Source organism: Micromonospora sp. DT43 (assembly GCF_049841645.1).
Classification (GTDB): Bacteria; Actinomycetota; Actinomycetes; order Mycobacteriales; family Micromonosporaceae; genus Micromonospora.
The window spans coordinates 450677-565137 of the sequence record NZ_JBNCKR010000002.1 but is presented as its reverse complement, the minus strand read 5'-3'; the positions used below and the strand labels follow the sequence as shown (position 1 = coordinate 565137).

96 protein-coding genes and 2 pseudogenes (2 of these 98 running past the window's edge) are annotated in these 114461 nt (G+C 71.8%); 56 read left to right on the top strand and 42 right to left on the bottom strand.

The features are described 5' to 3' along the window. Positions 1 to 120, bottom strand: partial view of an RNA ligase RtcB family protein gene (locus ACLQ26_RS06620; RefSeq protein ID WP_425743576.1) — the 5' portion only. It extends 1068 nt beyond the left edge of the window; 120 of the gene's 1188 nt are visible here — the first part of the coding sequence; its start codon is at positions 118 to 120; its stop codon lies off the left edge, out of view. Positions 121 to 388: 268 nt separating this feature from the next. On the opposite strand from ACLQ26_RS06620, the gene ACLQ26_RS06615 reads away from it, so the two are divergent. Further along, positions 389 to 2989: a LuxR C-terminal-related transcriptional regulator gene (locus ACLQ26_RS06615; protein WP_425743575.1), complete on the top strand. Its 2601-nt coding sequence runs from the start codon at positions 389 to 391 to the stop codon at positions 2987 to 2989. A 56-nt stretch (positions 2990 to 3045) separates the two neighbouring features. Here ACLQ26_RS06615 and ACLQ26_RS06610 read toward each other — a convergent pair whose 3' ends face one another. From ACLQ26_RS06610 to ACLQ26_RS06600, 3 genes are read right to left on the bottom strand one after another with little or no spacing between them, the layout of a single operon-like run. Continuing rightward, the gene (locus ACLQ26_RS06610) at positions 3046 to 3651 is read right to left on the bottom strand and encodes a hypothetical protein (protein ID WP_425743574.1); all 606 of its coding nucleotides are present in this window, start codon (positions 3649 to 3651) and stop codon (positions 3046 to 3048) included. A 4-nt stretch (positions 3652 to 3655) separates the two neighbouring features. Continuing rightward, entirely contained in the window at positions 3656 to 4264 is a 609-nt protein-coding gene (locus ACLQ26_RS06605; RefSeq protein ID WP_425743573.1) for a hypothetical protein, read from the bottom strand. Further along, positions 4261 to 5613, bottom strand: a complete 1353-nt coding sequence (locus tag ACLQ26_RS06600) for a hypothetical protein (protein ID WP_425743572.1) — start codon at positions 5611 to 5613, stop codon at positions 4261 to 4263. Before ACLQ26_RS06600 ends, ACLQ26_RS06605 begins: the two co-directional genes overlap by 4 nt. Before the next feature lie 101 nt (positions 5614 to 5714). Between ACLQ26_RS06600 and ACLQ26_RS06595 the strand changes: the two genes are divergently transcribed. The 3 genes from ACLQ26_RS06595 to ACLQ26_RS06585 all read left to right on the top strand — a co-directional run bounded on the left by ACLQ26_RS06595 (position 5715) and on the right by ACLQ26_RS06585 (position 7046). Further along, positions 5715 to 6245 carry an adenylate kinase gene (locus tag ACLQ26_RS06595; protein ID WP_425743571.1) on the top strand — a complete coding sequence of 177 codons (531 nt, stop codon included), beginning with the start codon at positions 5715 to 5717 and terminating at the stop codon, positions 6243 to 6245. Then, complete coding sequence (locus tag ACLQ26_RS06590) at positions 6242 to 6364, top strand: hypothetical protein (RefSeq protein WP_425743570.1); 123 nt, start codon at positions 6242 to 6244, stop codon at positions 6362 to 6364. The genes ACLQ26_RS06595 and ACLQ26_RS06590 overlap by 4 nt, the downstream gene beginning before the upstream one ends. A gap of 313 nt (positions 6365 to 6677) precedes the next feature. Then, positions 6678 to 7046 carry a hypothetical protein gene (locus ACLQ26_RS06585; protein ID WP_425743797.1) on the top strand — a complete coding sequence of 123 codons (369 nt, stop codon included), beginning with the start codon at positions 6678 to 6680 and terminating at the stop codon, positions 7044 to 7046. Positions 7047 to 7101: 55 nt separating this feature from the next. Here the strand turns inward: ACLQ26_RS06585 and ACLQ26_RS06580 are convergent. From ACLQ26_RS06580 to ACLQ26_RS06565, 4 genes and pseudogenes are all read right to left on the bottom strand, one after another. Further along, positions 7102 to 7629, bottom strand: a pseudogene (locus tag ACLQ26_RS06580) (ice-binding family protein); the annotation flags it as partial. 318 nt (positions 7630 to 7947) lie between these two features. Beyond that, entirely contained in the window at positions 7948 to 8598 is a 651-nt protein-coding gene (locus tag ACLQ26_RS06575) for a class I SAM-dependent methyltransferase (RefSeq protein ID WP_425743569.1), read from the bottom strand. A 291-nt stretch (positions 8599 to 8889) separates the two neighbouring features. After that, positions 8890 to 11085: a hypothetical protein gene (locus tag ACLQ26_RS06570; protein ID WP_425743568.1), complete on the bottom strand. Its 2196-nt coding sequence runs from the start codon at positions 11083 to 11085 to the stop codon at positions 8890 to 8892. Between the two features lie 178 nt (positions 11086 to 11263). Continuing rightward, positions 11264 to 12190 (bottom strand): AraC family transcriptional regulator, encoded by a 927-nt coding sequence (locus ACLQ26_RS06565; RefSeq protein ID WP_425743567.1) that lies wholly within the window; start codon positions 12188 to 12190, stop codon positions 11264 to 11266. Between the two features lie 82 nt (positions 12191 to 12272). Between ACLQ26_RS06565 and ACLQ26_RS06560 the strand changes: the two genes are divergently transcribed. From ACLQ26_RS06560 to mmsB (ACLQ26_RS06475), 18 genes are all read left to right on the top strand, one after another. Further along, on the top strand, positions 12273 to 13241 hold the full coding sequence (locus ACLQ26_RS06560) for an SDR family NAD(P)-dependent oxidoreductase (RefSeq protein WP_425743566.1): 969 nt from the start codon (positions 12273 to 12275) through the stop codon (positions 13239 to 13241). A gap of 94 nt (positions 13242 to 13335) precedes the next feature. Further along, positions 13336 to 14529: an FUSC family protein gene (locus ACLQ26_RS06555; RefSeq protein ID WP_425743565.1), complete on the top strand. Its 1194-nt coding sequence runs from the start codon at positions 13336 to 13338 to the stop codon at positions 14527 to 14529. 66 nt (positions 14530 to 14595) lie between these two features. Then, entirely contained in the window at positions 14596 to 15123 is a 528-nt protein-coding gene (locus tag ACLQ26_RS06550) for a hypothetical protein (protein ID WP_425743564.1), read from the top strand. 59 nt (positions 15124 to 15182) lie between these two features. Further along, positions 15183 to 16025: a DUF4097 family beta strand repeat-containing protein gene (locus tag ACLQ26_RS06545; protein ID WP_425743563.1), complete on the top strand. Its 843-nt coding sequence runs from the start codon at positions 15183 to 15185 to the stop codon at positions 16023 to 16025. A 34-nt stretch (positions 16026 to 16059) separates the two neighbouring features. Beyond that, positions 16060 to 17049, top strand: coding sequence for an ATP-binding cassette domain-containing protein (locus tag ACLQ26_RS06540; RefSeq protein WP_425743562.1), 990 nt, complete (start codon positions 16060 to 16062; stop codon positions 17047 to 17049). Next, the gene (locus ACLQ26_RS06535; protein ID WP_425743561.1) at positions 17046 to 17834 is read left to right on the top strand and encodes an ABC transporter permease; all 789 of its coding nucleotides are present in this window, start codon (positions 17046 to 17048) and stop codon (positions 17832 to 17834) included. The genes ACLQ26_RS06540 and ACLQ26_RS06535 overlap by 4 nt, the downstream gene beginning before the upstream one ends. A 611-nt stretch (positions 17835 to 18445) precedes the next feature. Further along, positions 18446 to 20128 (top strand): ribulokinase, encoded by a 1683-nt coding sequence (gene araB, locus ACLQ26_RS06530; RefSeq protein WP_425743560.1) that lies wholly within the window; start codon positions 18446 to 18448, stop codon positions 20126 to 20128. Further along, a complete protein-coding gene (locus ACLQ26_RS06525) occupies positions 20125 to 20817 on the top strand; it encodes an L-ribulose-5-phosphate 4-epimerase (RefSeq protein WP_363682875.1) in 693 nt (230 codons plus the stop codon). The genes araB and ACLQ26_RS06525 overlap by 4 nt, the downstream gene beginning before the upstream one ends. Positions 20818 to 20947: 130 nt before the next feature. Beyond that, positions 20948 to 21943, top strand: coding sequence for an ABC transporter substrate-binding protein (locus ACLQ26_RS06520; RefSeq protein WP_425743559.1), 996 nt, complete (start codon positions 20948 to 20950; stop codon positions 21941 to 21943). Between the two features lie 190 nt (positions 21944 to 22133). Next, positions 22134 to 23675 carry a sugar ABC transporter ATP-binding protein gene (locus tag ACLQ26_RS06515; protein WP_425743558.1) on the top strand — a complete coding sequence of 514 codons (1542 nt, stop codon included), beginning with the start codon at positions 22134 to 22136 and terminating at the stop codon, positions 23673 to 23675. Further along, positions 23672 to 24742, top strand: a complete 1071-nt coding sequence (locus tag ACLQ26_RS06510) for an ABC transporter permease (RefSeq protein ID WP_425743557.1) — start codon at positions 23672 to 23674, stop codon at positions 24740 to 24742. The genes ACLQ26_RS06515 and ACLQ26_RS06510 overlap by 4 nt, the downstream gene beginning before the upstream one ends. Further along, positions 24739 to 25731 (top strand): galactofuranose ABC transporter, permease protein YjfF, encoded by a 993-nt coding sequence (yjfF, locus tag ACLQ26_RS06505; RefSeq protein ID WP_393295612.1) that lies wholly within the window; start codon positions 24739 to 24741, stop codon positions 25729 to 25731. Before ACLQ26_RS06510 ends, yjfF begins: the two co-directional genes overlap by 4 nt. Before the next feature lie 26 nt (positions 25732 to 25757). Continuing rightward, positions 25758 to 27260 carry an L-arabinose isomerase gene (gene araA / locus ACLQ26_RS06500; RefSeq protein WP_425743556.1) on the top strand — a complete coding sequence of 501 codons (1503 nt, stop codon included), beginning with the start codon at positions 25758 to 25760 and terminating at the stop codon, positions 27258 to 27260. Between the two features lie 335 nt (positions 27261 to 27595). Continuing rightward, entirely contained in the window at positions 27596 to 29716 is a 2121-nt protein-coding gene (locus ACLQ26_RS06495) for a family 43 glycosylhydrolase (protein ID WP_425743555.1), read from the top strand. A gap of 413 nt (positions 29717 to 30129) precedes the next feature. Continuing rightward, a complete protein-coding gene (locus ACLQ26_RS06490) occupies positions 30130 to 31119 on the top strand; it encodes a LacI family DNA-binding transcriptional regulator (RefSeq protein ID WP_425743554.1) in 990 nt (329 codons plus the stop codon). A 327-nt stretch (positions 31120 to 31446) separates the two neighbouring features. Further along, on the top strand, positions 31447 to 32589 hold the full coding sequence (chvE, locus tag ACLQ26_RS06485) for a multiple monosaccharide ABC transporter substrate-binding protein (protein WP_425743553.1): 1143 nt from the start codon (positions 31447 to 31449) through the stop codon (positions 32587 to 32589). Between the two features lie 83 nt (positions 32590 to 32672). Continuing rightward, complete coding sequence (gene mmsA / locus ACLQ26_RS06480) at positions 32673 to 34211, top strand: multiple monosaccharide ABC transporter ATP-binding protein (protein WP_425743552.1); 1539 nt, start codon at positions 32673 to 32675, stop codon at positions 34209 to 34211. Further along, a complete protein-coding gene (mmsB, locus tag ACLQ26_RS06475) occupies positions 34208 to 35458 on the top strand; it encodes a multiple monosaccharide ABC transporter permease (protein ID WP_425743551.1) in 1251 nt (416 codons plus the stop codon). The genes mmsA (ACLQ26_RS06480) and mmsB (ACLQ26_RS06475) overlap by 4 nt, the downstream gene beginning before the upstream one ends. Positions 35459 to 35895: 437 nt before the next feature. Here the strand turns inward: mmsB (ACLQ26_RS06475) and ACLQ26_RS06470 are convergent, their stop codons facing one another. Further along, positions 35896 to 37272 carry a DUF7594 domain-containing protein gene (locus tag ACLQ26_RS06470; protein WP_425743550.1) on the bottom strand — a complete coding sequence of 459 codons (1377 nt, stop codon included), beginning with the start codon at positions 37270 to 37272 and terminating at the stop codon, positions 35896 to 35898. A gap of 216 nt (positions 37273 to 37488) precedes the next feature. Between ACLQ26_RS06470 and ACLQ26_RS06465 the strand changes: the two genes are divergently transcribed. The 4 genes from ACLQ26_RS06465 (at position 37489) to ACLQ26_RS06450 (ending at position 42797) form a co-directional block, all read left to right on the top strand. Then, positions 37489 to 38835, top strand: a complete 1347-nt coding sequence (locus ACLQ26_RS06465; protein WP_425743549.1) for an MFS transporter — start codon at positions 37489 to 37491, stop codon at positions 38833 to 38835. Further along, positions 38832 to 39818 carry a TolB family protein gene (locus ACLQ26_RS06460; protein WP_425743548.1) on the top strand — a complete coding sequence of 329 codons (987 nt, stop codon included), beginning with the start codon at positions 38832 to 38834 and terminating at the stop codon, positions 39816 to 39818. Before ACLQ26_RS06465 ends, ACLQ26_RS06460 begins: the two co-directional genes overlap by 4 nt. A gap of 119 nt (positions 39819 to 39937) precedes the next feature. Further along, a complete protein-coding gene (locus ACLQ26_RS06455) occupies positions 39938 to 41464 on the top strand; it encodes an alkaline phosphatase D family protein (RefSeq protein ID WP_425743547.1) in 1527 nt (508 codons plus the stop codon). A 13-nt stretch (positions 41465 to 41477) separates the two neighbouring features. After that, positions 41478 to 42797: a hypothetical protein gene (locus ACLQ26_RS06450; protein ID WP_425743546.1), complete on the top strand. Its 1320-nt coding sequence runs from the start codon at positions 41478 to 41480 to the stop codon at positions 42795 to 42797. 60 nt (positions 42798 to 42857) lie between these two features. Here ACLQ26_RS06450 and ACLQ26_RS06445 read toward each other — a convergent pair whose 3' ends face one another. From ACLQ26_RS06445 to ACLQ26_RS06415, 7 genes are all read right to left on the bottom strand, one after another. Further along, positions 42858 to 43787 carry an ABC transporter ATP-binding protein gene (locus ACLQ26_RS06445; protein WP_425743545.1) on the bottom strand — a complete coding sequence of 310 codons (930 nt, stop codon included), beginning with the start codon at positions 43785 to 43787 and terminating at the stop codon, positions 42858 to 42860. Continuing rightward, on the bottom strand, positions 43784 to 46849 hold the full coding sequence (locus tag ACLQ26_RS06440; RefSeq protein WP_425743544.1) for an FtsX-like permease family protein: 3066 nt from the start codon (positions 46847 to 46849) through the stop codon (positions 43784 to 43786). The genes ACLQ26_RS06445 and ACLQ26_RS06440 overlap by 4 nt, the downstream gene beginning before the upstream one ends. A 79-nt stretch (positions 46850 to 46928) precedes the next feature. Next, positions 46929 to 47582 carry an ABC transporter ATP-binding protein gene (locus tag ACLQ26_RS06435; RefSeq protein ID WP_425743543.1) on the bottom strand — a complete coding sequence of 218 codons (654 nt, stop codon included), beginning with the start codon at positions 47580 to 47582 and terminating at the stop codon, positions 46929 to 46931. A gap of 78 nt (positions 47583 to 47660) precedes the next feature. Continuing rightward, entirely contained in the window at positions 47661 to 48164 is a 504-nt protein-coding gene (locus ACLQ26_RS06430) for a low temperature requirement protein A (RefSeq protein WP_425743542.1), read from the bottom strand. A gap of 11 nt (positions 48165 to 48175) precedes the next feature. Continuing rightward, entirely contained in the window at positions 48176 to 48508 is a 333-nt protein-coding gene (locus ACLQ26_RS06425) for a low temperature requirement protein A (RefSeq protein ID WP_425743541.1), read from the bottom strand. 61 nt (positions 48509 to 48569) lie between these two features. Next, positions 48570 to 49136, bottom strand: a complete 567-nt coding sequence (locus tag ACLQ26_RS06420) for a TetR/AcrR family transcriptional regulator (protein ID WP_425743540.1) — start codon at positions 49134 to 49136, stop codon at positions 48570 to 48572. A gap of 13 nt (positions 49137 to 49149) precedes the next feature. Further along, positions 49150 to 49854, bottom strand: coding sequence for a PH domain-containing protein (locus ACLQ26_RS06415; protein WP_425743539.1), 705 nt, complete (start codon positions 49852 to 49854; stop codon positions 49150 to 49152). A 123-nt stretch (positions 49855 to 49977) separates the two neighbouring features. Here ACLQ26_RS06415 and ACLQ26_RS06410 point away from each other — a divergent pair, with 123 nt between their 5' ends. Both ACLQ26_RS06410 and ACLQ26_RS06405 read left to right on the top strand, forming a co-directional pair. Then, a complete protein-coding gene (locus ACLQ26_RS06410) occupies positions 49978 to 50637 on the top strand; it encodes a M23 family metallopeptidase (RefSeq protein WP_425743784.1) in 660 nt (219 codons plus the stop codon). A 73-nt stretch (positions 50638 to 50710) separates the two neighbouring features. After that, complete coding sequence (locus tag ACLQ26_RS06405) at positions 50711 to 50941, top strand: DUF2188 domain-containing protein (protein WP_007457642.1); 231 nt, start codon at positions 50711 to 50713, stop codon at positions 50939 to 50941. Between the two features lie 65 nt (positions 50942 to 51006). Here the strand turns inward: ACLQ26_RS06405 and ACLQ26_RS06400 are convergent, their stop codons facing one another. After that, positions 51007 to 52029 (bottom strand): DUF4331 family protein, encoded by a 1023-nt coding sequence (locus ACLQ26_RS06400; protein ID WP_425743538.1) that lies wholly within the window; start codon positions 52027 to 52029, stop codon positions 51007 to 51009. A 168-nt stretch (positions 52030 to 52197) separates the two neighbouring features. Then, entirely contained in the window at positions 52198 to 53454 is a 1257-nt protein-coding gene (locus ACLQ26_RS06395; protein ID WP_425743537.1) for a family 16 glycosylhydrolase, read from the bottom strand. A 277-nt stretch (positions 53455 to 53731) separates the two neighbouring features. On the opposite strand from ACLQ26_RS06395, the gene ACLQ26_RS06390 reads away from it, so the two are divergent. After that, entirely contained in the window at positions 53732 to 54130 is a 399-nt protein-coding gene (locus ACLQ26_RS06390; RefSeq protein WP_425743536.1) for a hypothetical protein, read from the top strand. A 46-nt stretch (positions 54131 to 54176) separates the two neighbouring features. Here the strand turns inward: ACLQ26_RS06390 and ACLQ26_RS06385 are convergent, their stop codons facing one another. Together ACLQ26_RS06385 and ACLQ26_RS06380 are read right to left on the bottom strand one after the other, a co-directional pair. Continuing rightward, complete coding sequence (locus tag ACLQ26_RS06385) at positions 54177 to 55625, bottom strand: aminotransferase class V-fold PLP-dependent enzyme (RefSeq protein WP_425743535.1); 1449 nt, start codon at positions 55623 to 55625, stop codon at positions 54177 to 54179. Further along, on the bottom strand, positions 55615 to 57390 hold the full coding sequence (locus ACLQ26_RS06380) for an ATP-binding cassette domain-containing protein (protein ID WP_425743534.1): 1776 nt from the start codon (positions 57388 to 57390) through the stop codon (positions 55615 to 55617). Before ACLQ26_RS06380 ends, ACLQ26_RS06385 begins: the two co-directional genes overlap by 11 nt. 255 nt (positions 57391 to 57645) lie before the next feature. Here ACLQ26_RS06380 and ACLQ26_RS06375 point away from each other — a divergent pair, with 255 nt between their 5' ends. The 7 genes from ACLQ26_RS06375 to ACLQ26_RS06345 all read left to right on the top strand — a co-directional run bounded on the left by ACLQ26_RS06375 (position 57646) and on the right by ACLQ26_RS06345 (position 66739). Continuing rightward, positions 57646 to 58824: a glutathione-independent formaldehyde dehydrogenase gene (locus ACLQ26_RS06375; protein WP_425743533.1), complete on the top strand. Its 1179-nt coding sequence runs from the start codon at positions 57646 to 57648 to the stop codon at positions 58822 to 58824. A gap of 534 nt (positions 58825 to 59358) precedes the next feature. Then, positions 59359 to 60906 (top strand): multiple monosaccharide ABC transporter ATP-binding protein, encoded by a 1548-nt coding sequence (gene mmsA / locus ACLQ26_RS06370; protein ID WP_425743532.1) that lies wholly within the window; start codon positions 59359 to 59361, stop codon positions 60904 to 60906. Continuing rightward, a complete protein-coding gene (mmsB, locus tag ACLQ26_RS06365) occupies positions 60903 to 62201 on the top strand; it encodes a multiple monosaccharide ABC transporter permease (RefSeq protein WP_425743531.1) in 1299 nt (432 codons plus the stop codon). The genes mmsA (ACLQ26_RS06370) and mmsB (ACLQ26_RS06365) overlap by 4 nt, the downstream gene beginning before the upstream one ends. Before the next feature lie 52 nt (positions 62202 to 62253). Next, entirely contained in the window at positions 62254 to 63357 is a 1104-nt protein-coding gene (locus ACLQ26_RS06360; protein WP_425743530.1) for a substrate-binding domain-containing protein, read from the top strand. Positions 63358 to 63469: 112 nt separating this feature from the next. Further along, positions 63470 to 64732 (top strand): ROK family transcriptional regulator, encoded by a 1263-nt coding sequence (locus ACLQ26_RS06355; protein ID WP_425743529.1) that lies wholly within the window; start codon positions 63470 to 63472, stop codon positions 64730 to 64732. A gap of 208 nt (positions 64733 to 64940) precedes the next feature. After that, positions 64941 to 65909 (top strand): ATP-binding cassette domain-containing protein, encoded by a 969-nt coding sequence (locus ACLQ26_RS06350; protein WP_425743528.1) that lies wholly within the window; start codon positions 64941 to 64943, stop codon positions 65907 to 65909. Next, complete coding sequence (locus tag ACLQ26_RS06345; RefSeq protein WP_425743527.1) at positions 65906 to 66739, top strand: ABC transporter permease; 834 nt, start codon at positions 65906 to 65908, stop codon at positions 66737 to 66739. Before ACLQ26_RS06350 ends, ACLQ26_RS06345 begins: the two co-directional genes overlap by 4 nt. Positions 66740 to 66809: 70 nt before the next feature. Here the strand turns inward: ACLQ26_RS06345 and ACLQ26_RS06340 are convergent, their stop codons facing one another. From ACLQ26_RS06340 to ACLQ26_RS06330, 3 genes are read right to left on the bottom strand one after another with little or no spacing between them, the layout of a single operon-like run. After that, on the bottom strand, positions 66810 to 67790 hold the full coding sequence (locus tag ACLQ26_RS06340; RefSeq protein ID WP_425743526.1) for an ABC transporter permease: 981 nt from the start codon (positions 67788 to 67790) through the stop codon (positions 66810 to 66812). Further along, on the bottom strand, positions 67787 to 68677 hold the full coding sequence (locus ACLQ26_RS06335; RefSeq protein ID WP_425743525.1) for an ABC transporter ATP-binding protein: 891 nt from the start codon (positions 68675 to 68677) through the stop codon (positions 67787 to 67789). Before ACLQ26_RS06335 ends, ACLQ26_RS06340 begins: the two co-directional genes overlap by 4 nt. A 44-nt stretch (positions 68678 to 68721) precedes the next feature. Beyond that, a complete protein-coding gene (locus ACLQ26_RS06330) occupies positions 68722 to 69129 on the bottom strand; it encodes a GntR family transcriptional regulator (protein ID WP_007457663.1) in 408 nt (135 codons plus the stop codon). Between the two features lie 178 nt (positions 69130 to 69307). Between ACLQ26_RS06330 and ACLQ26_RS06325 the strand changes: the two genes are divergently transcribed. Then, positions 69308 to 70576: an Nramp family divalent metal transporter gene (locus ACLQ26_RS06325; protein ID WP_425743524.1), complete on the top strand. Its 1269-nt coding sequence runs from the start codon at positions 69308 to 69310 to the stop codon at positions 70574 to 70576. 141 nt (positions 70577 to 70717) lie between these two features. Here the strand turns inward: ACLQ26_RS06325 and ACLQ26_RS06320 are convergent, their stop codons facing one another. From ACLQ26_RS06320 to ACLQ26_RS06295, 6 genes and pseudogenes are all read right to left on the bottom strand, one after another. Beyond that, a complete protein-coding gene (locus tag ACLQ26_RS06320; RefSeq protein ID WP_425743523.1) occupies positions 70718 to 70990 on the bottom strand; it encodes a hypothetical protein in 273 nt (90 codons plus the stop codon). 264 nt (positions 70991 to 71254) lie between these two features. Further along, positions 71255 to 73999: pseudogene (locus ACLQ26_RS06315) on the bottom strand (DUF5682 family protein); the annotation flags it as partial. Continuing rightward, a complete protein-coding gene (locus tag ACLQ26_RS06310; RefSeq protein WP_425743522.1) occupies positions 73996 to 75108 on the bottom strand; it encodes an ATP-binding protein in 1113 nt (370 codons plus the stop codon). The pseudogene ACLQ26_RS06315 and the gene ACLQ26_RS06310, both read right to left, overlap by 4 nt. Before the next feature lie 14 nt (positions 75109 to 75122). Then, positions 75123 to 76520: a VWA domain-containing protein gene (locus tag ACLQ26_RS06305; protein ID WP_425743521.1), complete on the bottom strand. Its 1398-nt coding sequence runs from the start codon at positions 76518 to 76520 to the stop codon at positions 75123 to 75125. Next, a complete protein-coding gene (locus ACLQ26_RS06300) occupies positions 76517 to 77908 on the bottom strand; it encodes a hypothetical protein (protein ID WP_425743520.1) in 1392 nt (463 codons plus the stop codon). The genes ACLQ26_RS06305 and ACLQ26_RS06300 overlap by 4 nt, the downstream gene beginning before the upstream one ends. Further along, complete coding sequence (locus tag ACLQ26_RS06295; RefSeq protein ID WP_425743783.1) at positions 77908 to 78375, bottom strand: hypothetical protein; 468 nt, start codon at positions 78373 to 78375, stop codon at positions 77908 to 77910. The genes ACLQ26_RS06300 and ACLQ26_RS06295 overlap by 1 nt, the downstream gene beginning before the upstream one ends. A gap of 251 nt (positions 78376 to 78626) precedes the next feature. On the opposite strand from ACLQ26_RS06295, the gene ACLQ26_RS06290 reads away from it, so the two are divergent. The 4 genes from ACLQ26_RS06290 (at position 78627) to ACLQ26_RS06275 (ending at position 82656) form a co-directional block, all read left to right on the top strand. Beyond that, positions 78627 to 79751, top strand: coding sequence for a hypothetical protein (locus ACLQ26_RS06290; RefSeq protein ID WP_425743519.1), 1125 nt, complete (start codon positions 78627 to 78629; stop codon positions 79749 to 79751). A 46-nt stretch (positions 79752 to 79797) separates the two neighbouring features. Continuing rightward, positions 79798 to 80847 (top strand): nitronate monooxygenase, encoded by a 1050-nt coding sequence (locus ACLQ26_RS06285; RefSeq protein WP_425743518.1) that lies wholly within the window; start codon positions 79798 to 79800, stop codon positions 80845 to 80847. A gap of 67 nt (positions 80848 to 80914) precedes the next feature. Beyond that, positions 80915 to 82009: a cellulose binding domain-containing protein gene (locus ACLQ26_RS06280; RefSeq protein WP_425743517.1), complete on the top strand. Its 1095-nt coding sequence runs from the start codon at positions 80915 to 80917 to the stop codon at positions 82007 to 82009. Between the two features lie 14 nt (positions 82010 to 82023). Continuing rightward, positions 82024 to 82656 carry a CG0192-related protein gene (locus ACLQ26_RS06275; protein WP_425743516.1) on the top strand — a complete coding sequence of 211 codons (633 nt, stop codon included), beginning with the start codon at positions 82024 to 82026 and terminating at the stop codon, positions 82654 to 82656. Between the two features lie 40 nt (positions 82657 to 82696). Here ACLQ26_RS06275 and ACLQ26_RS06270 read toward each other — a convergent pair whose 3' ends face one another. After that, the gene (locus tag ACLQ26_RS06270; RefSeq protein ID WP_425743515.1) at positions 82697 to 84733 is read right to left on the bottom strand and encodes a glycosyl hydrolase family 28-related protein; all 2037 of its coding nucleotides are present in this window, start codon (positions 84731 to 84733) and stop codon (positions 82697 to 82699) included. A gap of 219 nt (positions 84734 to 84952) precedes the next feature. Between ACLQ26_RS06270 and ACLQ26_RS06265 the strand changes: the two genes are divergently transcribed. Both ACLQ26_RS06265 and ACLQ26_RS06260 read left to right on the top strand, forming a co-directional pair. After that, positions 84953 to 86056, top strand: coding sequence for an NYN domain-containing protein (locus tag ACLQ26_RS06265; RefSeq protein ID WP_425743514.1), 1104 nt, complete (start codon positions 84953 to 84955; stop codon positions 86054 to 86056). A 111-nt stretch (positions 86057 to 86167) separates the two neighbouring features. After that, on the top strand, positions 86168 to 88834 hold the full coding sequence (locus ACLQ26_RS06260) for an AAA family ATPase (protein ID WP_425743513.1): 2667 nt from the start codon (positions 86168 to 86170) through the stop codon (positions 88832 to 88834). Positions 88835 to 88899: 65 nt separating this feature from the next. Here the strand turns inward: ACLQ26_RS06260 and ACLQ26_RS06255 are convergent, their stop codons facing one another. Then, positions 88900 to 89763: a hypothetical protein gene (locus ACLQ26_RS06255; RefSeq protein ID WP_425743512.1), complete on the bottom strand. Its 864-nt coding sequence runs from the start codon at positions 89761 to 89763 to the stop codon at positions 88900 to 88902. 58 nt (positions 89764 to 89821) lie between these two features. On the opposite strand from ACLQ26_RS06255, the gene ACLQ26_RS06250 reads away from it, so the two are divergent. After that, entirely contained in the window at positions 89822 to 90910 is a 1089-nt protein-coding gene (locus tag ACLQ26_RS06250) for a hypothetical protein (RefSeq protein ID WP_425743511.1), read from the top strand. Positions 90911 to 91068: 158 nt separating this feature from the next. Then, a complete protein-coding gene (locus ACLQ26_RS06245) occupies positions 91069 to 91290 on the top strand; it encodes a hypothetical protein (RefSeq protein ID WP_030335934.1) in 222 nt (73 codons plus the stop codon). A gap of 123 nt (positions 91291 to 91413) precedes the next feature. On the opposite strand, the gene ACLQ26_RS06240 is transcribed toward ACLQ26_RS06245, so the two are convergent. Continuing rightward, entirely contained in the window at positions 91414 to 91620 is a 207-nt protein-coding gene (locus tag ACLQ26_RS06240) for a hypothetical protein (protein WP_425743510.1), read from the bottom strand. A 221-nt stretch (positions 91621 to 91841) separates the two neighbouring features. Between ACLQ26_RS06240 and ACLQ26_RS06235 the strand changes: the two genes are divergently transcribed. The 3 genes from ACLQ26_RS06235 (at position 91842) to ACLQ26_RS06225 (ending at position 92673) form a co-directional block, all read left to right on the top strand. Further along, on the top strand, positions 91842 to 92075 hold the full coding sequence (locus ACLQ26_RS06235; RefSeq protein WP_425743509.1) for a winged helix-turn-helix domain-containing protein: 234 nt from the start codon (positions 91842 to 91844) through the stop codon (positions 92073 to 92075). Positions 92076 to 92214: 139 nt separating this feature from the next. Further along, entirely contained in the window at positions 92215 to 92373 is a 159-nt protein-coding gene (locus ACLQ26_RS06230) for a hypothetical protein (protein WP_425743508.1), read from the top strand. Positions 92374 to 92430: 57 nt separating this feature from the next. After that, on the top strand, positions 92431 to 92673 hold the full coding sequence (locus ACLQ26_RS06225; protein ID WP_425743507.1) for a hypothetical protein: 243 nt from the start codon (positions 92431 to 92433) through the stop codon (positions 92671 to 92673). Between the two features lie 117 nt (positions 92674 to 92790). Here the strand turns inward: ACLQ26_RS06225 and ACLQ26_RS06220 are convergent, their stop codons facing one another. The 6 genes from ACLQ26_RS06220 to ACLQ26_RS06195 form a co-directional block, all read right to left on the bottom strand. Next, the gene (locus ACLQ26_RS06220) at positions 92791 to 93300 is read right to left on the bottom strand and encodes a pyridoxamine 5'-phosphate oxidase family protein (protein WP_425743506.1); all 510 of its coding nucleotides are present in this window, start codon (positions 93298 to 93300) and stop codon (positions 92791 to 92793) included. A gap of 123 nt (positions 93301 to 93423) precedes the next feature. Then, positions 93424 to 93912 carry a DUF1062 domain-containing protein gene (locus tag ACLQ26_RS06215; protein ID WP_425743505.1) on the bottom strand — a complete coding sequence of 163 codons (489 nt, stop codon included), beginning with the start codon at positions 93910 to 93912 and terminating at the stop codon, positions 93424 to 93426. A gap of 314 nt (positions 93913 to 94226) precedes the next feature. Next, positions 94227 to 94745 carry a hypothetical protein gene (locus tag ACLQ26_RS06210; RefSeq protein ID WP_425743504.1) on the bottom strand — a complete coding sequence of 173 codons (519 nt, stop codon included), beginning with the start codon at positions 94743 to 94745 and terminating at the stop codon, positions 94227 to 94229. Between the two features lie 176 nt (positions 94746 to 94921). Continuing rightward, on the bottom strand, positions 94922 to 95983 hold the full coding sequence (locus tag ACLQ26_RS06205) for a Gfo/Idh/MocA family oxidoreductase (RefSeq protein WP_425743503.1): 1062 nt from the start codon (positions 95981 to 95983) through the stop codon (positions 94922 to 94924). 100 nt (positions 95984 to 96083) lie between these two features. After that, positions 96084 to 96749 (bottom strand): response regulator transcription factor, encoded by a 666-nt coding sequence (locus ACLQ26_RS06200; RefSeq protein ID WP_425743502.1) that lies wholly within the window; start codon positions 96747 to 96749, stop codon positions 96084 to 96086. Continuing rightward, positions 96737 to 98026: a sensor domain-containing protein gene (locus ACLQ26_RS06195; protein ID WP_425743501.1), complete on the bottom strand. Its 1290-nt coding sequence runs from the start codon at positions 98024 to 98026 to the stop codon at positions 96737 to 96739. Before ACLQ26_RS06195 ends, ACLQ26_RS06200 begins: the two co-directional genes overlap by 13 nt. A 164-nt stretch (positions 98027 to 98190) precedes the next feature. Between ACLQ26_RS06195 and ACLQ26_RS06190 the strand changes: the two genes are divergently transcribed. From ACLQ26_RS06190 to ACLQ26_RS06180, 3 genes are read left to right on the top strand one after another with little or no spacing between them, the layout of a single operon-like run. After that, entirely contained in the window at positions 98191 to 98886 is a 696-nt protein-coding gene (locus ACLQ26_RS06190) for an SDR family NAD(P)-dependent oxidoreductase (protein WP_425743500.1), read from the top strand. Next, positions 98880 to 100514 (top strand): MFS transporter, encoded by a 1635-nt coding sequence (locus ACLQ26_RS06185; RefSeq protein ID WP_425743499.1) that lies wholly within the window; start codon positions 98880 to 98882, stop codon positions 100512 to 100514. Before ACLQ26_RS06190 ends, ACLQ26_RS06185 begins: the two co-directional genes overlap by 7 nt. 59 nt (positions 100515 to 100573) lie before the next feature. Next, positions 100574 to 101341 carry a TetR/AcrR family transcriptional regulator gene (locus ACLQ26_RS06180; protein WP_425743498.1) on the top strand — a complete coding sequence of 256 codons (768 nt, stop codon included), beginning with the start codon at positions 100574 to 100576 and terminating at the stop codon, positions 101339 to 101341. 14 nt (positions 101342 to 101355) lie between these two features. Here the strand turns inward: ACLQ26_RS06180 and ACLQ26_RS06175 are convergent, their stop codons facing one another. Continuing rightward, positions 101356 to 102195, bottom strand: a complete 840-nt coding sequence (locus ACLQ26_RS06175; RefSeq protein WP_425743497.1) for a helix-turn-helix domain-containing protein — start codon at positions 102193 to 102195, stop codon at positions 101356 to 101358. 133 nt (positions 102196 to 102328) lie between these two features. Between ACLQ26_RS06175 and ACLQ26_RS06170 the strand changes: the two genes are divergently transcribed. Further along, the gene (locus tag ACLQ26_RS06170; protein WP_425743496.1) at positions 102329 to 103246 is read left to right on the top strand and encodes an SDR family NAD(P)-dependent oxidoreductase; all 918 of its coding nucleotides are present in this window, start codon (positions 102329 to 102331) and stop codon (positions 103244 to 103246) included. 8 nt (positions 103247 to 103254) lie between these two features. Further along, positions 103255 to 105414 (top strand): hypothetical protein, encoded by a 2160-nt coding sequence (locus ACLQ26_RS06165; RefSeq protein ID WP_425743495.1) that lies wholly within the window; start codon positions 103255 to 103257, stop codon positions 105412 to 105414. A gap of 17 nt (positions 105415 to 105431) precedes the next feature. Here the strand turns inward: ACLQ26_RS06165 and ACLQ26_RS06160 are convergent, their stop codons facing one another. The 3 genes from ACLQ26_RS06160 to ACLQ26_RS06150 all read right to left on the bottom strand — a co-directional run bounded on the left by ACLQ26_RS06160 (position 105432) and on the right by ACLQ26_RS06150 (position 107377). Next, the gene (locus ACLQ26_RS06160) at positions 105432 to 105827 is read right to left on the bottom strand and encodes a hypothetical protein (protein WP_425743494.1); all 396 of its coding nucleotides are present in this window, start codon (positions 105825 to 105827) and stop codon (positions 105432 to 105434) included. Further along, positions 105824 to 106273, bottom strand: a complete 450-nt coding sequence (locus ACLQ26_RS06155; protein ID WP_425743493.1) for a hypothetical protein — start codon at positions 106271 to 106273, stop codon at positions 105824 to 105826. The genes ACLQ26_RS06160 and ACLQ26_RS06155 overlap by 4 nt, the downstream gene beginning before the upstream one ends. A 225-nt stretch (positions 106274 to 106498) precedes the next feature. Then, positions 106499 to 107377, bottom strand: a complete 879-nt coding sequence (locus tag ACLQ26_RS06150) for an alpha/beta fold hydrolase (RefSeq protein WP_425743492.1) — start codon at positions 107375 to 107377, stop codon at positions 106499 to 106501. A 137-nt stretch (positions 107378 to 107514) separates the two neighbouring features. Between ACLQ26_RS06150 and ACLQ26_RS06145 the strand changes: the two genes are divergently transcribed. From ACLQ26_RS06145 to ACLQ26_RS06135, 3 genes are all read left to right on the top strand, one after another. Further along, a complete protein-coding gene (locus ACLQ26_RS06145; RefSeq protein ID WP_425743491.1) occupies positions 107515 to 110949 on the top strand; it encodes a BTAD domain-containing putative transcriptional regulator in 3435 nt (1144 codons plus the stop codon). A 521-nt stretch (positions 110950 to 111470) separates the two neighbouring features. Continuing rightward, complete coding sequence (locus tag ACLQ26_RS06140) at positions 111471 to 113093, top strand: Na+/H+ antiporter (RefSeq protein WP_425743490.1); 1623 nt, start codon at positions 111471 to 111473, stop codon at positions 113091 to 113093. A 145-nt stretch (positions 113094 to 113238) separates the two neighbouring features. Next, positions 113239 to 114461 carry the 5' portion of a hypothetical protein gene (locus tag ACLQ26_RS06135; protein WP_425743489.1) on the top strand. It continues 76 nt past the right edge of the window, so only the first 1223 of its 1299 coding nucleotides appear in the window; the start codon lies at positions 113239 to 113241; its stop codon lies off the right edge, out of view.

Sequence of the window (114461 nt, the reverse complement as noted above, 5' to 3'; positions counted from 1 at the left end):
GACCTGCCGACACTGGTCCACAGCGGCGGACTCGATCCAACTCGCGGGGGACGCGAACACGGCGACGGTGGCCGGGGCAGACGGGGACAGGAACTCCCGAGGGGAGTGGTGCTCAGACAACGACGCTCACTTCTCGCTCAAGCGAAAGGGACGGACGGCGGTACGGCGCCGGTCGCCGCGAAGCGGCCTCGGCGCGGTGCTCGGGTGGTGTCCGTCAGTACGTCATGGGCACCACTCTGGCGACGTCCCTCGTGCGCGGCAAGCGATTATCGACGAGGCCCAGGCGAGCCCGCCCGGTGTGGGAGCACCTGGCCAGGAAGATTGCCGCTGGGTGACAGGTGTCGGATGGATGATGGCCACGGGCGAGGGGGCGGGTCATCATCCGGGAATGCTGACGGGGCGTGACGGCCTGATCACGGAGGCCCGCGCCGGGCTGGTGCGGGCCGATGGCGCCGTCCTCATCGGTCCGGCGGGGGTCGGGCGCACCGCCCTCGCCCGGGCGGTCGTCGCCGACCTGGCGCCCCGGCTCTTCGCCGGTGTGTGGATCACCGCCACCGAGGCGAGCAAGGAGGTGCCCTTCGGCGCGCTCGGCCAACTCCTCGCCGGCGGTCACCCCGCTCTGCACCCGGCCCTCGTGCACAGCACCGTGCGGGCCAGCCTGGTCGAGCGGTGCGGGGCCACTCGTACCCCGGTCCTGGTCATCGACGACGCCCACCTGCTCGACGGGCCGTCCGCAGGCGTGCTGCTCGGTCTCGTCCAGGCTCGCGCGGTTCGTGCCCTGGTCACCGTCCGGTCCGGGGTTCCGACCCCGGACGCGGTCGTCGCGTTGTGGAAGGACGTGGGGTTGTCTCGGCTGGTGGTGCCCGCCCTGGCCGAGGCCGAGGTCGGCGCGCTTGCCGAGGAGCTGTTGACCGGCCCGGTCAGTCGGTCCACCACCCAGCTCCTGTGGCAGTGGACGGGCGGGCTGCCGCATCTCGCGGTGGCGTTGATCGACCACGGGCGGGAGGTCGGTTCGCTGGTGCGCGACACCGACCAGTGGCGTTGGCGTGCCGGCCTGGCGGTGCCGGCGCAGGTCACCGATCTGCTCGACCGGGAACTGGACCGCATCGGCCGCCCCGGCGAGGAGGCGCTGGCCGCGCTGGCGCTGGGCGGGCCGCTGCCGCTGTCCGTCGTGGAGGCCGCCGCGTCGCCGGAACTGCTCGCCGACCTCGAACAGCTCGGCGTGGTCCGCAGCGAGGAGCGCGGTCCGCAGGTCCTGGTGCGGCTGCGTGATCCGATGCTCGGCGCCGCGGTGCGTCGGCGGATGTCGCCCGCGCGACGTCGGCGCGTGTCCGCCGCGCTGCTGGCCAGCACGCGGCAGACGGCTCTGCACGGCCCACACGAGATGGCCAGCGCGCTCTGGGCGGCGCACGCCGGGCAACCGATCGGCCCGCCGGAGCTGGTCAGGTCGGCCAAACTCTGCCTGTACGCCGACCCGGCCGCCTCGGAACAACTGGCCCGGCGTGCCTGGCAGGAGGGCGGCGGGGCCTCGGCGGCGGTCGCGCTCGGTGCCGCTCTTGTCGAGCAGGGTCGCGCCGTCGAGGCGTACGAGACGCTGCGGACCGCCGAGCGGGACGCCGAGACGGTCGGGGACCGGACCGCCCGGGTGACTGTGGGAATGGCCCTGGCCGGGCACCGCACCTGGGTCGGTCGCGAGCCACGGCAGGCGTACGACGATCTGCGTCGACTGCGCGCGGACGCCGAGGCGGCCGGTGACCTGGCCGGCCGGGCGGAGTTGGCCGCGGTCGGCGTGGTCGTCCAGTTGTTCAGCGGCGAGGCGGGGCGGGCGCTGCACCGCGCACGTGAGCTGTTGGGGGCGTCGCTTCCGCGCGGCGCGCGCCTGCGGGTCACCCTGGCGTCGGTCGCCGCGCTGGTGCTGACCGGCCGCACCGACGAGGCGGTACGGGTGGGCCGTGCGGCGGTCACCGCGGTCGAGCGGTCCGGCTCGTCGGCACTGCCGCAGGTCCGGGGCATGGCCGGGGCGGCGCTGGCGCTGGCCGAGCTGTGGCGGCAACCCATCCCGACCGGCCCGGTCACGGACCCGGCCGCCGGCCGCTGGCCGCTGCCCCCGGACCCGCTCGTCTCCGGTCTGTCGCACACCGCCTGGCCCCTCTTCGACGGATACGCCCAGCGGGTCAGTGGCGATCGGGCGGGTGCCATCAGCCGGCTCCGGGACGCCGTCGCGCAGCAGACCGGCGGCACCGGGATGTTCCGTTCCGAGGCCACCGGCTGGCTCGCCGTCACCCTGGCCGAGGACGGCCGTCCGGACGAGGCGGAGGTGGTGCTGCGGGAGCATCCCGTCGACGCGGTCGCGCTCGTGCCGGGACTGCGGCCGTGGGCGCTGGCCGCGATCGCCGCGGCGTCCGGCCGTCGGGTACGGGCGGGACAGCTCATGGACGAGGCGATAGTCGTCGCCCACGCGTCCGGCTGCTGGCTGGTGGAGCTGGGCTATCTCATCTACGCCGCACACCTGGACCCGGTCGCCGGTCCCGCCCGCTACGCGGATCGTATCGCCGAGGCCATCGGGTACGTGGACGCCGAACGGCTGGTCGCCGCCGGGCGGGCGGTGATCGCGCTGGCGGGGCGCAACCCGACAGTGATGCTGGAACACGCCCACCGCCTCGTGGACCTGAACCTGACCGGCGAGGCGTTGAAGGTCGCCGACGAACTCGGCCGGCAGGCTGCCACCACCGACAGCGTCCGGCTCGCCGTCGACCTGCGTGCCCGCCTGGGCGCGACGGTGCGCGGGAACCCGGCGACGGTGGCGGGGCTGACCGCCCGCGAGACGCAGATCGCCGGGTTCGCCGCCCGCGGCCTGTCCGACCGGGAGATCGCCGACCAGTTGGTGCTGTCGGTGCGTACCGTCCAGACGCATCTGGGTCGGGCGTACCGCAAGCTGGCGGTGACCTCGCGACGGGACCTGTCCGACGCGTTGCGGCCGGCGGGTTGATCACGCGGCGGCCGTGGCGCGACGTGCGCCACGGCCGCCGGCCGTCGGTGGGGACGCTAGGAGTTCTTCGTGTAGCAGGTGACCCGGCCGTTGGAGTCCTCGTGGCACTCCGCCCCCTTGGCGCCGAGGACGTTCACCGTGCCCACCAGGGCGGTGATGCCCAGCACGGTCAGGATCCCCGTGCCCACCTTCTTGGCCAGCTCGGCGAAATTGGCGGTGACGTCGAGTCGGAAGCTGACCGGCGCGTACCGGATCTGCTCCCACAGCTCGGCGATGCGCGGGTCGTGGCCAGTGATGCTGAAGTCGTCGCTGCTGTGGTCGTCGGTGACCCGGCCACTCGCGACGGCCACGAACACGTTCTTGTTCTGGTCCACCACGTTCGGTCCGGCCGCGAAACTCCAGCTGTGGCTGAGGAGACCGTTCTCGTGCACGTGCCCCTGGAACCAGTAGTGGCCGTCGCTGGCCATCCGCAGCCAGGCCGTGCCCTTGACGCTGGACGGCAGCAGGCTTCCGGAGAACGTGTGGCTCCACTCCTGCTCCAGCCGGTCCATCGCCGTCCGGGTCGACCCGGACGGATGCCCGACCTGCGCCCCCACCTGGCGCAGGGTCAGCGGCGCCCGGATGTCGAGGTACCGCGTCGCGGCCGTACGGACGCTCGTCATGGCGTCACTCCCTCGACTTCCACATGTGCACGGTGCCGTTCTCGTCCTTGTAGGCGTGGACCTTGCCCGGCTGACCGAAGAACGCGACCCAGCCGGCGACCGCCGCACCGAGGATGACAAGCGGAATCCACTTCAGGATGTTGCCGATCAGCTGCCCGACGTTCATCGTCACGCTGAGCCGGAAGTTCACTGTGGCGTTGTTGAGCTGATCCCAGTACTGCGCGATCCGCGGGTCGTGCCCGTGCTCGGCGAAGTCGTCACTGCTCTCGTTGTCGGACACCTTGCCGCTGGCGGAGAAGACGAATGCGTTGCCGTCGGCGTCCACGAAGCCCGGCGTGGCCACCATCGCCCAACTGTGCGCGACGGCCCCGTTCTCGTGCACGTGCCCCTCGAACATGTAGAAACCGTCGCTGAACAGCCGCAGCCACGCGCTGCCCTTCACGCTGGAGGGCAGCAGGCTGCCGGAGAACCACTCGCTCGACGTCTGGTCCAGTTGCACCAGCAGCCGTTTGCTGGACCCGGTGGGGTGGCCGAGTTCGCCGCCGACCTCCCGCATGGTCATCGGCGCCTCGAACCGCAGGTACTTCCCGGCCGCCTGACGCAGGCTGGTCATGACGTGGTCACCAGGATCGGCACCAGCGCCCGGCCGGTCGGCAGCGGCCCCAGCGCCTTGCCCAGGATCGCACCGACCGCCTTGAGCGGGTCGGCCACCCGCATGGCGTGCCCCCGGGTGGGGGAGGTGGTCAGCAGGTCACCGGGACGCACCGCGCCGTGTGCCGCGTCGACCAGGCAGTAGACCTTGCCGGCCAGGGCCAGCGGCCGACGCTCGTCGCTGTCCGGACGCCGGTCCAGCACCATCGCCGGGGCGAAGCTGCCGGCTCCGGAGACCACGCCGGCCACCGCGCTGTCGTACGGCTTGTCGGCCAGCTCCAAGGCGCCGGTCTCGCCGATGACAAGCACCGCGCCCGGGATCGCCGAGTGCAGGTGGTCGGCCGCGACGTCGAACTCCTCGGCCAGGTCGGCGTTGCTGAGCGAGATGTCGCCGTGCACACCGTCGATGACAACTGTGTACGCCCGGGTGTCCGGATTGGCGAAGGACATCGAGCTCTGGTCGCCACTGATCCCGACGGTGTACGTGCGGGTCTTGCTGTGGCAGAACTTGATGTGGTTGTTCGTACCGTCAAGGTCGACCTGGTTCGCCGCGACGATCTTGGAGCTGACCGCGTTCGTCGCGGACATGTTCGTCGCCGTGACGCTGGGGCTGTTCAGGTTGTTGGCTGCCCACAGGTCACCAGTCGTTCCGTTGAGCAGCAGCTTGTACTGCCGCGTGTCCGGGTGGGCGAAGGACATCGAGCTGTGCTCGCCGTCGATGCCGACGGTGTAGGTGCGGGTCTTGCTGTGGCAGAACTTGATGTGGTTGTTCGGGCCGTCCAGGTCGACCTGGTTGGCGCTGAGGCTACGGCTGTTGACGTTGTTGGCCGCCCACAGGTTGCCGTTCTGCCCGTCCAGGATGGTCGTGTACGCGCGCTTGTCGTTCGCCAGGCTGATGGTGCTGGTGCCGCCGTTCATCCCGATCGTGTACGCGCGGGTGGTGAAATTGGTGAGCACCAGGCCGTTCTCCGCGCCGTCGAGCACGACGGCCCGGGCGGCGACGGTGTCGGCGGTGATGGTCGTCGGCGTCGGCGTCGGCGTCGGCGTCGCTGTCGGGGTGGCAGGTGCCGACTGGGCGTCGCCTCTGGTGACCGGGGCCGCCGTGGCGGGCGACCCCTCGGCGCGCTGCGCCTGCTCCGCCTGGCGGGCCTGCTCGGGTGCCCGCAGCGGGGGCGGCGCCGGCGCGGCGATGTCCGCCCGGGCCGGCGCGTCGTCGGTCCGCTGCGGCGGCGTGATCGGTGTCGTGGTGGGCCGGGCGATCGCCTCGGCGCTGTCCGGGCTGGTGGCCTTCGCGGCCTCGTTGCTTGTCATGAGTCCATTGCAGCGGCCGGCCGGCCATGGATCGTCCGCAGCCACTACGTAGCTTGGTCCGCCCGACTACGCAGTGGCCGGCGGCGGCGTACGCTGCCGCGATGACCGCAGCGCGTCGCATCCTGGTCTACGGGGTGTACGGCGCCGGCAAGTCCACTCTCGCCGCGCGGTTGTCACAGCGCCTCGACTTGCCGTGGTATCCGGTGGACGACCTGCTGTGGCTGCCGGGGTGGGTCGAGGTGCCGGTCGCCGAGCAGCGCCGTCGGATCGAGGAGATCTGCCGCCGGGACACCTGGATCCTCGACGGCGCGTACCACGGCTGGCGGGACGTGCCGTTGGCGCGCGCCGAGCTGGTGGTCGCCCTGGACTACCCGCGGTGGCGCTCGTTCTGGCGGCTGCTGCGCCGTACGCTGCGCCGCCTGGGCACCGGCGAGGTGATCTGCAACGGGAATCGCGAGTCAGTGGGCAGTGTGCTGTCGGGGGACTCGATTCTGCTCTGGCACGTCGCCGCGTTCGGCCGGGCGCGGCGGCGGATGCGGGCCTGGCAGGCCGACCCGACCGGGCCACCGGTGCTGCTGTTCGCGAGGCCGGAAGCCCTGGACGACTGGCTGGCGGGCCTGCCGACCCGATGACGGACCCTACCGCCGTCGCCCAGCTGGCCTGTGGCGGCACCCCGGACGCCGACGCCGCGACCCGCGCCCTCGATCGGTGGCAGCTGAGCAACTCGACACGCCGCGCACCGCCCTGCTGAGCTGCCACCGATCGCCGCCCCGGCTCCCGTCCGACGAGTCGGCGCCGTCTGTGAACGAGGGCAGTGCCGACCCGGTGGCCGACGCGACGCAGCCTGCGTACGCCTGGACGACCGCCCGCAGACCGATGTCGATCGGGGCCCGGCCGGCAGGACACACCGGCCGGGCCCGTCGATCAGGAGATCTGCGACCGTCGGCGCCGGGCGAGGAAGAGCACGAGTCCGCCCAGGGCGACCAGGACGCTTCCGACACCCGTCATCGCAGGTACCGCACCGCTGCCGGTGACCGGCAGGACAGGTTGGTCCGATCCACCGGGTGCGCCCCGTTCACCGCGTGCACCGGGGCTACCGGGTGCTCCCGGACTTCCGGGTGCCCCAGGGCTACCGGGCGCTCCGGGCGCTCCGCGTGCCCCAGGGCTACCGGGCGCTCCGGGGCTGCCGGGTGCTCCCGGACTTCCCGGCGCTCCGGGGCTGCCGGGCGCTCCGGGCGCTCCCGGACTTCCGGGTGCTCCGGGCGCTCCCGGACTTCCGGGTGCTCCGGGGCTGCCGGGCGCTCCGGGGCTGCCGGGTGCTCCGGGTGCTCCGGGGCTGCCGGGTGGGCCGGAGGGTCCGGCCGGTCCGGTGGGTCCCGCTGGTCCGGTCGGTCCGGGAGGACCGGTCGGCCCGGCGCACACCGGCGCGGTGATGGTGTTGGTGTCGAGGGTGACGGCCTCGGTTCGCGCCAGCGCGCGGCCCTGCAGGGTCGCGCCCGTGGCCATCGTGATCGCGGCCTGGGCCATGATGGTGCCGATGAAGGTGGTGCTCGTGCCGATCGTCGCCGAGCTGCCGATCTGCCAGAACACGTTGCAGGCCGATGCTCCGTTGATCAGGACGACGCTGCTGCTCGACGCCGTCGTCAGCGACGAGTCGATCTGGAAGATGAACACGGCCGCGGGGTTGGCCTGGCCGTTGAGTGTCAGTGCCCCGGTGAGCTGCGCGGCCCCGATCCGGTAGACGCCCGCGTTGAGTGTGTTACCTCCGAGTTCCGCGGGCAGGTTGGTGAACGGGGTCCGGCCGGCGGCATCGTTGTAGGCGGTGGTCAGGTCGCTCTGGGCCTGGAGCGCCACCGCGTCGCCGAGGTGGATCTCACCACCGATGGTCGCCGTTTCGAAGCCCGACGAGGTGCTGCCGGGAAATCTGCCGAGGCTCTGGGCGAGGAAGCTCGGGCCGGTGTTGGTCGGTTCGGCTCCGGCCAGGACGGAGAAGTTGCCGGCCGTCCCCAACCCCACCGGGGCATCGGCCGCGTTGGCGGCGGTCGAGCTGAAGAGAAGCAGGCTTGCGGCCGTGGCGACGGCCGCGGAGGCCCCGAGGGCCGGCAGGATCGCCCGCCTGAGATGACGAATGGGTTGTGCTGTCACAGATCAACCTCCGTGCTGAAACTCGCAGGAGGCGTGGCGCGTCCTGCTCAGAACGGCCTGGTGACACGGGCCGGGTGCGTTGACCACGACATCACGGGATCGGTGCATTTGTCATAAAAACGGGACAATAAGGAGTAAATGCGAGGTAGGGCGAGGTTCGCATTCGCGTCATCCACACAGGCCGGACGCTCAGTGCGGCCGCTGCTCCACGTGGGTCGCCCGGCCGAGCACGCACGGCGAGGAGGGGCTGGAACTGGTGGCGGGGAACCGGAAGCGGCGCACCTCGTCGATGGCGAACCCGGCGGCTCCGATGGCGGCCACGGTGTCGCGGCCGGTGTGGCAGCCGGCGAACAGTTTCGGCCAGACCGTGGCGTCGAGCAGCCGCTGGACCCGGCGCAGAGGGCCGGGCTCCTCGGCGGCGACGTGCTCGAAGAAGCGCAGCTGCCCGCCCGGGCGCAGCACACGATGGATCTCGGCGAGCGCGGCCGTCTGGTCGGGCACGGTGCACAGCACCAACGCGATCACTGCGGCGTCGAACTCGCCGTCCCCGGCGGGTAACGCCTCGGCCAGGCCGTCGACGACCGTGACCGGCACCGGTGCGGTCCTGGCGGCCCGGACGGCGGCGGCACGCAGCCGTGGCTCCGGCTCCACCGCGACAACCTCGGTCACCGCCCGGGGGTAGTGGGCGAACATGCGTCCGTTGCCGGCGCCTACCTCGATCACCCGGCCGGTCAGGCCGGCGGCCACGTCACGGCGGAACGCGGCGGTGCCGGCGCGGTCCATGGCGACGGAGAGCCGCTCGTAGACCCGGGCGAACAGCGGGTGGGAAACCGCGGCCACGTCGACCTCCAGAGGTGAGCGGAGCTGCTCCGAGGGCAAGCCGCCCCCCGACGAGCACGCTAGCCAGGCCACCGGACGACCACAATCATGAGCGGCAATGTCCCGGCACCGCGTTTCACGCTCCGTAGGCTGATCTCCTCCTTGCGGGTCCGCGACGCTGGGCGAGCGCTCACTCGTCCCTGCCGACGGCGCTCGCATTCCCCAGGACCCGCCTGGACGACCGGCGCGCCCGGACGGCGCGATGGGTGCGGGCCAGGAGAACCTGCCCTGCCGGCGCGGTGATCACTCGCGTCACTCGGGCGGCGCGTGCCGCAGGCGCTGCGCCAACTCCCGTACCGCCTCGACGAATCGCTCGTCGGATTCGGACCGCCAGTGCCCCTGGATCGGTGGGGGAACACTGTCGCCCGGCGGCGTCACCACGTCGCTGGGATCGCGCTCCCGGCGGTCCACCGCCGCGGCCGGGTCACCCTCGGGCATCGCTGACTCCCGGTCTGGAAAGACGCGCCCACCGATCGGGTCGGTGTCGCGCCACAGGTTCACCCACCGCCAGCCGACCCGACGGCCGATCTCGTGCAGCACCGCGTCGTCGATGTACGCGGGAAACAGTCGCGCGTAGAGCCGGCGCAGCGGTGAGCCGTGCGTGAGCAGCGCGATCCGGCTGCCGATCCGGGGCGGTAACTGGAGTACGGCCGCAGCGAGCAGGACCGAGCCGTGGCTGTGTCCGGAGAGCAGCACGGCGTTGCCGCGCTCGACCAGGTAGGTGATGCGTCGCGTCAGCTCCGGCACGGCCCGCTCGGCGTAGCAGGGCGGGGCGAACGGGTGGGCCGCCCGGGGCCAGAAGGTCCCGAGGTCCCAGATGACGCCGACGTGCCGCCGGAACCCCTCGGTGCGGTAGGCGAAGACTCCGCCGAGTACCAGGCCGAGGATGGCCGCTGCTTTCGCCCAGCTGGCGAACGCGATGGCGAAGGTGATCGCGTCGGACGGCAACCGGGCGTACCGCTCGACGACGTCGCCCGGAAACAGCCCCAGCAGATCGAGGGTGGTGGTGGCGGAGCCGATCCCGGCGAGACAGCCGAAGACCACGGCCAGCAGCACCAGGCGTTCGGTGAATCTGGCTCGGGCCAGTGCGTCACGGACCTGGCGCAGTCGCGCTGTGGCCTCCGCCGGCGCGTTCGGGTAGTCGCGCGCGATGATCGCCGCCGCCGCGCGGCGGCGGCCGGGGCGGGAGACGATGACGACCAGGCCGGCGACGAGCGCCGTGACCACCGCGGTGCGGAGAAAACCGAAGGTCGCCCAGGTGTACGCCCGGGGCGGGCCGGTCGCGATGCCCTCCCCGGTCGGCAGGTCGCGGTCGAGGTAGTCCGCCACCCGGTAGACGAGTTCGGCGGAGTACGCCACCGCCGTGCTGATCCCCGTGGCAGCGATGACCAACGCTCCCAGTCCGAACAGTGGGCTGCCTCCGCGCCGCCAGAGCAGGACGACACCGAGAGCAGCCAGCAGGGTCGTCTGGGCGGAGAACAGCCAGATCAGGGTGGCGTCGTAGCCGGGCAGGGCATCCACCTCGCGCCAGGTGGCGGTGCTGGTCAGCACATGGGCCACGACCACGACGGTCAGGATGATCGCTGTCGTCCGGAGGGCGGTGGTGATCGCGTCGAGCCGCCGGTCGGTGGGGGATCGATCGATCAACGGTGGCGTGCAGAGCAGCACCACGCAGGCCGCCAGGAGCACGCCGGTGGCCACCGCCAACACGACCGTGGCGGTCGACGCGCCTTTCGCGGCGCGGGCGGCGAGCAGGACGAGGCTGAGCGTCCCGAACGCGGCCGCGACGTGTATGGACCGCAGGCGTCCGACGAGCGGTTCGGAGTCCCACGTGCCGACAGTGCTGAGTCGATGTCCGGAGACCTCCTCGTCGGGCGCGCGGAACGCCTCGAACGACCGCCCGGGGCGGTTGCTGAGCCGCCAGATCAGGCCGATCGCGACGGCCGGTACCAGCGCGAACACCGCCAGCCGTCGCCCGAGGGGCTGCCCGCTGAACCAGGACAGCCAACTGCGACCGGCCAGGCAGCGGGGCGAGTTCAGGCAGTGCCACGCGACGAGGTCGAGGGCGACACCGGCGATGGCGAGCACGTAGAGCGCGGTGAGCGTCAGCGCCAGCACCCGGCACAGGGACTTGACTACGGCCTCCGAGCGGGGGTTCGCCGGACGCATCCAGATCGCCACGTTGACCAGCAGGTACGGCAACAGGAGCACCAGCGCCAGGGTCCGGCCCACGGTCCCGGAGGGGAGGTCGCCCCAGCGGTACGCCTCCAGCGTCACGCCGCGCGCCTCGGGGGTGGACCAGTGAGGGCGGACGCGGACGAAGCCGCCCACGCGGTCGCCGGCGACCTGCACCGTCCGCTCCAGGCCGAGCACCTGCTCGGTGCTCGCGCCGGAGACGCCGTGCACCCGCAACTCCACGATGTCGCCGAAGGTGTCGGGCTCGCTCACCCGCGCTGATCCATCAGCCATCGCCCCCCGAGGCGTCCGGCCGTCCGGTGCCGGCGTCCCGCCGCGGTTGGCCCCACCACCCGCGTGGCAGACCGGGGTCTACCCCGTCCGGACACGCCCAATCGCGCAGGCGGCGCCCGCGGTGTCCGGGCCGCTCGCGGCGGTGCCGCCGGGTCGCCTACCCGGCCCGGATGCCTCCGGCCACCTGTCTGCGGTAGGCGCGGGGCGAGACGCCTGTGACGCGTTTGAAGGCGACGCTGAGCGCGCTCTCCGAGCCGTACCCGACGGCCAGGGCGATGGTGGCGACGGTGTCCGAGCCGCGGCGGATACGGTCGGCCGCCAGTTCGATCCGCCAGCGCGTGAGGTACTCCAGCGGGCCCACGCCGACGACCTGCCGGAAGCGGGCGGCGAGCGTCGACCGGGAGACCGCGGCGGCGCGGGCGATCTCGTCCACCGTCCAGGACTGCGCGGGTCGTCCGTGCATCGCCCGCAGTGCGGGGGCCACCACCGGATCGGCGAGCCCGGCCAGCCAGCCGGACGTGTGCTGGGGATCGCGGGCCAGGTGCAGCCGCAGGACCTGGATCAGCAGGACGAGCGCCAGGTGTTCGGCGACGAGCCGCGACCCGAGCTGAGGCTGTCGCAGCTCGGTGTCGATCTCGTCGAGCGCCCATCGGATGGTGGCGGCCGCGGGCGTGTCGGCGGGCACGTGGATGATCGGCGGAAGGCTGTCCAGCAGGAGGCTGCGTCCCCGGTCGCCCAGGGAGAACGCGCCGCCGATGAGGAACATGTCGTCGCCGTCGCCCGCGTGCGCCACGCCGTCGGCGGCGGCGGCGAAGATCGGGTACGCCGGCTGGACCGGGGCGTCGGGGTCACTGAAGAGCGTGTACGCCACCGGCCGGGTCAGCAGGTAGCAGTCACCCTCGGCGAGGTCGATCGGCTCGGGCTCGCCGTCGACGCGCAGGAGGCACCGGCCGCGTCGGATGGCGTTGAACTTGGCCCCGGCCGGTGGGTCGAACCGGAGCGCCCAGCGACCACCGGCGACGAGGCCGGCGGAGACGTGACTCGTCGCGCCGAGCAACGCCAGTACGTCCTCGAGGGGATCCATCCGCACCGTCCTGGACTCTCGCGAAAGTAATGCGGACTCTAGACTATAGGCAGTCCAGCTTCGGGTTCATAGCCTGGGTGACATGACAACGAACCCACGCCTCACCACGTCGTTCACCGCCCGCACCACCGCCGCCGAGATCCTCGACGGCGTGGACCTCGGCGGGCGCCGGATGATCGTCACCGGCGGCGCCTCCGGCCTCGGTGTCGAGACCGTCCGCGCCCTGGCCGGTGCCGGCGCCGAGGTCACCGTCGCCGTCCGTGATCCGGAGCGGGCGGCCGCGCTCGTCGAGGAGTTCGCCACCGGCGCCACCCGCGGCGCCGTGCGCTCGGCCGCGCTCGACCTCGCCGATCTGGCGTCGGTCGACGCCTTCGTCGCGGCCTGGCGGGGCCCGCTCGACGCGCTTGTCGCCAACGCCGGCATCATGGCGCTTCCCACCCGGCAGCTCTCCGCGCAGGGCTGGGAACTCCAGCTCGCGACCAACTACCTGGGTCACTTCGCGCTCGCCGTCGGTCTGCACGACAACCTGCGCGCCGCCGGGGCGGCCCGGGTCGTGGTGGTCAGCTCGGGGGCGCACCTGGGCGCTCCGTTCGACGTCGAGGACCCCCAGTTCGAGCGGCGCCCGTACGACCCGTGGACGGCGTACGGGCAGTCGAAGACGGCGGACGTCCTGCTCGCGGTCGGCATCACCCGGCAGTGGGCGACGGACGGGATCACCGCCAACGCCCTCAACCCCGGGTACATCCACACCAACCTGCAGCGGCACCTCGACGACGACATGATGCGCGCGCTCGGCGCGATGGACGAGGCGGGCAACCTCGTCGTACCGGACTACTTCAAGACGCCCGCCCAGGGAGCGGCCACCACCGTCCTGCTCGCCGCGTCACCACTGCTCGACGGCATCGGCGGCCGGTACTTCGTCGACAACCAGGAGGCGGAGGTGGTGCCCGCGGGCTCGGACGCGAGCGGCGGGGTGGCGGCACACGCGGTCGACCCGGTTGCCGCGGAGCAGCTCTGGGCGTACGCCGAGAAGGTGCTTGCCGCGCGCTGAGCGCGACCGCCGTCGGACGCCGGGCGCGGCGCGGCAGCGCGTGGCCGCGCCCGGCGGCCAGGATTGATCGGGGTGCGGCCGGGTAGCCGCCGCCATGGTCGCTGCCGGTCGGCCCGGTACGGACGCGGGTGCCCCGGCGCGCGCCGCTCCGGCGACGACTGTCGCCCGACTCCGCGCCCGACTGTGGGGGACGCTGCGGGACCGGGCACGGCGGGTACGGGGCATCGGCGGCCTCGCTCTGCAGGCCGGTCTGGCCGCGGCGCTGTCCTGGCTGGTGGTGCGCCAGGTGCTGCACGTCTCGCAGCCGGTGTTCGCGCCGATCTCCGCGGTCTCGACCCTCGCCGCGTCGGTAGGCCAACGGCTGCGCCGCACCGTCGAGCTGATCATCGGCGTCACCGTGGGGGTGCTGGTCGGCGACCTGCTGCTCACGGTGACCGGCACCGGCTGGTGGCAGCTCGCCCTGATCGTCGTGCTGGCCATCCTCGTCGCGCTGTTCCTGGCCGGCAGCGCGGCGGTGGTGATCCAGGCCGGGGCGACGGCGGTGCTCATCGCCACGTTGAGTCCGTCCGTGCGGGACCTGGAGATTCCCCGTTTCGTGGACGCTCTCGTCGGGGGAGCGGTGGCGCTGCTGGTCACCGCCGTCCTCCTGCCGCTGAGCCCGCTGCGGGTGCTCAACCGGGCCGCGCGGCCGGTGTTGGACCTGCTCAGCACCACCCTCGAAGCCACCGCCGGCGCCTTGGCCGACGGCGACATCGACAGTGCGCTGACCGCCCGCACGAAGCTGCGGGAGAACAAGGACGAACTGCGGGCGCTCGTCGAGGCGACCCAGGGCGCCCGGGAGGCCAGCACGCTCTCGCCTGTGCACTGGCACGAGCGGCACGGGCCGGTAGGCCGGTACGCGCAGGCGGCGGCGCCGATCGACCGGGCGATGCGCAACGCCGGAACGTTGATCCGCCGCGCGGTGACGGTGATCGAGGACGGCGAGCCGGTCCCGAAGGCGCTGCCGGGGGCGGTCGCCGACCTCGCCGCCGCGGTACGACTGCTCAAGCGGCAGTTCGCCGCCGGTCACGAACCCACCGAGGCGCGGGCGCGGGCCCTGCGGGCGGTCTGCGCCGCCGGTGACGCCTATCGGGATGGGGTCGGCTTCTCCGGTGCCGTCGTGGTGGCGCAGGTCCGGACGACGACAAGCGATCTGCTGGTGGCCACCGGGCTGACGCAGGAGGTCGCGAACCGGCTGGTCCGCCGCGCGTTCGGGGGGCCGCAGCGCCCGGCCGGCGACCGTCGATGAACGGCATGGCAGCACGCTGAGCCATTGCTGTTGCATCCTGAGCCAAAGTGATGCCATGATGGTGCCATGGACTTGAGGCCGTACGTCGAGAACCTGCGCAACGAGTTCGCCGTGGCCGCCGAGGGCGTCGACCCCGAGGGGCGGGTGCTGGCCGAGCGACTCTTCACCCAGCTGGAGGCGGCGACCCACCTGACGCTGCTCGAGGCGCTGTCCGACGCGGCCGACGAGATCACCCGCGATCTCGCCCCCGGGTCGGTGCACGTCCGGCTGCGCGGGCGTGAGCCCAATTTCGTGGTGACGCCCGCGAACCTGCCGGCGGACGGCACGGGTGCGGCAAGCGAACCGCCTCCGGCGCCGGCGCCGCTGCTCCCGCCCGAGAACGACGAGGGCGGCACGTCCCGGATCAACCTCCGCCTTCCCGACCATCTCAAGGCCAGCGTCGACGGGGCCGCCAGCCGGGCCGGGTTGTCCGTCAACGCCTGGCTGGTGCGGGCCGTCGCCGCCGCCGTCGCGACCGGCGGCACGGACCGCCAGCCACCGCGCCGGCCCGAGCCGCCGCGGCCGGGTCAGCACGTCACCGGCTGGGCGCGCTGACCGCCGCGCCCTTCCCCCACCTCCGCTCCGCCATCGCTGACACCTTCCGGGAGACCACCATGCCTGTTTTCGACACACCAGAACCGATTTCCGTCCAGGTCGAGCTGCCCGTCGGGGACGCCTGGATCGCCGCTACCGACCGCACCGACACGGTGGTGCAGGTGCGACCCCGCGACCCGTCGAGCAAGGCCGACGTGAGCGCCGCGGAGCAGACCACAATCGAGTACGCAGCCGGCCTCCTGCGGATCCGGGTGCCGAAGAGCTGGCGCCGCTACGGCTTCGGCTCGGGGCCGTCGGTCGACGTCCTCATCGAGGTGCCGAGCGGCACGCGACTGCACGCCGAGGCGGCGTGGGCGGCGTTCCGCGGCGAGGGGCGGCTCGGCGAGTGCCGCATCAAGACCGGCAGCGGGATCCGGCTCGAGGAGACCGGGCCGCTGGAGATCGACAGCAGCCACGGCGAGGTCGCGGTGGAGCGCGTCACCGGTTCCGCCCGGGTGAAGGCATCCTCCGGCAAGGTGCGCCTCGGCACCGTCGACGGCACCACGGAGATCAAGAACTCCTCCGGTGACTGCTGGATCGGCCGCGGGGGCGGTGACGTCCGGGTCAACACCGCGTACGGCGACATCACCGTCGACGCGTCGATGGCCTCGGTGGCGGCACGCACCGCGTACGGCAACGTCCGGCTGGGCGAGGTCGTGCGCGGGTCGGTCGAGTCGCACACCTCGTACGGCGCGATCGAGGTCGGTGTCCGGCGGGGCACCGCCGCCTGGCTCGACGTCAGCTCGCGGCATGGGCGCGTGCACAACGCGCTCGAGTCGACCGACAGCCCGGCCGAGACCGACGAGACGGTCGAGATCCGCGCGAACACCTCCTTCGGCGACATCACGATCCGCCGTGCCTGACCGACCACGACCCCCCACCACGAATGAGGAGACCATGACCAGCAGCAGGAAACCCGCGATCGTCACCACGGAGCTGCGGAAGTCCTACGGCGACAAGGTCGTGCTCGACGGCATCGACCTGATGATCACCGAGGGAACGATCTTCGCGCTGCTCGGCCCCAACGGCGCCGGCAAGACCACCACCGTGCAGATCCTCTCCACCCTGCTCCGGGCGGACGCCGGCCACGCCCGCGTCCTCGGCCACGACGTGACACGCGAGCCCGACGCGGTACGCGACCTGATCGGCGTCACCGGCCAGTTCTCCGCCGTGGACAACCTGCTCACCGGTCGGGAGAACCTGAGCCTGATGGCGGACCTGTGTCACCTGGACAGGGCGATGGGCCGGCGACGAATCGCCGACCTGATCGAGCAGTTCGACCTCGCGGAGGCGGCGGACAAACCGGCCGCGACGTACTCCGGCGGCACACGCCGTCGGCTGGACCTCGCGATGACCCTGGTCGGCGACCCCCGCGTCATCTTCCTCGACGAGCCGACGACCGGCCTGGACCCGCGCAGCCGCCGCGCCATGTGGCACATCATCCGGGCCCTCGCCGCGGAGGGCGTCACCATCCTGCTGACGACGCAGTACCTGGAGGAGGCCGACCAGCTCGCCGACCGTGTCGCTTTCCTCGACCACGGCCGGCTGATCGCCGAGGGCACCCCGCACGAGCTCAAGCGGCTCATCCCGGGCGGTCACGTCGTGTTGCGGTTCGCCGACCAGGAGGGACTCGACGCGGCGACCCGTACGTTCTCGGCGGCCACCCGGGACGACGCCGCGCTGACCCTCCAGGTGCCCAGCGACGGCGGGGTGGGTTCGTTACGGGCCGTTCTCGACCACCTCGACCGCGACGCGATCACGGTGGCCGGCCTCGCCGTGCACACCCCCGACCTCGACGACGTCTTCCTCGCCCTCACCGGCCAACCAGACAGTCAATCCGACACCCGGGCCGGTCGGTCCGGCCAGGAAAGGGCTTCCGCGCGATGAGCACCCTCACCCTCGCCCTGCGTGACTCGAACACCATGCTGCGGCGCAACCTCCTGCACATGCGGCGCTATCCCTCGCTGACCCTCATGCTCATCGGCATACCTGTCATCCTTCTGCTGCTCTTCGTCTACGTCTTCGGCGGCACGCTCGGCGCCGGCCTCGGACCCTCCGGCGACCGCGCCGACTACGCCAACTACGTCACCCCCGGCATCCTGCTCATCACGGTGGCCAGCGCGGCGCAGGGCACCGCGATCTCGGTCGCCATGGACATGGCCGAGGGCATCATCGCCCGCTTCCGTACGATGGCGATCTTTCGACCGTCGGTGCTCACCGGTCACGTCGTGGGCAGTGTGCTCCAGACGATGCTCAGCCTCGCGGCGGTCACCGGCGTGGCGCTGCTCGTCGGGTTCCGTCCGACCGCCAACGCCGTCGAGTGGCTCGCCGCGGTCGGCGTCCTCGTCATGATCACCTTCGCGGTCACCTGGCTGTCGGTGGCTCTCGGCCTCGTCTCGAAGAGCGTGGAGACGGCCAGCAACCTGCCCATGCCGCTGGTGCTCCTGCCGTTCCTCGGCAGCGGGTTCGTCCCCACCGACTCCATGCCGACGCCGATACGTCTGTTCGCCGACTACCAACCCTTCACCCCGGTGATGGAGACCCTCCGGGGTCTCCTGTTCGGCACCGGCATCGGCGTCAACGGGCTCCTCGCGGTCGCCTGGTGTGCAGTCATCACCGTGGTCTGCTTCCTCTGGGCCAGGGCGCGCTACAACCGGGGCCGCGCCGCCTGACCCGGCCGGCCCCCGGCCCGGCCCACTGAGGCCGGGCCGGGCGCGCGATCGATTCGATGTCGCTGATGTGGCGGTGTCCCGACGACGGGACACCGCCACGTCGCCGATCTGGAGTCGACCACGAAACGTCGAATGTTATCGATAACACGCCGCGCGGGTCGGGTGCGTGAGGTGCATGTCGGCGGCCGGAGTAAGCGCTCATGGGCTCGGCGGCGGCCGTGGCGTACGCCATAGGTCTGATCCTGGGTGGGCGGCGGCCGCGGCGATGTTATCGCTGACATCGTCGCCGACCAGCGGACCGTCACCTTCGGACTGACGCGCCGCAGCGAGCGGGTGCGGTGCTGCCGTCGCCCGGATGGTCGAGCAGTGCGGGGCCGACGGCCGGCCGAGGAGGCGTCTGTCGTCGCCGACCCGATGCCAGCCTTCGGCGCGGCACCGGCAGGGCGGAGTCGAAATAGCGGACTTTGCACCAGTCCGCTGCGGAAGCGCCCGGCTCGGCCCGCCCGAACCGGCGCGCCCCCCGCGTTCCGTTACGGAGCTGTTGCAGGTAGATGTCTTGACGAGGCTGGATGTGAGCGTTAACACTATCCCCGTTAACGGTGGAGGTGAACATGGAGCGTATGGACGGAGCTGCAGAAAGCTACGTCGTGGGTGTCGATTTCGGCACTCTCTCCGGGCGGGCCCTCGTGGTCCGGGTTTCTGACGGTGCCGAGCTGGGGACCGCAGTGCACGAGTACGGCGACGCGGTCATCAGCGCGACGCTGCCCGGAGGTCGGCCGCTGCCCCCGGACTGGGCGCTGCAAAATCCGGAGGACTACCGCGACGTGCTGCGCAACGCCGTCCCGGCGGCGGTGTCCGCCGCGGGGGTGGACCCCGCGGCTGTGGTGGGCATCGGCATCGACTTCACCGCCTGCACCGTGCTGCCGACCGACGCCGACGGCACCCCGCTGTGCGAGGCTCCCGACCTGCGCGACCGGCCGCACTCGTGGGTCAAGCTGTGGAAGCACCACGCCGCGCAGCCGCACGCCGACCGGATCAACGCGCTGGCCCACGAGCGGGCCGAGCCGTGGATCGGCCGGTACGGCGGCAAGATCTCCGCCGAGTGGCAGTACGCCAAGGGTCTGCAGATGCTGGAGGAGGACCCGGAGGTCTACCACCGGGCCGAGCGGTTCATCGAGGCCGCCGACTGGATCGTCTGGCAGCTCAGCGGCGTCGAGACCCGTAACGTCTGCACCGCCGGATACAAGGGCATCCTGCAGGACGGGCAGTACCCGTCCGAGAGCTTCCTGACCGCGCTCAATCCCGACTTCGGCGACTTCGTGGCCAAGCTCGACGGTCCGCTGCTGCCGCTCGGCGCCCGCGCCGGCACGCTCACGGCCCGCGCCTCGGCCTGGACGGGTCTGCCGGAGGGGATCGCGGTGGCCGTCGGCAACGTCGACGCGCACGTCACCGCGGCGTCCGCGCAGGCCGTGGAGCCCGGTCGGCTGGTCGCCATCATGGGCACCTCGACCTGCCACGTCGTCAACGGCGCGGAGGTCGCCGAGGTGGCCGGCATGTGCGGTGTCGTGGACGGCGGCATCAGCCCCGGCGCCTGGGGTTACGAGGCCGGGCAGAGCGGCGTCGGCGACATCTTCGGCTGGTTCGTCGAGCACGGCGCTCCCGCCGGGTTCGACTCGCACGAACGGCTCACCGAGCTCGCCGCCGGCCAACCGGTCGGCGCGCACGGCCTGGTCGCGTTGGACTGGTGGAACGGCAACCGGTCGCTGCTGGTCAACCACGACCTCAGCGGGATGATCGTCGGGATGACCCTGGCCACCCGCCCGCAGGACATCTACCGTGCGCTGCTGGAGTCCACCGCGTACGGCACCAGGATGATCATCGACGCGTTCGTCGAGGCCGGGGTGCCGGTGAACGACCTGGTGATCGCCGGCGGTCTCACCAACAACAAGCTGCTGATGCAGATCTACGCCGACGTGACCAAGCGACCGCTGAACATCATCGCGTCCGCGCAGGGGCCGGCGCTCGGGTCGGCGATCCACGCCGCCGTCGCCGCCGGGGCGTACCCCTCGATCCACGAGGCGTCGCAGGCGATGGGGCGTGTGCACGAGGCCGTCTACACACCGGATCCCGACCGGGCGCGCGCCTACGACGCCCTGTACGCCGAGTACCGGGCGCTGCACGACCACTTCGGTCGGGGTGGCAACGACGTCATGCTCCGCCTGCGGGCGATTCGTAACGCGGCCGTCGAGGCCGCCACGGTCACGCACGAGACCCCGCTGGAGGTCGTCGCATGAACGCAGAGGTGAGTCGACAGATCGCCGAGCTGCGCGAGACCGTCGCCCGGCTGCACACCGAGCTGACCCGCTACAACCTGGTCGCCTGGACGTCCGGCAACGTCTCCGCGCGGGTCCCCGGCCAGGACCTCATGGTGATCAAGCCGAGCGGGGTGGGCTACGACGACCTCACGGCCGACACGATGGTGGTCTGCGACCTCGACGGTGTCCTCGTCGAGGGTGATCTCGCCCCGTCCAGTGACACGGCCGCCCACGCCTACGTCTACCGGGCCATGCCCGAGGTCGGCGGCGTCGTGCACACGCACAGCTCGTACGCCAGCGCCTGGGCCGCCTGCGCAGAGGCGATCCCGTGCCACCTCACGGCGCAGGCCGACGAGTTCGGCGGGGAGATCCCGCTGGGCCCGTTCGCGCTGATCGGCGGCGACGACATCGGCAAGGGCATCGTCGCCACGCTCGCCGGGCACCGCTCACCCGCGGTGCTGATGCGCAACCACGGCGTCTTCACCATCGGCCGGGACGCCCGGGCGGCGGTCAAGGCCGCGGTCATGTGTGAGGACGTGGCCCGCACCTCGTACCTGGCGCGGACCCTCGGGAAGCCCGTGCCGATCGCGCAGGCCGACATCGACGCTCTCTACCACCGTTACCAGAACGTCTACGGCCAACAAACAGTCGCACCGGCGGGTTCCTGACCGTCTCCAGCGGCCATCCGGGCCCGCCGGTCTGCTCCACCGACGCACCAGCACGCACCACCCGCGTACGCCACCCTTCGCACGTCGGCGGCTCGCGCGGTCATCCACCACACCCAGCCAAGGAGAACTGATGAGAAAGTTGCGAACGCAGCGCGCTATCGCGGTCCTCGCCAGCGTGCTGCTCGTCGGCGGCGTGGCGGCCTGCGGCAACAGCGACACCGGCGGCGGCGGCGGCACCAAGGACGACGGCAAGATCACGATGGGCTTCTCGCAGGTCGGCGCGGAGAGCGGCTGGCGTACCGCGAACACCGTCTCGATCAAGGAAGCCGCCACCGCGGCCGGGATCGAGCTGAAGTTCGACGACGCGCAGCAGAAGCAGGAAAACCAGATCAAGGCGATCCGCAACTACATCCAGCAGAAGGTCGACGTGATCGCCTTCTCGCCGGTGGTCGAGTCCGGTTGGGACACCGTGCTCAAGGAGGCCAAGGACGCCAAGATTCCGGTCATCCTGACCGACCGCTCGGTCGACTCGGCCGACAAGAGCCTGTACAAGACGTTCCTCGGCTCGGACTTCGTCAAGGAGGGCAAGCTCGCCGGTGAGTGGCTGGTCGAGCAGAAGAAGGGCGCTACCGGCCCGGTGAACATCGTCGAGCTGCAGGGCAGCACCGGCGCGGCCCCGGCGAACGACCGCAAGAAGGGCTTCGGTGAGGCGATCGCCGCCAACCCGAACCTGAAGATCGTTGCCTCCCAGTCGGGCGACTTCACCCGCGCCGGTGGCAAGCAGGTCATGGAGCAGTTCCTCAAGGGCAACAAGCAGATCGACGTGCTGTTCGCGCACAACGACGACATGGGCCTCGGTGCGCTCGAGGCGATCACCGCCGCTGGCAAGGTGCCGGGCAAGGACATCACCATCATCACTGTCGACGCCGTCAAGGATGGCATGCAGGCCCTCGCCGACGGGAAGTTCAACTTCATCGCGGAGTGCAGCCCGCTGCTCGGCCCGCAGCTGATGGACCTGGCCAAGAAGGTCAAGGCCGGCGAGGAGGTGCCTGCTCGGATCGAGACCGAGGAGACCACCTTCACCCAGGCGCAGGCCAAGGAGGCTCTGCCCACCCGCAAGTACTGATCGACGTCGGGGGGCCGCCGCGCTCGCGCGGCGGCCCCGCCTCGTCGCCCCATAAACCCGAACGGACCGGGCATGACCCGCGATGACCCGCGCCACGCCCGCCCGAGCATCCCGCAGGGGCGGCCGGGCGGGCGTGATGGGAGCGCAGCGGCCCTTCCGCGTCGACAACCCCCAGAAGAGGTCTGATGGGATGACGGATAGCCGTCCGGTCCTGACGATGACCGGGATCAGCAAGTCCTTTCCCGGGGTGCGCGCACTCCACAACGTCAACTTCCAGCTCCTTCCCGGCGAGGTGCACGCCCTGATGGGCGAGAACGGCGCCGGCAAGTCGACCCTCATCAAGGTGCTGACAGGTGTCTACGACACCGACGAGGGCACGATCACCCTGGACGGGGAGCCGGTGTCCTTCACCGGGCCGATGCAGGCGAACGCCGCCGGGGTCAGCACCGTGTTCCAGGAGGTCAACCTCTGCACCAACCTCTCGGTGGCGGAGAACATCTTCATCGGCCGTGAGCCGCGGCTGCTCGGCGCCGTCCGCTGGGGTGAGGTTCGCCGCCGCGCCCGCGCCCTGCTCACCCGCCTCGACCTCGACCTCGACGTCAGCGCGCCGCTGGGCTCGTACTCCCTGGCGATCCAGCAGATGGTCGCCATCGCGCGCGCCATCGACATCAAGGCCCGGGTGCTGATCCTGGACGAGCCGACGTCCAGCCTCGACGCCGGCGAGGTGGCGCAGTTGTTCCGCATCATGCGGCAACTGCGCGACGAGGGCATCGCGATCCTGTTCGTGACCCACTTCCTCGACCAGGTCTACGAGATCGCCGACCGCATCACCGTGCTGCGCAACGGTGGGCTCGTCGGCGAATATCTCACCGCCGAGCTGCCCCAGCTCGGCCTCGTCGAGAAGATGATCGGCAAGGAACTCGACGTCCTCGAAGGGCTCGAGGAGCACTCCCGTCGGGATCTGGGCGCGCTGGAGGAGGGCACCCCCCTGGTGGCGGTGTCGAACCTCGGTCGGGCGGGCGCTGTCGCGCCGTTCAGCCTCACCATCCACTCCGGCGAGGTGGTGGGCCTGGCCGGTCTGCTGGGCTCCGGGCGTACCGAGGTGGCGCGACTCTTCTTCGGCGCCGACCGGGCCGACGGTGGGCAGGTCGCGATCGACGGCACGTCGAGCAGCCTGCGTACCCCCGCGCAGGCCATCGACCAGGGCGTCGGCTTCTGCTCGGAGAACCGCCGCGCCGAGGGCATCGTTCCCGAGCTGTCGGTCCGCGAGAACATCATCCTCGCGATGCAGGCCGCCCGTGGCTGGCTGCGGCCCATCCCGCGCCGCCGCCAGGACGAGCTTGTCGACAAGTACGTCAAGGCACTCAACATCCGTCCGGCGGACCCGGAGGTGCCGGTCCGAAACCTCTCCGGTGGCAACCAGCAGAAGGTGCTCCTGGCCCGGTGGCTGATCACCGAGCCGAGGCTGTTGATCCTCGACGAGCCGACCCGGGGCATCGACATCGGCGCGAAGACCGAGATCCAGAAGCTCGTCACGCAGCTGTCCGACGGCGGGATGGCGGTGCTGTTCATCTCCGCCGAGCTGGAGGAGGTGCTGCGCCTCAGCCACAAGGTGGCCGTCATGCGTGACCGGCAGATGGTCGCGCAGCTCGCCAACGACGAGAGCCTCAACGCCGACCGCATCATGCAGACCATCGCGAGTGGATCCCACCGCGAGGAGGCAGACCGATGAGCGACACCGTGAGCCGCTACCGGACGATCACCGGTCACCGGCTGTTCTGGCCCGCCGCCGTGCTGGTCGCCATGCTCGCCGCGAACACGATCTACCGGCCCGGGTTCCTGTCCATCGAGCTCAAGGACGGGCACCTGTACGGCTCGCCTATCGACATCCTGCGGTTGAGCGCGCCGTTGATCCTCGTCGCGCTGGGCATGACCCTTGTCATCTCGACCGGCGGCATCGACCTCTCGGTCGGCTCGATCTGTGCGATCAGCGGCGCGATGGCGTGCATGTACATCAGCAAGCAGCCCGACCAGAACAGTCTCACGGTGGTGCTGACCGCCCTCGCCATGGCGTTGGGGGTCGCGCTCGTGCTGGGCGTCTGGAACGGGGTGCTGGTGGCCGTGATCGGGATCCAACCGATCATCGCCACTCTGATCCTGATGGTGGCCGGCCGGGGTCTCGCCCAGCTGATCACCCAGGGTCAGATCATCACCATCAATTCCGGGCCGTTCCGGTCGATCGGGTTGGGTCACCTGTTGACCCTGCCGCTGGCGATCTTCATAGCCCTGGCCGCGGCACTGCTGGTCGCCGCGTTCACCCGCCGTACCGCGCTCGGCATGATCATCGAGTCGGTGGGCGGCAACGCCGAGGCCAGCCGACTCGCCGGCATCCGCTCCGGCCGGGTCATCTTCCTCGCGTACGTCGTCAGCGCCGTCTGCGCCGCGGTCGCCGGCTTCATGATGACGGCAAACGTCTCCAGCGCCGACGGCAACGCCGTCGGTCTCTGGGTGGAGTTGGACGCCATCCTCGCGGTCGTCATCGGTGGCACGTCCCTCGCCGGCGGCCGGTTCTTCCTGAGCGGCACCATCCTCGGCGCGCTGATCATCCAGACCCTGACCACCTCGGTGTACGCCATGAACATCTCGCCCCAGACCTCACTGCTGTTCAAGGCGGTAGTCGTCATCGCCGTCTGCCTCATCCAGGCGCCGGCCTTCCGGGCCAAGTTCAACAGGCGTCGAAGAAGCGCCCCGCCGCCGCGCCCCGTCGCCGACAAGCCGAAGGAGCAGGTGCCGGCATGACCACCGGATCGCTCACCGCCCCCCGTCGTACCCGGTTCCGGCTGCCGAGGAAGCAGATACCGGTCCTGGCGACGCTCGCCCTGCTCCTGGTGATGTACGCCATCGGGGTGTCGCAGTACACGGCGTTCTCCAACGTGCAGGTCATCTTCAACGTCTTCATCGACAACGGCTTCCTGCTCGTCGTCGCGGTGGGAATGACCTTCGTGATTCTCACCGGTGGCATCGACCTGTCGGTGGGGTCCGTCGTCGCCATGACGGCGATGGTGTCGGCGGACCTGTTGCAGAAGGGCCTGCCCGCAGCGCTCGTGCTCGTCATCGCGCTGCTCATCGGCCCGACGCTCGGCCTGTTGATGGGGTGTGCCATCCACTTCTTCGACATCCAGCCGTTCATCGTCACGCTCGCCGGGATGTTCTTCGCCCGGGGGATGTGCACGTTCATCTCCGGCTCGTCCATCCCGATCACCGACGGGTTCTGGACTCGGATGTCGCAGGAGCGGATCGGGAATTCCCAGGGCAACTTCGTCTCGATCAGCGTGTTGATCGCCTTCGCCGTGGTGCTCGTCGCGGCGTACGTGCTTGCCTACACCCGGCTGGGGCGCAACGTGTACGCGGTCGGCGGCAACCCCCAGTCGGCGCTGCTGATGGGCCTGCCGCTGGGGCGGACCCGGATCGCCGTCTACACGATCAGCGGCCTGTGCTCCGCGATCGGTGGCATCCTGCTGTCCTTCTACACCCTCTCGGGCGCGCCGCTGATCGCCGTCGGCATGGAGTTGGACGTCATCGCTGCCGTCGTGATCGGAGGCACCGTACTCACCGGTGGTTCGGGTTACGTCTTCGGCACGGTGCTCGGCGTGCTGGTGCTGGGTGTGATCCAGACCCTCATCACCTTCGACGGGAGTCTCAACTCCTGGTGGACCAAGATCGTGATCGGTGGTCTGCTCTTCGCGTTCATCCTCCTCCAGCGCCTCATCGGAATCCGTTACAAGTGACCGTTCCTCTCGCGGAAGGCAACCCCATGGCACCACAAACCCAACCCGAGATCTGGTTCCTCACCGGCAGCCAAGGCATGTACGGCGAGGAGACGCTCCGGCAGGTCGCCGAGCAGTCCCGCCAGATCGCGGCCGCGCTCGACGACTCGCCGCAGATTCCCGCCCGCGTGGTCTGGAAGCCCGTCCTGACCAACAGCGGCGAGATCCTGCAGGTCTGCCGGGACGCCGCCGCCCAGGGCGCCATCGGGGTCATCGCCTGGATGCACACGTTCTCGCCGGCCAAGATGTGGATCTCCGGTCTGGACGCCCTGCAGACGCCGCTGCTGCACCTGCACACCCAGGCGAACGTCCTGCTGCCGTGGGACGAGATCGACATGGACTTCATGAACCTGAACCAGGCCGCCCACGGCGACCGGGAGTTCGGGTACATCCAGACCCGTCTCGGTGTGGCCCGTAAGACGGTGGCCGGGCACGTCAGCGATCCTCGGGTGAGCACTCGGATCGGGGCGTGGGCCCGCGCCGCGCTGGGCTGGTCGGCGATGCGGTCGCTGCGGCTGGCCCGCTTCGGTGACAACATGCGCGACGTGGCGGTGACCGAGGGTGACAAGGTCGAGGCCGAGCTGCGGTTCGGGGTTTCGGTCAACACCTACGGCGTCAACGACCTGGTCGAGGTGGTCGGCGAGGTCGCCGACGCCGACGTGGACGAGCTGGTCAAGGAGTACGGCGACACCTACCGTGTCGGCGGCGACCTGCTTCCCGGGGGTGAGCGGCACGACTCGCTGCGCTACGCGGCCCGCCTGGAGATCGGCATGCGTTCCTTCCTGGAGGCCGGCGGCTTCCGGGCGTTCACCACGAACTTCGAGGACCTCGGTGGCCTGCGTCAGCTGCCCGGCATCGCCGTGCAGCGGCTGATGGCCGACGGCTACGGCTTCGGTGGCGAGGGCGACTGGAAGACGTCGGTCCTGGTCCACACCCTCAAGGCGATGTCCGTGGGGGTCGAGGGCGGCACGTCGTTCATGGAGGACTACACCTACGACCTCACCCCGGGCAACGAGCTGGTGCTCGGCGCCCACATGCTGGAGGTCTGCCCGACCATCGCCTCCGACGTGCCCAACGTGGAGATCCACCCGCTGAGCATCGGTGGCCGGGAGGACCCGGTCCGGCTGGTGTTCGACGCCGCACCCGGTCCGGCCGTGGTGCTCGGGCTCTCCGACATGGGGGAGCGCTTCCGGCTGGTGGCCAACGAGATCGATGTGGTGGCCCCGCCGCAACCGCTGCGCCGGTTGCCGGTCGCCCGTGCCGTCTGGCGTCCGCGCCCCGACCTGCCGGTCTCGGCCGAGGCGTGGATCACCGCGGGCGCCCCGCACCACACCGTGCTGTCGCAGGCGGTGGGCACCGAGGAGCTGCACGACCTGGCGGAGATGAGCCGCACCGAGCTGGTCGTCATCGACGCCGCCACGGAGTCGCGCCGCTTCGCCGACGAGCTGCGCTGGAACCAGGCCTACTACCGGCTGGCCCGCGGCTTCTGACCCGCGCGGTCGGATCGTACGGATAACGGGTGGTCCATCCCTGCCTGCGGGCGAGGATGGGCCACCCGTTCGCGTTGCGCCAGCAGGGCCGCGAGGCGGTTGTGTTACGCCTTGACTAACAGCATGTTATCGCTCACAGTCTATAGCCAAGATGGTCGATGTCGTGGCTGGCCCGGCCGCGCGCGCGTCCTACCCCGCGGTTTCGGCACCTCGTCACCGCGACGGTCGGGCAATCGGTGTTAGCGATCACATGCCGGGCCTGGTCAGCTCGGTGCCCCGCCCGGTGCCGCGGACGCCGGCCCAGACCGCACGGTTCGCGTCAGCAGAGGAGGATCATGCTTTCCATCGGTCGGGTTCCCCGGGGTGCGCCACGACGGCGCGGGTTGCTGTCGAGACTCGCCGTCGCCGCGATGGCGCTTGTGGTCGGTGGCGCGGCCGCAGCGGTGGCCGCGGCGCCCGCGTCGGCGGCAACTGTCGACACCAGCGCGTGGTACGTGTTGGTGAACCGGAACAGTGGCAAGGCCGTGGACGTGTACAACATGGCCACGAACGACGGTGCGCGGATCACCCAGTGGACGCGCAACAACGGCAACCAGCAGCAGTGGCAGTTCGTGGACTCCGGAGGCGGCTACTACCGGATCAAGTCGAGGTTGTCGGGCAAGGTGCTGGACGTGTCCGGCCGCTCGACGGCCAACGGCGGTGCGATCGTGCAGTGGTCGGACAACAACGGCACCAACCAGCAGTTCCGGTTGACCGATTCGGACAGCGGGTACGTGCGGTTGGTCAACCGCAACAGCAACAAGGCGATGGAGGTGCAGGGCGCCTCGACCGCTGACGGTGGCAACATCGTGCAGTACGACGACTGGAACGGCACCAACCAGCAGTGGCAGCTCGTGCGCGTCGACGGCGGGGGCAACCCCACGACGCCGCCGCCCACCACGCCACCCCCGTCGAACGGCACGTACACGAACCCGGTCGTCTGGCAGGACTTCGCCGACGTCGACATCATCCGGGTGGACAACGTCTACTACATGTCGGCGTCCACCATGCACTACTCGCCGGGCGCACCCGTGCTGCGCTCGTACGACCTGGTGAACTGGGAGTACGCCGGGCACTCCGTACCCCGGCTGGACTTCGGCTCGAAGTACGACATGAGCGGTGGTAACGCGTACGTCGACGGGATCTGGGCCTCGACCCTGAACTACCGGCCGAGCAACAAGACGTACTACTGGGCCGGGTGCATCGACTTCGCGCAGACCCACATCTACACCGCGTCGGCGGTCGACGGCACGTGGAGCAAGCACACCACCATTCCCAACTGCTACTACGACGCCGGCATGCTCATCGACGACAACGACACCATGTACGTCGCGTACGGCAACAGCAACATCAGCGTCGCGCAGCTGTCCGCCGACGGGAAGACCCAGGTCCGCAGCCAGCAGGTCTACTCGACCCCGTCGAGCATCGGGACGCTGGAGGGCGCGCGCTTCTACAAGCGCAACGGCGCCTACTACATCTGGCTCACCCGGCCGGCCAACGGCCAGTACGTACTGAAGTCGACAAACGGCCCGTTCGGCCCGTACGAGCAGCGTCAGGTGCTGCTCAACCTGCCCGGCCCGATCTCCGGTGGCGGCGTGCCGCACCAGGGCGGACTGGTGCAGACCCAGAACGGCGACTGGTACTACATGTCCTTCGTCGACGCCTACCCCGGTGGTCGGATGCCCGCCATGGCCCCGATCACCTGGACCGGCGACGGTTGGCCCGTGCTGCAGACGGTAAACGGCACGTGGGGCACCACGTACCCGAAGCCGAACCTGCCCACGCCGCCGCGCGCGGTCAAGCCACTCACCGGCACCGACACGTTCGCCGGCACCACCCTCGGCCCGCAGTGGGAGTGGAACCACAACCCCGACAACAGCAAATGGTCTGTCAACAACGGGCTGAACCTGCAGACCGCCACCGTCACCGGCGACCTGTACAAGGCGCGCAACACGCTCACCCACCGGATCCAGGGCCCCACCTCGACCGCCACCATCGAGTTGGACTACTCCACGATGCGCGACGGTGATCGCACCGGCCTGGCGGTGCTGCGCAACTCGTCCGCCTGGATCGGGATCCGGCGCGACAACGGATCCACCCGCCTGGTCATGCAGAACGGGCTCACGATGGACGGCAGCTGGAACACCACAAGCACCGGCAGCGAGGTGGCGAGCACCGCCGTCTCCGGTGGCCGGATCTGGCTGCGGGCCAACGCCGACATCAGACCCGGATCCGGCCGGCAGGCCCGCTTCTCGTACAGCACCGACGGGGTCAACTTCACCTCGTTCGGCAACGCCCTGACCCTGGCGAACAACTGGCAGTTCTTCATGGGCTACCGGTTCGCCATCTTCAACCACGCCACCCAGTCGCTCGGTGGCGCGGTCACCGTGCGCCAATTCGATCTGACGACACCGTGACCCCGGTCACATGACCGTATTCTGCCGGTGACGCGCACGGACCACCCCTCGCATTACGGAAGGTGTCCGCGTCGCCACCGCCGACCCGCCGCCGCCCTGTTCCACGCTCTGTTCAGGAGCGCGGAGCGGGGCGGCGGCCCGTTGTGGTCGGCTCCGGTCCAGGGCGGCGGCACGCACCACGCGGGATGCCGGCCACCCGACCTGGCACACGCCGTGTCGTTCCCGCTCAGCCGTGCCGTGTTCGAGGCGGTGCCTGGCGTAGACTGTCGGCGATCCAGCGCTGGTCACCTGCGATTCAGCACCGGCGTGGTGGCTGAGCGAGGGGGATCGGGCCGGGCCGCTCCAGTCAACGTCGACGGGCCGCGGGTCGGGTTGCAGGCGGGGGGAGTGAAATGGCCGTGCACGGTCCCGCGATGACAGATGTCGCTCGTCTGGCCGGTGTCTCCCACCAGACGGTGTCGCGGGTGCTCAACGGGCACCCCAACGTTCGTGAGCAGACCCGATTGCGGGTACGGGCCGCGATCGCCGAACTCGGCTACCGTCCGAACGGCGCCGCGCGCGCCCTGGTGACCGGCCGTTCCCAGGTCATCGGCGTGGTGGCGCAGAACACGACCCTCTACGGCCCGGCGTCGCTGCTGGCCGCCCTGGAGCAGACGGCCGCGGAGGAGGGCTTCGCGGTAAGCGTGGGCAGCGTCCGCAACCTCGACCACCGGTCCATCTCGGCCGCGGTCGAGCGGCACCTGGCGCACCGGGTGGCAGGCATCGTCGTCATCGCGCCTGTCGAGTCGGCCGGCGAGGCCCTGGAACGCCTTCCGAAGGACGTCCCACTGGTGACTGTCGACGGCGATCCGCAGCGCCCGGTGCCGTTGGTGACAGTCGACCAGGTGGCCGGCGCGCGGGCGGCGACCCAGCATCTCCTCGACGCGGGGCACCGCACCGTGTGGCACGTGTCGGGGCCGTCCGACTGGTTCGACAGCGCCGGTCGGATCGAGGGCTGGCGGGCGGCGCTGCTGGCCTCGGGGATCGACCCGCCACCGTTGATGCACGGGGACTGGTCGGCGACGTCAGGCTACCGGTGCGGGCAGATGCTCGCCCGGATGCCGGAGGTGACCGCGATCTTCACGGCCAACGACCACCTTGCTCTCGGTGTGCTGCGGGCGTTGCACGAGTTCGGGCGGCGGGTGCCAGCCGACATCAGCGTCGTGGGTTTCGACGACGTGCCGGAGGCGGCGTACTTCATTCCGCCGCTCACCACCGTCCGACCCGACTTCGACGCGGTGGCGCGGGCGAGCCTGCAGATGTTGCTGACCCAGATCGAGTCGGGCATCGGTGGGGGCGCCCTGCGGCAGACAATCGCCCCGACCCTCGTCGCCCGCGACAGCGTCGCCCCACCGCGCCACTGACCGCTGACCCGTCGCCGTGCCGCTGACCCTCCGCGGCCGCTGACCCGCCGTCGCCGTGCCGCTGGCCGCTCGCCGTCGGTGCGCGTCGGTCGTACTCCCGCCGGACCTCGCCGTTGGGGCACGCCGTTGGGAGCACGGAGCGGCAACCGTCGATCGACTGCGGACCGGGTTGTGCGAGGTCGCGTCGGTGGCGAAGCCTCCGTTACGAGACCGTGACACCGGTATTTCGGATCAAGTGTTGACGTGCACTATGTGAGCGCTAACACTACCCGAAAGATGACAGTTGGCCCCGGCGGTCAGCGGGGGGAATCGGGAGAGGAGAAGCCCGTGAGCAGGAAATTCCTGGTTGCTCTCGGTAGTGCGGCGCTGGCGCTGAGCCTGGCGGCCTGCAGTGGTGGAGGTGCCGGCAGCGGCGACGACACCAGCGACAAGAAGCCGGGAGACCTGACGATCGGTGTTTCGATGCCGACGCAGACCTCGGAGCGGTGGATCGCCGACGGCAACGCGGTGAAGTCCAAGCTCGAGGCGAAGGGCTACAAGGTCGACCTGCAGTACGCGGGCGACGACATCCCCACGCAGTCGCAGCAGGTCGACCAGATGATCACCCAGGGCGCCGACGTTCTGGTCATCGCGGCGATCGACGGCACCGCGCTCAGCAGCCAGTTGCAGGCCGCCGCGTCCGCGAAGATCCCGGTCATCTCGTACGACCGGCTGATCCGCGGCAGCAAGGACGTCGACTTCTACGTCAGCTTCGACAACTACAAGGTCGGCGTCGCCCAGGGCACCGCCCTGCTCGTCGGTCTCGGTCTGCTCAACAAGGACGGCTCGAAGGGCACCGCCAAGGGGCCGTTCAACATCGAGCTCTTCGCTGGCTCGCTCGACGACAACAACACGCAGTACTTCTTCGGCGGCGCGATGGACACGCTGAAGCCGTTCGTCGACGCCGGCACGCTGAAGGTGAAGTCCAAGCAGACCACCCCCGAGCAGGTGGCCACCCTGCGGTGGCAGCAGGAGACCGCGCAGAAGCGGATGGAGAACCTGCTCACCTCCAGCTACAACGACGGCTCGAAGGTCGACGGCGTGCTGTCGCCGTACGACGGCATCTCCCGGGGCATCATCACCGCGCTGCAGAACGCCGGCTACGGCAAGGGCGCGAAGAAGCTGCCCGTGGTGACCGGCCAGGACGCGGAGATCGCCTCGATCAAGCTGATCAACGACGGCGTGCAGAGCTCCACGGTCTTCAAGGACACCCGACTGCTGGCCGACCAGGCCGTGAACGCCGCCGAGGCGTTCCTGCAGAAGAAGGAGCCGCAGGCGAACGACACGAAGACGTACAACAACGGCGTCAAGGTCGTTCCGGCGTACCTGCTGCCGATCGCGACCGTCTATAAGGACGACATCAAGGCTACGCTGATCGACTCCGGCTACTGGACGGCGGAAGAGGTCGCCGCCGGTCAGGCCAAGAAGTAGGTCACTCCGTCGGGCTCGGCGGATCTCCGCCGAGCCCGACGTCGTGATCGGACCGCGTCCAGACCCGACAGAGGACAGTGACCATGGACGACACCATCCTCGAGATGCGTGGCATCACGAAGACCTTTCCCGGGGTGACCGCGCTGGAGGACGTCAGCCTCGCGGTACGCCGGGGGGAGATCCACGCCATCTGCGGTGAGAACGGCGCCGGCAAGTCCACCCTGATGAAGGTGCTGTCCGGCGTTCACCCCTCCGGCTCGTACGACGGGGAGATCCTCTTCGACGGCAAGCCGATGCAGTTCCGGGGCATCCGGGACAGCGAGGCCAACGGCATCGTCATCATCCACCAGGAACTCGCCCTGGTGCCCTACCTGTCGATCGCCGAGAATCTGTTCCTCGGCAACGAGCGGCGTGGCCGTGGCGGGCTCATCGACTGGAACAAGGCCAACGCCGAGGCCGCCGAGCTGCTGGCGTCGGTCGGGCTGCACGAGAACCCGGTCACCCCGGTCATCCAGCTCGGCGTCGGCAAGCAACAGCTGGTGGAGATCGCCAAGGCGCTTTCGAAGAAGGTGCGCCTGCTCATCCTGGACGAGCCGACGGCCGCTCTCAACGACGTCGACTCGGCGCACCTGCTCGGTCTGCTGCGGCAGCTCAAGGAGCAGGGCATCACCTGCATCATGATCTCGCACAAGCTCAACGAGATCACCGCGATCGCCGACTCGACCACGGTGATCCGCGACGGCCGCACGGTGGAGACCCTGGACATGCGCGCCGACGACGTGAGTCAGCAGCGCATCATCCGGGGCATGGTCGGGCGCGACATCGAGAGCTTCTACCCCGATCGCGTCTCGTCGCCCGGGGAGGAGGTGCTGCGGATCGAGGACTGGTCGGTGCGGCACCCGACCCAGGAGCGGATGGTCGTCGAGGGCGTCAGCGTGTCGGTGCGCGCCGGCGAGGTCGTCGGCATCGCGGGGCTGATGGGCGCCGGCCGGACGGAGCTGGCGATGAGCGTGTTCGGCCGCTCCTACGGCCGCGACATCAGCGGCAAGCTCTTCGTGCACGGGCGGGAGGTCAGCGCCCGTACCGTCGCGGAGGCCATCGACAACGGCATCGCGTACGTCACCGAGGACCGCAAGCGGTACGGCCTCAACCTCATCGACGACGTCCGGCGCAACGTCTCGGCCGCGGCACTGGACCGGCTGGCCCACCTGGGCTGGGTGAACGGCAACGAGGAGATCAAGGTTGCCGAGGAGAGCCGCAAGGAGATGAACATCCGGACCCCCAGCGTCATGGCGGTGGTCGGCAAGCTCTCCGGCGGCAACCAGCAGAAGGTCGTGCTGTCGAAGTGGCTGTTCACCGACCCGGATGTGCTGATCCTGGACGAGCCCACCCGGGGGATCGACGTCGGCGCCAAGTACGAGATCTACACGATCATCAACCGGCTGGTGGCCGAAGGTAAGGCGGTGATCGTGATCTCGTCCGAGCTGCCGGAGCTGCTCGGCATGTGCGACCGCATCTACACCCTCGCCGCGGGCCGGATCACCGGCGAGAAGCCGGTGGGCGAGGCAACCCAGGAAAGCCTCATGGAGCTGATGACCAAGGACAAGGAGCTCGTCGGATGACAAGCATCAAAACCCCTTCGACGGAGCGCCCGACGCCCCCGGACAGCACACCCGCCGTCGCCCTGCACAGTGGGACGAGCGACCTGCGGGCGCTGGTGTTGAACAACCTTCGGCAGAGCGGGATCTACGTCGCCCTGGTCGTCATCGTCGCCCTCTTCGCGGTTCTGACCGACGGGGTGCTGCTGAGTCCCGGCAACATCACCAACATCGTTCTGCAGTACTCGTACATCCTGGTGCTCGCGATCGGGATGGTCATCCTCATCATCGGCGGACACATCGACCTGTCGGTGGGGTCGGTTGTCGCGCTGACCGGCGCGGTCTCCGCCGTCCTGGTGATCCAGCAGGGTCACCCCTGGTGGATAGGCATCGTGGCGGCACTGGCCGTGGGTATCGCGGTGGGTGCCTGGCACGGCTTCTGGGTGGCGTACGCCGGCATCCCGGCCTTCATCGTGACCCTGGCCGGCATGCTGCTCTTCCGAGGCCTCACCCTCCAGGTGCTCGACAACATCTCCCTGTCGCCCTTCCCGGCCGAATACCAGAAGGTCGCGGCGGGCTTCCTCAACGGGCTGCTCGGCGGCCAGGGCTTCGACGCGTTCACGCTGCTCATCGGTGCCCTCGCCGTGGCCGGGTACGCGGTGAGCGGCTTCCGCACCCGCCTGGCGCGCATCCGCTACCAGCAGCCGGTCGAGTCGTTCCCGCTGTTCGTCGCCCGGATCGTCCTGGTGGGCGCGGTCCTGATGTACTTCGCCTGGCAGTTGGCGCACGCCCGCGGGCTGCCGATCGTGCTGATCATCCTGGCCGTCCTGGTGCTGGTCTACGGCCTGCTCACCCGGCGTACGGTCTTCGGTCGTCAGGTCTACGCGATCGGCGGCAACCTCTCGGCTGCGGCGCTGTCGGGTGTGAAGGTCCGCACGGTCAACTTCTGGATGTTCGTCAACATGGGCTTCCTCGCGGCGGTGGCGGGCGTCATCTACTCGTCGCGGTCCAACGGAGCGCAGCCCGCGGCCGGCAACATGTTCGAGCTGGACGCGATCGCCGCGGCGTTCATCGGCGGCGCGGCGGTCACCGGTGGCGTGGGCACCGTGGTCGGCGCGATGGTCGGCGGTCTGATCATGGCGGTGATGAGCAACGGCATGCAGCTGATGGGCATCGACCAGTCCACGCAGTCGGTGGTCAAGGGCCTCGTCCTGCTCGTCGCCGTCGCGTTCGACGTCTACAACAAGCGCCGCGCCGGCACGGCCCGCTGATTCGACGGCAGCGCGAACGTGTGCCCCTCCCCGTCTCGGGCAGGGGCACACGTCGTTCAGCGGTGCGGCTCGTTCGGGGGTGCGGGGTGTTCGGCGGTGCGGGGTGTTCGGCGGTGCGGGGCGTTCGGCGGTGCGGGGCGTTCGGCGGGTGCGGGGCGTTCGGCCACGCGGCCACGTCGGCTTTGCGCTGCGGCGCCCACCGACGCCCGCGCCGGGTCGTCGTCGGGGGAGGCGCGCCGAAGCCGCAATCGCCCTGCCGGAGTCGGCCCACCTACCTCGACCGCTGTAGAGCAAGATCTGGTCGAGGAGGAGCCGTGTTGGGCGCGTGGTCCCTCTTTTATGGCCTGTCGTGCGGGCGGCGCGGGTGCTGCGGTGTGGCGCGCGCCGCTGTGGGGGTGATCCCGCCGCACCGCTACCGGTGCGGCGGGATCCCGCGGTCAGTGGCAGGCGCCGGTGCCGCTGTCGTTGTAGGTCTGCCCGGCGACCGGCACGAACTGCCAGTCGTAGCTGCCGGAGTGCAGGGTGAACTTCAGGACCCCGAACGCCGAGCTGTTGCGGGCCTCGCTGTTGGGCTGGATGGTGCCGAAGCCGTAGTGGTCGGCGCCACCCATCCCGGCCACGAAGCTGCGCAGCCCCCGGCTGGCGTCGTAGCTGCCGGCCGGGTTCATCGGGCCGAACCGCTCGTAGACGTGGTTGTGGCCCCAGACCACGACGTCGGCGTTGTAGTCGTAGAGCGCCTGGTACAGCGGGCGCGTCGACGTCGACGGCGCGTGGTTGGAGCTGGACGTGAACAGCGGGTGGTGCCAGTACGCCAGAGTGCAGGGCTTGCCGCTGGCCGCCAGGTCCGCCCGCAGCCACTGCTCCTGCGTCGACCCGGCCGACATGCTGACGTTGGAGTTCAGCGACACGATGTGCCAGTTGCCGAGATCGTAGGAGTAGTACCCGCGTCCGCTCGGGCCGGCGGACGTGCCGAAGTAGGTGTAGTAGCCGGTGGCGCCGGACGTGTTGTAGTCGTGGTTGCCCGGTGACGGGCGGGTACGCGCCTTGTGCCGGCCCCAGGTGGGCTCGTAGTAGCTGGCGAACTGGGACGCGGTGCCGCTGTCGTACACGTTGTCGCCGGTGGTGAAGACGGTGCCGGAGATGCCGTCGAGCAGCGCGGCGGTGGCGGTGTCACCGGAGCCGGAGGTGGCGATGTCACCGGCGCCGACGAGGACCGGGTCACCCGTCGGCGGTGTCGTGGTGCCGGTCGTGACCACCAGTTGCGGGGCGTCGCCTCCGCTCTCCCGCGTGTCGTAGTAGGCGCCGTCGCCGCTGGCGGAGGTCGCGCCGAAGCTGAACGTCCCGTTGCCGGTGACGGCGGAGGTGACGTCGACCTCGTACCAGGTGTTGCCGGCGACCGCGCCCAGCGACCCGAGAGTGGTGCCGTCGATCGTCGGCTGGTTGCTCCAGGTGGTGGCGGTCTCCGACCAGGTCGTGTTCGACATCGTCCGGAATGTGCCGCCGGCGTCGCTGCCGTTGTTGCCGCTGATCGTGCGCAGCCGGAGCTTGGCGCTTGTCACCGTGCCGCTGACACCGCTCACCGTGAAACGCAGGAACATCCGCCGCGCGGGTGAGTTGTCGACCACGACCTGCGTGGACGTGCCGTAGTTGGTGGACGCCGTGTCGCTCTGGACGTAGGTGTCGGCGACAGGCGTGAACGTCACGCTCGCCGCGGAGGCCGCGCCCGAGCCGGTCAGGACGACGGCGGCGGTGGCGGCGACGAGCACCGCTACCGTCCCGATCGTTACCGGTGGGCGGGCGATTCGAATGTCCATCCAGGACCCCTTCGTTGCGGGTGGAAAGCGCAAGGAATGTAGGAAGGTCGATGAACCGGCGGACTGCCGCCAGGTGAACAGTACGCTCAGGCAGCGAAACAGTTCGATGTTTGTCCGATGTTCACCCACCGCACGCCTGTCCGCCCCGCTCGGTCCCTTGTGACCCCCCCGATCGGCTCGTCACGATGGCTGACCGTCGCCACCGACGCAGAGGAGATGCGCGTGTACCTGTCGACCGTCTCCCGGCCGGCCGCCGACCCGCCCGACGCCGGGCCACGCCGCCGACGGCTGGCGCTGGTCAGCGGCAACGTGGTTGCGCTCGGCACGGTCAGCCTGATCACCGACATCTCGGCCGAGATGGTGGCCGCCGTCCTGCCGCTCTACCTGGTGCTGGGCCTGCAACTCAGTCCGGTGGCCTTCGGCGTGCTCGACGGGGTGCACACCGGCGCCACCGCGCTGCTGCGGGTCGTCGGGGGCTTCGTTGCCGACCGGTTCCGGCGGCGCAAACTGGTCGCGGGCGTCGGTTACGCACTCTCGGCCGTCGCCAAGCTCGGCCTGCTACTCGCCGGCCGGTCGGTGCCCGCGATCGGCGCGGTCATCGCCGTCGACCGGCTCGGCAAGGGTGTCCGCAGCGCGCCCCGCGACGCGCTCATCACGCTCTCCACCCCGCCGGAAGCCCTGGGTCGGGCGTTCGGGGTGCACCGAGCCATGGACAGCGTCGGCGCGTTCCTCGGGCCGCTCGCCGCGTTCGCCGTCCTGCTGGTCGTCGGGCAGTCGTACGACGCGGTGTTCGTCACCAGCTTCTGCGTCGCCGCCCTGGCCGTCGTCGTGCTCGTGCTGTTCGTCCGCGAGCAGCCGACCACCGGGCTGGTCACCGACCCGACAGTCGGCCCGGCCACCGCACCGACCACCACGCCGGTCACCGACCCGACCGAAGGGTCGGACGATCCTCAGGTCTCCGTCCGCGAGGCGTTCGGTCTGTTGCGCAGTCGGCCCGCCCGTCGGCTGCTGGCGGCCGCGACGATGCTCGGGCTGGCCACCGTCGGCGACGGATTCGTCTACCTGGTGCTGCAACGCCGGGAGGACCTCGGTCTGCGGTGGTTCCCGCTGCTGGCGGTCGGCACCAGCCTGGCCTACCTGGTGCTCGCCGCGCCCCTCGGTGTGCTCGCCGACCGGATCGGGCGGCTACCTGTGGTGGTCGGCGGCTACGTGGCCCTCGGCGTGACCTACCTGCTGCTGTCCGGCCCGGTGCACGGCTGGCCGGCGCTGGCGCTGACGCTGACGCTGTACGGCGCGTTCTACGCGGCCACCGACGGTGTGCTCATCGCGCTCGCCGGACCGGTGCTGCCACCACGGTTGCGGACCACCGGGATCGCGCTGGTCCAGACCGGGCAGGCGCTGGCGTACCTCGTCTCGTCGATCCTGTTCGGTCTGGCCTGGCAGGCGTGGGGGCCGCCGACGGCGGTCCGGGCGGCGGCCGTGACCGTCGTCGGCGTCCTCGTCGTGACAGTGCTCCTGCTTGCCGTCCCGTCCCGCCCGATCCCCCGGAAGGTGTCCCCATGACCGCGATGTCGACCCGGGCGAAGCTCGGCGTGGTGGCCGCCAGCGCGGTGCTGTTGGCAAGCGTGGCGGCAGGCTACGCGGCCATCGCCGCCGAGCCGACCCGGACCCCGCCGCAGGCCGCCGCCGGGGACCAGGCGGTCACACTCGCGCCGGGCCCGCGCCTGCTGGCCATCACCGACAGGTACGTCTCCAGCGTCGCGACCGCCGATCCCGCCGGGCCGCGTACCGTCTCGGGTCTGGAATGCCTGCGGGTGTACGCGGCCGGCGGCACCGGTGTCTGCCTGAAGCCGGAGACCGCATGGTCGTACCGGGTCGTGGTGCTCGACGCGGCCCTGCGCCAGAAGCGGTCCCTCAGCGTGCCCGGCCTGCCCAACCGGGCCCGGGTCTCGGCCTCCGGCCGGATGGTCTCCTGGACGACGTTCGTCGGGGGCGACTCCTACACGGCGAGCGGCTTCTCCACCCGCACCGGGATCCTGGACACCGTCACCGGCGCCACCGTCTCGTCGCTGGAGGAGTTCGCCATCACGCGCGACGGGCGCGGCTACCGCAGTCCCGACGTCAACTACTGGGGCGTCACCTTCACCGCCGACGACAACACCTTCTACGCGACAATGGCCACCGGCGGCCGGCGTTACCTCGTGCGCGGTGACGTGACCGCCCGGACCGTCGAGACGATGCGGACGAACGTGGAATGCCCGTCGCTGTCACCCGACGGCACCCGGATCGCCTTCAAGGAGGCGATCGACGCCGACCCGACGAAGGGCTGGCGACTGTCGGTCCTCGACCTGGCATCCGGGCGGGTCACCGCGACGGCGGAGACCACGAGCGTCGACGACCAGGCCGCCTGGCTCGACGACGCCACGCTGGCATACACGCTGCGCCAGAGTGACGGTCGGCCCGACGTCTTCAGCGTCCCGGCCGACGGGTCCGGTACGCCGAAACTGCTGATCCCCGGCGCCGAGTCGCCGTCGCCGCTGACCTGACGGGCCCGCCGTCCGGGAGACCCGGTACACCCGCCCGCCTTGCCGCCGTCAACGTCCCGTCATGTCGGCTTCCACGACGCAGCCTTCGCCGTTCATCGACGGCCCCGAGGGTATGGACCATGACAAGGCTGAGCCGTCGCGTCTTCGTCCTCAGTGGACTCGCTGCCGCCGGCGCCGCGGTGGCGCCCGGACAGGGTGCGCGCGCCGCGGTGCCGTACCCCTTCAAACTCGGTGTGGCCTCAGGTGATCCGGCGTCCGACAGCGTGGTCCTGTGGACCCGGCTGGCACCCTCGCCGCTGAACGCCGACGGGCAGGGCGGCATGGCCAACGCCGACGTGACTGTCGAGTGGCAGGTGTCCACGAACGACCGCTTCTCATCGCTTGTCGCGTCCGGCTCGGTCGCCGCCCGCTACGCCGACGCCCACTCGGTGCACGTCGTCGCGGGCGGCCTCGCCGCCGACTCCGACTACTACTACCGGTTCCGGGCACAGGGACAGATCTCCCCGGTGGGACGTACCCGGACCGCACCGGCACCGGGAAGCTTCGGCCGCGACCTGGTCATGGCCTTCGCGTCCTGCGCCAACTACGAGGCCGGCTACTACACCGCGTACCGGCGGATGGCCGAGGAGAACCCGGGGCTGATCCTGCACCTCGGCGACTACATCTACGAGGGCGGCGTCAACACCTCCGCCGTGCGCCAGCACGTGGGTAACGAGATCGTGTCCCTGGCCGACTACCGCCGCCGGTACGCCCTCTACAAGTCCGACCCGGACCTGCAGGCGGCGCACGCGGCCGCGCCCTGGCTGGTCGTTCCGGACGACCACGAGGTGGAGAACAACTACGCCAACATGGTCCGCGCCGACAGCAGCCCGACGCTGACCGCGGCCCAGTGGACCGCCCGGCGCACCGCCGCGTACCGGGCCTACTACGAGAACATGCCGCTGCGGCCGGCCTCCGCGCCGAGCGGCAACAGCATCCCGCTGTACCGCCGCGTGCGGTGGGGCCAGCTCGCCACGTTCCACATGCTCGACACCCGTCAGTTCCGCGACGACCAGGCGTGCGGTGACGGCTGGAAGGTCTGCGCCGACGCGGACCTGGCCTCCCGCTCGCTGACCGGCGCGACCCAGGAGGCCTGGCTGCTGGACGGCCTGGCCCAGCACTACGGCACCTGGGACATCCTCGGTCAGCAGGTGTTCTTCGCCCGCCAGTACGAGGCGAGCGGGGCGGCGAGCATGGACGCCTGGGACGGCTACCGGGCGTCCCGCAGCCGCGTCCAGAACGGCTGGCAGCAGCGTGGGGTACGCAACCCGCTCGTGCTCACCGGGGACGTGCACAGGTCGTGGGCCAACGAGCTGAAGGCCGACTACGCCGACCCGTCGTCGGCCACGATCGGCACCGAGCTGGTCTGCACCTCGATCACCTCGACCGGCAACGGCACCGGCAGCACCACCATCCCGAACGCGGCCACCAACCCGCACCTGAAGTTCTACTCCGACCGGCGCGGCTACGTCCGTACCACGATTGGTCGCAGCCAGGTCCGCGCGGACTTCCGCGCGGTGAACACGGTGACCGAGCACGACGCTCCCGCGTCGACGGTGCGCTCGTTCGTCATCCTCGACGGCCAGCCCGGCCTGCAGGCCGGGTAGAAGGAGCACCCCCATGACCGCACTCACGACACTGCTCGCCGCGTCCCTGCTGGCCCCGACAGTCGTGGCGCCGGCCCCGACCGCCATGACCGCCGAAGCGGTCACCTGGATGGCCGCCAACAGCGTGGCGACAGGCGACCAGGACCTGCCCGCCATCGCCATGAACCGCAACGGTCAGGTCGCGGTGGCCTGGGAGGACGACCGGGACAGCACCGTGCCCGAGGACGACACCCACAGCGAGATCTACCTGCGCCTGTTCCGCGACGGCACACCCGGCTACGAGCTGAAGGTCTCGACCGGCGGCACCAGCGGAGCCGCCTGGCGGCACATAAGCCCCGACGTGGGGCTCGACGACCGGGGCAACGCCGTGGTCGTCTGGGCCGCCGACGGCGACGGCAACGGCGTCTACAACATCGCGTACCGCGTGGTGTCGCCGACCGGCGCGATCCTCGGCTCGGGGCAGGCCAACGCCAGCGACGCCGGGCAGCAGATCTGGCCGAAGGTGGCGGTCGACCCCGACGGCGCACCCACCACCGCCGCCGTCGGCTTCACCGCCGCCTGGGAGGACGTGCAGGGGACCGCTCCGGCCACCGTCAAGGCCGCCGGCTTCACCGCCCCCACCACCAGGGGGTACGAGGTGACGGCCTCGCAGACGACCGGCTCGCACCACCGGCCCGACGTGGCGGTGTCCGCCTCCGGCGAGGCGCTTGTGGTCTGGGACGAGGACGCCGACGCCAACGGCTCGTACAACATCGGTCTGACCCGGCTGGCCCGGTCCACCGGAGCGGTGGTAATGTCCCGGCGGATCGCCAACGCGCAGAGCGGCGGGCAGCAGCAGCGGGCGTCGGTCGCGACGACATTCGCAGGTGACTTCACAGTCGGGTGGGAGTCGGACCACACAGGCACCCGAGGCGTGTGGGCGCGCTCGTTCACCGCCGCCGGCGTCGCCCGGCACGGCGAGGTCCAGGTGTCCACCGGGACCGGGGCCGTCGCGCCCGGGGTCGGCATCGACGACGTGGACAACGTGGTGGTGGGCTGGACGGTGTCCGGCGTCAACCCGGACGTCTGGGCGCGCGGCCTCAACCCGGACGGCACCTCCACCGGCCGACTGCCGGCCCAGGCGCTGAGCCAGACCACCACCGGCCGGCAGGAACAGCTCGCCGTCGCCGCGTCCCCGTGGGGCGAGGTGAGCCTCTGCTACACCGACGACAACGACGGCAACGCCTTCGACCAGGTGCTCCTCGGCCTCGGGGCGACGAACTCCACCTGGCTGATGACCGCCGACGAACTGCGTCGGCGCAAGGCGCGGGCCGCCACCGTACCGGCGGGCTGAACGGAGAGGATGCACGGGCCGCGTCTGGAGGTCGAGGCGCGGCCCGTGGGCCGGGTGGCGTCAGCCGGCGTGGCCGGGCTTCCCGCTGCCCGTCGTCGCCTCGTCGTCCCGCCCGGACGACGGGTTTGTCGTCGCGCGGAGGGTGATCGTGTCGTCGGAGTGGTCGACCTCGAAGAGGGTTCCGGCAGGGAAGGCCATCAGCGTCTCCGGCGGCAGCTGGATGGTGCCGTCCCCGGCGACCACGGCGAAGTCGAGGCCGTCGCGCCCCTCGGCGCCGACCCGGCCGTCGCGGATGGTGACGGCCCGGCCCAGTCGGGCGCCCACCTCGCCGTCGTGGGTCACCACGACCACGGTGGTGCCCCGCTCGGCGTTGATGGTCGCCAGCGCCGTGAGCACCTCGTCCCGGCCGGACGTGTCGAGCTGGCTGGTGGGTTCGTCGACCAGGAGCAGGCCCGGGCCGGCGGCGAGGCCCTGCGCCAGCGCGGCCCGCTGCCGTTGCCCCGGCGTCAGATCGGCCACCCGCCGCTTGCCCGCGCCGGCGAGACCGACGAGATCCAGGATCGCCTCCGGCGGGTCGAGCCGCCGCCCGGCGAGGCGTGCCGCCGGTCGCTGCGCCATCCAGATGTTGCGCGACAGCGACACGTACGGCAGCAGGTTGCGCTCGGCGCCCTGCAACACCGTTCCGACTGTCGCTCCGCGCAGGGCGGCCAGGCCGGAGGGGGAGAGACGGGACAACTCGTGGTCGCCCACGTACACGCGTCCGGCGCTGGGCTGCAGGAGACCACCCAGGATCGCCACCAGAGTGGATTTGCCCGAGCCGGACGGCCCGACCAGCGCCATCATCTCGCCGGCGGCGATCTGCAGGTCCACCCCGGAGAGGGCGACGACCTCGCTGGTACCGGTCGAGTAGATGTGGATCAACCGATGGCAGGTGACCGCGACGCCCGCGCCGGTGGTCTCGGGCGTCTCGGCGGCGGTCTGGGCGGTCATCGGCCGGTCCGTCGGCGAATCGAGGCCGCGACGATCCGCGCGAGCACCGCCGCGGTGACGGCGAAGAGCGCGACGGTGGGCGCCACGAACAGGAGCAGGCGGCCGACATCCGGCCAGTCGGGCAGCGGGAGTGGTGATCGGCCGCGGCTGAACAGGCGTTGCCCGTCGCGGGTGAGCAGCCAGATCACCACGGAGGTGATGCCGCCCGACACGGTGGCGACCACGACCGGCCACCCGTAGCCGCCGCGCACCGCCCGCGGGGGCAGGCCCTGTCGCCGGAGCGCCACAAGCATGGCCACCCGGTTGCGCTGTTCGGCTGCCGCCAACGCGACCAGGCCGGCCGCACCGATCAGCACTCCGGCCAGGGCGGCGAACAGGTTGAAGCGCAACGCGATCGCCGCGCCCTGTCGGTCGTAGCCGTCCCGTACGGCGGCGATCGTCCGGTCGTGCCTCACGACCAGCCCCTGGGCGCGGAGCCGGTCGAGGACGTCGGCGGGTGCGGTAGGCGTCAGCCACACCTCCTTGGTGCCGCCGCTCTGGCCGGCGACGGCGAGCCGGTCGGCGTACTCCAGGTCGACGACCAGACCGGACCCGCCGAGGCGCGGCAGGCGGTCGGCCAGACCCATGACCCGCGCCTCGCCGGGCGCCCCGTCGATCGCCTCGTATCGGTGGGCGGAGCCGAGCATCTCCCCCTTCGAGCGCGTCAACCAGCCGGGTAGCGGGGACGGCGAGTCAGCCACGCTGATCCCCGCCGGCTTGGCCCGCCGGCCGTCCGGCATGTCGATGACGAGCCCCGCGTCCTTTCCTGCACCGGAGGAGAGGAAGCTGTAGTTCGGGTCGGTCTGCCGCCACCGCTTCAACTCGCCGAACTGCGCGCCGGTCAGCCGCACGCGGTTCCCGTCGAAGTCGCCATCGCCGTCGGTGTCGCCGTCGCCGGTGAGGAGCCTGTCGAAGCGCACCACCAGCGGCTGCGGGACGACCTCCGCGACGATCTCGATCTTGACCAGCCGGCAGGTCTGCGCGCACTCGGGGACCGGGAAACGATATTCGTCGTGGCCGGGCTGGACGTCCTGGTGCGCGACAACCACTCTGGTGCCGTTGGCGCTGGCGACGGTGACGACGAGGCGGACGCGGTTCCCGCCGAAGGCGGGCTTGTCGAAGTCGGCGGTGGCCAGCACGGTGAGCAGCCGCCCCCGCAGGTCCAGTGGCTCGCCGGGCGGATCGGGCCGGATCGCGCGCCCGACATCCACCAGGGAGACGCCGTAGAACGACCGCGGCACGGTCACCGTCGCCAGGCGGGCGGAGTCCACGGCGAGGACCGGCGTGCCGGCCTCGGCGGCGGCGTTCGTCACCACCGCGGCCATCGCGAAGCGACCCTCGGGATCGACGGCCCGCACCGCGTTCAACAGCTGGGAGCGCGACGTCGCGTCGACCTCGACGACCCGTGACGCCCCGACCTCGATTGTCGCCCGGTCGGCGTAGGCGGCCGACGCGACCTCACTCGTCGCCGCAGTGAAGGCGAGCATCGCGACGGCCACCGTGAGCAGAGCGATCAGGGGTCGGAACCGGGGCTGCCGAGCCACCTGCACGAGAGCGAGACCGGGAGCCGTCCGGCCCCGTGCCAGCAGCGCCGCGCCCACCACCGCCGCGCCGAGCATGGCGACCCGGGCCAGCAGGAGGCCGGCGGCCAGGGCGCCGACGACCGGCGCCAGCAGGGCCAGCCCGCTGGGGACGCCGCCGGAGCGCAACTGCACCACGGCGGCCACGGCGACGGAGACCGCGACCACGTCCCCGACTGTCGCCCGCCACCCCCGTGCCCGCGCCGGAATCCGGCGCAGCAGGTCGACGACCGGCGCGGACATCGTCCGGGCCTGGGCCAGCAGCACCGCGCCGAGCGCGCCGAGCGCCCCGACGGCGGCATAGCCGACCGCCGTCGCGTCCAACGTGACGTCGGCCCGTACCGGCAGGGTGTGGGCGGCGAGCAGTCGGGCGGCGGCGAGGCCACCGAGGCAGCCGAGGGGAATCGCCACCAGCACGGGCACGGCGTGCTCGCCGATCGCCAGCGCCCACAGTCGTCGGCGTTGCACGCCGCGCAACAGCAGCAGGCCCTGCTCCGGCCGCCGTTCGTCGGCGCTCGAGCTGACCGACACGAAGAGCACCAGCCAGCTGAGCAGGACGAGCAGCCCGGCGCCCAGCGCCACACCGTCGGCCAGTTGCCCACGTTGCAGCGCGACCCGGTCGAAGAAGGACGACAGGGAGGTGCCGGAACCGAAGCCCTGCAGTTCGGAGTCGCGCGCCAGCACCGCCACCCTCGACTGGAGATCCCGCACGGAGTGGCTGTCCAGTAGTCGCTCGGTGAGATAGAGATCCGCCGTCGCCCGGCGCGCGATGGCCTGCTCGTTGACCAGGGGCGAGGACTCGGCGGTGAAGATGGCATCCTCGGCGCTGCCGGGCACGGCCGTGGTCGCCGCACCCGCCGCCGGCGTCCGGATGAACTCCGCACCCACCCAGAACGGGTCGGTCACGTCGAGGGGCCGGTAGACGCCGACGACCCGCACCTGCACCGGCGCTGAGCCGAAGGCGAACTGGTCGCCCGCCGTGACACCGAGACGTTGCGCGGTGTGGGTGCTGACCATCACCTCGGGCAGTTGCCCCTTGGTGGTGGCCCGGGGACACGCGCCGGCCACGGAGACCCGCTCGCAGACCCCCGATCGGAACACCAGGTTGGAGGTCGCCTTCCCGGCCCGGCCGGTCGCCACGCCACCGCTCTGCGAGCCGAACACCACGTCGAACCCGGCCGGAGTGAGTTTGCCGACGTCTTTTCCGAAGATGGTGCGGGACACATCACCGGGCATTCCCGGGTAGTCGGTGGACTCGACGAGACGCAGTTGAATGTCGGTGGGATCGGCAGTGGCCAGCTCGTTTCTCGCCAGGGCCTGACCGGCCGCGGCAACGTAGCTCGGCGCGGCCGCGGCGGCGGCGCTGGCGAGCACCGCGAGCAGCAGCACTGCCAGGGCCTGTGCCCGGCGGGCCGCCAGTGCTCCCCAGATGATTGCCAGCATCGAACGTGACGCTATCGATCGGCCACGTCGCCCGTTGTCCCGTCCAGCGGACCGAGATCGACCCGTGACCGGGTAGCGCTCAGTCGCGGACGACCTCGGCACGCCCCTCGACGAGGTGCAGCTCCGCCTCGCACGCGGCGGCCACCTCCGGGTCGTGGGTGGCGAACACGACCGCCGCGCCGCGCCGCGCCTCGTCGTGCAGCAGATCCAGCACCCGTTGCCGGTTGCCGGCGTCCAGCTCGCTCGTCACCTCGTCGGCCAGCAGCACGCCACCGCGCAGCGCCAGGCCGCGGGCGATGGCCGTGCGCTGCTGCTGACCGCCGGACAGCTCCTCGACCAGTTGGTCGGCCTGGCTGGCGAGGCCGAGCTGATCCAGCGTCGCCGCGGTCTGCCGCCGCGCCTGCGGTGCCGCCACGCCGTCGGCGGTGAGCGCCACCTGCAGGTTCTCGGCCGCGGTGAGGATCGAGGCCAGGCCGTTGTCCTGTGGAATGAGGACGATCCGGTGGGCCACCGCGTGATCACGGTCGCGTAGCGGCTGCCCGTCGACGTTCACCACACCGTCGCGTGGCCGCAGCAGCCCGGCCATCGCGTTGAGCAGGGTCGTCTTGCCCGCGCCCGACGCCCCGGTCACCGCCAGGACCCGACCCGGGCGAACCGTCACCGAGACGTCCCGCAGAACGGCGTGCCCGTCACCGTAGCCGACGGACACGTCATCGACTGTCAACATCTGCATGCGCCCCTCCCGTACCGGCGTCCCGCAGAGTGCCATGCCTTGACGTGGGCGCACAATCCCCGTCGACAGGCCACGCCGTCACGCCTCCCGGACGCGCCACGTCAGCCGCTCGTAGCAGACGAGCCCGATGAGCAGGGTGGTGAGCAGCCCCAGCGCGGCCACCGCGGGCAGGAACCGGGCGGCCGGCACCAGCAGAAGCAGCATGCCTGTCGCAACGAGTGGGGCCGGCGAGGTGGACACGGTCAGCCGCAGGAACAGGAACCGGCCGACGAGGTAGAGCGCCACCCCGCCGTACAGCACGATCGTCGAAAGCCACTCCAGCGGCACCCCGCCTGCGTGTCCGGGGCCCGTTCGATCCATCGCGCTCGCCAGGACCAGGCGCAGGCCCAGGGCGAAGTAGAGGACCCCGGCGACCAGTGGCAGGTGGGCCAGGGTGTACGCGTCCGACGCCAGGCGCTGGCGGTGCCGGCCGCGGGGCGACGCCTCGGCCAGCGCCCTGGCGGCAGCCGGCGCGGCGTCGACGAAGTAGAGCCGCCACAGGCACACGGTCGCGGCGAAGCCGAGCAGCGCGGCCATCAGCACCGGCCAGTGGATCAGTCGCGAACCGGCGCCACCGCCCGCCGACAGGAGCGACTCACCAGGGCGGCCACGAAGATGGCGGCCATCGCCACGGTCATACCCGCTGTCACGACGCCGCGGTCCGCGCGTACCTGGTTGCCCAGCCAGGTGTAGCAGCTCCACGCGTACCAGAACCAGAGCAGGAGCAGCAGCCCCTGGTAGAGGGTGAGAGGGCTCGGCGACTCCGCCATGAAACCGATCAGCCGCGTCAGTGCGAACACCAGCACCAGATCGAAGAAGATCTCGAAGGTCGTGGCCCGGTGCGCCTCCTCCACAAGCACCGGCCGGGATCGGCGGACGCGGCTCATCGGCTCATTCTGGTCGGCTCGCCGCTCCGGCCGGGAGGTAACGCGGGTATGGGCGGTCCGGTCAGGCGAAGAGCAGGTCGAGGTGGGCGTCCAGGGCGGTCAACGCCTGTTCGGCGGTGTACTGGCCACCGAGCAGGTGGACGCCCAGTCCCTCCATCAGCGCGAGGAGGCCCGTCGCGGCGGCGTCCCCCCGGCCGTCCGGCAGCACGCCGGCGATGAACCCGGTGAGCTGCGCGGTGTCCTCGCGCAGGCTTGGCGCGGCCGATGGTCGTACCGCCGTGTAGGCGAGGAAGGCGAGCGCCACCCGGCCGTCGTCGCGGGTGTGCTCGTCAAGAGGCAGGAGCGCGGCGATCATCGTGCGCAGCAGCAGCCGGGGGGAGGGGTTCTCGCCCAGTCCCGCCACGGCCTCGGTGACCCGGATCTGGCTGCGCTCGCGGACCACGCTCAACGCGAACGCCATCATCTCGTCCTTGGTGCGGAAGTAGTGCTGGACCATCCCGGCGGACACGCCCGCCGCGGCTGCCACGTGGCGGAGGCTGACCGCCTCCAGGCCCTGGTCCGCGGCGACCCGCATCAACGCGTCCGCGATGAGGGTGCGTCGCTGCTGGTGATCGACCTTCTTGGGCATGACCTCGATCGTTTCACAGTGGGCGGTCGGCAGACGCCGCCGACGTGCGGCCCTGGCTGCGGGCGGTGTCGTCCGACGGCGTGCCCCGGGCGCTGCGCAGCAGTCCGTCGGGGTCGTCGGCGTACAGCCGCAGCTCGTCCATCGGCACGGACCGGCCCGACGGCAGGTCGAAGGCCGTCGGGCGGCGCAGCAGGACGTCGACGCTCGTCTGACTGCCGACCGAGAGGTGCAGGACCGTACGGTCGCCCTCCCGCTCCACCTGGACGGACCTGCTGGAGGGCAGTGAGCGGTGGCGCTTGCGCAGCGCCTCGACGTCCGTCCACGGGATCCAGATGTCGATGCCCGAGTTGACCCGCACCCGCAGACCGGTGTCACCGACGACGTGGGGATGGATGGTCATGCTGGCGAAGAGGCCGATCATCCAGAGCAGACCCCAGATGCCGAGGCCGAGCACGATCCAGCGGGCCGGTCGCCACGGCACCACGTGGGTGACGATCAGGTCGAAGATCGGGATCTCGACGACCGACAGGCCGATGAAGATGCCGAGGATCGGCTTGACCACGCCGAGGTAGCCGAACGGCTCGTCACCGGGCGCCAGCGGCAGGGGGCGGCGTCGCGCCCACACGTAGAGGCTGCGCCACATCGCGGCCTCGGCCACGGCCGCCCGGCGCAGCAGCGGCCCCACCGTCGCTCTGGTCGACGGTTTCGTGTCGGTCATCGTCGTCACCCTCGATCCCTTTCGCAATGCAACTGCATTGCTTCCCACGCTACCGCCTTTCCGATGCGACTGCAATGTCACCCGTGTGGGCGACAGGTGCTCGTGGCGTTGTCGGCGTCTGCCATGCTCGGGCGGGTGACGACCGGCAGCCCCTCCCGAGCCCGCAGCCACCGCCGCACCCGCCGCCGGCCGCTCCTCGTCCTTCTCGCGCTCGTCGCCGCGACCGCCGTCGTCGGCGTCGCAGTGGTCGTCGTACCGTTGCTGCGGCCTGCTGGTCCCCGTCCGCTCTTTCAGATGCCTGTCGCCTGTGGGGAGACGTGGCAGCTCAGCACGTACCCCGGTCACGACGACTTCGACGTCGACCTGTTTCCGATCGAGGGTGAGGCGTGGGGGCGGCCGGTGCTCGCGTCCTACGGCGGCACCGTCACCGTGGCGGGCATCAACGGTTCGCTGGGTGGGCGTACGCCGGAGAATCCGGAGGGTCCGCGCGGACGCGGCGGCGGCTACTGGGTGAAGATCGATCACGGTGGCAAGTGGGAGACGCAGTACCTGCACATGCTCGAACCGCCGATGGTGAAGGTCGGTCAGCGGGTCGAGCAGGGTGACCAGATCGGGAAGCTCGGCAGCACCGGCGACTCGGGGGCTCCGCACCTGCACTACGAGCAGCGTCGTGGCTGGGAGAAGGTCGAGACCCACTTCGGCGGTACGCCGTCGGGCATCACCACCGACGAACGCGAACAGATACTGCGACGGGTGAGCGACAACTGCCCGGCCGTCTCCTGAGGACCCCGGTTTTGCCCACCACGACTCGGGGCACTGCACTGGTGACAGTCCAGACGCAGGGGAGGAGCGGGCGATGGTCAAGGGTGACGTCGACACGTACCAGGAAGACGGGCAGTGGAAGAACCGTCCGGAGGGCAACGACCGGGCCAGCAGCACCCACGACTCAAAGGCCGACGCGCAGGCGCAGGGGCGCGAGATGGCGGCCGATCGCGGCGTCGAGCACGTGATCAAGAAGCAGGACGGCACGATCGGTGAGAAGAACACGTACCCGCGCAGCCGCGACCCACGAGACATCGCGGGCTGAGGGTTCTTTCGAGGCGTCGGATCGGCCTCGCCGGGCGCGCCGGCGAGGCCGACGCCGTGGATGCGTCACGCCGGGACGACGTACGGGAAGGCGTCGGCGCGTGCGGCCTTCGTGACGTCGGGCGTGAGGCCCGAGGTGGTCCCGGTGTTGAGGATCAGGGAGAACATCACCTCGGGCGCGTTGTCGGCCATGGTGCGGCCGTTGTGCACCGCGAAGCCGTAGTTGGCGGCAGTGCCGACCGTGTACGACAGCACGTCCGGGTAGAGCGTCCGGGCGACGCTCCAGCCGTACGCCTGCGGGTCCGGCGCGGTGCCGTTGGCCGCGACGACCCCGGCGACCGCATTGGCGATCTCCTCCCCGTCCTCGGGGAGGTCCTGGCGGGGATGCCGGAAGTTCGCCGGGTCCGAGAAGTCGGTGTCGTGCGGCCAGAAGACGGGCCACATCATGGGGTGGCCCGCGCGGTTGATCTGCCGCCACCCGCCCGCGTCGGTGGCCAGCAGGGTCCGGCACCAGACGCCGATCTCGGTGCCCTCGCGCAGCAGCGGCTCGTCGTGGGAGACCTCCAGCACGATCGACTCGACTGTGGTGCCGGCGAAGCTGTTCTTGGCCTGGTCGACCCGCCACGCCGAGCGGTCCACCTTCGCACCGTTCTTGACCGCGCCGTTGATCGTGGCGAGTTCGTCGAGGTCGATGTAGAACGGGTCGGTGATCCGGCCCGCCCAGATCCGGACGCGCTGGCCCGTCGTCATCTCGCCGGTCCTGCCCTGGGCGATGGGAGTGCCCATGGCGGCGTCGTCACGGGCGTCCGCGCCGGCGAGTTCGTACAGCTCCAGGGTCTGCGTGGCGTTGCCGTCCGGCTCACCGAAGGCGAATCGGTAGGTCAACTCCTCCAGGTCCGAGCCGTTGAAGTGAATCTTGAACTCGTAGCGGGCCTCGGCGTGGAAGCCGCGCTTGATGTCGGCCTTGGTCACCGAGCTGTTGACGTCCATGACGAACACGGTGGCGCGGTCGCCGTTGAAGACGTACAGGTCGTCGATGTAGAGCTGACCGCCCTGGGCGGCGAGGGGGGTGTCGAGATGGTGCGACATGGGCTCACTCCCGTAACGGCTGCATCCGGATTAAACCGAACATAGCGGGCGCAAAGCGGCCGCCCGCTTCATCGGCCGAATCCGGCTCCCCGGGTGCGCGGTCACCGCACACGACGGGCGGGCCGCCCGAGTTGGTCTCGGACGGCCCGCTCGCTCGCGGTGGCCTCGTCAGAAGCGGGACCACTTCTGGTTGGCCGCGCCGAGGCAGTCCCACAGGTGCAGCTTGCCGCCGTTGTTGGGGTTGGCGTCCCGCACGTCCACGCACCTGTTGGCGCTGAGATTGACCAGGTCGCCCGCGCTGTTGAGGGTGAAGCGCTGGGCCGGATTGCCGTTGCAGCTGACCAGGTTGACCTCGGTGCCGTTGGCGGTGCCGGCCCAGGCCGGGTCCATGCACTTGCCCATCGCGCGGACGGTGCCGTCGGAGGCGAACGTCCACGCCTGCGCCGCGGTCGTGTTGCAGTCCCAGATCTGCAGTTTGGCGCCCTCGACCGGGTTGGCGCTCGGGATGTCGACGCAGCGCCCGCTCTGCGCCCCCCGGATCCGGGTCGTGCCGGGCGTCGGGTCGCCGCCGCCGGAGGTGTAGCTCGACACCCGGACGTAGTCGACGAGCATCTGCTGGGGGAACTGGGTGGACCCGTCCGGGTAGCCGGGCCAGTTACCGCCGACCGCCACGTTGAGGATCATGAAGAACGGGTGGTCGAACACCCACCGGTTGCCGCCGAGCCGGGCGGGGTCGACCCGGTGGTACTGCACCCCGTCCAGGTACCAGGTGATCGCGTTCGGCTCCCAGTCAACGCGGTAGTCGTGGAAGCCGTCGGCGAGCGGGCCGCCGATGCTCCGGCTGCCGGTGATGCCGCCGCTGCCGGAGTAGCCGGGCCCGTGCACCGTGCCGTAGACGGTGTTCGGCTCCCGGCCGATGTTCTCCATGACGTCGATCTCGCCGGCGTCGGGCCACCCGCCGCCGGTGCCGAGCATCCAGAACGCTGGCCAGATGCCCTGGCCGCGCGGGATCTTGATGCGGGCCTCGAAGCGGCCGTACGTCTGGGTGAAGGTCGCCGCCGTCAGCAGTCGTGCCGAGGTGTACTCGCAGCGACCGTAGTGGCACTGGTAGTTGGCCGGGTTCTCCCGGCGGGCGGTGATGACGAGGTTGCCCTGGCCGTCGTGCACCGCGTTGCTGGTGCTGTTGGTGTAGTACTGCCGCTCGTTGTTGCCCCAGCCGCCGCCGCCGGTGTCGAAGCGCCATTTGCCCTGGTCGACGGGTGTGCCGGCCGGGGCGTTGAACTCGTCCTGCCAGGTGAGCGGGCCGATGGCGGCCTCGGCCCGGTCGGACTGGCCCGGGAGGGTGAGGGAGGCGAGGGTGGTGACGAGGGCGACCGCCGCGAGGGCGAGGGGCCGCAGGCGTGGTGCGGAACGGGTTGTGAACACGGGAGGCTCCTCAGCGAGCAGGTGGCGGAGGTGGCGGCGCCGGAGAGACAGAGAGCGCTCTCTGCAACGAAGCATGTCGATTTAACGGGTTTCTGTCAAGAGTGTTTCCAATGCGGCGACAGTCCGTTACCGGAGGATCGCACCCCTCGAAAGCTGTCGAATCGACACTTCCTATTGCCGTGGAGCGTCCACGCGGGACAGGATGACGAGGTTCGCAGGAAACCTCCCCGTAACCTGCGTGCTGCTGGTCTCTGTCACAAGGAAGTGGGAGTCAGTCATGAGCGACGCGTCGACGGCGCTGGGTGTGCGCCTCTACCCGGATCTGGTCGAGCGGGGTGGCCTCGCCCCCGCGCTCATCGAGACCGCTGCCCGCCACCAGCTCGATGTCGGGCGGGTGACCGCCCCCGAGCAGGGGCGCAGTCGGTTCACCTGCGCCGAGCTGCACTCCGACCAGGGCGTCGTCTGCGTCGGGCTGGGCTCGCAGGCCCGTTACTTCATGCTCGACCTCCGGTCCGCGGGTGAGGTCCTCGCACGCGGCGACTGCATGGACCTCGTCCAGGTCGCCCAGGTGGCCGCGGCCTGGCGGGCCGGGCTGACGCTCGCCGGGCTGACCGCCCGCTTCGCGTTCATGGAGGAGATCAAGCACCGTCCCGCGTCGGTGGCGCAGACCGCCTAGCCCACGAGCGCGTCGGCGGCGCAGGCCGTCTGGCCCAAGTGGCGTGTCAGCACCGCAGCCGAGGCGGCAGCGGTAGCTCGGTGCCGGCCTCCCGGTCGAGGTAGGACGCCTCGACGAAGGCGAGGAAGCGTTCCGCGTCGGAGGCGTTGGAGGCCAGGCCGAACGAGACCCGGACCGCGCCACCTGTCGGCAACCGCAGCGCGCCGAGGTACTCGTCGATCGTGTCGACGCGCGCGAGCAGCCCGCGCCGCAACGAGGTCCCGCTGATCTCGAACGCGCCCTCACCGGCGCCGGGGTTGCAGAAGCAGCCGGTCCGCAGTGAGAAGCCTGCCGCCGCGGACTCCCGCGCGACCAGCCGCTCGTCGACCGGGGAGCCGTCCGGGCGCAGGAGGTTGAACGTCACAGTGCCGCCCCGACCCACACCCGTCGTCGGCCCGTACACCCGCACCAACGATTCGCCGCTGCGGTGCCGCAGCGCGGTCAGGCGGCCCAACAGCCACTCGGTGAGCAGACCTACCCGGGTGTGCACGAGTTCCACGCCTATCGAGTCGAGCCACCGCAGCCCGAACTCCACGTCCGGGATGCTCAGGAAGTTGAGCGTGCCGTCCTCGAACGCCGACTCGTCGTCCATCGAGCGGTGCCAGTCGCCCTGCACGCTCACCGCGCGGATGGTGCCGCCGGCGAACCACGGCCGGCGTAGCCGGGCCAGCGCGTCGCGGCGGGCCAGCAATGCGCCGACACCGGTCGGGTAGCCGAAGAGCTTGTACCAGCTCAGGCAGACGAACTCGGGTCGAACGGACCGCAGATCCAGCCGGTTCGTCGCGGCGAACGCGGCGGCGTCCAGCAGCACGTCGTAGCCGTGCCGGTGGGCCAGCGCGACCCAGTCCAGCGGGTGCTGCACCCCGGAGAAGTTGCTCTGCGCCGGGTACGCGAACAGGCCACGGCGACCAGACGGCTCTCGCCGCCCGGCCTCGAGCACCGTGACCAGGTCGGACTCGGCGACCCGTAGCTCCGGCCCGCTCAGCGGCACGTACCGCACCGGGGCGCCGGCCGCCCGGGCGTACTCCCGGATGCCGTTCACCGAGTTGTGGTTGTCCCAGGTCAGCGCGAACGACAGGCCCTGGTCGAAGTCGTACGCCTCGCCGACCAGTCGACAGGCACCGCTGGCGTTAGGGGTGAAGACCACCACGTACTCGGCAGGGTCGGCGTGGAAGAAGTCGAGCACCGCCCGCCGGGTCGACTCCACAAGCGAACCGGTCGCCGCGCTGGTGGGGCTCTCCGAGTGCGGGTTGCCGTAGAGGCTCGCGAGCAGGCGGTCGTGGTGCGCCCGCACCTGAGCCTGCGCGGTCACGCCGGCGCCGGCGTAGTCGAGGTAGACCTGGCCGTGCCGGTCGAGGTGCCGGTACTCGGTGGCCCGCAGCTCGTCGATCCGGGCGGTGCCGGCGTACCCGGGCAGAGCCGCCGGGGACGGCGCCGGGCTCTGCTCAGGACGCACGGCGGGCCTCCCGACCCAGCAGCACCACCCAGGTCGCGGCGAGGAAGAGCAGCACGAACCCGCCGAGCACCAGCCAGTCGACCCACACCGGCCGGGAGAAGCTGTCGCCGTACGTCTGCAGAAGCGGCGGACCGAGCGGCGAGCCGCCGTCGCGCCACAGCCGCTCCACGCCGGCGGTGTGTCCCAACCCCTCGAACGCCCACCGGTTCGACATCGCGTAGCTGAGCCACCGGCCACCGGCCGCCATGGCCGGCACCGGCAGGATCGCCCCGACGAACAGCACCTGCGGGAAGCACAGCATCGGCAGCATGAGCGTCGCCTGGGCGGCGTCGGAGACGGCCGCCGAGCAGAGCAGGCCGAGCGCGAGCGCGGCCGCCGAGGAGAGCAGCAGGGTCGCGTACAGGGCGGCGAAGTCGCCGCCGCCGACCGGTGGCAGCCGGTCCATGCCGCGCAGCACCCCGAGCAGGGCCAGGTCCACCAGGGCGAGCAGCGGCAGCAGCACCGCGACCTTCGCCAGCAGGTACGGGAGCAGCCGGACACCCGCCAGCCGCTCCCGGCGCAGGATCGGCAACTCCGTGCAGATCTGGAGCAGCCCGTAGGTCAACCCGAAGAAGAAGCCACCGAACGCGATCCAGAACAGGATCATCACGGTGACTGTCGGGCGGGGGCTGGCCGGGTCGAAGGCGCCGGGGCGGAACAGCAGCGCGAACATGCCGAGCACCATGAGCGGCGAGCCGAGCAGGATCGCCAGCGTCAGCCGGTTGCGGGCGATGATCTCCGCGTTGCGCGCGGCGAGAACCAGCCACTGGCGCAACCGGCCGACCCGCCGCGCAGTTCCGCCCAGGTCGTCGGTCGTGCCCGGGGCATCGGTCGGGTCCGGAGCATCCCCGGCGGGGGACGGGCCGGTCGCATCCGGGCCGACCGTGGCGTCGGCCGGGTCGGCGTCGCGGTACGCGGCGAAGCGCTCGGGCCACCCGGCCGGGTCGGACTCCTCGTCGAGCCGCAGGTGCACCTCGGCGAGGGAGCGCAGGCCGAAGAACTCCCGGGCGGCGGCGGGCGTGCCGGCGTACGCCAACCGGCCCTGGCGCGTGAGCACGACCACGCGGTCGCAACGGTCCACGTCGGTGACCTGGTGGGTGGTGAGCACGACTGTGGTCCCGGCGTCGGCGAGGGTGCGTAGCACCCGGAGCAGGTCCACGGCGATCGCCGGGTCCAGCCCGGAGGTGGGCTCGTCGAGGAAGAACACGCCGGGTCGGGTCAGCAGCTCGACGGCGATGCTGGCGCGTTTGCGCTCGCCGCCGCTGAGGCGACCCACCGGCACGTCGGCCCGCTCGCTGAGCCGCAGGTCGGCGAGCACCTCGGCGACCCGGCGCGACGCCTCGGCCGAGCCGGTCCCGGAGGGCAGGCGCAGCCGCGCCGCGTAGCGAAGGGTGCGGGCCAGCGGTAGCTCGCGGTGGATGATGTCGTCCTGCGGGACGAATCCGACCGCGCCCGGCGCGGCGCTCCCGTCGTACGCCACGGTGCCCGCCGCCGGTCGGCGGACCCCGGCCAGCGTCTCCAGCAGGGTGGTCTTGCCGGCGCCGCTGACCCCGATGACCGCGACCAGCTCACCCGGCGCGACGGTCAGCGAGATGTCGTCCAGGATGCGCCGTCCACCTCGGACAGTCTGGCCCAGGCCGTCGGCAACGATGGCGACGCCGGTACGCGATGGTGCGACGGTCTGCTCGGTCGTCATGTCCAGGGTGCCCGATCCGGTCGGTGACATGGTGCGCCTGACATCGTGCCTCGCCGATGCTACGTCGCGCCGAGGGCGCGGCCGCGCGCGTCGAGCGGCTGGCGCAGCGCTAGCTCGGTGGGCCGTACCCGTGGTTCGGCGGTCGCGACCAGGTTCGGGTCATCCTCGTCATCGAGGCCGACCGGGTCCGCTCGATGGGCTGACCGGGTGGTCGGACGGCCGACACCGGCATGAACCACCCGGCGGGGGGAAGACCGGCACTCCACCACCGGAAGGGGAGTCGGGATGAGAGCCGTCGTCTACGCGGACGTCCGGACCGTCGCGGTGCGGGAGGTGCCCGACGCGACGTTGGAGGACCCGACCGACGCGCTCGTGCGGATCACGTCCAGCGCGCTGTGCGGCACCGACCTGCACATGTACGACGGGCGCACCGGCGCCGACCCCGGGCTGGTGCTCGGTCACGAACCGCTGGGCGTGGTGCAGGAGGTCGGCTCGGCGGTGCAGACCGTGCGTCCGGGCACCCGCGTGGTGATTCCCACGCACCTGTTCTGCGGCACCTGCGTGATGTGCGCCCGTGGTCTCTCGGCCGCCTGCCTGCGGGCGCGGGCCGAAGGGCCGGGCGCCGCGTACGGCTACGCCGGGATGGGCCCGTACCGGGGCGCTCAGGCCGACCTGCTGCGCGTGCCGTGGGCCGACGCGAACTGCGTGCCCGTGCCGGGGGAGCCGGGTGACGCGTACGAGGACGACTTCGTGCTGCTCGCCGACGCGTTCGTCACCGGTTGGCACGCCGCGGCCACCCTCGCCGGAGTGGAGGCCGGCGACACCGTGGCCGTGTTCGGTGCCGGGACCATCGGCCTGCTCGGCGCGTACGCGGCGCTGCTGCGGGGCGCGCGGGTCGTCTACTGCGTCGACGGCGTCGACGCCCGCCTCGACAAGGCCGGCGAGATCGGGGCGGTTCCTGTCGACTTCCGCCTCGGCGATCCGGTCGAGCAGATCCGTGCCGACCGCGCGCGTGCCGGCCTGCCCCTCGGCGAGGAGAAGCTGGGCGGGATCGACCGGGTCATCGACGCGGTCGGGTTCCAGGCGCGCGACCGCGAGCGGCCCGACCAGGAGCGCCCGGACCAGGTCATCGCCGACGCGGCCCGGCTGGTCAACCCGGCCGGCTCGATCGGGGTCGCCGGCGTCTACCCGGACAAGGACCTGCACCCCCGGCCCGGCGCGAGCGCCCGCGAGGATCTGGTCGCGCCGTGGGGGACGCTGTTCGGCAAGGGCGTAGCGGTCCGGTTCGGCCGTACGCACGACCGCCGCTACACAGTGCTGCTGCGTGACCTGGTCGTGGCCGGTCGCGCCCGGCCCAGCGTGATCGTGACCCACCACGGCACCCTCGCCGACGCGCCCGAGTTGTATCGCAGCTTCGACCGCCGGGAGAACGGGGTGATCAAGGCGGTGCTGCGCCCGAGCTGAGAGGCCGGCGCACAGTGCTCGTTGGGGCCTGATCCACACTTAAGGGACGTTCAGTCGTTGATCCGTTCGCTGGTGGCGGGCGTGGCCCGATGACTGCCGTCGATCCCCTTGTCGGAAAGAGGCGTGGGTCACACCCCTGGCCGAGGGTGGTCGTCGTGTCCTCGGCGTGGTGCCGGCGGTGTCGCTTGATCAAGACTTGCCGATAGTTTCGTACTCGCGGGTAGGCTTACCGTCGTCGGGCCGCGCCGGATCATCCCTGGTGGTGGGCCTGATGGCAGCGACCAAAGCTGATCATGGTGCGGCAGCGCATTTGACAACGTTGCCACCGGCAGGCCATGGTGCCAGGAGGGGCTGCGGGGGTGGCCGTGACGGGCGAATACTCTGCTTCGTCTATATTGCCGGATTGTTACATTTTCAACAGTCCCTCGCCTTGCGGATGGCCTGCTCACCGCAATACGTTGCCGTCAACAACAAAACCAAGTGAAGGTTCAACCTTCCGGAGGCAACGATGACGTTGGCGAGGTGGTACGAGCGATGAACGACGTGCCCACCCTCCTTGAGATGCGCTCCATCACCAAGGAGTTCCCCGGAGTCAAGGCCCTCTCCGACGTCAACCTGGTGGTTCGCGCCGGCGAGATCCATGCCATCTGCGGCGAGAATGGTGCGGGCAAGTCCACGCTGATGAAGGTCCTCAGCGGGGTCTACCCGTACGGAAGCTACGACGGCCAGATCATCTACCAGGGGTCGGAGAGCAGGTTCTCCGACATCCGGGCCAGTGAGAACGCCGGAATCGTGATCATCCACCAGGAGTTGGCGCTCATCCCGGGCATGTCGATCGCCGAGAACATCTTCCTCGGCAACGAGCCGCGCAAGCGGGGCGCGATCGACTGGAAGGCCGCGAACCGGATGGCGCTCGACCTGATGGCCCGGGTCGGCCTCCAGGAGGACCCGGACACCCTGATCAAGGACATCGGTGTCGGCAAGCAGCAGCTCGTGGAGATCGCCAAGGCGTTCGCCAAGGACGTGAAGCTGCTCATCCTGGACGAGCCGACGGCGGCGCTGAACGAGTCGGACTCCAAGCACCTGCTGGACCTGCTGCGCGGGTTCCGCTCGCGGGGCATCACCTCGATCATGATCTCGCACAAGCTGAACGAGATCGAGGCGATCGCCGACCAGATCACCATCCTGCGCGACGGCCGGACCGTGGAGACCCTCGACGTCAAGGCGGACGGGGTCGACGAGGACCGGATCGTGCGGGGGATGGTCGGCCGTGAGCTGAGCAGTCGGTTCCCGGACCACACCCCGAAGATCGGTGACGTCTTCTTCGAGGTCCGCGACTGGAACGTCCGGCACCCGATCTCCGCCGAGCGGCAGGTCTGCAAGAACGAGAGCTTCGTGGTGCGCCGCGGCGAGATCGTCGGCTTCGCCGGTCTCATGGGCGCGGGCCGCACGGAACTCGCGATGAGCGTCTTCGGCCGCTCCTACGGGGTGTACGAGTCGGGCACGATCATCAAGGACGGCAAGGAGATCGTCCTGAAGTCGGTCGCGGACGCGATCGACAACGGGCTCGCGTACGTCAGCGAGGACCGTAAGGCGATCGGCCTCAACCTGCTCGACGACATCAAGACGTCGACGGTGGCCGCCAAGCTGTCCAAGATCCGGCACCGCGGCGTTCTGAACGAGGTCGAGGAGTACCAGGCGGCCGAGGCGTACCGCAAGGAGTTGCGGACCAAGGCCCCGACTGTCGACGAGGGCGTCTCGAAGCTCTCCGGCGGCAACCAGCAGAAGGTCGTGCTGGCGAAGTGGATGTTCACCGACCCGGACCTGCTGATCCTCGACGAGCCGACGCGCGGCATCGACGTCGGCGCCAAGTACGAGATCTACGGCATCATCCAGCGGCTCGCCGACCAGGGGAAGGGCGTCGTCGTCATCTCCTCGGAGTTGCCTGAGCTGATCGGGCTCTGCGACCGCATCTACACCGTGTTCGAGGGCGCCATCACGGGCGAGATCGCTCGGGCGGACGCCACCCCGGAAAACCTCATGAAGCAGATGACCTCGACGAAGAAGTTGGCCTCCCGATGAGCCGTATCAAGGACCTTCAGAAGAATCTGTTTGGAGGTACGACCTCCAACGCGCGCCAGTTCGGGATGATCTTCACCCTGGTGGCGATCGTCCTGATCTTCCAGATCTGGACCAACGGGCTGACGCTGCGCTCGGACAACCTGATCGCGCTGTTCCAGCAGAACTCGTACATCCTGATCCTGGCCATCGGCATGCTCATGGTGATCGTCGCCGGGCACATCGACCTGTCGGTCGGCTCGGTCGCGGCCTTCACCGGCATCCTGGTCGCCAAGTCGATGACCGAGTGGGATCTGCCCTGGCCCCTCGCCATCGTGTTCGGCCTCGCCATCGGCGCGGTCATCGGCGCCTGGCAGGGGTTCTGGGTGGCCTACATCGGGGTGCCGGCGTTCATCGTCACCCTGGCCGGCATGCTGCTCTTCCGCGGCGGCAACCAGTTCATCGGCAACGCGCAGAGCATTCCGGTGCCGGAGGGCTTCCGGGACATCGGCTCCGGGTTCCTGCCCGAGTTCGGCCCGAACACCGGCTACAACAACGCGACGCTGCTGCTCGGCCTGGCCGCCGCGGTGGCAGTGGTGTGGCGCGAGCTGCAGGCCCGTAAGACCCGTCGGGCCATGGACGCCGACCCGGCGCCCATGTGGATCTCGGTCCTGCGAATGGCCGTCATGGTCGGCGTGATCGCCTTCGCGGCGCTGCGCTTCGCCAGCGGTCGGGTGGGCACCAGCTTCCCGATCTCCGGCATCATCCTGCTGGTGCTGGTGATCGCCTACTCCTTCTACACCCGCAACACGGCCGGTGGCCGGCACATCTACGCGGTGGGCGGCAACTCCCGGGCGGCCGAGCTGTCCGGCGTGAAGCTCAAGCGGGTCAACTTCTTCGTCATGATGAACATGTCCGTCCTGGCCGCGCTGGCCGGCATGATCTTCGTGGCCCGTTCGGCGGCCTCCGGTCCGCAGGACGGCAACGGCTGGGAGTTGGACGCCATCGCCGCGGTCTTCATCGGTGGCGCGGCAGTCGCCGGCGGTATCGGCACCATCAGCGGCTCGATCGTCGGTGGTCTCGTCATGGCCGTGCTCAACAACGGCCTCCAGCTCGAAGGCGTGGGCACCGACAAGGTCCAGATCATCAAGGGCCTGGTCCTGCTGCTGGCCGTCGCGGTCGACGTCTACAACAAGAGCCAGGGCCGCTTCTCGATCATCGGGAGCCTGATGCGGCCGTTCCGCCGCGAAGGCTCCGTCCCACCCGCCTCACCGCCGGACGCGGAGCGCGAGCCCGCCAAGGCAGCGGTGTCCGGCTGACGGTCACCGACCTCTCCACCCCGTTCCACTTCCAGAAAGGCAAGTCCTCACCATGCGTAAATTCTTCGGCACGTCGGTGGTCGCTGTCGGCGCCGCCGCCATGCTGGCCCTCGCTGGCTGCGGCTCCGGCCGTGACGGCGACTCCGGCAGCTCCGGTGGCGAGGCCAAGGGCTTCGCGGCGAACTCCCTGATCGGTGTCGCCCTGCCGGCCAAGACCTCCGAGAACTGGGTTCTCGCCGGTGACCTGTTCACCAACGGTCTCAAGGAGGCCGGCTTCCAGGGTGACGTGCAGTACGCCGGCGCGTCGACCACTGTCGCCGACCAGCAGGCCCAGATCACCGCCATGGTCACCAAGGGCGCCAAGGTCATCGTCATCGGCGCGACCGACGCCGCGCAGCTGTCGACCCAGGTCGCCGCGGCGCACCAGGCCGGCGTGAAGGTCATCGCGTACGACCGCCTGATCAAGAACACCCCGGACCTCGACTACTACGTCGCGTTCGACAACTTCAAGGTCGGCCAGCTCCAGGGCCAGGCCCTGCTGGACGGCATGAAGGCCAAGAAGCCGAACGGCCCGTACAACATCGAGCTCTTCTCCGGCTCGCCGGACGACAACAACGCAGGTGTCTTCTTCGACGGCGCGATGAGCGTGCTCAAGCCGGAGATCGACAAGGGCAACGTCGTCGTCGCCTCGGGTCAGAAGGACGTCAAGCAGACCGCCATCCAGGGCTGGAAGGCCGAGGGTGCGCAGGCCCGCATGGACCAGCTGCTGACCTCGACCTACGGCACCAAGTCGCTCGACGGCGTCCTCTCCCCGAACGACACCCTGGCCCGCGCCATCCTGACCTCGGTCAAGGGCGCTGGCAAGCAGATCCCGGTCGTCACCGGCCAGGACTCCGAGGTGGAGTCGGTCAAGTCGATCGTCAAGGGTGAGCAGTACATGACGATCAACAAGGACACCCGCAACCTGGTGAAGGAGACCATCAACATGGTCAAGGCTCTCCAGGCCGGTAACGCCCCGCAGGTGAACGACACCAAGTCCTACAACAACGGCAGCAAGGTCGTGGACACGTTCCTGCTCCCGCCGGTCGCCGTCACCAAGGCGAACGCGGCCGAGGCGTACGCGAACGACCCGAAGCTCGCGCCGCTCACCAAGTAATCACGCACGCGGTAGGCAGCAAGGCCGATGGGTCCCGGATCTCCTCTTCCGGGACCCATCGTCGTCCGCGCCGCCTCGCCCACCCGGCACCGATCCGGAAGGAGGTCTGACCGTGGAGACACCCGTACGGTCCAGGCCAGCCGGCGCCGGCCGTAACCCCGACTCCCCGCTGCCCCCGGTCCCGGGCGCGAGCCAGGAGGAGATCCGACGGCAGAACCTCGGCGCCGTGCTGCGCTACGTGCACCTGCACGGGCCGACGTCACGGGCCGAGCTGACCAGCCGCCTCGGCCTCAACCGCAGCACCATCGGCGCCCTCGCCGCCGACCTGACCGCCAGCGGACTCGTCACCGAGGAGGCGCCGACCACCGCTCGGCGGGCCGGCCGCCCCTCCCTCGTGGTCAGCCCCCGCTCCGACCGGGTCTACGCACACGCGCTCAGCATCGACGCGGACCGGCTGCGGGCGGCCCGGGTCGGCCTCGGCGGTCGCATCCTCGACCTGCGCGAGGTGGCCCGTCCCGGTGGCATGTCGGCGGTCGACGCCGTCGGTCCGCTCGCCGACCTGGTGCGCGACATGGAACGCGGCGTCGCCTCCGACGCGTTGCTGGTCGGGGGAGCGGTAGCCGTCACCGACACCACCCGCGACGCGGACGGCACGCTCCGGATCGTCGGCGTCGACGAGGGCCTCAGCGTGGCCCTCGATGCCGAACTGACCTCCGGGCCGGGTTTCGTGGCCGGCGACCTCGCCGACATCGCGGGCCTGGCCGAGCACATCCGGGGCGTCGCCCCGGGCATCGACGATCTCATCTACCTGCACGGCGACCTGGGCATCAGCGCCGGCATCGTCGTCGGCGGCCGGTTGATGATCGGCCACCGGGGCCACAGCGGCAAGGTCGGCCACATGGTCGTCAACCCGAACGGGCTGCCGTGCGGCTGCGGCTCACGTGGTTGCTGGGAGACCGAGATCGGTGAGGCCGCGCTCCTGCGGCACGCCGGCCGCGACCCCGACGACCGCGCCGCCGTGACCGAGGTGCTGCGCGCGGCGGCGGAAGGCGATCCGACCGCCCTGCGCGCCGTCGAGCAGGTCGCCGACTGGCTCGGCTTCGGCGTCGCCAACCTGGTGAACGTGGTCAATCCCGACGCCGTGGTGTTCGGTGGCTCGCTGCGCGACATCTTCATCGCCGGCGTGGACACGGTGCGGCGGCGGCTGGACGCCATGCCGCTGCCCGCCTCCCGCGAGCACCTCCGGCTGCGCGCGGCGGCGCTCGGCCGCGACGCCGTCCTGATCGGCGCCGCCGAGCTGGCGTTCGACAAACTCCTGGCCGATCCGCTCAACGTCGGGGTCGTGGGCCAGGCGGGGGCGGCCGAGCCGGCGTAGCCGTGGGAGCGACCCTGTCTCCGCTCTCTCTGGTCTTCTTCGTCGCGTGGTCCCGCTGCTCGGGTTGCTGGTCCCGCACGCCTCGCCCCGATAGCACCGCCCCCTGAAGCCGTCGGTTCGGCCCGTCTGATCGAGGGCGTTCACTGCCGTACATGCTGTCGTACAATGTACGGCAGTGGAGCGGTCGATGGCGGAGAGGGAGAGCGGCATGACGAGTGGTGACGCGATAGTGGCGGAAGGGCTGCGCAAGCGCTACCGGGACCGGAACGCGCTGAACGGCTTCGATCTGCGGGTGCGCCCGGGCGAGGTGTGTGGCCTGCTCGGCCCGAACGGTGCGGGCAAGACCACCTCGGTGCGGATCCTGTCCACCCTGCTCCGTCCGGACGGGGGTCGGGCCGAGGTCGCCGGGTTCGACGTGACCCGCCAGCCCGACCAGGTGCGCTACCGCATCGGGCTGGTGGGGCAGCACCCCGCGTTGGACGAGGCGCTCAGCGGCCGGCAGAACCTGGTCCTCTTCGGTGGACTGTTCCACCTGGGCCGCCACCGGGCCCGACGACGGGCGGACGAGCTGATGGAGCGGTTCGGCCTCGTCGAGGCGGGCGGGCAGCCGGTCACGTCGTACTCCGGGGGCATGCGCAGGCGGCTCGACCTGGCCGCCGGGATGATCCTGGCTCCCGCGGTGCTCTTCCTCGACGAGCCGACGACGGGGCTGGACCCGCGCGGCCGCAACGAGGTGTGGGAGTCGGTCCGGGAGTTGGCGCGCGCCGGCACCACAGTCCTGCTCACCACTCAGCACCTGGACGAGGCCGACCAGTTGGCCGACCGGATCTCGGTGGTCGACGCCGGCCGGGTGATCGCCGAGGGCACTCCGGACGACCTCAAGGACCGGCTCGGCGGTGACCGCATCGACATGGTCATCGCGGATCCCGCCGACCTCGCCGCCGCCGTCGGGCAGGTGCGTCAGGTGGTCGGCGCGGACCCGACCGTCGACCCGGACCGACGGTCGGTGAGCGTCCAGGTCGGGCACCAGCCCGGTGCGCTCATCGAGGTGCTGCGGGCGCTCGACGCCGCGCGGGTTCCGATCGCCGACGTCGCGCTTCGCCGTCCCACGCTGGACGAGGTGTTCCTGCACCTGACCGGCCACGGGGCGCCGGTCGCCGAGGAGGCCGCCGCGTGACCGCCTCGAGCGTCGCGGCGCTCCCGCCGGTGGACCTGACGCCCGGCCGTCCCACCCTTCTGGGCGACAGCAGCACGCTGACCTGGCGCGGCCTCGCGCGCTGGCGCCGCGATCCCGGGCCGCTGATCGCCTCGCTCGGCTTCAACATCCTGATCGTGCTGATATTCGCGTACCTGTTCGGCGGCGCGTTGCAGGTGCCCGACGGCGGCAGCTACCGCGAGTTCCTGATGCCCGGCATCTTCGTGATGACGATGGTGTTCGGCATCAGCCTGACCACGACCGCCGTCGCCGAGGACCTGGACCGTGGGGTGACCGACCGGCTCCGGTCGATGCCCGTCTCGCCGCTGGCCCCGCTTGTCGCCCGTGCGGTGGCCGACATGCTGTTCGCCCTGGTCACCCTCGCGGTGCTGCTGCTCACCGGTCTCGCGATCGGTTGGCGGCCACACGGCGGTGCCGGTGCCACCCTTGGCGCCGTGGGCCTGATCCTGCTGTTGCGGTTCGCACTGGTCTGGGTCGGCATCTTCCTCGGCCTGGTCACCCGGGGTCAGACGGCCGTGGTCGCCGTACAGACCCTGGAGTTTCCGCTGGGCTTCCTGTCCAACGCGTTCGTCGCACCGTCCACCATGCCCGCCTGGCTCGGTGCGGTGGCCGCGTGGAACCCGTTGTCGGCGACCGTCGGTGCCGCCCGGGAACTGTTCGGCAACCCCGGCTGGACCGGTGAGTCGTGGGCGGCGCAGCACTACCCGTGGCTGGCGGTGGTCTGGCCGATCGTGCTGGTGGGGATCTTCCTGCCGCTCTCGGTCACCCGGTACCGACGGCTGGGCCGCTGAGGCCACCGAGGGTCTGCGCCGACGGGTGATCGCCGGGGCCCCCGTGGCTCCGGCGATCACCAGTCGTCGGCTACGCGATCCGACGCACCCGACGAATGGCGAGGTAGAGCAGGAGCACGGCCAGGGCGACGAAGATGCCCGTCTCGATCCCCTGGAACAGCCAGAACCGGTCCGCCGGCTGATACATCTCCCAGTTGTACGCGCCCGGTTTGAGGCCCAAGTCGGCACCGCAGACCCGACCGTCCGGCCCCTTGCCGCCGGGCGGGCACTGGATCCTGGTGTTCTCCGCGACCATCGTTCCGTCGGGGTTCCGGATTCCCACGGCGAGGACCCAGTTGCCCCGGTCTCCCTCCGGTATCCCGTTGCCCTCGATCGGGAACGTCTGGGTTTTGGCTGGTTGGTAGTGCGGTCGGGCCAGCATCTCCACCGCTGCCCGTACGCCGATGAACCCGGCCAGGGTGATGCCCATGGCGGGCAGCATCCGCTTGAAGATGGTGCCGGCGAAGATGCCGAGCGCCACGGCGAAGAGGGTGTAGCCGATCGGCACGATGCCCTGCAGGTCGAAGACGATCACGCCGAGTCGGCCCTCGTGCGCGGCCTTGGTGAGTGGGTCGACCCACCACGACACGCCGAGGCCGTAGCCGGCCGCGAGGAGTACGACGGCCCCGCCGACCAGCCCGAACTTCACCAGGGCCCAGCGGGTGCGGCCGACGCCCTGGGTCCAGACGAACCGGTGCGTGCCCTGCTCCACCTCGCGAGCGACGAGCGGTGCGCCCCAGAACAGGCCGACAAGCACCGGAAGGGTGATCAGCAGCACCGCCACCAGGTTCAGTTTGTCGTACCTGTCGCTGAAACGGCGGAGGCTCACATCGCAGGTCTGCGCGGCAGCCTCGCTGAGGGCGGACGGGTGTAGGCACTCGGCCAGCCCGAGGTCGGCGAAGGTGTGCCGCATCGACAGGCCGATCGGCACCAGCACGGCGGCGAGCACCGCCAGCCCCAGGAGGGTGTAGAACGCCAGCTTGCGGTGTTGCCGCCAGGTCAGCCAGATCATGCCGCCACTCCCCACTCGCTGTGACTGGTCTGCGTGACGCCATCGGCCAGGTAGGCCAGGACGATGTCCTCCAGGCTGACGTCGCGTACCGTCCAGGCCGGGTCGGTGACCGGGCCGTCGGTGCGGACCAGCAGCGTGGACTGCCGGTCGGTGTGGCTGGCCCGGACGACGTGCGCGACGCCACCGATCTGACCGCCGTCGTGCCGTGGGCCGACGAGCTGCCGGTGTGCCGCCACCAGGTCGTCGACCGAGCCGGTGAGCTGCACCTGGGCGGCGTTGAGCACGATCAGGTAGTCGCAGACGCGCTCCAGGTCGGCCAGCAGGTGTGAGGAGAGCAGGACTGTGGTCCCGGAGTCCGCGACGCTGCCCATCAGCGACTGGAGGAACTCCCGCCGGGCCAGCGGATCGAGGCTGGCCACCGGCTCGTCGAGCAGCAGCAGTCGGGGTTGCTTGGCCAGCGCCAGAGCGAGCGCCACCTGGGCCCGTTGCCCGCCGGAGAGCTTGCCGACCGGCTTGTCGGGCGGGATGCCGAGCTGCGCCAGCCGGGTCCGGGCCAGCGTCGCGTCCCACCGCCTGTTCAGCTTGCCGCCCGCGACGACCAGCTCGGCGGCGGTGAAGTCCCGGTAGAGCGGGGTGTCCTGGGCGACGAACCCGATGTCGGCCAGCCCTTCCGTGTCGCCGTACGGCGACCTGCCGAACACCCGCACCGCGCCCTCGTCGGGCTTGAGCAGCCCGACGGCCATGTGCAGCAACGTGCTCTTGCCCGCCCCGTTGGGCCCGACCAGCGCGGCGATCCGGCCCGCAGGCAGGTGCAGCGAACAGTCCCGTAGCGCCCACGTCCTGCCGTACCGCTTGCCCAGCCGGTCGGCCTCCAAGACCATGTCCATCCTCTGTCCTCTCGTCGCGGCGCGTGCTCGCTGCGCTCGCCCGCTCATGCGGGCTCCTTCTGTGGGGTGTCGTCGGTGAGGGTGGCGCGCAGCGTGGTCTCCACCAGGGCGACGACGTCCTCGGCCGTGAGGCCGGCGGCCTGCGCCCGGTGCAGCCAGGCCACGAGGTCGTCGCGCAGCTCGGCCTGGTTGGGCAGGGAAGCGCCGGCCAGGGTGCGCTGCACGAACGTGCCCACCCCCGGTCGGCCGCCGACCAGACCCTCGATCTCCAGCTCCCGGTACGCCTTGAGCACCGTGTTCGGGTTGATCGCCAACGACTGGGCGACGTCCCGGACCTTCGGCAGCTGGTCGCCGGGTGCGAGCAGGCCGACCCGCAGCGCCTGCTTCACCTGCTGCACGAGCTGCATGTAGGTGTTCACCTTCGACCGGCTGTCCAGTACGAACTCGATCACTCGTGATGATCCTTCCTGTTGTCCTACGACAGTAGGACTAATAGACAGCTTGGTGTGGAGCGCGCCCGCTGTCAAGCGGCTGTCCGCCCTGGCACCACCGGGCCAGGGATTGGCACCGACGGGTCAACCGCCCGGGAAGGGAACGGGCACGCGATCCCTGCGGAGGGGAAGGTGCTCGATGGTCACCAACGAACTCACGACGCCGACGGCGACGCCGTTGCAGGTCGCCCGCGCCCGGGGCCGGGTACGCGGGCGGCTGATCCTGCTCGGGCCGGCGTTCGTCGCCGCGGTCGCGTACGTCGACCCGGGCAACTTCGCCACCAACTCGGCAGCCGGCGCCCGCTACGGCTACCTGCTCGTCTGGGTCGTGGTCGTGGCCAACCTGATGGCCATGCTGGTGCAGACCCTCACCGCCAAGCTGGGCCTGGCCACCGGCCGCAGCCTGCCCGAGCTGTGCCGCGAGCGCCTGCCCCGCCCGGTGAACCGGATGATGTGGGTGCAGGCCGAACTCGTCGCGATGGCCACCGACCTGGCCGAGGTGATCGGTGGCGCGGTCGCCCTGTACCTCCTCTTCGGCATTCCACTGCTGCCCGGCGGGCTCATCATCGGCGGCGCCGCGTTCGTCGTGCTCGCCCTGCGCTCGCGCGGGTTCCGCGCGTTCGAGATCGCCATCGCCGTGCTGCTCGGCGTCATAGTGCTGGCCTTCGCGGCCAACCTGCTCGCCGCCGGCTCCGACCCGGGCTCCGCGATGGCCGGCCTGGTACCCCGGCTCCAGGGCACCGACAGCGTGCTGCTGGCTGCCGGAATCCTCGGCGCCACGGTCATGCCGCACGTCATCTACGTGCATTCCGCGCTGACCCGTGACCGCATCCCCGCGACCGACGACGCCGAGCGCCGTACCCTCTTCCGTGGCCAGCGCACCGATGTGCTGCTGGCCCTGACGGCGGCCGGCGCGGTCAACCTCGCCATGCTGCTGATCGCCGCGGCCAGCTTCCGGGGCGGCGGCCCGGTGGGCGCCGACAGCCTGGAGGGGGTGCACGCCGGCCTCGGCCAGAGCATCGGCACCGCGGCCGCGTTCGGGTTCGCTGTCGCCCTGCTGGTCTCCGGGCTGGCCTCCACAAGCGTCGGCACCTACGCCGGCGAGGTGATCATGCAGGGTTTCCTGCGCCGTCGGGTCCCGCTGCTGCTACGTCGGCTGGTCACCCTCGCGCCCGCGCTGGCCGTGCTCGCCATCGGCCTCGACCCCACCCGAGCACTGGTGCTGTCGCAGGTCATCCTCAGCTTCGGCATCCCGTTCGCGCTGATCCCGGTGGTCGCCTTCACCCGCCGCCGCGACCTCATGGGCAACCTCGTCAACCACCCGCTCACCACCACCGCGGCGGCCCTGGTGGCCGTCCTCGTCGTCGCGCTCAACGCGTTCCTGCTGTGGCAGGTCGTCGACGGCTGAGTCGGCTGGTCGGTGCTGCCGGCTGAACCGGCTGGTCGCCGTCGCCGGCTGGGCCGGCTGGTTGGCGCTGCCGGCTGAGCCGGTCGGCCCGGACGCGATCCACCCGCCGGTCGCGGCCCGGCCGGGCCGCGACCGGCGCGCTCAGGTGCGGCGGCCCTCGTCGCGTGCGGGGATCTCCTGACGCTGTTCGAGGGCGTCCGCCGCGTTGGCGTCGGCCGGCAGCGACGTGACCTCCTCGAGCGTGCCCGCCGGCAGGGCGCCCTGCTCGGCCAGGTCGGCCTCGGACGCCTCCGGGTCGATGTCGCCGGACATCCGGTCCGGCGGACCGACGTCGAACGCGTCCTGCCGCTGCTCGGCGGCGTCCGCCTCCGGAGGGGGAATCGGGTCGCCCTGATCATCCCGGTACGTGCTCATCGAAAGCCTCCTGCCCGGCGGGTGTCGACATGCCGCCGGGCCGCTGCCTACCCGCCGTCGGCGCGCTCACGCCTGGCCCACCACCCGCACAGCGATCGCCTCGAGCGTGTCCGGATGCGTGGCCAACAACGCGGCCACGCCGCCCGTCCCGGCCACGCCGCCCGTCCCGGCCACGCCGCCCGCCCCGGCCACACCGCCCGCCCCGGCCACACCGCCCGGATCGGCGACACCGCCCGGAGCGGCCGGGGCGTCGGTGACCGGAAGCCACCCGCCGTCGTGTCCGAGCAGTGCGGCGATCGCGTCGACCGCCTCCGGATGCGCGGCGAGGAGGACGCCCACCCGCCGTGGTGGCGCGGCGGCGACGTGCTTGTCGCCCGGTCCCGGCCGAGGCGGAGACGCGACCCACGGCGGCACCCAGGAATCCAGCTCCGGAAGCGCCTCCGGGAAGGTGCGCCCCGCCTCGCGGATCAGCAGCGGGACGAGCTCCGGCCCCTGGTCCCGCAGTGTCGTGATCAGGGTCGGCAGCCACGGCAGCAGGACCGGGTCGGGTAGCCGGGCGAAGGCCGTGGACATCGTCTCGACGACGAACGGCGCCAGCGTGGGCACCGGCTCCAGCGCGTGCACGAACCCGGCCAGATACTGCGGGAAGGCCGGCACCACCAGCGGGTTTGCCAGCAGCTCGGCACACCGGGCCCGCATTTCGGCCAGCGGCAGCAGGCCGAGCTGGTGTTGGCCGGCCCAGAGCAGGGCGACCTTCGCCGGCGCCGTCGGGTGCGACTGCCCGACGGCCAACTCCAACTGGGACCTGTCGCAGCCCAGCGACAGCGCCAGACCCTCCATGGAGAACAGGAAGCCGAGCATCGCGCCAACCTGCCGGGCCCCCGTCTCCTCGGCGGCGATGGCGGTCGGCAGCAGCGTGCAGTAGTGCGCGTACCCGGTGGTCACGAATGCCGCGCACCAGGGCGGAAGGGTCGGCGCGGTGGCCCGGTAGTGGGCCAGCAGGCGCCGGATGCGACGCAGCACGTCCGGGGCGTCGTCGACGGTGCGCTCGGCGGCGAGCAGGTCCACCGCACGCGCCCCCAACTCGTCGACCAGGCGGGGGCTGTCGAGCAGCCGGATGGCGTCCTCGACCGCGGCCAGCGCGCCCGAGGCGGTGGCGTCGGGGCCGCGTACCGCCCGCCGCAGTCGCTGCTCCAGGACCTGCTCGACTGTCACGCCCTCGTAGCCCAGCTCGATCAGCGCCCGCTGGTGGCGGCCGAGCGCCAGGTCCCAGCTCTCCTGGACCGAGCGGTGCCCGAGCCGCCGCTCGCCCATGATCGGGCGGACCGCGGCCCGTGGCAGCAGGTGCCGCAGGATCCACAGCAGGTCCGAGCAGCGGCCCAACTCCGGCTGGGCGGCCAGATCCAGCAGCGCCCGCTGCACCGTCCGCTTCTCCAGGGCCAGGCCGAGGGGCTGAAGCCGATCGAGCACGTCACGGGCCAGCGGCGGCAGGGCGTCGTAGCCGACCTGACCGATCCGGTCGCCGCCCAGCAGGATCTCGCAGAGCCGGCGAACGTCGCGCCGGCCGGGCACCACGTCCTTCTCGATGCAGGTGACCGCCGCGTCGGCGAAGTCGTACGGGGTGGGCCGGGCCCGGTTGCGCAGGCCGGCCAGCAGGACCGAGGTCTCGAAGACGGCGATCGCGTCGGCGGTGCTGGCCAGGTATCCGTTGCGCCGGGCCAGCCGGACGATGTCCACGCACCAGCCGCGCAGCTCCGCCTCGTCCAGGCCGTCCAGGTCGGGCGCCGCGACGAGGAAGCCGGTGAGCCGGTCGCTGACCGGCCCGGCGGGGGAGGGCGCCGTCGTGGCCCGGCCCCGCCGCCCCCGGCTGGTCGCGGTGCGCTGACCGTCCAGCCGGTACGGGGACAGCCCGTGCCTGCTCACCGCCTTCGTCCAGGTCGCCGCCGCGATCGACACCGAGCCCGGCGCCAGCCCGAACTGAGCCTCGATCGCGGAGTGGCTGGACGGGATCAGCCCGTACCGCCAGCGCGTGTCGGTACGCGGCGTGATCTCGAAGTCGGCCGCTGTGGAGTCCAGACCGAACTGCTCGACCCGGCTGGCGGCGTGGAACGCGCCGCAGACGTAGAGGCAGTCGGCCGGGTCGACGCCGGAAGTGGCGAGGTGCTGACGCATCCGCGTCCACATGTACCGCTCGCGGTCCTCGTCGCGGTCCAGCCGATCCGAGCCGGTCGGGCGCAGCCGCCGGAACAGGCTGCCGATCAGCACCATCACCTGCCGGTAGGTGTCGTGGTCGGCATCGGCCAGCGGGCGTTCCACGTACTGGTCCCACCACTCCGACCAGTGCCGCACCTTGCCGTGGTGCAGCAGGTACGCCTCCAGCTCCGCGAACCCGGGCCGCAGGTCGCCGATCTCCACCCCGACGGCATCGCCGTGCAGCCCGGACTCCTCGCCGGTGGCAGCCGGCCCGGCCGCGCCGCTCTCGTCGGTCGGCCCGGCCGCGCCGCTCTCGTCGGTCTGCCTGTCGCGCGGTGACCACTGGAAGACGTGGTCGGTGGAGCGGTCCACCAGCACCAGCTCCACCCCGGGGGTCTCCAGCGCGTACGCGATGGCCTGGTACTCCGCCGACGCCTCGGTGACCGGCGCGACGACACTGAGCGGCCCCCAGTCGGCCGGAAAGCCGGACAGCTCCGACGCGAACGCCTGCACCGCGACGGGCAGACGGCAGTTGCGCAGCTCCCCGAGCAGTGGCTGGAGATCTTCGCACAGCTCCAGGTAGATCACCCGGGGCTGCTTGGCCCGCAGTCGGCGCACCATTGCCAGCGCGGAAGCCGGTGAGTGGTGGCAGACCGGGAAGATCTCCAGTCGCTCGCCGAGCGCCCGGTCGACGTCGTCGACGATGCCGGCGAGGATCGCGCCGAGCGCGTCGGCGGAGCCCGTGAACGCGGCCGCCGCGTCGGTCAGCTGCCCGCGGAGCGCGCCGAACGGGCCGGCGACGGTGGACGCGGTCACGACAGGGACGCGATCGCCTGACGACCGCCGTCGAGGAAGCCTGCCCACCCGTCGTCGTCCTTGCGGGCCCGAGGCTCCACCACGCCGTGCAGGTACTTGTTGAGAATCGCCAGGTCCTCCGGGCTGCGCCGGGCCAGCGACCCGACCAGCGACCCGGCGAGCGTCGCCGCGCGCAGCGTACGGTCGCCGAAGAACTGGCTGTGCAGGATGGCGTCCTCCAGCACACCGATCTGCTCGGCGGTGGACAGCGCCGACTCCAACTTCTCCTCGTCGCTTGTCGCGGCGGCGGCGCCGGCGCGCAGGTCGGCGAAGCTCTGCAACAGGATGTCCAGCAGGGTGGGGGGCACGTCCAGCTCGATCTGGTGCCGGCGCAGCAGCTCCTCCGTGCGGAACCGGACGATCTCCGCCTCGCTGCGCTTGTTCGTCACCACCGGAATCCGCACGAAGTTGAACCGCCGCTTGAGCGCCGAGGACAGGTCGTTGACGCCCCGGTCCCGGCTGTTGGCGGTCGCGATGATCGAGAAGCCGGGCTGGGCGAAGACGATGTTGTCCTGGTCGAGCTCGGGGATGGCGACGTACTTCTCGGACAGGATCGAGATCAGGGCGTCCTGCACGTCGCTCGTGGAGCGGGTCAGCTCCTCGAAACGCCCGACCACGCCACGCTCCATCGCCGTCATGATCGGTGACGGGATCATCGACTCGCGGGACTGACCCTTGGCGATCACCATGGAGACGTTCCACGAGTACTTGATGTGGTCCTCCGTCGTGCCCGCGGTGCCCTGCACGACCAGTGTCGAGTTGCGGCAGATCGCGGCGGCCAGCAGCTCGGCCAGCCAGCTCTTGCCGGTGCCGGGATCGCCGATGAGCAGCAGGCCCCGGTCCGAGGCGAGGGTGACGATGGCCCGTTCGACGAAACTGCGGTCGCCGAACCACTTCTGCGGGATCTCCCGGGACAGGCCGTCGGCCCGCTCCGAGCCGAGGACGAACAGCCGGACCATGCGCGGGCTCAGACGCCACGAGAACGGCTTCGGGCCGGTGTCGACCGACTCCAGGAAATCCAGCTCGTCGGCGTACGTGACCTCGGCGGGGGCGCGCAGCATCTCGGACATGAGGGGTTGCTCTCCTAGGTGAGGAAGTTCTTCAGCTCGACGACGAGCTTGCGGATGTGACCGGAGATGACAGGGGTGCCCTGGTCCTTGAAGCGTTGCCGGAACCAGGGGTTGACGCTCTGCTGCCCGGAGCTGCTGACCGAGCCGACCGGGATCACCTTGACGCCGGAGCGGTGCACGGCCTGGAGCCCGTCGAAGACCGCCTGGTGGTTGGCCTCGTAGAAGTCGGAGATCCACACCAGCACCGTGTTCTTCGGCTCGGCGATCTTGGGCCGGGCCAGCGTCAGCGCCGCCGTGCCGTCGGTGCCGCCGCCCAACTGGGTCCGCAGCAGCACCTCGAACGGGTCGTGCACCCACGGGGTGAGGTCAAGTGCCCGAGTGTCGTACGCGACGAGGTGCACGTCGACCTTCGGCAGCCCGGCGAAGATCGAGGCGAGGATCGTGCAGTTGACCATCGCGTCGACCATCGAGCCGGACTGGTCGACCACGACGATGAGCCTCGACGGCGTCGTACGCCGTGCGGTGTGCCGGTAGTAGAGCCTGTCGACGTAGAGCCGCTCGTCGTCCGGGCTCCAGTTGGTCAGGTTCTGCCAGATGGTCCGGTCGAGGTCCAGGTTGCGGAACACCCGCTTGGGCGGCACCGACCGGTCCAGCGCGCCGACGCTTGTCTGCTGCACCTGCGTCCGGAGCACCTCGGCGACCTCGTCGACGAAGCGCCGGATCAGTGCCTTCGCGTTGGCCAGTGCCACCCCGGACAGATTGGCCTTGTCGCGCAGCAACTGCTCGATCAGCGACATGCTCGGCGTCAACTGGCTGGCCAGCGCGGGGTCGGCGAGCACCTCCCGCAGGTGCATCCGCCGGACCAGGTCACCTTCCAGCCCGGCAAGGGTGCCGCCCAGCTCGCCACGCTGGCGGCGCAGCTCACCGGGCTCGCAGCCGAGGGCCTGCTCGAACCACCCGGCGTCGGACTGCCAGCGGGCCAGCTGGGTGGCGCTGACCGGACCGGAGCCGGTCGCGAACACGTTCAGCAGCACCTTCGACACCAGCGCCGCCCGGCGCACCTCGGCCGCACCCGGCCGATAGGCCGAGCCGTCGCCCGCCGGGTCGCCCTCCGGCCCGATGCCATCCGGTGCGGCGTCGTTCGGCCCGGCGTCGTTCGGCTGGGCTTCGGCGGAGGTGAGCAGGCCGCGCAGCTCCGCCGCGAGTGCCGGGAAGCGCTGCACGACGGTGTCCACCGAAACCGACGGGTCCAACAGGGCGGCGGGCAGCCCGAGGTCGTCGACCACCGCCACGCTCGCCGACTCCAGGCCGGGCTGCTCGTCGCGGTCGAAGAGGCGGGACAGCAGTCGCCAGTAGAGGACCTGACGGCGGTTGGCGTCGGCGTACCCGCCGGTGGGGATCGGCGCGGTCATCGGCGCAGCAACCGTCCCGCGCGCTCGCGCAGCACGGCCACGGCGTCGCCCGCCCGGGCCTCTTCCTTGGCGACCTTCGGATCGGTGACGCCGCACGCCCAGTCGCCGTTGTGCGCCTGCACCGTCCGCCGCTTCACGCCTGCCCGCACCGCCAACGGCTGGAGCAGCCAGCGGTCGTCGTCCCAGCGCAGGAGGCCCAGGCAGGCCGACGCGGCGGCGACCAGGTCGGCGGTCAGCGGGCCGGCGGCCGGCAGCCGGTCGACGGCCAGCGCGACCCGTTCGCCGTCCACCTCGACGGCGAGCGTGCCGTCCTCGTCGCGGATCGCGGCGCCCTCGACGAGGACCGGCTCGGCGATGCCCGTCGGGTGCCGGTCGAGCGGGTCGGTCGCGGCGGCGCTCGCGGCGGGCAACAACACCCGGGCGGTGGCGAACGGGTCGGCGGGCTCGTCGAGCTGGACCCGGTCGTCGACCCAGCCCAGGTCGCCACCGCGCAGCGGCAGATCGGTAACGGTCAGCGCCCGCCGCTCGGCCAGCGCGGTGAGCAGCAGCGGGTGTGCCGACAGTAGGCGCCAGATCGCCGGACCGACGATCGTGTCGACCTTCGCGGCGGCGACCGCCGTGCGGACCAGCAGCGCCGGAGCGCCGTCCGCCGGCTCCAGGACGGCGTGCACCTGAACCTGCACGGCGGTGTCGTGGCTGTGCACGTCCACACCGAGCGGCAACAGCCGCCCGGAGACCATCGACGCCTCGCCGGTCGGTGGTGTGCCCTCGGTGAGCAGGACGCCACGGGCCCACAGGTCGGCCCATCGGCGGGCCGGCACCTCCGCCATGGTGGCGACAGGCACGCAGGCCCGCAGCTCCGCGGCGAGCCCGTCGAGCAGCACCGCGATCCGGCGCAGCTCCGGAACGGCCAGGCTGGCCTCGACCACCCCGGCGGCGGCGGAGAGCAACTCGTGGTCGACGCCGCGCCAACCGGTGACCGCCACCTCGTGCCACCACGCCCGCGCGCCGGCGAGCGCGGGCGGTGCCTCGCCAGGCCCGGTGGTCGGCGTCGTCCACGGCGACCGGGTGCGACCCAACGCCTCGTCGAGCTGCCCGAGCAGGGCGTCGTGTGCCGCGCCGAGCAGCGCCGAGCGCGCCCCGGCGAGCGCGGCGAGGTGTTCCGGGGCGATCGATCCGGCGGTGACCGCGTCGACGGCGGCGGTCACCGGGCCAGCCAGTGGGGTGCCGGCCAGCGCGTCGGCGAGCGCGGCGAGCGCCGCGACACCGCGCTCGCCGATCCGACCGAAGCCGTCGGTGAGGGCATCGTCGAAGCCGGCGACCACGTCGAGAGCGTCGCTCAGGCCGGCCGGGACCGCACGCAGGCGCGCGACCTGTGCGCCGCGCATCAGCGACCTGCCCCGGTGGCCGGGAACCAGTGCAGCTCGGGGAGCACGACGGTGCTGACGGGCTGCTCCAGGTAGGAGAGGTGGCGCAGGAAGCGACTGAACACCACCGCCGCCGATGCCGGCTCGGGCTGGCCGTCGAGTCGGGCCAGCAGTTCGCCGCCGTCGGCCAGCCCGTCGCCGATGTCGACCCGCAGGTAGCGGGCCACCCGGTCGACCCCGTACTGGAGGACCGCCTCGTCGGCGAGCGCGTGCAGGTGCTTGCACGGCATGCCGCGCAGGCCGCCGCAGGGCCGGTTGTTGTTGGTGCTGCACTGATAGGCGTGGGTGCCGGCGGTGACCGACGAGACGTAGACCCGCTCCACGTCCGATCCGCTGGAGACCACGCCCTGCAACCGCCCGTCGGCCAGCTCGACGAAGGGCACCTTGGCCAGCTTGCGCGGGCGGGCGGGCGGCACCACCGCCACCACGCTGCGCCGCCGCCAACCGGCTCCGTCGGCGTTCGTCACGTCACGGCCTCCCACATCGACAAGAATCCAGGGTGGTGCGCGCGCCGGCCGGTGCCGGCGCCGCTACGACGACACGATCATGGACCACGGGTACGACAGATCCGACGGCGGCGCGGATGACGGCCGGTTCGCGTGGACGGTCGCCGCCGCTGGTCGCGATCGGCCAGGATGGGCGGGACGGCCGGGCCACGGTCGCGGCGAGGAGGCGGACGATGCGGGTACGCGGCTGGGTGACCGGGGAGCGGTGCGCCCGCGCGGCGGCGACGCTCGCCGCTCTCGTCGCCGGTGCGGTGCCGCTGGCCGCGCTGCCGTCGCCGGTCCACGCGGCGGGCGCTGCGGCGTCGGCGGGGGCGCCCGTGTGTCAGGTCCGCGACGACCGGCTCACCGAGATCTCCGGGATGGTCGCCACCGACGACGGGTACGTCGTGGTCAACGACGGCGCCGACGACGAGGCCCGCCTCCGGATCTTCTTCCTGGACCGGCGCTGCGCGGTGGCGCGAACGGTCAGCTACCCCTCCCGCCCCCGCGACACCGAGGACCTGGCCCTCGGCCGGGACGGCACCATCTGGGTGGCCGACACCGGCGACAACGACCGCAACCGCGAGACGGTCGCGCTGTGGCGGCTCGCCCCGGGGGCGGACCGGCCGGTGCTGTACCGGATGACGTACCCGGACAATCCGCACGACGCCGAGGCGCTGCTGCTCGACGCGGCCGGCCAACCGTTGATCGTCACGAAGGGCGGCAGCGGCACCGTCGTCCTCTACGCTCCGGCCACCGCGCTGAAGCAGGGGGCCACGACACCGCTGGCCTCGGTCGGCAAGGTGGTCCTCCCGTCCACCACCACCAGCAACCCGTTCTCGTTCCTCGGGCGGGGCGTCGTCACCGGCGCGGCGAACGACCCGGACGGCCACCGGGTGGTGCTGCGCAGCTACGCCGACGCGTTCGAGTACGACGTGACGGGCGGCGACGTCGTCGCCGCGTTGACCGGCGGCACCCCACGGGTCACGCCGCTGCCCAACGAGCCACAGGGCGAGTCGATCACCTACAGCCGCGACGGACGCTCCCTGCTCACCGTCTCCGAGTCCGCCGACCAACCGGCCGGCAGCCGCCCGACGATCCTGCGGTATCCCGCCGCGCCGGCGACGACTGCCGCCGCCCCGCACCCGGCGGAGCCCACCACGGCGGCCCCGCCGTCACCAACGGCGGCCCGCCCGGCGGCACAGACGGCCGGCATCGGTGGCGGTCGGGCCTGGCCGCTGGCCGCCGGCGCCGGGACGCTGCTGGCTCTCGTCGCTGTGGCCGGCGTGCTGTGGCGGCGGCACACCGACCGACGCTGACCGGACGACGGGCCGGGGGATCGGCACGGTGCGGCAGGATGGGTGGATGTCCGTGCTGTCCGAACTGCGCCATCCGATCATCGCCGCCCCGATGGCGGGCGGCCCGTCCACCCCTGCCCTCGTGTCGGCCGTCTCCGTGGTCGGCGGGCTCGGGTTCCTGGCTGCCGGCATGATCGACACCGCGCGGCTGGTCGCCGACATCACCGAGGTGCGCGCGCGTACCGACCGGCCGTTCGGGGTCAACGTCTTCCTGCCCGGGGACGGGACCGTCGACGAGGCGGCCATCGGGGCGTACGCGCGGCGGCTCACCCCGCAGGCCGACCGCCTCGGCGTGCGGTTGGGCGAGCCGGTGGGCGGCGACGACGCGTACCCGGAGAAGCTGGCCGCGCTTCTCGCGGACCCGGTCCCGGTGGTGTCCTTCGCGTTCGGGCTGCCCGACCGGGCCGCGGTGGCCGCCCTGCGCGAGCGCGGCACCGAGGTGTGGGCCACGGTCACCGGTCCGGCCGGCGCCACGGCCGCCGCCGACCTGGGTGTGGACGCCGTCGTGGTGCAGGGCACCGAGGCCGGTGGACACCGGGGCGGGGTCCCGGACGACGACGACTACGCGCTGTTGCCGCTGCTCCGGTTGGCCGCCGCGCGGTGTGACAGGCCCTTGGTGGCCGCCGGTGGCATCGCCGACGGCCCCGCCCTGGCGGCGGCGCTGGCTGCCGGGGCGCAGGCCGCCCAACTCGGCACCATGTTCCTGCGCTGCCCGGAGGCGGGCAGCTCACCCCTGCACCGGGCGGCGGTGGCCAGCGCCGCGCCGACGGCGTTGACCCGGGCGTTCACCGGCAAGCGGGCCCGTGGCGTGGTCAACGACTTCCTGCGTGCCCATGACGCGGCGGCGCCGGCCGGCTACCCGCAGGTGCTGCACCTGACCCGCCCGCTGCTCGCCGCCGCCCGTCGGGACGGCGACGCCTCGGTGGCCAACCTGTGGGCCGGGCAGGCGCACAGCCTCGCCCGGGAGCTGCCGGCGGCCGAGCTGGTCGTCGAGGTCAGCGCCGACGCCCGGGTCGCGCTGGCGGCGGCGGCGCAGCGGGCGACCCGCTGGGGCTGACCAGGCCACCGGTCGTCGGTCCGGGCGGGCGGAACGCGCCGGACACGGTACCCGTTAGAGTCTCGCCGTGATCGAGATCGGCGCGCACGTCGACCTGTCCCATCCGCCCGACCGGGTCTGGCTCGCGCTGACGGATCGGGAGCTGCTCGGCCGCTGGTTCGCCGAGGCGGACATGGTGGAGGGAGTGCCGGACCGGCTGCTGCTGCACACGGCCGGCCTGCCCGGCTTCGATGCCGACGTCGAGGTCGAGGTGACCGAGCGGCGGGTACCGGAGCTGCTGTCGCTGCGCTGCGACGAGGCCGGCCGGCTCACCGAGCTGACCTGCGCCGTCACCGCCACCAAGCAGGGCAGCCGGTTGACCGTGCGGGAGGTGCCGACGCACGGCTCCTGGTCGGAGGAGCAGCACGAGCCACGCGAGCAGCAGCTCCGACAGGCGCTTACCGTACGCCTGCCGGCCATTCTCGACTGGCGCGCGTTCCAGCAGGTCGACCTGCGGCGCGGCGAGGCCGGGATGACGACCGAGCTGCCGGTGATCGGCGCGTCCGGCCCTGCGCGGGCCCGGCGTCGCCGCCGTGCGACGGTCGCCGGGCTGGCCGGGGCCGTGCTCGTGGCAGGGCTGGTGGCGTGGCTGACGCTGCCCGGCGAGTCGGAGCCCGCCGCCGCGCCGCGCCCGTCCCCGTCCCCGGCGACTCCGGTGCCGAGCATGGCGGGCGCCGCGCCGACCGCGCAGCCGAAGGTGACACCGTCGGCGCGGCCGTCGCGCAGCGTCACGCCGACCACCGCCCGTCCGAGCCGCACCCCGTCGGCGAAGCCGTCGAGTACGCCCACGGCGGCGGTGCCGCCACCACCACCGGCGCTTGTGGCGCGTTACGACACCGACTCCAGTCGACTGTTCGGCTACACGGGAGAGGTGGTGGTGGACAACCCCGGCTCCGCGCCCGCCGAGCAGTGGGTCGTGGTGGTGACTCTCGCCGAGGGCAGCAGCGTCGACGACGTCGAGGGAGCGGACTGGCGACGGGACGGGCAGTCCGTCACCTTCAGCGGCCTGGCGGTGCCGGCCGGCGGGTCACGGACGATCCGGTTCGACGTCCGCGACAGCCGGCCGAAGGCACGGGAGCCGGAGGGCTGCACGGTGGGCGGCAACCCCTGCGCGGGGCTCTGACTAGGCTCCTCGGTATGGCACTGCTGCACCGGGCGACGCTGCGCCCCACGAAGCTCGAACTGCTGACGACCTGGCTGCCCGACCGACAGTGGTGGCAGGGGCCGGCCGGCGTCGAGGTGGTGAGTCGGGGCGCGTACCGCTTCGACGACCCGGCCGGCGAGGTCGGCATCGAGACCATCCTGGTCACCGCCGCCGACGGGCCGGTCCACCAGGTTCCGCTCACCTACCGCGCCGCGCCACTCGCCGACGCCGACGAGTGGCTGGTCGGCACGACCGAACACTCGGCGCTCGGCCGCCGCTGGGTGTACGACGCCTGCGCCGACCCGGTGTACGCGGCGGCGCTGACCCACGCCGTCCTGGCCGGCCCCGGTCAGGCGGAGCAGTACTTCGAGGTCGACGGCCGACGCGAGGTGCGACCGCCGACGGTGACGATCGAGGTCAGCGGTGACGGCGGGGCCGTGCCGGCGGTCGACGCCGTCCGGCAGGTCGTCGACGAGGTCGACACGGTCATCGTCACCGACGCGGTGGAGCTGGTCGTGGTCCGCCGGCCGGTCGCCGCTGAGGTCGGGGCTCGCGGCGCCACCCTGAGCGGCGCCTGGGACGGGCAGCCGACGCCCCTGCCGCTGGCGTACGTCCGGAGGCTCTGACGACGGTGGGCGGCCCGATCGGTCGGGCCGCCCACCGCGTTCACCACTGGGCCGGAGGCGGTGGCGGTGCCACCGGCGGTCGGTCGTCGCAGGTGAGGGTGTTGGGCAGCAGCCACGGGGCGAGCCAGCCGCCGTCGTTGCCGCCCAGGTCGGTAAGTGTGAACTCCGACCCGGCCGGGGTGAAGTGGAACGATCCGCAGTTGTTGACGCCCACCGCTCCCACGTTGCGGGCGTCCACGTTGGCGAACGAGGCCGACCCGGCGGCGCGGGCGCTGAGCACCGAGGTGCCGGTGCCGTCGACCCGGACGTCGCGAAAGCGCACGTTGGTGATCGAGTAGAGGTCCTTCACCGGCCAGTCGCTGACCAGCATGATCGCGTTGTAGGTGCTGTCCAGGTACGCGTCGCCGGTCACCTCGACGCTCGCGTCGATGCTGCGGTCCAGCGCGAACATCCAGATGGCGCCGAGCCCGATGTTCCAGTTCAGGTCGTACGTGCCGGCGCGGGCGGTGGTGTTGCCGGTGAACCGCAGGTACCCGGCGAAGGGCTCCGCGCCGAAGCGGGCGCCGGCGTGCAGGCCGCTGCCCTCGCGGACCGGGTCGGCGACGAGGTTGTGCGAGACGGTGGTGTCGGTGCCGCCGTAGATGGCGATGCCGTTCGCCAGGGTCGGTGACTGCACGGTGTTGTGGTCGAACGTGTTGCGCGCGTTCGCCGTCTTCTCCGACCACATGGCCAGGCCGTCGTCACCGGTGTTGCGGACGAAGGTGTGCGCGACGAGGGAGTCGGTCACGCCGGTGTGGAAGTTGAGCGCGTCGGCGATCTGGTCGACGACGATGGTGTTGGTGACCCGGACGTTGCGCATCGGCCCGTCGAACCAGAGGCCCGCCTTGGTGTGCCGCAGGTGCAGCCCGTCGATGGTGGAGTCGGTCATCGCCCCGCCGATCGCGTTGACCTGGTCGGTGTCGATGCGCTCCCGCACGTCGCCCTCGATGGCGAAGCCGGAGAGGTGGACGTCGTGGCTGCCACCGTCAGCGGCGTCGCGGCCGTAGAAGCCGACGCCCGTGTGCACCGAGCCGTCCGGCGCGGGTGTCGACAGGGCGACCTCGCGGCCCTTGAAGATCGTGTACCAGTTGCCGGCGCCCTCGATTGTCACGTCGTCGACGATGATGTGCCGGTTGACCTGGTAGATGCCCGGCGGAACGTAGACCTTCAGGTGGGTACGCCGGGCGAAGGCGATGGCCCGGTCCAGGGCGTCGGCGGAGTCCCGCCGGCCGGTGGGGTCGGCGCCGAACGCCAGCACGTTCGCCGCGAGCAGCCGCACGTGCGGCGGTGCGACCAGTTCGGAGTCGAGCAGGTCGATGACGGTCCACGCGGCGGCGCTGCCGGCCGGTGCGGTGAGCCGGATCCTGTCACCGGCCCGGTAGGTGCGCCCGAGCAGCAGCCGCTGCTCGTCGTAGAAGTGGGTGGGTCGGAACGGCTTGTCGATGCTCGGGGACGGCGTGGTGGCCGACGGCACGCACTGGCACTCGGTGATCCACCAGTCCGGGTGCAGCAGCCCGGCCTGCGGGTCGTTGGTGAACGGGTACTGGTTGTAGAGCCACGAGTACTGCGAGGTGAGCGTCATGGTGCGGAGGTGCTTGCCGTTGACGGCCACCCGCAGGGGCGCGGTGATCCCGCCGCCGGTGGGCGCGTCCGGGATGCTGTACCGCACGGTGATCCCGTTGGCCGCGCTGGGCAGGACGAATTCGACGTACTCGCCGGGCGTGAGCCGGACGGCCCGACGGCCGGACGCCTCGCCGGGCAGCGTGTAGGCGGACCGGTCGGGGCCGATGACCTCGCCTGTGGTCCGTGCGTTCTCGGCCTCCTGTTCGAGGAAGTCGACGTCGGCGCCGCGCCCGGCGACAAGCGCCGGGTCGAGGGCGGCGCGGGTGACCACCGGCGGCGCCGTGTCGGACGCGGACGGACCGGCGACGGCGACGGCGGGCGCGGCGGTCAGCACGGCGAGGCCGGTCGCGAGCGCGACCGCCGCGGTGGCCGGCCGGCCGGGGCGTCCCCGTGGCGGCAGGATGCTGCGAAACATCGGTGACCCTCCTGGGTGGATGGTGGTGGAGGTCCGCCCGGCGCCCCCCGGCGCCCGACATTGATCTGCATGATGCAGCACCGAACAGTGCGTTGCAAGACAACAATCGAATACCGAAAAGAGACGACTGTAAGATCGCAAGAAATGGACGATCGGTGAGTTGAGGTGTCGCGCGTCGCCTGCGCCCCGACGGGCCACGCCCGGCGTACCCTGGGCCGCGTGGATCAAGAAGACCGGATCGCCCTTTTCCTCGACTACGAGAACCTGGCGTTGGGAGCCCGCGATCACCGTGGCGGCGCGGCCTTCGACTTCCGGCCGATCGCCGACGCGCTCGCGGAGCGGGGGCGGGTCGTGGTGCGCCGGGCGTACGCCGACTGGTCGTACTTCGACGAGGACCGCCGGATGCTCACCCGGTCGCACGTCGAGCTCATCGAGATCCCCCAACGCATGGGCGCGTCCCGCAAGAACGCGGCCGACATCAAGATGGCGGTGGACGCGATCGAGCTGGCGTTCGAGCGCGACTACATCTCCACCTTCGTCATCTGCAGCGGCGACAGCGACTTCACGCCCCTGGTCCACAAACTCCGCGAGCTGAACAAGCGGGTCATCGGTGTCGGCGTCGAGGGGTCCACGTCGGCGCTGCTGCCCCCGGCGTGCGACGAGTTCCTCTACTACGACCGGCTGGAGGGTGTGGACATCCCGCCCACCCGCAGCCGCCGCGGTCGCCCGGCCCGGCAGACCAGCCCGGACCAGCGCCAGCCCGAGCCGGAGCAGCAGCGGGAGCACGAGCAGGAGGCCGAGGCCGAGGGCCGGACGGTGGGTGAGGAGCCCGGCCGGGACGTGGACGCCCTCGCCGTACAGGTGGCCCAGACGGTGGCCGGGTTGCAGGGCAGCGCGAGCGGCGAGGTGACCGCCTCCCGCCTCAAGCGCACCCTGCTGCGCAAGGACCCGACGTTCAGCGAGTCCGACTACGGCTTCCGTACCTTCGGCGAGCTGCTGCGCCACCTCGCCGAGCAACACGTGATCGACCTGGCCGAGGGGCCCGCGAAGGGCGACCCCGAGGTGTCCCTGCCCGAGCACGGCGACCGGGAGGTCGCCTTCGGCCTGCTCCGGGGAGTGGTGGGCGACCTCGGCAGCGCCGGCAACCCGGTGGCGCTCTCCGGTCTGAAGAACCAGCTGCGCCGGGCCCGCCCCGACTTCAGCGAGAAGAAGCTCGGCTACCGCAGCTTCCTTCAGTTCTGCAAGGCCGCCGCCACCAGCGGAGCTGTCGACCTGCGGTGGAGCCCGGAGGCGGACGACTACCTGCTCACCGCCCAGGGGTGAGCGACCGCCTGCGGTAGGCCCCGCCGGCCATCGACAGCTGTCGAGCGGAAGTGCCGGCACAGCCCATAGGGTGGACGGCAGGGCTGCCCCGAGGGCGAGGTGAGGGTCGGCATGTCGGGACGTGGCGAATGGACACTCGTCGGCCGCGACGACGAGCTGAAGACCATCGAGGACGTCGTGTCGGCGCGGGCGCCCGGCCTGGTGCTGGTCGGCGACGCCGGGGTGGGCAAGACGCGGCTGCTGCGCGAGGCGCTGGCGCGGGCCGCCGAGGACGGCGTGGAGTGTCACTGGGTCTCCGCCACCGGCGCGGCCCGCTCCATCCCGTTCGGCGCGGTCTCCCACCTCATCCCCGCGCCCAGTCGACCGCGCGCCGACCCGGTGAGCCTGGTTGTCACGGTGGAGCGCGACTTCGCCCGCCGCAGCGCGGGCGGCCCGGTCATGATCGGCATCGACGACGCGCACCTGCTCGACGAGCCGTCGGCCGGGCTGCTGCACCAGCTCGCCGTGCACGGCCTGGCGGTGGCGGTCGCGACGGTCCGCGCGGGCGAACCACTCTCCGACGCGCTCACCTCGCTGTGGACCGGCTCCGGCCGGCGACTGGAGGTGCGTCCCCTGCCCACCACCGCCGTGGACCACCTGCTCGACGAGGCCGCGCCCGGCCCGCTCGACGCCCTCAGCCGCCGTCGGCTGCGCCAGCTCGCCGACGGCAACCCGCTGCTGCTGCGGGAACTGCTTGCCGACGCGCTGGACACCGGCGGGCTGCGGGAGTCGCGGGGCGTCTGGCGCTGGCGGGGCACCGCGTCGGGCAGCCCTCGGCTGGCCGAGCTGGTCAGTGCCCGGCAGCGCGCCCTGGAACCGGCCGCCCGCCAGGTCCTGGAGGTGGTCGCGTGCGGTGAGCCGCTCTCCCTCGCCCTGCTGGAACGGTTCGTCGACCCGGCCGCCATCGAGGCCGCCGAGCGCAGCGGCATGGTGGTCGCGGAGCGCTCCGGCGCGCGGATGGCGCTGCGCATGGCCCATCCGCTCTACGGCGAGGCGCTGCGCGCCAGCATGCCCGCCAGCCGGTCCCGCACCGTGTTCGGGCAGCTCGCGGACGTCCTGGCGAGCATGCCGCTGCGCCGTCGCGACGACGCGCTTGTCGCCGGCGTGTGGCAACTGCGCTCGGGCAGCATCCGGCATCCCGGCATCGCGCTGGCCGCCGCGCGGCAGGCCATCGACCGGTTCGACATCGACCTGGCCGAGCGGTTGGCCCGCACGGCGTACGACGCCGGGCAGGGCTGGGAGGCGCAGTGGCTGTTGGCCCGGGTGCTGCAGTACCAGGCACGCAGCCAGGAGGCGTTCGACATGCTTCCACCGGCGCCACCGCCGGGCAGCAAACGCCTCGCCATGTGGGCGATCACCCGGGCCGGGCTGCTCTACTGGGGTCTGGACCGGATCGACGAGGCGCACGAGACGTTGCGGATGGTGCCGGCCGGCTCGCCCGGTCACGACCTGGCCGAGGCCACCCGGTCGTGGGTGCTGTTCTACGACGGCCGGTGCGAGGCGGCGCTGACGGTGGGCCAGGCCGTGCTGGCCCGGACCGACACCGGCGTACGCGCGGCCAGTTGGGCGACCATGGGCGCCGCCTCGGCCGCCGGGATGCTCGGCCGGCTCGACCTCGCCGCGGAGCTGGCCCAGCGGGGCCGGACGGTGCTCGCCGCCGAGCCGGAGCACCTGCCGTGGAACGAGGCGCAGGTCGGGTTGGGGCTCTGCTACGCCCGGTACGCGGCCGGCGAGCTGGCCGGGGCCGTCGAGCTGGCCGACGAGGGTTACCGCGCGGCGGTGGCAAGCGACGCACGGGGGATGGTCGCCGTGTGGGCAGGGTTCCGGGGGATCATCGCCAAGTCGCAGGGGCGGCTCGACGGCGCCGAGGCCGACCTGCGCGAGGCCGTCGCACTGGTGGAGGAGAACGACCAGTACCACCTGGTGCGGACGTACTGGGCCGAACTGGCCGGCGTCCGCGCCCTGGCCGGTGACGTGCCCGGCGCCCGCCGCTGGCTGGCTGCGGCGGACGCCCGGGAGCGGACCGCGAACCGGATCTTCCACCCGTGGGTGGAGCTGAACCGCGCCTGGGTGCAGGTGGCAGAGGGGGACCTCACCGCGGCGATCCGCACCGCCCGCCACGCCGCCGACCTGGCCCGGGGCAGCGAGCAGCCCACCATCGAGGCGGTGGCGCTCTACGAGTGCGCGCGGCTGGGCGCTCCGGAGCCGGTGCGGGACCGGCTGAGCGCCCTCGCCGACCTGCTCGGCGGGTTGGCGTCGACTCTCGCCCACGCGGCCGACGGGCTGGTCCGCGACGACGGGCCGACCCTGGAGGCGGTCGTGGACGATCTCGTCGCCCGCGGCCACACCCTGCTCGCCGCCGAGGCCCTGGGCGCCGCCGCCCGGGCGTACGCCCGCCGTGGTCGACCCCGCCTGGCGGTGGCGCAGCGGGCCGCGACGCTGGCCCGGGCCTGCCAGGGGGTACGCACACCACTGCTGGCCGCGATCGCGGAAGGCGCGGAGCAGGCGACGCTTACCCGCCGCGAACGGGACGTCGCGCTGCTCGCGGTGGCCCTGTCCAGCCGCAACATCGCCGATCGGTTGGGACTGTCCGTCAACACCGTCAACAACAACCTGGCCCGCGTCTTCACCAAGCTTGGCGTCCGCAACCGCCGCGAACTCGCCGTGGTGCTCGGCCAGGAACGGCCGGACGTACGGGGAACAGGTCACCGCGAGCGATCCAGCCTCGACAGTAGGTAAGGGCGACTGATCTACCGGGTTACCGCACGCCTCCCTACCGTGCGGTAACACACCTACCGGTGCACTCAGTCCCTGGAGGACGGCATGAGCCAACTGGATCCAAGCGGACCGCCAGGACGGCGACCCACCAGGTCGTTCCACGTCCACAATTTTCTGTTCGCCGCCGGGATGGCGGTCGCGGTGGCCACGGTCACCGCGGTTGTCGCCCCGGCGGCCGGCGGCGCCTCGACCACCCCGGTGAGCGCCATACCTGCGGCGGTGTCGTACGACGCGCCGCCCTGCACCCGTGAGCTGGAGGGCACGACCTGGCTGCTCGATCCGTGCGTCAAGCCGGGCGGCAAACTTCCGGTGGAGGTCGAGGCGCGGCTCGCCCAGATCCGTACCCAGAACGCGGCGGCCGCCGCCGACTGCCCGACGGGTTCGCCGTCGGCCTCGACGTCGGCGACACCGACGCGGCAGACCCGGCCGCCGGTGACGGCGCAGCCGGTCGCGCAGCGGGCGCCCGCCGCGACCGCGACCGCACCCACCTCGACGACATCACCCAGCAGGTCGGCCAGCTCGACGCCGTCGCCCACCGGATCGGCCTGCCCGTCGGGCAGTGCGTCGCCGTCGGGCAGCGCGTCTCCGTCCGGCAGTTCCTCGCCGTCGGGCAGTGCGTCGCCCTCGGGTAGCTCGTCCCCCTCGGGCAGCGCGTCGCCGTCGGGTAGTTCCTCGCCGTCGGGCAGCGCGTCCCCGTCGGGTAGTTCCTCGCCGTCGGGCAGCGCGTCGCCCTCGGGTAGTTCCTCGCCGTCGGGCAGCGCGTCGCCCTCCGGGAGCTCGTCTCCCTCGGGGAGCGCGTCGCCGTCGGGCAGCTCGTCCCCCTCGGGCAGTGCCTCGCCCAGCGGCTCGTCGTCACCCAGCAACCCGACCAACCCGACCGACCCACCCACCGGCCCCACCGGCGGACCAGGTTCGCCGCCACCCCCGCCGCCGACCGGCTGTCCGAACGTGAGCGGCAACCCCACCCTGGTGGACGCGAACAAGGACCGCATCCGCTGCCGTGAGGTGCAGACCGTCTCCGACGACACGGTCCTGACCCTGACCGGGGACTCGATCAGCTCGTCGCACCACCAGTTCGGCTTCGGCGTGGGCCCCGGTTGCCCGATGACCTCGTCCGACAACCGTGGCATGCCGGGTAACAACGGCGTTTACAGCTACGGCCGGCGCTACTTCGACATGGACGGCAGCATCGTCGACTACGACAACTACGCGCGCACCGGGTACGGCACCGGCGACATCATCGTCGGTCGCGCCGGCCCCGACGCGTGCGGCAACGGCTGGGGTCGGGTGGCCAGCCCGCTCGGCCTCGCCACCGCTCGGATCGCCAAGGCCAAGGCGGACGGGCACCACGCGTACCACGCCACCACCGGCGGGGTGAACAACACCAACTGGAACACCGTCCTGACCCGGCTGAGCATGTGTCGCGGGCTCGAGTTCGCGGCGGAGGCCCTGGACCCGTACGGCGTGTTCCGCTTCGAGTGGGCTGCCGTGGGCGGCAAGGCCGGCATCGTCACCAACGGCGGCGGTTGCAACTTCTGGCTGGATCTGCCGGTCGGCGAGGACTACTACATCAACATCGGGGTGCCGCGCTACACCGGTCCGGCCCAGTACGCGGGCATCACCGCGGATGCCACCACCATCGTCAACTCGTTGCTGGCCGCCGGTGCGGACAAGGTCGTGTGGATGCTGTACTACGACATCACCCCGGCGAACCTCGACGTCGGCCAGTACGGCTGGGTCAAGCTCAAGTCGCTGCTGCCGACCGGCCTGCAGTCCTACGTGCCCGCGGCGCCGGTGTCGACGCTGCAACCGCTCATCGACCCGCTCTGGGTGGGCACCGTGCGGGGTGTGATCAACGATCTCAACTGGGCCATCCAGCTCGGAGTCCCGTTCGACCCCGCCGTGCGGGTGGCGTTCCCTCCACCGTTCACTCCGGGTGACATTCAGGTCACCGCGGAGGGAGGGTCGCCGCACCCCAGCCCCTCCGGGCAGGACAAGCTGGCCAACACCCTGGCCGGCGTGCTCAGCGGTATGTGACGGCCACCTGATTCATCGCTCAGGACGGGGAGGAATCGCCGATGCGGTTCCTCCCCGTCGCCCGCACAGGTGGAACTGTGTCGGAATTGTGGCTATCACGGCGGTTCATGCTCACCTGCGCCGTACCCCCAGCACGAAAATTGCGTTACGGTCGGCGAATGAAGGTGGAGGAACACTGGTGGAACGGTGACACGACCCCGCGCGGGCGCCGGGACGTGTACATCCGTACTGACGGGCAGGGTTGGGAGGTCCGCGCCCAGATCGGTGGGGCGTCGGGTCGTGAGCGGGTGCAGCAGTGCCCAAGCCGGGCCTCGGCGGCCATCCTCGCCGACGCCTGGCGCGGCACCCACCCATCCTGGCGCGAGCTGAAGCAGCGCTGATCCGGCACCGGGCCGGGCCGGCAACGCTCCTGGGCTCCCCGCCCGGTGCGCCCCGGCCCGCCCGGTGTTCATCTTCCGCCACGCGGCACGTCCCCCGACGCCTGGCGACAGCTCGCTCGTAGGTCACCGCTTCTGCAGCATGACCGAGGCGACGTCAGCCGCGAACGCCAAGGCCCAGTCAAGCTGGGCGCAGGTGTTGTTGTGGCCTCTGCATTCCAGGCAGCCAGCTGCCCGCCATGGCGAATCGGGTGCCCGACTCCAGTGAGCGTCGAGTATCCGTTTGGCGGTGAACAACTCCGTTGCCCTGGACACGGGCTCGTCGATCGGCATGACCGGCACCTTTCGGGGGTTCATGGTTAGCCCCGCCCAGAGGGCTGGCGGCGACCGCCGTGCCCTCTGGGCGGGTTTCGGGGTGTGGTCCACCGTTTGCCGAACGAGGAGCCGGTCACCTCTATCGACCTTAGAGACCTTTAGTACCTAAGGCAATGTTGGTCTTGAAGGGGTGTTGCCGGCGTGGTCCGATGGAAGGTGCCGAACGAAGGAACCTTCACATGCCCATACCTACCGGCGGCTACCGCGAGGTGGCCGAGGACGTCGCCGCGCGGATCGCGAGCGGCGAGTATGCACCGGGTGAGCGCCTGCCGACCTACAACGAACTCGCCGACATCTACGACGTCAGCGTGACCACGGTGCAGAGGGCGGTGATCGTTCTGCAGACCCGTGGCCTGGTAGTGGGTCTGCAGGGCCGCGGCCTGTGGGTTGCCGAGGAGTTGGGGTCGGCCTGATCATGTGATGAAAAGTAGGTCGGAGAGGACTCCTGGACCTGTTTCTCATCACCTGATCAAGGGCTGGTCCGCGCATCCCCGTGTTCCCCACGGCAGGTTGGGTACGCGGGGGTGGTCCGCGCCCCGATGGAGGTCGCCCATGTCGCAGGCTCCCGACGAGGAGAACCCCAGGCTCGCCGAGGAAGTCCGGGAGGCCGAACGCCGGCTCGCCGACCTCGCCGCCTCGTCGGACGACGCCCTGACCGACGACGACGCCCGTACGCCGGACGACGCCCCTTCCGAGCAGGACACCGACTAGGGCTTGTCCTGTCGATCCTGGAATGGCGCGGCGGGGTGTGTTGGCTAGAGTCTCGCCGTGGTGGTGGTCAACGTGGTGGAGAAGTTCGGCGCAGACGACGTCCTCGAACGCTCATGGGATCTGCCGTCAGATGTCATCGAGCGCCTGCGCGCGCATGTCGCGATGACGCCCGACGGGTGGGTCGTGGACACGTGGTCCATGACAGCGCAGCTCGCCGCCATCGTGCAGCCGTGGGTTGGTGAGCCCATCGATGTCGAGTCGGGCTCCTGGTTCCTCAGTTCGGCGCAGGTCGCTGCCTGAGGCACGCCCCAGGCAGGTCCTGTCGACAGTGAATCGCTGCGCCCATCCCTCTGTCATGCCCGCCTCTTCCTGATCGCCGCAATCGGCCGGCTTGCGTAACGGCCGAATCAGGCATCCTCAGCGACGCCAGAACTGGCGGGGTGCCAACCCCTCACGTCGCAGCCAGTGCTCCGTGTAGACGATCCGCTCGGCCTCAACGACCACCAGGGTGTCCTCGGGTGGCTCGGACAGCGGTCGCCCCCGCTCGGCGTGCTCGTTCTCCCATCGGAACGCCTCCCAGTAGTGCGCGCGGTCCGGATGCCCCGGATCGAGCACCCGGGCGGCGCCGAACACCTGAGCCCCGCGGCTGCTGGCCAGCCCGACCAACGGTGCGAAGATCCCGACGGACACGCGTGGATCGGCAGCGATGTTGCGCATCTTCGGCGAACGGGGCGCGGCCGTGAACAGCACCGTGAAGTCGAGCGAGTAGTACCGCACCGGGGTGGCGATCGGCCCGTCCGGGCCCGTGGTCGCCAGCACGCACATGTTCTGCGAGGACAGCAGGTGGAGAATGCGCTCTTCGAGCCGTTCGCGATCGAGGCGTCCAGCCGGCGTGGGCCCGGCCAGCCACGGATTCGTCAACGGCATGCCGCCTCCTCGATCATGACGAGCACCTTACGGCCGGGCCGTTCGGCTACCAAGATCGGCAGGACGCGCCGATGGGCCTGCCCGGCGAGACAACGCCGGACAGGCCCGTGATTCCGAGGAGGCTCAGCGCTTGAGCGTGAAGGTGAAGTCGCCGGACAGCTTGCCGCTCAGGCGCACTGTCGACACGAGCTTCCCCTCCTCATTCATCCTGTCGACCTCGGCCCGTGACAGGCCGAAACCCGCGGCGATCAGTCGCGCGGGCCGGACGGGGATGCGCGCCGCGAAGCGGACCGTGACCTCGACGATGTCGCGGTCCAGGTGCTCCGATCCGAAGGTGTCGAGACGCCAGGCGTCGTCCCAGTCCAGGACGAATCGATTGCGACGCTGCACGATCGGATCCTGGAGCAGTTCGGCGATCAGGCGACTGTCGTTGTCGTGCAACCGGTCGAGCAGCTCGGCTGGGATGGAGCGCACTGTCGTCCGCTCCAGGACCTCGAGCTTCACCGTGTCCCCGCACCCGGTGCAGAGCGCGAGGAGCCAGATGTCGATGAGCTTGTGGTTGGCGTTGACGCGGAATCTGCCGCTCGGCCGGAAGTGTGCGGACGCGCACACATGGCAACGGCGGCGGATTATGGGCAGGCGAGTGGGCACGACGGCCCAGTTGATGAGCACAGAGGTACACCGGTTTCAGTGAGAAGTCCGCAGCAAAAGGAGCGCGGCGCACAGGCGCGACGCGCGGATCAGCGCTCGGGAGGTCTCACAGGGTGTACAACGGGACGTCCTCGCCTAGACGACAAGCTGGGCAGCACGGTAACGGCGCTGAGTGGCGCCGCTCCACTGGTTTTCCGGCACCACAGAGGACCCCGACGGCCCGGGCGTGTCCTGCCGATCACGACACCGGCGAGGACAGTGACGGTTGGGGCAGGTCAAACCTGCTTGGTCCGCCAATGCCGTGGGCGGCCGCCTGCGCCACCCACCCAGGTCGACAGTGGCCCCTGGTTCCGCCCTACGGACCGGCGCATGGCATTGACCAGGGCCAGTTGCGCTCGGGCCGGTGCCACCATCGCTTCCTCGAACTGGTCCTGCGACAGCGGTGCGGTGGTCGTGTCCACCCCCGCGGTGACGTCCAGGAGTCGCCGTACCGCTTCGCCGAACCTGTCGATCTCCATGGCGACCGCGTTCGGGGCGACGAGGCTGGCCGACATCAGCGCGGCGCTCCACGCCCCCCAGTCGTAGTCCCAACCCGTACGCCCCAGGTGGGCGCGTCGCAAGATCATCGAGAACGTGGCGTACTCACGCAGCAGGTCCTGGTAGGCCGTCAGTTGCCGGTCCCGTAACCAGTGTCGGTCCTGCGCCTGGCGGGTGAGCACCCCGCCGACGACAACACCGACGGTCGCCGAGAGCGCACCGCCGACAGTCGTGACAACGATCTCCAGCAGTGCCATGAAGCCTCCCCGTGACCACCGGGCACGAGCATCGATGATCGCGGCCCTCGTCGTCAACGCACGAGACGAGTCGCGGACCGCGAGCCGACGGCGGGTGTCTCACAAGGCGCGGCAGGCCGGGCGGGCGGCCTCACGGGCAGGCCAGGCCACGCCGCCGGAACTCCCGCATCCCCGGGTCAGGCGGTCGGGACCGGCAGCACCACACCCTCGGCTGCCGACCGGTGCGCCAGCTCGATCAGCTCGACAGTGGCGGCCGAGTCGCGCGGGTCCACCGGCATCGGCGTGCCGTCGCGCAGCGCCGCCGCCACCTGGGCGTAGAAGCTCTGGTACGACCCGGGCACGGTCGGCACCGGGCGCAGGTCGCCGTCGATGCCGAGCAGGCCGTACCGCTCCGGCGGCACCTCGCCCCAGCCGGGCTGGTCCGGTCGGCCGCCGTCGTGCAGCGCGGCCTCCTGCACGTCCAGCCCGTAGGTGGTGTAGCCGGCCCGGTCGCCCAGCACCCGCAGCCGCGGCCCGAGCTGAGCGGTGATCGCACCCATCCACAGGTGCGAGTGCACGCCGTTGGCGTGGGTCAACGCCACGAACGCGTCGTCGTCGACCTCGGCGCCCGCGCGGCGGCGGTCGACCTCGGCGTAGACCCGCTCGACGGTGCCGAAAAGCTGCACGGCCTGGTCGATGAGGTGCGCGCCCAGGTCGAACAGGGCCCCGCCGGCCTCCTCCGGCCCGGCCAGCTCCCGCCAGCCCGGCTTGATGGCCGGGCGGAACCGCTCGAACCGGGACTCGAAGCGCAGCACCCGACCCAGCTCGCCCCGCTGCACGAGCCCGCGGGCGGTCAGGAAGTCGCCGTCCCAGCGGCGGTTCTGGAACACCGTCAGCGGCACCCGGAGACGGTCGGCCTCCTCCACCAGCGCCCGGGCGTCGGCGGCGGTGGGGGCCAGGGGCTTGTCGACGACGACCGGCAGGCCGGCCGCGAGGGCCGCCCGCGCCATCGGCACGTGCTGCCGGTTCGGCGTCGCGACCACCACCAGGTCCAGAGCTTCCGGGGTACGCCACAGCTCGTCGGCGTCGTCGACCAGGCGGGCGTCGGGGAAGTGCTGGTGCGCCTGCTCGCGCCGCTGCGGATCGCGGGTCACGATGGCGTCCAGCCGCAGCCCGGGTGTCGCGGCGATCAGCGGCGCGTGGAACACCCGACCCGCCAGCCCGTACCCCAGCAGACCAACCCGCAGCGCCTCCGCCATGCCGTACTCCCATCTCCTGGCCCGCGCCCTGGACCGGCGGCGGTGCCGGTGCTCGAATCTACGCCGCGCGCCGCCGGGCCAGGTCCGGGCCCGGCGCTGGTCAGCCCACCGGGTCGGCGCGCAGATAGGTGAGTACGGCGAGCACCCGGCGGTTGGTGTCGTCGCTGGGTGGCAGGTCGAGCTTCAGCAGGATGTTGCCGACGTGCTTGCCGACGGCGGCCTCGGTGACGTGCAGCCGGGCGGCGATCGAGGCGTTCGAGCGGCCCTCGGCCAGCAGCGCCAGCACCTCGCGTTCCCGGGCGGAGAGCGCGGCGAGCGGGTCGCGGGGGCGGTGCAGCAGTTGCCGCACCACGTCCGGGTCGATGGCCGTGCCGCCGCCGGTGACCCGGCGCAGCGTGTCGACGAACTCGGTCACCTCGGCCACCCGGTCCTTGAGCAGGTAGCCGACCCGCTGGCCGTCGCCGCTGTCCAGCAGCGCCGCCGCGTACCCCGTCTGCACGAACTGGCTGAGGACCACCACCGGCAGGTCGGGCCGCTCGGTGCGCAGCGCGACGGCCGCGCGCAGCCCGTCGTCGCGCCGACCGGGTGGCATCCGGATGTCCGTCAGCACCAGATCGGGCTGGTGGGTGCGGGCCGCGTCCAGCAGTTCGGGCGCGGAGCCGACGGCGGCGCACACGGTGAAGTCGAAGCGGGTCAGCAGCGCGACCAGGCCCTCGCGCAGCAGCACCTCGTCCTCGGCGAGCACCACCCGGGTCAGCGGCGACATGGCAGCTCCACCCGGACCAGGGTAGGCCCGCCGGGCGGGCTGGACAGCAGCAGTCGTCCGTCGGCGGCGGCGACCCGGTCGGCGAGACCGGTCAGGCCGGTGCCCCGGGCCGGGTCCGCGCCGCCGTGCCCGTCGTCGGACACCTCGACCACGAGGTCGCCGCCGACCCGGGACAGGCGAACCTCGGCGCGTGTCGCCCCGGAGTGCCGGGCCACGTTGCTCAACGCCTCGGACACCACGAAGTACGCGGTGGTCTCGACGATCTCCGGCAGTTCCCCGTCGATGTCGGCGTGCACGGTGACCGCGATGGGAGCGGCGTCGGCCAGCTCGCGTACCGCGCCGGCGAGACCGAGGTCGGTGAGGCTCTGCGGCCGGATGCCGTGCACCAACTGCCGCAACATCACCATCAGCCCGCGCGCCTGGTCGTGTGCCACGGCGAGGGGCCGGGCGGCGGGGGAGTCCTCGGGCACGTCCAGCCGGGCCAGGCCGAGCTGGAGGGTGAGGCTGGTCAGCCGGGGCTGCGCGCCGTCGTGCAGGTCCCGCTCGATGCGGCGCCGTTCCGCCTCGTACGCGCCGACGAGCCGGGTGCGGGAGCGGGCGACCTCGCGCAGCGCGGCCGCGTCGACAGGTGAGGTCAGCGCCCACCGGGCCACGGCGGCCTGCCCGGCGGCGAGCAGACCCACCCCGTAGCAGAGCACCGGGAGGAGCAGCACCCCCACGATCGCGTACGGGACGGCTTCGCCGGTGCTCTCGATCGGCCGCCAGATCACTACCGGTTCGCTGTTCCCGGCCAGCCAGGGGCTGGTGACCATCCCGACGTCGAGCAGCACCAGCACCAGGAACACCCAGTACGCGACAGGCACGAAACCGCCCAGCCAGAACAGGTACGCGACCTCCCGCCAGGTAGCGGCGCTGCGGTAGCGGGCGGCCAGGCCCGGCCACGGCGACGAGGGCAGCTGACGGTCGTCGACGAGCCGGACCCGCCACCGCTCGACGGCGCCCACCACGAAGCTCAGGAGCGGGGCCAACACCACCAGGATGATGCTGCCGGTGATCAGGAACAGCATCAGCGCGATGCTCGGCGGTCGGCCCTGTCGCCGGAGCGTGCTGACGACGGGCAGCAGGGGCGCGCCGATGACGAGCAGCCCGACGGCGAGCACGCCGGCGATCGGCACGGTGCTGACCAGGTAGGCAAGCGCGCGCCAGGGCCAGGCGGAGATCAGCCAGCCGCGGCGACGCAGCGACGCGGCCAGGTGCGAAGGGTGTTCCGAGGTCATGCCGCAGACGCTAATCGCCGGCCAGGAGCCGCCCCAGCCGTCCAGATCCCCTTTCCGGGGTATGCCCAGCACTACCGGCCGAACGGGTGTGCGGGGTCCGGAAACGGGAAGAACGCGCCGTCACGCGATCCGTGTGAGCTGGTGGTGTCGGCGGCTGGAGAGACATGGGTGCCAGAACCTTCGTGGTGGTGGGCGGTACCAGCGGGCTGGGTCTCGCGGTGGCCCGACTGCTTGTCGACGAGCACCGGGTCGTGGTGTTCGGCAACGAGCCCGCCGAGGTCGCCGCGACGACCGACGAACTGGGGTGCGGCGGGGCGGTCTGCGACGTCGCCTCCTACGAGCAGGTCCGGGACGCGTTCGCCGAGGTGGTGGGGCGCTACGGCACCGTCGACGGAGTGGCGGCATGCGCGTCGATGTGGGCGGGCGGCGACCTCGGGGACCTGTCCGTGGAGCACATCCGGCGGGCCGTGGACATCAACGTCCTGGGTACGACGTACCTGCTGCGGGAGGTGCTGGAGCACCTGCACCGGCAGGGCTACGGGAACGTGGTGTACATCGGCGCGATGGCGCTGGCGGCCCCCCGGCCCGGCATCCCGATCTACCGGGCGACCAAGAGCTACGGCAGCAGCCTCGTCGAGTCGCTGGCCCAGGCCCAGCACAGCAACCGGGTCAAGGTGATGCAGCTGCATCCGGGGCCGATGCCGACCCGCCTGCAGGAACGCGTCGGCGCCGAGTTCCTCGACGAGGTGTACGCCCTACCCGAACAGGTCGCCGCCGAGGTCGTCCGGCTGCTGCTGCTGCAACCCGACGACCTGTACGTCTCCGGCGAGCGCGTGCTGCGCGCGGACGGGCGGTGGTGACGGCGGCAGCCGGACCGGGGGACCGTCCGGCCTCCGCGTGGGCACCCCTGCGCGGCGCCGTCTACCGCAACCTCTGGCTGGCCCTGCTCGCCGCCAACATCGGCACCTGGATGCAGACCGTCGGCGCGCAGTGGCTGCTGATCCACCACTCCAACGCCTCCACGCTCGTCGCGTTGGTGCAGACCGCCAGCCTGTTGCCGGTCCTGCTGCTGGCGCTGCCCGCCGGGGTGCTTGCCGACAGCTTCGACCGTCGACACCTGCTGATCGCCGTGCAGGTGTTCCTGGTCGCCGTGGCGGTGGCGTTGACCCTGCTCACCCTTACCGACCGGATGCCGCCGGCCCTGCTGCTCACCCTCACCTTCGCGTTCGGGGTCGGGCAGGCGCTCACCCTGCCGGCCTGGGCGGCGGTGATTCCGGAGCTGGTGCCGCAGGAGCAGTTGCGCTCGGCGTCGGCGCTCGGCTCGATAAGCGTGAACGCGGCGCGGGCGGTGGGTCCCGCGGTCGCCGGCGTGCTGATCGCCCGGACCGGCGTCGCACCGGTCTTCGGCCTCAACGCGGTCGCGTTCGCCATCTTCGCAGTGGCGCTGTGGCGCTGGCGGCCGAGCACCGCTCGCGCCGTCGAGGTGCCCGAGCGGTTCACCGCCGCGCTGCGCGCCGGCAGCCGCTACGTACGCCACTCACCGATCGTGCGCCGGCTGCTGCGCCGCGCGTTGGTCTTCGTGATCCCGGCCAGCGCGCTGTGGGCGCTGCTGCCGCTGGTGGCGGCCCGGCGGCTCGGGCTGGGCTCCGGCGGATACGGGCTGCTGCTGGCCGCCCTCGGGGTGGGCGCCATCGTGGGTGGCGTGCTGCTGGCCGTGATCCGGACCCGGCTGTCGGCCAACCAACTCCTGCTCATCGCGGGTGCGCTGTTCACCGTCGCGCTGGCGGTGCTGGGCACCGTACGGGTGGTTCCGCTGGTGCTGCTCGCCCTGCTGCCGGCCGGGATGGCCTGGGTGACGGTGCTGGCCAACGTCAACGCCGAGATGCAGCTCTTCCTGCCGAGCTGGGTACGGGCCCGGGGGCTGGCCGTCTACCAGGTGTGTTTCGCCGGCGGGCAGGCCGTCGGCGCCTTCGGGTGGGGTCTGGTGGCCGACATGGGCGGGTTGGTCCTCGCCTACCTCGCGGCGGCGGCGTTGATGTTCGTCGGGACCGTGACGAGCCGGATCTGGCCGCTGCCGGACCTGCGCACCGTGAACCGGGAACCGTCGGCCTACTGGCCGCAACTGCACCTGGCGCACGAGCCGGACCCGGGTGTGGGGCCGGTGCTGGTGACGGTGCAGTACACGGTCCGGCCGGAGCGGATGGGACCGTTCCTGGCGGCCATGGACGTGGTGCGCGGCGCCCGGCAGCGCACCGGCGCGATGCGCTGGGGGCTGTTCCGGCCGGCCGAGACGACGGACCGGTTCGTGGAGGTGTACCTGGTGCCGTCCTGGGGCGAGCACCTGCGCCAGCACGGCGGCCGGTTGACGGGCGAGGACCGCGAGGCGGAGGCGCGGGCGCGGGAGCTGACCGACGGCGAGACGCAGGTACGCCACCTCGTGCCGGCCGCCGCCGGGCCGGCGCTGTCCGACGACCGCGAGGAGGTGTGACCAGGCCGGGCCGGTGGCCGACGTACGACGTACGACCGCGTTGTTAGGATGGCCGCACCATGGCGAGTGAGCGCAAGGCGACCGCGGATCCGGCCCGCAGCCTGGCCATCCTCTGGCGCACCCGGGAACCGACCAGCCGCAGCGCCGGGCAGGGGCTCAGCGTCGACCGGATCGTCCGCGCCGCGATCGACATCGCCGACGCCGAGGGTCTCGACGCGTTGACGATGCGTCGGGTCGGTGAGGCGCTGGGTGTCGGGACCATGTCCGTCTACACGTACGTGCCGGGCAAGGCCGAACTCGTCGACGTCATGATCGACACCGCGTACGGCGAGATGCCGCGTTCCGTCGTCGAGGGTGACTGGCGGGCCCGGCTGGAGCGGATCGCCCGCGACAACCTGGCGCTCTACCAGCGCCACAGGTGGATGCTGCGGGCCGAGACGACCCGCCCGGTGCTCGGCCCGCACCTGGTCGCCAAGTACGACCACGAACTCGGCGCGGTCGCCGACATCGGGCTCACCGACGTCGAGATGGACGCGGTGCTCACCCTCGTCCTCGGGCACGTGAAGAGTTCCGCGCGCGCCGCGTCCGAGGTGGTCGACCTGGAGCGGGAAACCGGCATGACCGACGGCCAGTGGTGGCAGTCGCACGCGCCCTGGCTGGAGACGTTCCTGACGGCCGACAGCTACCCGACCGCGTCCCGCGTCGGCACCGCCGCCGGCCAGCAGCACGGCGGGGCGTACGGCCCGGAGTACGCCTTCGAGTTCGGCCTGCAACGCGTCCTCGACGGCATCTCGGTGGTGGTCGCCGAGCGGGCGGCCACCCCATAGGCTTATAAGGGACTTTAGTGGTTTTTGTTCGTTTCTGGCGCTGAAACGGCTGCACCAAGCCGGGCGAGCGCGCGGTCGGACGGGCTGCCCGGCTCGGCGTGGTAGACGACCAGCGACTGACTCGTTCCGTTGATCGTGAGCTTCTCGTAGCGCAGCTCCAGCTCGCCCACGACCGGATGCCGGAACACCCGTAGCCCGCCGCCCGCGCGGGCGGCGACGTCGTGCCGGGCCCACAATCGCCGGAACCGCTCGCTGCCGGCGGTCAACTCCTCGACCAGTTCGGTGAGCCGGGGATCGTCCACCTCGACACCGACCTGGGCCCGCAGGCCGGCCACCGCGGTGGCCGCGACCGCCTCGGAGGCCGGGTACAGCGCCGGCACGCACGGGTCCAGGAAGACCGCGCGCAGCAGGTTCACCCCGGCCCGGTAGATCGGCGCCAGCGCGGTCGCCATCGGATTGGCGAAGAGCACGTCCAGGTGCCGCCCGTGCACGAACGCGGGTGTCAGCGGCCACGAACCGACCAACTGTCGGATGCCCACCGGCACCCGCTCCGCGCGTCGTACCTGCCGGCCGGCGGGCGCCTGACCGCCGAGGCGACGCAGGTGGGCCGCGGCCTCCGCGTCGAGCAGCAGCGCCCGGGCCAGCGCGTCGAGCACCTGCGCCGAGGGGTGCCGGTCACGGCCCTGCTCCAGCCGCAGGTAGTAGTCGGCGCTGATGCCGGCCAGCAGGGCCAGCTCCTCGCGCCGAAGGCCGGGCACCCGCCGCCGGCCGTGTGCCGGCAGCCCGACGTCGGACGGACCGACCAGGTCGCGCCGGGCGCGCAGGAATTCGCCCAGCGGGCCGGCCGTGCTCACGCGTCCATCGTAGGAGCCCGCCCGGCCCGCCCAGCCTGGTCCTGCCACTACCAGGAAAACCAGGAACCCGGATAACTGGCGGTGGCCGGGTGACAGTGTTTGGCAGGAAGCGTGCTCGAGACAAGGGGCAGAGATGACTGAGCGAATCAGGACGCCATTCGGTTTCGCCTCGACCGCCGACGAGGTCCTCGCCGGAGTCGACCTGAGCGGCAGGCGGGCCGTCATCACCGGAGGCGCCGCCGGCATCGGCGTCGAGACCGCCCGCTCGCTGGCCGCCGCCGGGGCCGAGGTGGTCCTCGGGGTACGCCGGGTCAGCGCGGGTGAGCAGGCCGCCGCCGACATCGCGGCCAGCATCGGCGCGGACCGGGTCACGGCTCGTGAGCTGGACCTGGCCGACCAGGATTCGGTACGCCGATTCGTCGCCGGCTGGGACCAGCCGCTGCACATCCTGGTCAACAACGCCGGGATCATGGCGCTGCCCGAGCTGGAGCGCACCGCCGAGGGCTGGGAGATGCAGTTCGCCACCAACTTCATGGGGCACTTCGCGCTTACCGTCGGCCTGCACGACGCGCTCGCCGCGGCCGGTGGCGCCCGGGTGGTGTCGGTGAGCTCCAGCGGCAACCTCTTCTCGCCGGTGGTCTTCGACGACCTGCACTTCGCGTTCCGCCCGTACGACCCGTTGCTGGCCTACGGGCAGTCCAAGAGCGCCGAGGCGTTGCTGGCCGTCGAGGCGAACCGCCGCTGGTCCGGCGAGGGCATCCACGCCAACGCGCTGAACCCCGGCGCGATCGCCACCGGTCTGCAGAAGCACACCGGCGGGCTGCGTACCCCCAAGGAGCGGCAGAAGACACCGCAGCAGGGCGCCGCCACCTCGGTGCTGCTCGCCGCGTCCCCCCTGCTGGACGGCGTGGGCGGTCGCTACTTCGAGGACTGCGCCGAGGCGCCGGTGGTCACCGAGCGGCCCGCCGACTACACAGGCGTCGCGGCGTACGCGGTCGATCCGGGCAACGCCGAGCGGCTCTGGACCGTGGCGTCGGACCTCCTCGCGTAGCGGCCCCGATGCCGCAGGCAGCGTCGCGCCACGGCGACCAACCGCGCTGCGACGACGTGGTGGAGTTGCGGGTGCACGGCGTGTCGGGGGCGCGACCCTCGGTCATCCTGGGCGCGGAGCGGGTCCGGCAGGTCGCGGGCGACGCCCGGGGAGGCTTCCACCGCCGCGACGGGTCGGACGGCACCGACCCGGACGGGGTGACGCTGGAGGCGTACCGCTGGGGGGACCTGCCCTCGGGCACCGTGGCCCGGACGCTCGCCCTGGTCCTCCTGCTGCCGTTCATGCTCAGCAACGCGGCGGTGTGGATGCGGCCCACCGGCAGCGGCGCCACCGCGGTCACCGTCCTGTGCCGGCTCCTCGCGCTCAACCTCACAGTGCTGTACGTGGTGTCCATGGCCGGGGTCGCCCTCGACCTGCTCGCCTGGCGGTGTCTCGGCGCGGCCGCCTGCCGCGCGCCCTTCGACAACCTGGCCGGGCTCGACGACCGACCTGTGGGGCAGCGGCTGGCCGTGTCGGCGCTGCTGCCGATCGTCGCCGTCGGGGTCCTGCGACTGCTCGGCACCCGTCGCTCCCGCCCGGCCGGCAATCCATTGTGGGCGGTGGAGCCGCTTGTGGTGCGGCTGCGGGCGATCCACGTAGCCGCCGCGCTCGCCGTCCTCGACGTCCTGCTCCTCACGGCCCGTCGCGGCGGCGGCCCGACACCAGGGACGACGCTGCTGCTGACGCTCAGCGTGGCGGTCCTGGTGGCAAGCGTCGGTCTGCTCGTCGCCCCGGGGTTGATCGACCGGGCAGCGACCGCCCGCACCGCCACGGTGACCGCCCGAGCGACGGGCGTGCTGGCGGCGGGTCTGACGGTGGCGACTCTCGTGGCTGTCGCACGCGACGAGCGTGGCTGGCCGTCGTCGGCCGGGCTCCCCGGCTACGACGGGATCGCCGGCGGCGCCCTGCTCGGCCAGATGGTGCTGCTGGTGGTGCTCAGCGGCGTGGTGCTGTGGCACCGCGGCCGGTCCGCGCTGCCCCGAGGGCTGGGCGCGGCGCTGATCGCGGCCATCGCGGTTGGCCTGACCGGCGCCTTCTCCGCCGGTCTGGTCTACCAGGCGGGGGTGCTGCTCGGTGGCTACCGCGGCGACGGAGGGCCGCCGTTGCCGTACCGCTGGACGCTGCTGGCCTTCTTCCTGCACGTGGCCGTGGCGGTGCTGCTCTGCGGGTCGATGACCCTCCTGTCCCGGCGTCGCCGTCGCGGGGCGGCGGAGGCGATCGTCGCCCGCGACTTTCCCGCGCCGCCGCCGGAGGCGACCGGACGGTTGCGGCGGGTCACCAAGGCGGTGACCCGGGCGCGGTTCACCGAGTGGGTGGGCCTGCTGGCGGCCACGTACGCGTCTCTGGCGGTGGTCGGGCTGGCCACGAGTCTGCTCGGGCAGTTCGGGCACGAGCCGGACGAGCTGGCGCGGCACTATCTCGGGCTGCCGGCCGGTGCGGTCGGGATGGGGCTCGCGGTGGGCACCTACCTCCTCGCCGCGGTGCTCCTCGCGTTGGTGTTGGGAGGTCTGTTCGCCTACCGGACGGCGTGGTTCCGCCGGCACGTCGGGATCCTCTGGGACCTGGGCACCTTCTGGCCCAGGGCCGCCCACCCGTTCGCGCCCCCGAGCTACGCCGACCGGGCGGTGCCGGAGCTGGCCGACCGGATCGGCCACCTGACCGAGCGGCACGCCGGGGTGCTGCTGTGCGGGCACAGTCACGGCTCGGCGTTGCTGGCCCTCGCGGTGCTGCGGCTGCCGCCGACAGTGCGTCGGCGGGTCGCGCTGCTCACCTACGGCTCCCCGCTGGACCGCCTCTACGCCCGGCTCTTTCCGGCGTACCTCGACGAGACGGTGCTGCGCGAGGTGGGGGAGCGGGTCGAATGGCGGTGGCTCAACCTCTGGCGGGACACCGACCCGGTCGGCGGTTGGATCTTCGCGGCGCACCGGCCCGGCGATCCGCCGCCGGAGGAGGCCGACCCGGCCGGCCGCGTGGACCGGCGGCTGCGCGATCCCACGGCCCTGCTGCCGTCACCCGGGGAGCGTCGACCGCCACCGGTGCGCGGGCACCACCCTGGCGAGTCCGACCCCGCGTTTCGGGCGGCCGTCCGTGACCTCGTCGGCCGGCTGCGCTCCCCGGGCGGCGGATGAGCCGTCCGCGAGGCCCGTCACCGGTCCTCGGACAGCCGCTCGGACTCCGTGACCACAGCGCGGATCTTGCGCAGGGTGGCGTCGGGGGCGTGCACCGCGGTACGCCACCTGTCCAGCGTGCGGGTCAGCACCCGGACGACGAACTGCAACTGGTTGACCTGCTCACGCAGCAGCCCCAACTCGGATCGCGAGGTCACCGCCTGGCCCTCCAACTCGGTGATCCGCGTCTGCAGGGGCTGCACGAGCGTCAGTGCGGCCTCCGTCAGCGTGTCGGCGGCGTCGGCCTTGAACTTGCCGCGCTGTGACACGACTGTGGCGATGGCGGCCAGGCCCGTCGTCCCACCCAGGATGCCGAGCAGGCTGAGCAGCACCTGGACCCACTGCGGCGCTTCGGGTGTCGGTGCCGAGATCACGTGACACCTCCCACGACCCGTCGGTGCGTCGCGCACTGGTGGTCGTAGGCCAGACAGCGCAGGTCGGCGGCGACCTGGGCGGCCCGCCAGAACGCGCCCAGTGGCACCGCGCTGATCAACGACGCCGCAATGAGGCCCTGTGCGCCGGCCACCGCCACCAGCGCCACCGCGTACATGCCGGTGATGGTGCCGAGCACCAGGACGGACGCGAACTCGATACCGAGGCCGGTGGAGAGCCGACCGGGCCACAGGATGCCCGACAGGCCGCCCACGCCGACCATGATCAGGGCGACCTCCCAGCCGAGCTGGAGGGGTTCCGGCATGGACAGTTGCACCGACGGTGATCGGACGTCGAGCACGAGCAGGAGGAACCCGCAGATGGGCGTCGTGACAAGTGCGGCGACCTCGAACGGCTGGTTCTTGGCCCGGGGGCGGAGATGTCCCACGGCGACTCCTTGATCGGACCATGAGCGCCGGCTCGCCTCCGGGCCGATGTCGTGCCAGCTCGCGCGCACGATCAGGTTCACCCGGTGGCGTGTGGACGGTCGATGGTCGAGGCGATGGGCGACTCGCCGTCGTTGGCTGCCGGTATCTGCTTGTGTAGCACCGGCGACCGGGTCCCGTCCACCCGGTGCGGCGTCGTATTTCCGCAGGTCAGAGCCGCTCGCGTATCAGCGCAGCAGCAGGTCGCGCAGCGCCCGGACGACCACTGCCGGCGCCTCCTCCGCCATGAAGTGGCCGCAGGTGACCGTCTGGTGCTCCAGGTCCGGGGCCCAGGCCCGCCACACCGCCGCCGCGTCGTAGCCGAGCGCCGCGCCCCAGTCCTGCTGGAGCACCGTCACCGGCATCCGCAGCCGGTTGCCGGCCGTCCGGTCGGCAGTGTCGTGGACGACGTCGATGCCTGCGGACGCCCTGTAGTCGGCCACGATCGAGGTGACCGCGTTCCGGGACGCGCGCAGGTACGCGGCACGCGCCTCGGGCGGCAGCGCGTCCTCGTCGCGGGTCCAGACGTCGAGGAAGTGGCCGAAGAACGCGTCCGGGCTGGCGCCGATCATCTCCTCGGGCAGGCCCGGCGGCTGCGCCATGAGGTACAGGTGAAAGGCGACAGCGGCGTCGGCGCCGTGCAGCACGTCCCACATGTCCAGCGTGGGCAGCACGTCGAGCAGGGCGAGCCGGCTGATCGCCGCCGGGTGGTCGAGGCCGGCGCGGAACGCGACCAGGGCGCCCCGGTCGTGCCCGGCCAGGGCGAAGCGCCCGTGGCCGAGCGCACCGGCCAGCGCCACGACGTCGGCTGCCATGGTCCGCTTGGAGTACGCCGTGCCGTCGCTGTCCACGGGCTTGTCGCTGTCACCGTAGCCCCGCAGGTCGGGGCAGATGACCGTATGGTCGGCGGCCAGATCGGCCGCTACGTGCCGCCACATGAGGTGGGTCTGCGGGAAACCGTGCAACAGCACGATCGGTGGCCCGGAACCACCCACGGCGGCGGTGAGCGTCACGCCGTCGGCGACTGTGACGCGCTGGTAGTCGAATCCGTTGATCCTCGGCTGCACGGGAAACCTTCCTGGTGAGCGGGGCCGGCGGGCGGAGCGCCCGTCGCCGTCGTACGTCACCGAGGCTGCCCGACGGTGATCAGCGGACGGTCAGCGCCGAATCAGTGCGGGCCGGCGCGGCCGCCTAGATTGGTGCCATGACCAGGCAACCGTCGCCACCGGTGGGGGTGACGTTCGGCGTGCTCGGGCCGGTGACCGCCACCACCGCGGGCGGTCCGGTCCCGCTGCGGGGGCACCGGCAGCGCCTGGTGCTGGCCCGATTGTTGATCGCCCACGGTCGGGTGGTGCCTGTGGAACGCCTCGTCGACGACCTGTGGGAGGTCCCGCCGGACGGCGCGGTGGGCGCGATCCGCACGTTCGTCGCCGACCTGCGCCGGGCGTTGGAGCCCGACCGGCCGCCCCGGCAGCCACCTCGCCTCCTGGTCACCGAACCCCCGGGGTACGCGCTGCGGGCCGCCCCGGAATCGGTGGACGCCTACCGCTTCGAGGCGGCCGTCGGCGAGGCGGGACGGCTGCTGACCGGGGAACTTCCCGCGCCGGCCCTGACCGTGCTCGACGAGGCACTCGGGCTCTGGCGAGGGCCCGCGTACGCGGACTGCGCGGGCGCCCTCTGGGCCGTCGCGGAGATCAACCGCCTGGACGAGTCGCGGATGCTCGCTGTCGAACGGCGCGCCGAGGCGCTGCTCGCGCTGGGCCGCCCGGACGAGGCCGCCGCCGACCTGCCCGCCCACCTCGCCAGCCATCCGCTGCGGGAGTACGCCTGGCGACTGCTCGTGCTGGCCCGGTACCGCTCCGGCCGGCAGGGCGAGGCGCTGGCGGCGCTGCGCGAGGCCCGCGACGTCCTGGTGGCGGAGCTGGGTCTGGACCCGGGGCCCGAGTTGCGTCGGCTGGAGGCCGACATCCTGGCCCAGGCGCCACACCTGACCCCCACCCCCGCCGTGACCGTCCCGGACGGTGGCGAGCCCCTTCGGGACGGCGCGACGGGACCCGCGCCGCAACGACCGGTCGTCGGTCGGGACGCGGAGCCGGAGCGGCAGCGGCCGTTCGTCGGGCGGGACGCGGAGCGGGAACGGCAGCGGCCGTTCGTCGGGCGGGACGCGGAGCTGGAGCGGCTGCGGCACGCCGGCCAGGCCGTCACCGGCTCCGGTCGGCCCGCGCTCGCCCTGCTCAGTGGGGATCCGGGTGCCGGCAAGACCGCCCTGGCCGAGGCGCTGACCCGGCAGCTCGCCGCCGAGGGCTGGGCCACGGCCTGGGGCCGCAGCCCCGAGTACGAGGGCGCCCCACCCGCCTGGCCGTGGACCCAGATCACCGACACGCTCACCGAGCCGGCGGGGTCGGGCGGGCCTGCCGGGTCCGGCGACCCGCTGGACGGCGGCGGAACGGCCGGGACCGGCGGCGCGGCCGATCCCGCCGTGGCCCGCTTCCGTCGGCACCGCGCGGTGGCGTCGCTGGTCTCCGCGGTCGCCGACCGGGCACCCCTCCTGCTGGTCCTGGACGACCTGCACCGCGCCGACGGCGACACACTGGATCTGCTCACCGCCCTGCTCACCGGGCCGCAGCAGGCCACCGGGCCGATCCTGGTCCTGGGCACCTACCGGGCCACCGAGATCAGCCCGGAGCTGACCGCCGCCCTGGCCCGCGCCGCCGGGCTCGAACCGGTACGCGTCTATCTCGGCGGCCTGTCCTCCGAGGCGACAGGCGAACTGGCCCGCGCCCTCGCCGGAACGGAGCTGGACCCGCCGACCGTCGGTCTGATCCACCACCGCAGCGGCGGCAACCCGTTCTTCGTCCGGGAGTTGGTCCAGTTGTACGCCGGCGCGGGCGACGCGGCGCTGGCGGCGGTGCCGCCCGGGGTGCGCGACGTCATCCGGCACCGACTCGCGCAACTGCCCTCGCCGACCCGTACCGTGCTGCGGCAGGCGGCGGTGCTCGGCCGGGACGTCGACCCAGACGTGCTCGGCGCGCTGACCGGCGACCCGGCGGCGCTGTTGGACGCCGTGGACCGCGCGTTGCAGGTCGGGTTCCTGACCGAGGCGGAAGCCGACGGGCGACTGCGGTTCACCCACATCCTGGTCCGCGACACGCTCTACGCGGATCTGTCCGCGGCGCGGCGCGCGGCCTGGCACGCTGCCGTGGCCGAGGCGTTGCAGCGGCGTCAGCCCGTCGACCCCGCCACCGTGGCCCACCACCTGCTGCGCGCCGGCGGATCGGCCGCCGCCCTCCGGGCCGCGGGCTACGCACGTACCGCCGCGGAACAGGCCGAACGCGACGGCAACCCGCACGAGTCGGCCCGGCTGTGGGCTCAGGTCGTCGACGCGTACGACCGGGCCGGGGGGACCGAGCGGCGTGAGCGGTTGAGCGCGGTCCTCGGTCTGGGGCGCGCTCTGGCGGTGACCGGCCGGTTGGCGCAGGCGCGCGGGTACCGCGCCGAGGCCATCGCCGACGCCGAGGCGGTCGGGGACCCCCGGCTGACAGCGGAGGTGCTGGCCGGGTTCGACGTGCCAGCGATCTGGACCCGCAATGACGACGACAGGCTCTCCGAGCGGATCGTCCGCGCCGCCGAGCACGCCCTGACCGGCCTCGGGCCGACCGGCTCGGCGCAGCGCAGCCGGCTGTTGAGCACGCTCGCGCTGGAGCTGCGCGGCACCTCCGACGACCGTGGCCGCCGGGCCGCCGCCGAGGCCGAGCGGATCGCCCGGACCGTCGCCGACCCCGGGTTGCTGGCCTTCGCGCTGAACGCGCGCTTCATGCACGCCTTCCACCGTGTCGGGCTGGCCGCCGAGCGGGCCCGGATCGGCGCGGAGCTTGTCGACCTGGCCGCCGCACGCCAGCTGGTGACCTTCGAGGTGCTGGGTCACCTCATCCTGGTGCAGTCGTGCTGCGCGCGAGCCGACCGGGCCGGCGCGGACGGGCACGCCCGCGCCGCCGACCGCCTCGCACAGCGGTACGAGTTACCGCTGGTCGGGGTCTTCACCGGCTGGTACGCCGCCCTGCGCCGGGCGTTGGACGGCGACCGGGAGGCGGCGGCGAGCGAATACCGGGCAGCCGCGCAACGCCTCCCCGCCGACGCCATGCCGGGTCTGGCTCACGGACTGCTGCCGCTGGCGCTGCTCGGCCTGCGCCTGGCCGACGCGGCCGACGATCGGCCGGCTTACGACGACCGGCCGATCCCCGGGCCGGACGACGAGGACTGGGCGAGCCTGGACTGGGGGCCGTACGAGCCGTGGGTCCGACCCCTGCTGCTCGCCGCGGACGGCCACCGCGACGCCGCCCGAGCGGCCCTGCGGGTCCTCCCGGACGGGCCGCACGACCTGCTGCGGGAGGTGCGACTGTGCCTCACCGCGCGGGCCGCCCTCGCCGTCGGCGACAGGCCCACCATGGAGCGCGTCGCCGCCGCGCTCCGGCCGGCCGCCGCCGAACTGGCCGCCGGCAGCGGGGTGCTCACCGTCGGCCCGGTGGCCGGACACCTCGCCGACCTGGCTGCCGCCCTGAACTGCCACGAGGAAGCCGCCGTGCACCGCCGTACCGCCCGCCTGCTCATCGCGCGCGCCCGCGCCGACGACCCGACCTGAGCGCCGTCGGGCGCGTTGTTCATCTAGACGAGTAAGTCCGAACTCAAGACGGGGCCGGGGTTGCTGCGGAGGGCGCTGGCCATCCGCTGCGGATGCCCGCCGGTGTCGATGTGCCGTTGAGCGGTATACCGCAGAGGTATGAATATGACTGTGCGGTATACCGCGGACGACCGCATCCGCCCCCACGGAGGTGACCGACGGTCACCTCCGGCCACTGACGGTCGGCTGCGCCCATCACCCCGGCCAGGGTTAGGGGAACGCGTGAACAAGGGTGCCAGTCGCGGTCACTGAAGTGCCCTCAGAGTGCTCGGGACCGCCAGCATCAACTTCCGGCAGCCTGCTTCGGCGTGCGTCCAGACTCGATCATGAGCGGCAACCCCGGTTGGTCTGCGTAGCACTTCTCTCCCTGCTCACGCTTCCTCCCGGTGCCCGTTCTCGTGCCACACCGCACGCCCCCGCCGCGCTCGGGCTACCCGGCGACTTGCCGGTTCCCCTGGAACCGGCAACCGGGGTGCGGTCAGATGGAACCACCGGCGTCCGTCGTCGGCCGGGGATCGAGGGGGTACGCCGTGGAGGTGCTCGTCCTGATCGTGGTGCTGGGCGTCACCGTCCTGGTCGGCACCACCCTCGGCGGTCGGTACCGGGTCGCGCCGCCGGTGCTGCTCATCGCCTTCGGGGTGCTGCTCGGGCTGGTGCCGCCGCTGTCCGAGGTGACCCTGGAGCCGGACCTGGTGCTGCTGATCTTCCTGCCCGCGATCCTCTACCGGGAGAGCCTCACCATCAGCCTGCGCGAGATCCGGGCCAACCTGCCGGTGATCGGGCTGCTCGCCGTGGTGCTCGTGGTGCTCACCATGGTGACGGTGTCGCTGACCGCGCAGGCGTTCGGCGTGAACCCGGCGGCCGCCTGGGTGCTCGGGGCGGTCCTCGCGCCGACCGACGCCGCTGCGGTCACCGGCCTGGCCAAGCGCCTGCCCCGGAAGCTGCTCACCACCCTGCACGCGGAGAGTCTGATCAACGACGGCAGCGCCCTGGTGATCTTCGCGGTGGCCGTGGGTCTGCTCACCCACAGCGAAAAGCCGGGGCTGCTGGGCATCGGTGAGGAGTTCGTCGGCGCCAGCATCGGCGGAATCGTCGCCGGGCTGCTGGTGGGCGTCGTCGTGGTGCTCATCCGCAAGCGGCTCGACGACCCGCTGCGGGAGGGGGCGCTGAGCGTGCTGACGCCGTTCGCCGCGTTCCTGCTCGCCGACGCGGTGCACGCCAGCGGTGTGCTGGCCGTCGTGGTCGCCGGCCTGGTGCTGGCGTACGCCGGTCCACGGGTGATCCGCGCCCGGTCCCGGGTGCTGGCGTACGCGTTCTGGGACCTGTCCACGTTCCTGATCAACGGTGGGCTGTTCGTTCTGCTCGGCACGCAGATCCCCCGGGCGGTGAAGGGCATCTCCAGCACCTCGCCGGGCCGGGCCCTGGCGATCGTGCTGGTGGTCACCCCGGTCGTCGTCGCCACCCGGCTGCTGTTCGTCTACCTGACGGCGGAGTCGGCGAAGCTGCGGCGTCGCCGGATGGTGGACCAGGACCAGTCGGCGTCCGGCTGGCGGGTGGGGACCGTGGCCGGCTGGTCCGGTTTCCGGGGCGCCGTGTCGCTCGCCGCCGCCCTGGCCGTCCCGACGATGACGGCCACCGGCACACCGGTGGCCGAACGCGACCTGATCATCTTCGTCACCGCGCTGGTGATCGTCCTGATCATGCTGGTGCAGGGCACCACCCTGCCGCTTGTGGTGCGCTGGGCGGGGCTGACCGGCGACCCCGAACGCGTCGACGAGACCCGACAGGCCCGCCAGCGCGCCACCCAGGCCGGCCTGGACGCGCTGCCCCGCGTCGCCGCCGAGGTCGGCGTCGAGGGGGAGACGGTCCGTCGGTTGCAGGCCGAGTACCAGCGGCACCTGGAGGACTTCAACGAGAGCGGTGGGCGTACCGCCGAGGAACGCCGGCTGGACCGCCGACTGCGCCTCGGCGTCCTCGCCCACAAGCGGCGGGAGTTGACCCGGCTGCGCGACAACCGGGAGATCGACGACCTGGTGCTCCAGGAGCTCCAGGCCGCCCTGGACAACGAGGAGATCCGGCTGCTGGGGCGAGGACCGAACGAGTGACCGCCCGCCGTGACCGGCCCGGTCGCGCCTGACGGATTGGTGACACCGCCGCACGCCCGCACGGGACGTTCGGCCACGTCGTAGGCGGGTACGGTGAGAGCCGGTTCGGCATCCGTCGATGTATTCGGTTCGCGAGGGGGTGCCCATGGCCACCGGAGCGAGCGAGGCCGACCCCCGGGTGGTCACCGAGCGCGAGTTCCTCGACGAGCTGGTCGCGGTCACCCGGGAGCGCGCCGCCACCGAGTTCCTCTACCTGATGGCGTCCGACGACGCGGTCGTCGGTGTCCAGTGGGAGCAGCCCGGCGTGGACCATCGCCGCCACTACCGGGTGCGCGACGCCTGCCCGCACTGCGTCCTCCTCACGGGGGTGCTCGCGCTGGCGCCGATGCTGCCGCTGGACGTCATGCGCGCCGGGCGCGCCCGACCGCAGTACGAGACGGTGCTGCGCACCGGGCGGCTGCCCCACCTGGCGTTCGCGCGGCCCGCCGGTCCACCCGGCGCGAGCTGGCTGGGGGACTGCCACGCGGTCGACGGTGACCCGCACTCCGCCGCCGACTGTCCCCGCCACGCCGTGCCCGCGCCCACCGGCGACCCGCTGGAGCTGCGCCTCGGGTCGCTGCCCCGGGCCGTGCGTGAGTTGTACCCGCACGACGGCGCCGCGACCGCCGACCTCCAGCAGCGGCTGCGGATCGCCCAGGACTGGCGGGCCGACGCGCAGGCGGTGGCGAGCGGCATCCGCGAGGCGGCGGCGACCTGGGCGTTCCTGCGCAACTCCTGTCTGCTGGGCGTGCCGGTGCCCGGCGTCAACGGTCTCGTGCTCACCCTGCCGCCGGGCCGGGCCCCGGACGACCGGCCCCTGGCCGAGCTGCACGCGGCAGCGGTCCGCGCCGCGCCCCACGGTGCTGGCCCGCTGCCCTACCAGCAGCGGGCCTGCCTGCTGCCCGAGCCGGCCTCGGGAACGCACCGCATGCCGACGTACGCCGGCGCGGTGGACCTGACCGCCGCGGCGCCGGTGCGTACGCTGCGCCTGCCGACGCCCCGCCGGCCGCTGAGCACCACCGGCAGGGGGGTGCTGCTGCTCTACGAGGCCCGGCACGCCATGGGCCGGCACGTGGCGAGCGCGCCGGTGCGTGACAGCGCGTACTGGGACTCCGAGGCGGCCCTGAACGTCTTCGAGTTCACCCTGCTGGAACGGGTCGCCGGGCGGCACTACCAGGAGGCGGTGGCCGCCTACGTCCAGGCGCTGCGCCGCGAGGGCGACCTGCTCACCCGCCCGCACAAGGTGCTCGACAGGCGCCGGCGCAAGGCGCTGTCGCTGGCGTTCGGCGGGCTGGACGACGAGGAGTTGCACCTGTGGGCGTCGGTCGC

Bases quoted from the DNA above. Each gene is read 5' to 3' on its own strand.
- ACLQ26_RS06615 (WP_425743575.1), top strand. From the start codon at position 389: ATGCTGACGGGGCGTGACGGCCTGATCACGGAGGCCCGCGCCGGGCTG.
- ACLQ26_RS06610 (WP_425743574.1), bottom strand. From the start codon at position 3,651: ATGACGAGCGTCCGTACGGCCGCGACGCGGTACCTCGACATCCGGGCG.
- ACLQ26_RS06605 (WP_425743573.1), bottom strand. From the start codon at position 4,264: ATGACCAGCCTGCGTCAGGCGGCCGGGAAGTACCTGCGGTTCGAGGCG.
- ACLQ26_RS06600 (WP_425743572.1), bottom strand. From the start codon at position 5,613: ATGACAAGCAACGAGGCCGCGAAGGCCACCAGCCCGGACAGCGCCGAG.
- ACLQ26_RS06595 (WP_425743571.1), top strand. From the start codon at position 5,715: ATGACCGCAGCGCGTCGCATCCTGGTCTACGGGGTGTACGGCGCCGGC.
- ACLQ26_RS06590 (WP_425743570.1), top strand. From the start codon at position 6,242: ATGACGGACCCTACCGCCGTCGCCCAGCTGGCCTGTGGCGGCACCCCG.
- ACLQ26_RS06565 (WP_425743567.1), bottom strand. From the start codon at position 12,190: ATGGATCCCCTCGAGGACGTACTGGCGTTGCTCGGCGCGACGAGTCAC.
- ACLQ26_RS06560 (WP_425743566.1), top strand. From the start codon at position 12,273: ATGACAACGAACCCACGCCTCACCACGTCGTTCACCGCCCGCACCACC.
- ACLQ26_RS06555 (WP_425743565.1), top strand. From the start codon at position 13,336: ATGGTCGCTGCCGGTCGGCCCGGTACGGACGCGGGTGCCCCGGCGCGC.
- ACLQ26_RS06550 (WP_425743564.1), top strand. From the start codon at position 14,596: ATGGACTTGAGGCCGTACGTCGAGAACCTGCGCAACGAGTTCGCCGTG.
- ACLQ26_RS06545 (WP_425743563.1), top strand. From the start codon at position 15,183: ATGCCTGTTTTCGACACACCAGAACCGATTTCCGTCCAGGTCGAGCTG.
- ACLQ26_RS06540 (WP_425743562.1), top strand. From the start codon at position 16,060: ATGACCAGCAGCAGGAAACCCGCGATCGTCACCACGGAGCTGCGGAAG.
- ACLQ26_RS06535 (WP_425743561.1), top strand. From the start codon at position 17,046: ATGAGCACCCTCACCCTCGCCCTGCGTGACTCGAACACCATGCTGCGG.
- araB (WP_425743560.1), top strand. From the start codon at position 18,446: ATGGAGCGTATGGACGGAGCTGCAGAAAGCTACGTCGTGGGTGTCGAT.
- ACLQ26_RS06525 (WP_363682875.1), top strand. From the start codon at position 20,125: ATGAACGCAGAGGTGAGTCGACAGATCGCCGAGCTGCGCGAGACCGTC.
- ACLQ26_RS06520 (WP_425743559.1), top strand. From the start codon at position 20,948: ATGAGAAAGTTGCGAACGCAGCGCGCTATCGCGGTCCTCGCCAGCGTG.
- ACLQ26_RS06515 (WP_425743558.1), top strand. From the start codon at position 22,134: ATGACGGATAGCCGTCCGGTCCTGACGATGACCGGGATCAGCAAGTCC.
- ACLQ26_RS06510 (WP_425743557.1), top strand. From the start codon at position 23,672: ATGAGCGACACCGTGAGCCGCTACCGGACGATCACCGGTCACCGGCTG.
- yjfF (WP_393295612.1), top strand. From the start codon at position 24,739: ATGACCACCGGATCGCTCACCGCCCCCCGTCGTACCCGGTTCCGGCTG.
- araA (WP_425743556.1), top strand. From the start codon at position 25,758: ATGGCACCACAAACCCAACCCGAGATCTGGTTCCTCACCGGCAGCCAA.
- ACLQ26_RS06495 (WP_425743555.1), top strand. From the start codon at position 27,596: ATGCTTTCCATCGGTCGGGTTCCCCGGGGTGCGCCACGACGGCGCGGG.
- ACLQ26_RS06490 (WP_425743554.1), top strand. From the start codon at position 30,130: ATGACAGATGTCGCTCGTCTGGCCGGTGTCTCCCACCAGACGGTGTCG.
- mmsA (WP_425743552.1), top strand. From the start codon at position 32,673: ATGGACGACACCATCCTCGAGATGCGTGGCATCACGAAGACCTTTCCC.
- mmsB (WP_425743551.1), top strand. From the start codon at position 34,208: ATGACAAGCATCAAAACCCCTTCGACGGAGCGCCCGACGCCCCCGGAC.
- ACLQ26_RS06470 (WP_425743550.1), bottom strand. From the start codon at position 37,272: ATGGACATTCGAATCGCCCGCCCACCGGTAACGATCGGGACGGTAGCG.
- ACLQ26_RS06465 (WP_425743549.1), top strand. From the start codon at position 37,489: ATGCGCGTGTACCTGTCGACCGTCTCCCGGCCGGCCGCCGACCCGCCC.
- ACLQ26_RS06460 (WP_425743548.1), top strand. From the start codon at position 38,832: ATGACCGCGATGTCGACCCGGGCGAAGCTCGGCGTGGTGGCCGCCAGC.
- ACLQ26_RS06455 (WP_425743547.1), top strand. From the start codon at position 39,938: ATGACAAGGCTGAGCCGTCGCGTCTTCGTCCTCAGTGGACTCGCTGCC.
- ACLQ26_RS06450 (WP_425743546.1), top strand. From the start codon at position 41,478: ATGACCGCACTCACGACACTGCTCGCCGCGTCCCTGCTGGCCCCGACA.
- ACLQ26_RS06445 (WP_425743545.1), bottom strand. From the start codon at position 43,787: ATGACCGCCCAGACCGCCGCCGAGACGCCCGAGACCACCGGCGCGGGC.
- ACLQ26_RS06440 (WP_425743544.1), bottom strand. From the start codon at position 46,849: ATGCTGGCAATCATCTGGGGAGCACTGGCGGCCCGCCGGGCACAGGCC.
- ACLQ26_RS06435 (WP_425743543.1), bottom strand. From the start codon at position 47,582: ATGCAGATGTTGACAGTCGATGACGTGTCCGTCGGCTACGGTGACGGG.
- ACLQ26_RS06425 (WP_425743541.1), bottom strand. From the start codon at position 48,508: ATGAGCCGCGTCCGCCGATCCCGGCCGGTGCTTGTGGAGGAGGCGCAC.
- ACLQ26_RS06420 (WP_425743540.1), bottom strand. From the start codon at position 49,136: ATGCCCAAGAAGGTCGATCACCAGCAGCGACGCACCCTCATCGCGGAC.
- ACLQ26_RS06415 (WP_425743539.1), bottom strand. From the start codon at position 49,854: ATGACCGACACGAAACCGTCGACCAGAGCGACGGTGGGGCCGCTGCTG.
- ACLQ26_RS06410 (WP_425743784.1), top strand. From the start codon at position 49,978: ATGCTCGGGCGGGTGACGACCGGCAGCCCCTCCCGAGCCCGCAGCCAC.
- ACLQ26_RS06405 (WP_007457642.1), top strand. From the start codon at position 50,711: ATGGTCAAGGGTGACGTCGACACGTACCAGGAAGACGGGCAGTGGAAG.
- ACLQ26_RS06400 (WP_425743538.1), bottom strand. From the start codon at position 52,029: ATGTCGCACCATCTCGACACCCCCCTCGCCGCCCAGGGCGGTCAGCTC.
- ACLQ26_RS06390 (WP_425743536.1), top strand. From the start codon at position 53,732: ATGAGCGACGCGTCGACGGCGCTGGGTGTGCGCCTCTACCCGGATCTG.
- ACLQ26_RS06380 (WP_425743534.1), bottom strand. From the start codon at position 57,390: ATGTCACCGACCGGATCGGGCACCCTGGACATGACGACCGAGCAGACC.
- ACLQ26_RS06375 (WP_425743533.1), top strand. From the start codon at position 57,646: ATGAGAGCCGTCGTCTACGCGGACGTCCGGACCGTCGCGGTGCGGGAG.
- mmsA (WP_425743532.1), top strand. From the start codon at position 59,359: ATGAACGACGTGCCCACCCTCCTTGAGATGCGCTCCATCACCAAGGAG.
- mmsB (WP_425743531.1), top strand. From the start codon at position 60,903: ATGAGCCGTATCAAGGACCTTCAGAAGAATCTGTTTGGAGGTACGACC.
- ACLQ26_RS06360 (WP_425743530.1), top strand. From the start codon at position 62,254: ATGCGTAAATTCTTCGGCACGTCGGTGGTCGCTGTCGGCGCCGCCGCC.
- ACLQ26_RS06350 (WP_425743528.1), top strand. From the start codon at position 64,941: ATGACGAGTGGTGACGCGATAGTGGCGGAAGGGCTGCGCAAGCGCTAC.
- ACLQ26_RS06340 (WP_425743526.1), bottom strand. From the start codon at position 67,790: ATGATCTGGCTGACCTGGCGGCAACACCGCAAGCTGGCGTTCTACACC.
- ACLQ26_RS06335 (WP_425743525.1), bottom strand. From the start codon at position 68,677: ATGGACATGGTCTTGGAGGCCGACCGGCTGGGCAAGCGGTACGGCAGG.
- ACLQ26_RS06325 (WP_425743524.1), top strand. From the start codon at position 69,308: ATGGTCACCAACGAACTCACGACGCCGACGGCGACGCCGTTGCAGGTC.
- ACLQ26_RS06320 (WP_425743523.1), bottom strand. From the start codon at position 70,990: ATGAGCACGTACCGGGATGATCAGGGCGACCCGATTCCCCCTCCGGAG.
- ACLQ26_RS06310 (WP_425743522.1), bottom strand. From the start codon at position 75,108: ATGTCCGAGATGCTGCGCGCCCCCGCCGAGGTCACGTACGCCGACGAG.
- ACLQ26_RS06305 (WP_425743521.1), bottom strand. From the start codon at position 76,520: ATGACCGCGCCGATCCCCACCGGCGGGTACGCCGACGCCAACCGCCGT.
- ACLQ26_RS06300 (WP_425743520.1), bottom strand. From the start codon at position 77,908: ATGCGCGGCGCACAGGTCGCGCGCCTGCGTGCGGTCCCGGCCGGCCTG.
- ACLQ26_RS06290 (WP_425743519.1), top strand. From the start codon at position 78,627: ATGCGGGTACGCGGCTGGGTGACCGGGGAGCGGTGCGCCCGCGCGGCG.
- ACLQ26_RS06285 (WP_425743518.1), top strand. From the start codon at position 79,798: ATGTCCGTGCTGTCCGAACTGCGCCATCCGATCATCGCCGCCCCGATG.
- ACLQ26_RS06275 (WP_425743516.1), top strand. From the start codon at position 82,024: ATGGCACTGCTGCACCGGGCGACGCTGCGCCCCACGAAGCTCGAACTG.
- ACLQ26_RS06270 (WP_425743515.1), bottom strand. From the start codon at position 84,733: ATGTTTCGCAGCATCCTGCCGCCACGGGGACGCCCCGGCCGGCCGGCC.
- ACLQ26_RS06260 (WP_425743513.1), top strand. From the start codon at position 86,168: ATGTCGGGACGTGGCGAATGGACACTCGTCGGCCGCGACGACGAGCTG.
- ACLQ26_RS06245 (WP_030335934.1), top strand. From the start codon at position 91,069: ATGAAGGTGGAGGAACACTGGTGGAACGGTGACACGACCCCGCGCGGG.
- ACLQ26_RS06240 (WP_425743510.1), bottom strand. From the start codon at position 91,620: ATGCCGATCGACGAGCCCGTGTCCAGGGCAACGGAGTTGTTCACCGCC.
- ACLQ26_RS06235 (WP_425743509.1), top strand. From the start codon at position 91,842: ATGCCCATACCTACCGGCGGCTACCGCGAGGTGGCCGAGGACGTCGCC.
- ACLQ26_RS06230 (WP_425743508.1), top strand. From the start codon at position 92,215: ATGTCGCAGGCTCCCGACGAGGAGAACCCCAGGCTCGCCGAGGAAGTC.
- ACLQ26_RS06220 (WP_425743506.1), bottom strand. From the start codon at position 93,300: ATGCCGTTGACGAATCCGTGGCTGGCCGGGCCCACGCCGGCTGGACGC.
- ACLQ26_RS06210 (WP_425743504.1), bottom strand. From the start codon at position 94,745: ATGGCACTGCTGGAGATCGTTGTCACGACTGTCGGCGGTGCGCTCTCG.
- ACLQ26_RS06205 (WP_425743503.1), bottom strand. From the start codon at position 95,983: ATGGCGGAGGCGCTGCGGGTTGGTCTGCTGGGGTACGGGCTGGCGGGT.
- ACLQ26_RS06200 (WP_425743502.1), bottom strand. From the start codon at position 96,749: ATGTCGCCGCTGACCCGGGTGGTGCTCGCCGAGGACGAGGTGCTGCTG.
- ACLQ26_RS06195 (WP_425743501.1), bottom strand. From the start codon at position 98,026: ATGACCTCGGAACACCCTTCGCACCTGGCCGCGTCGCTGCGTCGCCGC.
- ACLQ26_RS06190 (WP_425743500.1), top strand. From the start codon at position 98,191: ATGGGTGCCAGAACCTTCGTGGTGGTGGGCGGTACCAGCGGGCTGGGT.
- ACLQ26_RS06180 (WP_425743498.1), top strand. From the start codon at position 100,574: ATGGCGAGTGAGCGCAAGGCGACCGCGGATCCGGCCCGCAGCCTGGCC.
- ACLQ26_RS06170 (WP_425743496.1), top strand. From the start codon at position 102,329: ATGACTGAGCGAATCAGGACGCCATTCGGTTTCGCCTCGACCGCCGAC.
- ACLQ26_RS06165 (WP_425743495.1), top strand. From the start codon at position 103,255: ATGCCGCAGGCAGCGTCGCGCCACGGCGACCAACCGCGCTGCGACGAC.
- ACLQ26_RS06145 (WP_425743491.1), top strand. From the start codon at position 107,515: ATGACCAGGCAACCGTCGCCACCGGTGGGGGTGACGTTCGGCGTGCTC.
- ACLQ26_RS06140 (WP_425743490.1), top strand. From the start codon at position 111,471: ATGGAACCACCGGCGTCCGTCGTCGGCCGGGGATCGAGGGGGTACGCC.